The organism is Sphingomonas sp. PP-CC-1A-547 (genome assembly GCF_003610375.1).
Lineage (GTDB): Bacteria > Pseudomonadota > Alphaproteobacteria > Sphingomonadales > Sphingomonadaceae > Sphingomonas.
Genome location: NZ_RAPZ01000011.1, coordinates 1 through 112,569, shown reverse-complemented (window position 1 = coordinate 112,569; position 112,569 = coordinate 1). Strand labels below are relative to the sequence as shown.

Sequence of the window (112,569 nt, the reverse complement as noted above, 5' to 3'; positions counted from 1 at the left end):
ACCATCGCCAGGAATGGGGACCAAAGTCTTGCGCGGTCGAGCGCGGCGTTTATCGCCAGTTCAGGTGAGACTAAAGCCATGCGACATCGCTATAATCCGCTGCCTACGCGTGTCACGATAAAGCAACGAAAACGCTATTGGCCCGTTGTAGCGAACATGACTTACGCATTCCTCACGATCAGGCGCGAAGAGAACGGCCAGCAGGTCGTGCGCCACCCCCGCGCGACGGACGTGATCGGTCACGCGCTGCGTGGCGCGTTCGACGACACGCACTCGGTACCCGACGATATGATGATGATGTTGCGCCGTCTGGACGCCATGCCGCATCGCCTCAACTGAGCGATGCGGCATTCGTCAGTCGAGTTTAGCGACCGCGGCTGAGTTCTTCGACATCGCCCATGATGGAATCAAGTGCGGTTTTGCTCGTATCCGTCTCGTGATCGCGTCGCGATGGTAGCGAACCATCGGTGAGGATCGTTTCGAGCGCAACGCGACCACGCGCAACACGGCTCTTGATCGTGCCCACGGCAACGCTGCAGATCTCTGCCGCCTCTTCATACGCAAAGCCACCCGCACCGACCAGAATCAGCGCTTCACGCTGCGGCTGAGGGAGATGCATCAACGCACGCTGCATATCGCCCAGCTCGACGTGACGATCCTGGCTCGCAGGCGCAGCGAGGATACGGTCTGCGACCAGATCGTCCCACTCGCCCTTGAAGCGCGCACGCCGCATCTGCGACAGATACAGGTTGCGAAGAATGATGAACGTCCACGCCCGCATGTTCGTCCCGGCCTGGAATCGAAGACGCGCGGCCCAGGCCTTGAGCAGCGTTTCCTGCACGAGATCGTCGGCAAGATCGCGGCTGCCCGAAAGTGAGCGCCCGAACGCACGCAAATGCGGGATCACCTGGGCAAGCTGAACCTTGAACTCGGCATCCGACAGGGAAACATGCTCGACCGGCTCGACAACGTTCTCGATTTCGTCATCCACGGGCGAAGCAGGCTGGGTCATGGTAATCCGATCAATCCCGATAAAACACTGCCGTACGCGGACGACAGACATAGGCACAGGCCGCGGGAAATACCAGCGACCCGTTCATAATCCAGCTCAGCGCAGGATTATAAAGCCAAAGATAACAATGACCAAGACGAGGGAGATCGCCAGGATGTACCGGGTCATGTGCGGCGTGGCGCCAGCGCGTGCATCCTCGGTATCGATATGAATTGGTTCGTTCGGATCAGCCATAATCACCAAACTCGCGAAAAACGTTTTGGGTCCGTAACCGTCTTGCGGTCACGAACCCGATACGCGCCGCCGCTTCAGGCGGTTGGGACGGTCGCCTGGTCGAAGAACAGTGCCTGGCTGATCGCGGCCTTCACGGTCGACCGCTGGAACGGCTTGGTGATCAGGAACGTCGGCTCGGGACGCTCGCCGGTCAGCAAGCGCTCGGGGAACGCGGTGATGAAGATCACTGGGACCTCGAATTCGGCCAGGATGTCCTTGACCGCGTCGATGCCCGAGCTGTCGTCGGCGAGCTGGATGTCCGCAAGAACGAGGCCGGGACGCATTTCCATCGCCAAGGCGACGGCTTCGTCCCGCGTGACCGCAACGCCGGTAACGTCGTGACCAAGATCGCGGACGATCGTCTCGATATCCATCGCGATGATCGGCTCGTCCTCGATGATGAGGACCTTGGCGCGGGTCTGGTTTTCGATCTCGGACAGCGCATCCGCGACCAGATCGTCGACTTCGCTGGTATCGACCTCGATCAGATACGCGGCGTCCTCAGGCGTGAACCCTTCCATCGCGGTCAGCAGCAGCGCCTGACGCGACAGCGGAGTCATCCGGGCGAGACGAGCACGAGCAACGGCTTCGTGACCCTCCGCATCGCCGACGCTTTCGTCACCAACCTCGTCGAAGTTCGCCGAATTCCAAATCGCCTGGAACATACGATACAGGCCGAGTCGCGGATCGACGTCGCGCGGAAATTCCTCCGGCGCGGCGACGATCGCTTCGAGCGTGGCGCGCACATACTTGTCGCCGTGCATCTGGCTGCCGGTCAGGGCCCGGCCGTAGCGCCGCAAAAATGGAAGGTGCGGTGCAAGTTGCTGTCCAAGAGACATGGGTAACGAATACTCCCTGATCCTACGCGGCCCCTCATGTGTCGGGTGGCTCGCGTCATTGCAATGGTGTCGGTCGAAAATGCCCCGTGTCCACGCCATCGCCGCCAGGTATCGGCCGCGATCGAGCGGAGATGCGTATTTTTCGCTCGGGTGTGGAACCATCCAGATGCTATTTGGTTTCACGAACATCTTTCGCGAGTATGTAGTCCGGTGCCCATGGGCGCAGTTTTGCTCGTCATCACATATTGGTTTGCGTCGTGCAGGGGGAAGTTTTGAGTTTGGGCCACGACACGGAGAAGACAGTGCCTGCAACGAAGCCCGCCAAGGTCCCTGATAAGGACCAACAAATGGGTTCGGCGCTGCGTTCGGTGTATCAGAAGACCGTGGACGAGACGATCCCGGACGACCTTCTCGAACTCCTCGGCAAGCTGGACTGACGGTGGGCCGCGAGCCCATAGTGACCGCTGTAGATACAATCTCCCCGGAGCCGGCGCCGCGAAATAAACGTAGCCTGCTGTCCGCGATGGGCAGTCTACCCACCGGCGCCAAACTTTTCCTGATCATCAGTGCGGCGCTCTTGCCGCTGGCCTTGATCGCTGTGTTTGCCACGTTGCAGACTACGCGACTGGCAGATGCCGAGGCGCGCGCGCGGTTGCGCGTGACGGCGGATGAAAGCGCACGCGCCATCGCGATCGAACTCGTCGGCGACATGACCGCGCTGCGGGTTGCGGTGAACGCGCTCGGGACGGATCCCGCCGATGCACCGAGTTGCGCGCGCGCTCAGGGCGTGTTCGCGCAGCAATCCTCCGCCGGGACCCGCTTCATCATCACCGACCGCGCCGGCCATGTCCTGTGCGGCGTTCCGCTACCCAACCCGGTGACCGTGCGGCAGGACAACATGCCCGTCGCGGCAGCGATCGTCCCCGACAATGGATTGATCCTCGCGATTTCCGGACCTAGCGGCGACACATCCGCCCGCGCTTTCTTCCCACGCGCCTTCCTGGAGAAGATCGGACGTCCCTCGACGCGCGCGTCCGCATTCAGCAGCGCGATCGTGCTCGACGAGGACGCGCTTCACCTCGAGACGATCGCCGACGAGCGACCGCTCGATCGCATGGAGACGATGCGGACCGAACTCGGCGTCGCCGGGCTTGCGTTGCGGACCAGCATTCGCAGCGCGCCGGTGACGTCGTCGCTGATCGTAGCGATGCTGTTGCCGCTGCTGATGTGGATCGCTGCGGCGAGCATCGCGTGGTTCGTGGTCGACCGGCTCCTGATCCGCCCTCTCCGCCGCCTGCGCGGTGCGGTCGCCGCCTTCACCCCAGGTGAAGAACTCGACTTCGGCACCGTCCACACGTTGCCCGCCCAGGAAATCCGCGAACTGGGGGAAACCTTCCAGTCTATCAGCCGGACGGTAGCATTGCACGAAGCTGGCCTAGCGGAAGGACTAGTCCGCCAGACCAAGCTCACCCGCGAAGTCCATCACCGCGTGAAGAATAATCTTCAGGTCATCTCCAGCCTGATCAACTTTCACGCCCGCAGCGCCCCAAGCCCCGACGCCACCGCTGCCTATTCGTCGATCCAGCGCCGCGTCGATGCGCTGGCGGTGGTTCACCGCAACCACTTTGCCGAGCTCGAGGAAAACCGTGGCCTGAACCTGCGGACGATGATCGGCGAGCTTTCCGCCAATATCCGCGCGACCGCGTCGGATCGCTCGCACGGCCTTGGCATCACGCTCGATATCGATCCGTATCTGGTCAACCAGGACGTCGCGGTCGCGCTGGCGTTCCTGGTGACGGAGACGATCGAACTAGCGATGAGCTGCGATCCTGCGGCGCAAATCAGGATCGTGGTGAAGCCGGCCGACAAGCTTGCCGACAAGCCCGACCGGGCTGTTGTCCGCGTCGTTTCGCGTGCGCTGGTCGAGAGCGATGCGTTCCGAGAGGCCTTGTCGCGCTATGGTCGCGTCATGGAAGGCCTGTCGCGCCAGCTGCGGTCGCCATTGCACCATGATCCACTGGTCGGCGCGTACGAGATTGCCTTCGCTATTACAGGGCGCGACTAAGTCCGCCTCCAAATCGGCTGATCGAAATCAAACGATTCATTTAATTGAATAGATTCGAAGAAAAGCGGGAACCGACCATCGCCGTTACCGTTCTACACTTCGGATAGCGACTTTATGCCCCCCCGCTCTCGCTATCCAGAACACAGGCCCGGTAGCACACCCCCCCCCCCTGGTGATGCTGCCGGGCCTTTATTCCAAAAATAGCCTTTTCCTGCCGTGCGTTGGTTCCAGCGGCGGAACGAATGGCGTCCCCGAACATTCCCCCTCCCGTGGCATTCAAGCCCTTCTTGGAGGAAGTATCATGCGTAAGTTGGTTGGACTGGCGATTGTAGCCAGCGCTTTGATGGTGTCGGCATGCAACACGGTCGAAGGCGCAGGCAAGGACGTGAGCTCGGCGGGCAAGACCGTCGCAAAGACCGCGAACAACGCCAAGTAAGCCTTTGCGCTTATGATAATGAAACGGGGCCCGGTGCACATGCACCGGGCCCCGTTTTCATATCTGCCCTGCTTCTCAAATAGACTCTGCGGCTTGGGTCAGCCCTCGACGATGTCGGTAGAATCGCCCTCGACCGCCTTGGCCTTCGCCCGGCTACGCTCGGTGAACCAGATCCCGATCAGCGCCAGTTCGTACAGGATCACCAGCGGGATCGCGAGCAGCAGCTGCGAGCCGATATCCGGCGGTGTCAGCACGGCCGCAATCGCGAACGCCGCGACGATCGCATAGCGACGCGCGCCGATCAGTTGCTTGCGCGTGACGATCCCTGCCCGTTCCAGCAGCATCAGCAGGACCGGCAGCAGGAAGGAGATGCCGAAGCCGAAAAGGAACTGCATGGTGAACGAGAGGTAGTTGCCGATCGCCGGCAGCGCTTCTCGATGAATGCCACCGACCATGCCGTCGAAACCGAGCAGGAAGTGCAGCGCCATCGGGATCGCAACGTAATAGGCCATTGCGGCCCCCGTCAGGAACAGGACCGGCGTCGCGAGGATGAACGGCAGCAGCGCGCCGCGTTCCTTCTTGTACAGGCCGGGCGCGACGAACTGCCACACCTGGTTCGCGATCACCGGGAATGACAGCATCATCGCGGCGAAGAACGCCACCTTGATCTGGACGAAAAACGCTTCGAAAATCTCGGTATAGATAACCTTGTTCTGACCGGCCGCGAGCAGCGGGTGAACCAGGAAGCCGAAGATGTTCTCGGCAAAATACATCGCCACCGCGAACGTCACGACCAGCGCGGCGATGCAGTAGAGCAGCCGCCGCCGGAGCTCGATCAGATGGTCGAGCAACGGCGCCCGGCTTTCGTCGATCTCGCTCATGTCTGGCTTTCGGCGTTATGATGAGTAGTCTCGACCGCTGCGTTCACGATGACGCCACGTCGGACTTGCCGGTCTTGTCGTCGGGATGGGGAGCGGTCGCAGCCGGCGTATCCAGCGGCCCGTCGAACAGGTCCGGACCGCGATCCGCCAATGGCTTATGCTCCTGCTCGGCCGGTACCGGCGAAGCATGCTCCGAAGCGGCAGCCACCACGGGTTTCTCGACCATCACCGGCTCGTCGGTATGATCGACGGACCGATAATCGCGGCGGTGCTCCTCCGTCTCCGGCGAGTGCACCACCTGCGTGGTATCGGCCGTCGAGTCCGTGCCCGTCTGCGGATGCTCGCGCATGATGCGTTCGTTTTCCGACGCCCAGCGCTTTTCCATTTCTTCGAGTTCGGCCTCGCGGACCATCGAATCGAAGCCCGAGCGGAACTGCCGCGCGACGCCGCGCGCCTTGCCGACCCAATAGCCGACCACGCGCATCGCCTTGGGCAGGTCCTTGGGACCGATCACGACGAGCGCGACGAAGGCCACGAGCAGAAACTCGGAGGGCGCGATATCGAACATTCAGCCGCGCCTATCTAGGGTCGTCAACTCTGCCAGCTTCAGGCAGGACGGTCGTCGCGGACGCGATTGCCGTCGCGATCGAACGCGGGATCGGCAGTCTTCTGCGCTTCGATCCGTGCCGATGGCTTGGCCGGCGTCTCGTCGTCGTTCTCGGACATGCCCTTCTTGAAGTTCTTCACGCCCTTGGCAACGTCGCCCATCAGGTTCGAGAATCGGCCGCCGCCGAGAAGGAGGATCGCGACGACCGCGAGAACGAGCAAGTGAATCGGGCTAAAACCGCCCATGGCAATTCTCCTGGAAACTGAACCCTATCTAAGCCTCATCCTGCCGCTTTGCCAGCCACCTCGCCATCTTCCCGGTCGTCTTCGCCATCTTCGAGGCGATCGAAGGCGAGATCGACCGGATCGAGCAGCCCGGCAGCGCGCAGATCGTCGATTCCGGGCAGGTCGCGGCGGCTCCGGAGGCCGAAATGGATGAGGAATGCAGGCGTGGTCGCGAACATCAGCGGGCGTCCCGGCACTTCGCGCCGCCCGGCCGGCTTCACCCAGCCCGCTTCCATCAAGACGTCGAGCGTCCCTTTCGAAATCTGCACCCCGCGAATCGCCTCGATTTCCGCGCGGGTGACGGGCTCGTGGTAGGCGATGATCGCCAACGTCTCGATCCCGGCGCGGCTGAGCTTGCGCGGTTCCTCGCGGTCGCGGCGGAGCATGTGCGCCATGTCCGGCGCGGTCTGGAACTGCCAGCGCTCGCCGCGTCGGACGATCGCGATGCCGCGGCCGGCATAGTCGGCCGTCAGTTGGTCGAGCGCGGCGCGGACGTCACCGCTGCCGACGTGGGCGCGAATCGCTTCAATCGTCAGCGGTGCCTCGGCTGCGAACAGCACCGCCTCGACGGCGCGGGTGAAATCGTCGGGCGGGGTCACGCGCGGGCTCTCAGATACAGCGGCGCGAAGGGCGACGCCTGGCGCAGTTCGATCTTCCCCTGCCGTGCGAGTTCGAGCGCCGCGACGAAGCTGGACGCGAGCGCCGATCGCCGTAGACGTTCGCCCGCTTCGGGGAGGAAGCTTTCGATCACACTCCAGTCGATCCGCTCGCCGACCAGCATTGACACGCGCTCCAGCGCCGCCTCCAGCGTCATCACTTCGCGGTCGGCGACGACATGCATCACCGGCCGCGTCCGCGCGGAAATACGGCCGTATGCAGCGATCAGGTCGAAGATTTCCGCCTGCCAAGCGGCCTTGCGCACCGTTCGCAGTCCCTCGGGCGCGCCGCGCAGGAACACGTCGCGCCCGGTGCGATCCCGCGCCATCAGCCGCGCACCGGCCTCGCGCATCGCACTCAGCCGTTCGAGCCTCAGTTGGAGCCGCAGCGCGAGTTCCTCCGGGTCGGGCTCGGCGAGTGGGTCGCGGGGCAGGAGCAGCGCCGATTTCAGATACGCCAGCCATGCTGCCATTACGAGATAGTCGGCGGCGAGTTCCAGCTTCAGCGCGCGTGCGGAGTCGACGTACGCCAGATACTGCTCGACCAGCGCGAGGATCGAGATCTTCCGCAGATCGACTTTCTGCCCGCGTGCGAGCGAGAGCAGTAGATCGAGCGGCCCCTCCCATCCGTCGAGATCCAGGGTCAGTTGCGCATCGTCCATTGCCGGACGCTACAGCGCACGCTGCCGGGCATCCACCCTCCACATTTGACGACAGACCATATGAACCGTACACGTTTCATGTGGTCAGAGTGAACGTGAGGCTTGAATGGGTATCGTGAAGATCGACGACGCGCTGCACGAGGATGCGCGGCGCGCGAGCCAGGTGCTGTGCCGGTCGATCAATGCGCAGGCGGAGTTCTGGATGAAGATCGGCATGCTTGCCGAGGCCAACCCGACACTGTCGTTCAACGATATCGTCACCGCGCAACTCGCCGCGGCGTCGGTGCGCGTCACCGACAGAACGGCAGCCTGAGATGGTGAAGACGCCGGCCGAACTGGCGCTGATGCGCGTATCGGGCGCGTTGCTGGCGTCGGTGTTCGAGATGCTCGACGTGCAGGATCTGGCGGGGCTGTCGACGTTGCAGGTCAACGACATGGTCGATCGCTTCATCACCGACGACCTTGCCGCCCGACCCGCGAGCAAGGGGCAATATGGCTTCGAATACGTCCTGAACAGCTCGATCAACCATGTCGTCTGCCACGGCGTGCCGAACCCGCGCGATGTCATCCGCGACGGTGACATCGTCAATCTGGACATCACGCTGGAGAAGAACGGCTTCATCGCCGATTCGAGCAAGACGTATATGGTGGGCACCGTTCCGCCTGCCGCGAAGCGCCTCGTGCGGGTCGCGCAGGAGGCGATGTGGCAGGGCATTCGGCAGGTCCGGGCGGGCGCGCATCTCGGCGATATCGGCTTCGCGATCGAGCGGCACGCGAAGAAGCACGGCTATGCGGTGGTGCGCGACTATTGCGGGCACGGCATCGGTCGCGAGATGCACGAGGAGCCGCAGGTGCTCAATTTCGGGCGCGCGGGGACCGGCATGATGCTGCGCGAGGGAATGGTGTTCACGATCGAGCCGATGATCAACCAGGGGACGCGCAAGGTGTCGACCGAGGATGACGGGTGGACGGTGGTGACCGACGACGGCAAGCTTTCGGCGCAGTTCGAGCATACGGTGGCGGTGACGCGCGGCGGCGTCGAGGTGCTGACGTTGCGCGGGGATGAGCGGGCTTGGGGGTTGGGGTGATCGCGAGGGCGGGGTGGTTAGTTTGACCGCGCCTCACCCTTGATGTCAGGCGCTCCCCCTCAACCGTTCGTGCTGAGTAGCAACTGAGTAGGCTCGTCAGAGCCGTATCGAAGGCGTGTATCGAAGGACAGGTTCCGCGTGCCAACCTGTCCTTCGACACGCCGCTTCGACAAGCTCAGCAGCTACTCAGGACGAACGGGAACGTCTTTCTACCAATACCACCCCGGCGAAGGCCGGGGCCCAATTGAGGAACGGTGGTAACTGAGGATCGCGCCCCGTTACCGCGACCTCTCCAATTGGGCCCCGGCCTTCGCCGGGGAGGTGCGAGAAAAGACGCGCGCTACTCGTATCAAATTAGATCAGGCACGCGCCAACAGCGCATCCCGCGTTGCGATCAGTTCCGCGAAATCACCTTTGGCCGCTCCGACCGACGCCATTGCCCGAACGAGCCTCGCGCGCGACGCTTCCGAAATCTCCCCCAGCCGGCCGGCGATCTCGACCATCTCGTCCATCCGCGCCCAGCAATCGAGCACCAGATCGCACCCGGCGGCAATTGCACCCGCCGCCTTGTCGCCGGCGGTGCCCGACAGCGCCTTCATGTCGATGTCGTCGGTCATCAGCAGGCCGTCGAAGCCGATCCGTCGACGGATGATCTCGTCGATCACTATCGGTGACAGCGTCGCGGGGCGGTCGGCGTCCCAGGCGTCGAAGACGATGTGCGAGGTCATGCCCATCGGCGCCTGGTTAAGCGTGCGGAAGGGTTCGATATCGACCTCGAGGTCGCCGTCGGTCGCGGTGACGGTTGGGAGGTGGTGGTGCGTGTCCACGCGCGCGCGGCCGTGGCCCGGCATGTGCTTGACGACACCGACCACGCCGCCTTCGGCCAGCCCTTCGAGCGTCGCGCGGCCAAGGGCTGCGACGCGCATCGGGTCGGCGCCGAACGTGCGTGAGGCCACGGCTTCGGTGGTGTCCGGCTGCGACACGTCGAGCAGCGGTAGGCAGTCGACGGTGATGCCGACCTCGCTGAGCATGACGCCGAGTGCCTGCGCGTTGGCGCGTGCCGCCTGGATCGCGGTCATTGGCGCGCGTTCGTAGGCTGCATCGAACACCGGACCAGCCGGGAATGCGGGCCATTCGGGCGGTCCCATTCGCGCGACGCGGCCGCCCTCCTGATCGATCAGGATCGCAAGATTTTCGCGTCCGGCGAGCGCGCGGAGCGAGTCCGTCAGCGCACGGACTTGGTGGCGATCGACGATGTTGCGCTTGAACAGGATATAGCCGGCGGGTTCGCACTCGGCGAAGAATGCGCGTTCGGCGGGCGTGAGGACGGGGCCGGACAGGCCGAAGATAACGGGCTTCATGTTTCGTCTTTATCCCAGCACCGCGGAAGGATCATCCTTCAATAATCCTTCGAGACACGGACGTTGGCGCTCTGGCGGCCGAGCGTGGAGATGCTCGACAGCAGCGACAGCCACCGGGTTACCTGGAACTCGACCTGCGTGGCGGAATAGCCCTGACCGTCCGTGACGATCTCCGCATACAGGCGCCGGGTGACGTATTTTCCGGCCGCGATCGAGGTGCCCTGCCCGGTCTGCGGATCGGCGGGGAGGATGCGGAGGCGGTCGAGCCCGGCCGCGCGGCGCACCGCGTTGATCGGGTTGAGGCCGCTGCCCCCGCCCTGCAATGCCGCGACCGCCGCGGCGAGTTGCAATGCCTCGGGCGCGGACAGGTTGGTGATCGAGGTGCCGAACAAAAGCCGCGAGAGCAGTTCGTCTTCGGGTAGCGCTGGCGTGCTGGTGAAGCCGATCTCGGGTTTGAGGGCGTAGCCGGTGACGCGGATCGATGCACTGAGCCCGGTCGAGTCCGCATTCGCCTCAATATCCAAAGCCGGGTTTGCCGGGACCTGCCCGTCGAAGCGTATGATGCCGCGCGCCAACTCGAACTGGCGGCCCGCGAACTCGTAGTCGCCGCGGATCAGCGTGGCGCGGCCGGTGATCGCGGGGTTCTCGGGTTGGCCAGCGATCTGGAGGTTGGCGGACCATTCGCTGGTGAGGCCGAGGCCGCTGACCATCACCTGGTTCGGCGCACGGGCCTTGATCGCCAGCGTCCAGGGCTTGGTCGGGGTCGCGACTTCCTCGCCGCCGTCGGGCAGGTTGATCTCGCGGATGTTGAGCTGCGGCACGGCGCTGGCTGCGGTGGCCTGGCCGAGGCGATAGCGGCTCTTGTCGAGTATGACGTCGCCCGCGATCGTGCCACCCGAACCGGTCGACTTGAACGTCAGCGGGCCGGAGACCGTCGCGGCGATATCGTCGCGGTTGATCATCACCGCCCTGTCAGCTTGCAGAGCGAGGTCGAGGCCGATCCCGGCGGCGGCGGCGAATTCGAACTGGCCGGTGCCGGTGACGCGCCCGCCCTTGCCCGCGTCCGCGCCGAACCGGTCGATCACGAGCCGCGAGCCGCCGAACCGGCCGGTCGCCTGGACGTTCGTGAGGACGGTGCCGGTGGTGGCGCTCTCGATCCGCGCGCCGTTGGCCTGGACGACGCCGCGCAGGGTCGGATTGGCGAGCGTGCCGACGACGTCCGCACCGATCGCAACCGGGCCGGACAGGTCGAACAGCTCGACCCCGGTGAGGCGCCAGAGCGTGTCGGCCGGGCCGCTGTAGCGGAGTTGTCCGAACAGGCGGGCGTTGCTGATTCGGGAGGCCAAGTCCCCCTGCCCCAGCGGCGCGAGTTGGGCCTGGGCGCGGCCGATCGTCTTGCCGGCGGACGCGATCACCGCGCGCAAGCCGAGCTTGTCGGGGGAGAGCACCGCCGCGACGCCGACGTCGATCGGGCGCGACGAGAGGACGAGGCCGGCACGGCTGAGGCCACGGATCGTCACGTTCGCCTTGCCGGTCGGGGCTACACCATTGGCGGTCGCGATCGTGAAGCTTCCCGAGGCGCTGCCGCTGAGACCGAGCCCGGGATAGGCGATGTCGAGGATCGCGAGCGGCATGCGAGTCAGGCTGGCGTCGACCGCGGTGCTGGCGGCAGTGAAGCGACCGCCGACCTGGGCTTCGCCGCCCGAGAAGCTGAGCTTGGTCGGCGCGAGGTGCCAGCCATCGTCTTCCTGGGTCAAAACCGCCGGCGTGAGCAGTTTCAGCGGGCGGCCGTCGAGCGTGCCTTGCGCGGAGATCGCGTAGCTCGTGGCGGTCACCTGCGCGACGCTCTGGATATCGAACGCGCGGCCGCGGGAGCCGGCGATCGATGCCTTGATCGTGCCGACGCCGCCGCGCAGCGACGCGGACCCGTTGAACCGCGCGAGGCTGAACGTGCCGCGACGCAGGCCGAGGCCGGTCGCGGTCGCCTCGATCGAGGTTCCGGCGGGATCGAGCAACGTGACGAAATCGAGCTTGCCCTGGCGCAGCGCGATGCCGTCGAGCGTCGCGGCCTTTGCGGCGAGGTGCCCTTCGATGCGCTGGATCTGACCGACCGGGCGGAACAGGAGTTCGCCCGAGATGCCGCCGCCGGCCACTGTCAGTTGGCCGTTAAAGCCGCCATCGACCACCGCGACATTGCCGCTCGCGCGCGTGCCTGCAACGTTGAGCGCAGCGATCGCGATCGTCGCATCGGCGCCGGGCGGCAACAGGATCGCGCCGTTGGTGGTGAACGGTCCGAGCCGCGATCCGCCCGCCGCGGTAGAGCCAAACCCCTGCGGCGTCGGATCGAGATGCGCGCGGACGTTCGATAGCCCGAGCGTCGCGTTGGGGCTGGCGAAGACGAGGTCTAGCGTCGGCTTGTCGATCTGGCCGTCGAGCACGACCTGAACCGGGCCATATGTCTGCTGGCACCCGCTCCCCTCAAAATGGAAAGTGCCGTCGCGACGACGATAGCCGTTGCTGGTCAGCCGGATCTGCGGCGCGGTCAGCACAAGGTTGGTGAAGTGCAGCACGCCGTCAGTGGTGCGTTGAAGGTTGGTGGTGATCCGCGGCAGACCGCCGGCGAGGCTGCGGAAGAAGGCGTTGTCGAGCCGCACCATCTGCGCGCTGCCCTGCCCGATCACGCGCGTGCCCTTGCGGTTCGGGCCGGGGACGACGCGCAGCGTGGACTTGACGTCGACGATGCCGAGGCCGGGGATCAGATAGCGGCCGAGCCCGCCGTTGATGCCGACCTCGAACTGGCCGTTGCGCAGGTCGACCGCGAGATTGATGCTGCCGGTGAGCTTGTCGGAGCGGAGCTTGAGCGCGTCGCCGGTGAGCAGCGTTGGCGTCACGCGAAGCAGGCCGTCGACCGACAGGTTGCGCAGGATCCCGCCCGCGACGGTGCCGACCCCGGTTACGCGCGCTGCGGTGAAACGGATCGGCACCGTCACCGGCGCAGCGGATAGCCTGCCCTTGCCGGCGGCGTGCGCGTTCTCGAACCCGGTCTGGTCGAATGCGAACCGGCTCGCATCGAGACGATAGTCGAACGCCGCGGTCGCGAACGGGCCGTCGAGGATCGCGCGCAGCTCGACCATGTTGCCGGTCATGTTGTCGAACAACGCGGGCGGCCTCAGCAGCCGCGCCTTGATCCGGACGTCACGATACGCGTTGGCGCCGAGATCGATGATCCCGGTCGTATCGACCGCCAGCGCGGGCGTACGCAGGGAGAGCTGGCCGTCGAGGCGGCGGTTGGCGAACCTGGCGCTGCCGTTGACGAGGATGCGCGGCGCGGTCAGCTTTTGCAGCCGGCCCTTCAGCAGAGACGAAGGCGAAAGCGTGCCCGACAGCGTGTAGCGGCCGGCGACCTGCGCGAGCGCGAGATCGACGACGCGCGTCGTACCGACGATGCCGTTCGCGCGGCCGTTCCACTTCGCCCAGCTGCCGTCGCCGGTGACCGCCAGCGCGACCGGGCCCTTTGCCTTTACCATCCGCGCGAGCACGCCGCCCGCAGCCCCCTTCGCGGCGACGTCGAGGTCGAAGCGGTCGCGCGCGGGCTCGGCGTCGATCCGGAGCTTCAGGTCGTCGCTGCCGGCGACGCGTGCCTTGAGGTCGACGAGTGCGCGGCCGGAGCGGATGTCCGCGCGGCCTTCGAGCGTCCCGATCCTTTGGGTCGCGAGTACGCGCTTCGCCAGTGTGAGGCGACCGACCGAGAGCTTGCCGATGTGGATGTCGAAGTCGGGGAGTATCGGGCCGCGCGTCTTCGAGGGCCGGGTGCGCGGGGTATGAGTCAGGATCGCGCGATCGACGATCAAGCGGCGGATCTCGAGCCGGTTCGAGAACCAGTCGAAAGGCGACCAGTCGAGCGTGACGTTGGGCGCCTGGAAGACGAGACCCTCGAGATCGTACACGCGGAGATCCGTCAGCCGCGTGTCGCCGTATAGCGAGCCGTCGATCCTACCGACCGTGAAACGCAGGCCGTTGGCGGTCTTGATCGCCGCGATCCGGTCCGCGACGAAACGGTGGCCGATGTCGGTGTCGACGATCAGCAACGCGGCGCCGACGATCGCCAGCAGCGCCATGACCGCGCTTGCGATCCATCGCCACCAAGCGATCCGGCGCTTTGGAAGAACGACCTTTTCGGTCAAAATGCCTGCCCCAGCGAGACGTACACAGCGATGCGGCTGTCGCCGGGCTGCGGGTTGATCGGGGTGCCGACGTCGAGGCGGATCGGGCCGAAGTTCGAATAATAGCGCACGCCGACTCCGGTGCCGTATTGCAGCCCGGTGAATTTCGGCAGCGGCGAGGTGTAGATATTGCCCGCGTCGAGGAACGGCACGATCCCGAAGCTGCCTAGGACGCGGACGCGCGCCTCGATCGAGAACTCGGTCAGGCTGCGGCCGCCGATCGGGTCGTTGTTGGGATCGCGCGGGCCGATCGACTGATAACCATAGCCGCGCACCGACGCGCCGCCGCCTGCGTAGAAGCGCCGGGACGGCGCGACCTGATCGCGTGGCGCGCCGACGATGGTGCCGAGCCGGGTGCGGGCGGCGAGTACCACCCGGTCGCCGAACGGTTGGTACACGCTGCCGTCGAACTGGGTGCGCGCATAGCCGAATACCGAGCCCTGCAACGAGACTTCAGGGCTGATCCGGCCGCCGAGGCGGAAGCCCTTGGTCGGGTTGAGCAGATCGTCCGAGCCGTCGTAATTGAGGCTGGTCGGCAGCGCGCCGATGAAGAAGGTGCGGCGCCGCGGATCGCCGGTCGACAGGATCACGTCCTGCTCGTCCGACGCGAGCAATTCGGCGCCGACCGACCAGGTCCAGGTCTTCTGGAAGAAGATGTTGGTCTGGCGCTCCAGCGTGCCGGCGAGCGAATAGGTCTTCGCGTCATACGCGTCGCGATTGGTATGCGCGGCAGACGCCTGGAGCGTTAGCACCCGGTCTCGCGCGTGAAAGTTGTTGCGGCGGAACACGATCGAGCCGAGCTGTTCCTGCGTTCCCAGCACACCGCGCAGCGTCAGCGCACCTTCCGGCGGGAACAGGTTGCGGTGCGTCCAGCTGAGTTCCGCGCGTGCGCCTTCGCCGGTGCCATAGCCGAGTTCGCCGGCAATGGTGTGCGGCGGTGCCCGATCGAGTTTTACCGCTACGTCGACGGTATCAGGCGTCGCGCCCTGCACTGGTTTGAGATCGACCGCGGAGACGAGACTGGTCTGGATCAGCGCGCGTCGAAGGTCGTCGAGCTTGGCCGCGTCGTACGTGTCGCCGGGCGAGAAGCGTGCGATCTCCGCGACATGGTCCGCGCCGAACACGCGATTGCCGGGGAGTGCGATGACCTGGCCGAACTTGCGCGCGCCGCCGGGTTGGACGGACAGGTCGAGCGTCGCGGTGCGGGTGGCATGGTCGACGACGATCGCGGGGTCGCCGACCTTGGCGAACGGGAAGCCTTCGCGGCCGATCTGCGTCGTCAGCTTGGCCTGGCCGGCGACGATCGCGTCGGAATTGACCGGGTCCGCGGGCTTCACGCCGAACGCGGTGGCGAGACCGGGCGCCTTGTCGCCCGCTGCGGCGAGGCCGTCGATCGTGACGCCCTTGAATGTGTAGAGCGTGCCGGGTGTCGCGGAGAGCACGACCATCGGTTTCGCGCCGGGCTCGACGCGCGTGACGACGTTGGCGTCGTAATAGCCTTCCGCGCGGAGCAAGCTGTTGAGCAAATCGGCATCTTCACGCGCACGACGATCGAGTTGCGCGGCGTTAGCGGCTTGGTGATCGTTCGCGTCGAGCGTTGAGAGTTGGGCGAAGCGCTGTTGCAGCAGTGCGTCGTTGATCCCGTCGATGCCGTCGATCCGCCAGACGTAGCGGCTCTCCGCATTGGCATCGACCGCAGCGACCGTGGCGGCCGGGTCCATCGGCGACGTCGCGAGATCGGGCCAGGCGACGCCGATGTCCGGCAACGGAGCAAGCGGCGAATTGGGATCGAGCGACATCGGCGTGTCGGCGGTCGGGCTTGCTTGCGTCTGGGTCGACACGGGCGCGGTTTGTGCGCCTGCGGCACGTATGCCCGCGCAAGGTAGGGCACCCGCTGTCGTCAGAACGAAAAAGGCGGCGGCCGGCCCGGCTCGCCCGACGCGGAACACCATGTCCGGCTCCTAGCCGGGCTTGTCGTTGCGGAACAGTATCTAACGCCGTATTTCCGCCACGTTTCGTCCGGGCAGCGGATCGGATGTGGCGTGTGGCTGGCATCCCATGGCTGCGCGTGGCAGGACATGGCGATGGCCGAACCAACTTCCCGCGACACCCTCCCCCCCCACAAGGACCCGAGCGCTGCGGGCGGGTTCCTCGTTGCGCTCGGCATGCTGGGTGGTGCGGGGGTCGGCTTTGCGATCGGGCAGGCGACGCCGGGGTTTCTGGTTGGGACGGGGATTGGCGTGCTGGCGGCGGTACTGGTTTGGTTGAGGGACCGGCGGTAGAGGGCGAACGCTGACGTATCCAACTCGTCTTCCGTGAGTCCTTCCCCCCGCTCGTCCTGAGTAGTCGCCGAAGGCGGCGTATCGAGACGGCGTATCGAAGGACAGTTGGCGCGCGGAACCCATGCTTCGATACGCGCCCTCGATACGCTCCTTGCGGAGCTGCTCGGTCTCTACTCAGCACGAACGGGATGTGGGGTGGGCTCCCGTACCATGCTGATTTACCCGTACCATGCTGATTTAGCGGCCACCTACCTCGTAGAGATTACCGACTCCCGCGCCAGATCTGAAGCGGTGCGCTCGGGTTCAGTCCGCCCTGATGCACCGGGCAGCGGCGGTAGCGGAAGCGACGGTCCAGGCAGATCCAGACCTCGTCGAGCCAGCCCTGCTTCGTCGCGGTAACCCGCATCATGTCAGCCTTCAGGCCGGGGTTCACGCCCGCCATCGCCGCAGCGAACCGGCCCGCCGTCAGCGGTGCTCGCGACAACGCGTCCATGTCCGGATACCGAAGCTTGCCGTACAGCCCGGCCGACTGGTTGAAATACTTCGCCGGACGATAGCCGGGCATGCAGGTGCCGTGCTTCGCCCATTCATGCTGGAGCAACTGCGCGGACGGCGTCGTGCAGAGATGCGCGCGGATCACCGGCGGCGGCACGAACTCGGCGTCATGACAATATTGCGGCCAGTCCTTGCCGACCCCGTCCGGCCAGAGCCCGTGCAGCGTAAAGCCGAACCGGTTCCCCGCCCCGCACTGGAAGGTCGACCCGGTGCGATCGCCATTCTCACGGCAATATTGCGGCGCCCAGGTGATAGCGAGCGTATAGCTGCCGATCGGGATATCCCGCTTCGGCTGGCTCTCCGACGACAGGTCCGGGCGGACTCGCTCGACCGACGCGGGGGTCGAGCATTGATAGGCCTGCGCCTGCACGACGCTCGGCAACGCGATCGCGACGGCGGCGAGGGTCAGCCTGGAGATCATGCGACGTTCCCTCTGTCGGTATCCGTGTCGAAATCGGCGTCGTCGTCCTGACCGAACCAGGCTTTGCTGCCGGGCCGGAAGAGGTGGACGGCGGCGGCGACGTAGAGTGCTTCTGCGATGAGCGAGAGGATCGATGCGGTGCCGACAATCGCACTTCCGGTCGCGAGCGTCGCAAGCGCCTGGACGGCGGCCCAGGTCGACAAGGCCGCGAGGATCACGACCACCCATTTCGCGACGACGCTCGGCGCGCGCGCGGTGAAGTACCAGAGCAGCACCGTCACCGCGATCCCGATCGCCTGGAACGTCGGCAATATCCACGTCGCCTTGGCGAGTACCGGATAGGCGGTGACGATTGCCTCGCGCTGCGTCCAGGTCATCGCCGCGACGATCGTATCCAGTATGAACGCCGCCCAATAAAAGCGCTCGTAGCGAACGATGGCAACCGGCCTGATCATGGTCCTACTCCCTGACCTGGCCAGCCGAAGGCCCGCGCCGGATCTGGCGGAGCTATTCGACGGTCGCGAAGTCCAGCCCTATATCTGCTGCGGGCGCCGACTGCGTCAAGCGGCCGACCGACACATAGGTCACGCCCGATTCAGCAATCGCGCGGATCGTGTCGAGATTGACACCGCCCGATGCCTCGGTCGGGACGCGACCGGCGATGAGCGCCACCGCTTCGCGCAACATCGCCGGCGGCATGTTGTCGAGCAGCAGGTGCGTCGCGCCAGCTTCCAGCGCCGGCTCGATCTGGTCGATCCGGTCGACCTCGACGATGATCTGCGCGATTCCCGCGGCCTTGGCGCGACGAACCGCCTCGGCGACACCGCCCGCGACCGCGACGTGATTGTCCTTGATCATCGCCGCATCCCAAAGCCCCATGCGGTGGTTCTGTGCACCACCCATCCGGGTCGCGTATTTCTCCAGCACGCGCAGGCCCGGGATCGTCTTGCGCGTGTCGAGCAGGATCGCGCCGGTGCCCTCAATTGCGTCGACATACGCGCGCGTCATCGTGGCGATGCCCGACAGATGCTGGACGGTGTTGAGCGCGGATCGCTCGGCCGTCAGCATCGCGCGCCCTGCCCCCTCTAGCCGCATGAGTTCGGTGCCCGCCGTCACCTGCTGTCCGTCGCGGACGAGGCGTTCGATCCGCACGCCTGGGTCCAGCGCGCGGAAAAAGGCTTCGGCGAGATCGAGGCCAGCGACGACGATCGGATCGCGGCTATCCATGACGCCGGTAAACCGCGCGTTCGCGGGGATCACTGCGGCCGACGTTATGTCGCCGATCGTGCCGAGATCCTCGGCCAGCGTCGCCGCAACGAAGGCGTCGATATCGAACGACTCGGGCAATATTGTCTTCACCTGTCGTCTCCGGATTGTTCGTCGAAAATATGCTCGGCGCGCGGTGCCAAAAAAGAGACGGTCGGAACAGTGACTTCACGGTTCATTCGACTCATCGAATTATTTTTCCGGTATAGGAACCATTCGAGACGTCGAGGGTTTGCCGATCACTACCAAGGATATTCTTATGCCTACCACCACGATGGCCGATACCGCACGCCTGCATGCCCTGCTGGACGAAGCTCTTACGCTGGCCGACACGCTGCAACTGCCGCTGGCTGCCATCCATATCGACCAGGCACTCGCCCAGTTGAGCGATGTTGACGTCCCGGCGCTCTGAGCGCGCCCTGATCTGAACTATTCCTAATGTGACCGCGCCAGGCTGGAGTAATCCAGCCCGAACAGTCGCCAATTGAAACGGGCCGTCACTTCGGCCCGAGATCACCCTTCCCCACGGTATTCGATGCCATCGACAGCATGCGGTCGAGGCTTTTCTTCGCCTGGAGACGGAGCCCCTCCTCGATCTCGATCCGCGGCGACAGATCGCGTAGCGCGACGTACAGCTTTTCGAGCGTGTTGAGCGCCATGTACGGACAGATGTTGCAGTTGCAGTTGCCGTCCGCACCCGGCGCGCCGATGAATCGCTTGTTCGGGAGCGCCTTTTCCATCTGGTGGATGATGTGCGGCTCGGTCGCGACGATCAGCGTGTCGCCGGGCATCGCGAGCGCGTAATCGAGAATGCCGCGCGTCGAGCCGACGTAATCTGCGTGGTCGAGGATGATCGGCGGGCATTCGGGATGCGCCACGACGGGCGCGCCGGGATGCTGCGCCTTAAGCTTCATCAGCTCGGTCTCGCTGAACGCCTCGTGGACGATGCAGACGCCCGGCCAAAGCAGCATGTCGCGGCCGGTCTTACGCGCGAGGTAACCGCCCAGGTTACGGTCGGGGCCGAAGATGATCTTCTGCTCGGGCGGGATCTGCGCGAGGATCGTGTCCGCCGACGAAGACGTGACGATGATGTCGGAGAGCGCTTTCACCTCGGTCGAGCAGTTGATGTAGGTCAGCGCGATGTGATCGGGGTGCTTCGCGCGGAAGGCGGCGAACTGCTCGGGCGGGCAGCTGTCTTCGAGGCTGCACCCGGCATCCATGTCGGGAAGCACGACGATCTTGTCGGGCGACAGGATCTTGGCGGTCTCGGCCATGAACCGTACGCCGCAGAACGCGATCACGTCGGCGTCGGTGGCCGCGGCCTTGCGCGACAGGTCGAGACTGTCGCCGACGAAATCGGCCAGATCCTGAAGCTCCGGCTTCTGATAATAATGCGCGAGGATGACGGCGTTCTTCTCCCTGCGGAGGCGCTCGATCTCGGCGCGTATGTCGATGCCGGCGAGGTTCTGCTTCAATTCCATGGTCGTATCCCGAGTTTAGCGCCCGTCTTCTAGCGACGATTCCCTAGCACGTCCTGCAGCGAGCGCGAGGTGTCCCAGCGCTCGGTATTCGCGGTCGGCTCGTCGGCGAAGCGGACCGCGACGGTCGCGTCGATCCCGGCCGCACGCAGCGGCATCGCGAAACTGCGCTCGACCGCACGACGCGTGGCATCGCGCGCGAGCTTGATCATCGCGGGCTCGCGCGCCTGGCGGATCAGTTCGATCTGGCCCGCGCGACGGTTGGCGGCGTCGAGGCGCTTCTCGGCATCGGTGAACGTGGTCAGCACACCGCCCGAACCATATTCGCGGACCGCGTTGAGATCGACCTGCGGACCATCGGCTTCGACGGCCGGCAAGCGCACGGACAGCGTCTTCGAATTGCCATCCCACGCGACATCCGACTGGGTCAGCTTGGCCATGTCGACTTCGTACCGGACCATGCCGGGCATGATCAGCGTCTTTTCGGTCGTGAAGCCGAGCTGCGACTGTTTCGAAGTGACGACCGCGACGTAGCGCGCGGCGAACGCGGAGAGCCGGTTCTGCTCGCGCAGTCCTTCGAGGCTGGCGCTGGCGATCGTTGTCGGATCGGGCGTGAGCCGGTCGCTGACGTAGCGCTGCACCCCCCAGAGTACGAGCAGCCCCGCGAGGACGAGGATCAAGACGATTCCGACGGCCTTCGCCAGGAACGGGGCCACGCCGCTCTTGCGTACGGGTTCGGTCACGCTGTCGTTCGCCATGTCTCGCCTTCCTCGATAACCAGTCCGCGGGTTTGCAGGTCGTACAGATGCGCCAGCACCGATCGCTCGGCGGCGGGCACGAGTTGCGCACCGAGACCGACATACATCCGCTCGACCATCGCCGGGATCGGCCGCGCGCCCTCGCGGAGCAGGCGGAGGATCTGCCCCTCGCGTTGCTTGCGGTGGCCGAGCATGCCGCGGACGAGCCGCTGCGGCTTGTCGATCGCCTCGCCATGGCCGGGATAATAGATGCGGTCGTCGCGGCCCATCAGCTTTTCCAGGCTCGCCATGTACGCCGTCATATTGCCGTCGGGCGGCGAGACGATCGTCGTCGACCAGCCCATGACGTGATCGCCCGAGAACAGTGCCTTGGTCTCGGGGAGCGCGAAGGCAAGGTGGTTCGAGGTATGGCCGGGCGTCGCGATCGCCTCCAGCGTCCAGCCTTCACCGGTCACGCTATCGCCTTCCGCAAGAACGCGATCAGGGGCGTAGGCGGCGTCGAACGACGCGTCTGCTCGCGCGCCCACGTCGGCAAGGTCGAACGGCGCAGCGCCGACGATCGGGGCGCCGGTGAGCGACTGGAGCGGACGCGTGGCGGGGCTGTGATCGCGGTGATGATGCGTGACGACGATCGCGTTGACAGGGCGGCCGTCCATCGCGCGCAACAGCGCGTCGATGTGCGCGGGATCGTCGGGGCCTGGATCGATCACGGCAAGATCGGTCGTGCCGACGATGTGCGTCTGCGTACCCGTATAGGTGTAGGGGGATGCGTTGGGCGCGAGCACGCGAACGACGAGCGGCTCGAGCTGGATCGGGATACCGGTCGGATGCTCAGCCATGGATGCGAAATGGCGGGTCGACGCGGCGATGGCAAGACCTCGTTGGTCGCGGAGAGCTGTCGGAAACTCTTACAGGCCGTCTTCGGGCCAAACCTGGGTTAACTATCGAACGTCGCCAAAACTGCGAATGGCGGGTTCTGGCACAGGCCATGCAACTGCTGTTCCGTCACCGAACGCGATCGCGTTCACAGGGTGGATCGACTGCTTCCCGTTCCGGTCTCGCGTCGATCCACCCACCCGGTGCCTTGATCAGTTGGCCTTCTGCGTCTCGAACAACTGCGCCAGCTCGCCGCTCTCGTACATCTCCATCATGATGTCCGAGCCGCCGACGAATTCACCATCGACGTAGAGCTGCGGGATGGTCGGCCAGTCGGAATAGCTCTTGATGCCCTGGCGGATGCCCTGGTCCTGCAATACGTCGACGCTCTCGAACTCGACCTCGAGATGGTTGAGGATCGCGATCGCGCGGCTAGAAAAGCCGCACTGCGGGAACAGCGGGCTGCCCTTCATGAACAGGACTACCGGGCTGGCTTTCACCAGGGCGTCGATGCGGGCGTTGGAATCGTCGGTCATGTCTTCGGTCCTCAGGAGATTGCGGTCGTAAGCTGTAGTGCGTGCAGGACGCCGCCCATCCGACCGCCGAGCGCGGCATAGACGGCCTGGTGCTGCTTCACCCGGCTCATCCCGGCAAAGCTGGCGGCAGTGACCTTGGCAGCATAATGATCGCCGTCGCCCGCGAGATCGGTGATCTCGACCTGGGCATCGGGGATCGCGTCCTTGATCATCGTTGCGATATCGTCGGCGGCCATCGGCATATCAATGCGACTCCAGCAATTGGCGACGCGCCTCGATCATCTGCTGTGCGAGCGCGCGACGGACAGTCGCCTCGTCATGGTCGAGCCCCGCGGCGGTCAGGTCGCCGACCAACTTGCGCACGACGTCGTCGTCGCCGCCGCCTTCCATGTCGGCGTGCACGAGCGCGGTCGCATAGGCGTCCGTCTCTTCAGGGGTCAGCTGCATTTCCTGCGCCGCCCATCCCCCGAGCAGGCGATTGCGACGGGCCGTTATCCGGAAGGCCATCTCTTCCTCGCGCGCGTAATTCGCCTCGCTGGCGCGTTCGCGGTCGTCGAAAGTGGTCATTGCGCGGGTCCCCGTTCAGCCTTGTCGTCGGCCCCGAGATAGGTCGCACAACGCCCCCGCGCAACAATCGACGAAAACGTACAAAAACTACTGGAACTATGGTCTGGTTGTAACGATATATAAGTCGATCACGTGACACAGTGCACGGATAGGAGAGTGATATGTCGACGCTATCCCAACTGCCATCCGTTCCCCTGACCAAGACGCGCGCGACGCCGCCGGTCGTACACGGGCTCGCCTATGGCATTTTCGCGTCGATGGCGATGTGGGGCGCGATCGCCGCCGTCGCTTACAAGCTGATTTGACCCCCCTGTAGAGGCGGCTGTACTCAGCCGACCTCTACGACGAGTTTCCCGATAGCACCACGAGCCGCCATCTTCGCGATGGCCTTGCCGCCGTCCTCGAACGCAAATGTTTCGGTTACACGCGGCGCGATTTTTCCGGCTTCCCACAGGTCGAACAGCGTTTCGATATGCGCCTGGTTCGCCTTCGGATCACGCGCCGCGAACGCGCCCCAGAACACGCCGCAGACATCGCAACTTTTCAGCAGCGTCAGGTTGAGCGGCAGTTTCGGGATGCCGGCGGGGAAGCCGACGACGAGATACTTGCCCTCCCACGCGATCGAGCGGAGCGCGGGCTCGGCATAGTCGCCGCCGACCGGATCGTAGATCACGTGCGCGCCATCGCGACCGACTGCGGCCTTGAACTGCTCGGCGAGCGCCTTCGACTGGTCCTTGTCGAACGGGGCGCGGGCGTAGATCAGCGTTTCATCGGCACCGGCGGACTTGGCGGCGGCGGCCTTCTCTTCGGACGAGACCGCGGCGACGACCTTGGCGCCGAACGCCTTGCCGAGTTCGATCGCGGCGAGCCCTACCCCGCCTGCCGCGCCGAGCACGAGCAGCGTCTGTCCCGCCTTGATATGGCCGCGGTCGAGCAGTGCGTGGATCGTCGTGCCGTAGGTGAGGATGAGCGAGGCGCCCTCGGCGAAGCTGCGGCCTTCGGGGAGGCGGTAGAGCTTGGCGGGGTCGGCGATCACCTTTTCGCACAGCCCGCCGTGACCGAGCATAGCGATGACGCGGTCGCCGACTACCCAGCCGGTAACACCCTCGCCGATCGAGTCGATCGTGCCGGCGATTTCGCCACCCGGCGCGAACGGCCGCTGTGGCTTGAACTGGTATTTATCCTCGATGATCAGGACGTCGGGGAAGTTGATCGCGCAGGCCTTGACCGCGACGACGACCTGTCCGGGGCCGGCTACCAGATCGGGCAGCTCGACCATTTCCAGAGTTTCAGGTCCGCCGACTGCCTTCGACACCAATGCTCGCATACCCGCTCTCCACCGTCGTCCAGGGGCGATTCGATGCGACCGCCTCCTCGAATTTCGAAATCTGGGTATCCCTTGCCAGCGTCAGGCCGACTTCGTCCAGCCCTTCCATGAGACACTGGCGGCGGAATGCGTCGAGTTCGAAGGTGAAGCGGTCCTGGAACGGGGTGGTGACGGTCATCGTCTCGAGATCGACGGTGACGGTCTGGTCCTGCGCGACTTCGAGAAGGCGATCGATCGCCTCCTGCGGGAGAACGACGGGGACGATGCCGTTCTTGAACGCGTTGCCCGAGAAGATGTCGGAGAAGCTCGGCGCGATCACCGCGGTGATGCCCATGTCGGCGAGCGCCCAGGCGGCATGCTCGCGGCTGGACCCGCAACCGAAATTATCGCCCGCGATCAGGATCGGCGAGCCGGCATAGCGCGGGTCGTCGAAGATGTTGCCGGGTTGCGCGCGAACCGTCTCGAACGCGCCGCGGCCGAGGCCGGTGCGCGTGATCGTCTTCAGCCAGTGCGCCGGGATAATGACGTCGGTGTCAATGTTCTTCGCGCCCCAAGGATAGGCGCGGCCCGAGACGGTCGTGACGGGGGTCATCGCTGTTCCGTGCGCTCCGGAACCACACGCGCCGATGCGACATAGGCCGCGACGCCGCTGATCATCGCGCCAGCCGCCAGCAGTACGAATACCTTCTTCATGCTCGTTCCCCCATCAACTCTCTGACGTCGCTCAGCTTGCCGGTCACCGCCGCCGCCGCCGCCATCGCGGGTGATACCAGATGCGTGCGCGCTCCGGGACCCTGTCTGCCGACGAAATTACGGTTGGACGTGGAAGCGCAACGCTCCCCCGCAGGGACTTTGTCCGGGTTCATCGCGAGGCACATCGAACAACCCGGTTCGCGCCATTCGAAACCGGCGGCGATGAAGATCCGGTCGAGCCCTTCGGCTTCGGCCTGGCGCTTCACCAAGCCCGAGCCGGGGACGACCAGCGCGCGGACGCCGGTCGCGACATGGCGACCGTCGGCGATCGCCGCGGCGGCGCGCAGGTCCTCGATACGGCTGTTGGTGCAGCTGCCGATGAAGACGTGCTGGATCGTGACGTCGCGCATCGCGGTACCGGCGGTGAGGCCCATATAGTCGAGCGATTTCTGCGCGGCGGCCTGCTTGGCGGGATCGGCGAAGCTCGACGGTTCGGGTACAAATCCGGTGATCGGCACGACGTCCTCGGGACTGGTGCCCCAGGTGAGACCGGGGGCGATGTCGGCGGCGTCGAGCGTGACGGACTTGTCATAGCGCGCCCCGGGATCGGTCGCGAGGCTGCGCCACCATGTCACGGCCTTGTCCCAGTTCTCGCCGGTCGGGGCCATCGGGCGGCCCTTGAGGTACGCGAAGGTCGTGTCGTCTGGCGCGATCAGGCCGGCACGCGCGCCCGCCTCGATCGACATGTTGGCGATCGTCAGGCGACCTTCGATCGACATGTTGCGGATCACGCTGCCGGTGAATTCGATGACGTGGCCGGTGCCGCCCGCCGCGCCGATCTTGCTGATGATCGCGAGGATGACGTCCTTGGGGCTGACGCCGAAGCCAAGTTCACCGTCGACGCGGACTTCCATCGTCTTGGCCTGCGACAACAGCAAGGTCTGCGTGGCGAGGACGTGCTCGACCTCGCTGGTGCCGATCCCGAACGCCAAAGCGCCGAGCGCACCGTGCGCGGAGGTGTGGCTGTCGCCGCAGACGAGCGTGGTGCCGGGGAGCGTGAAGCCCTGCTCCGGGCCGACGACGTGGACGATGCCCTGCTCGGCGGCGGTCGCGTCGATATAGTCGATGCCGAACTCGCTGGTGTTGCGGCGGAGCGCGTCGAGTTGCTGCGCGCTTTCGGGGTCGGCGATCGGCAGGACGTGGCCGGCGGCGTCTTTTCGCGCGGTGGTCGGGAGGTTGTGATCGGGGACGGCAAGCGTCAGGTCGGGACGGCGGACTTTGCGGCCTGCGACGCGCAGGCCTTCAAAGGCCTGCGGGCTGGTGACTTCGTGGACGAGGTGACGGTCGATATAGATCAGGCAGGTGCCATCGTCGCGGCGTTCGACGACGTGCGCCGCCCAGATTTTTTCGTATAGCGTTTGGGGAGTGGCCATGATGGAGCGCGCGTTAACCGAAAAGGGGTGCCGCGCCAAGGTTGTATGTAATTTTCGGTCGTTGCGATGAGCCGGGGTCACGCTCAGAGGAAGTTTGCTCTCCCACGAAGGCGGGAGCCCAGACCGGGTCCCCGCCTTCGCGGGGAAACAAGATGGATTACCGCGCGGGCATCGCCTTGTTCAGGAATGCGACGCTGTCGGCCAGCACCGGGGCCTTGCCGCGGAACGGTTTCGAGAGTGCCATCGCGACGTTCTCGTGGCTCAAACCGGGGTAATCGATGTGCGTCACCGGCGCCCCGAGCGCCTTCAACCGCGCGGTGAGGTTGATCGCGTTGTGCGGCTTGACCTGCGTGTCGTCGCCGGCGGTGATCAGCAGCATCGGCGGGGCGTCCGGCCGCGCGAAGTGGATCGGCTGGGTCATCACCGGGTCGGCGGCGCCCTGCATCGCGTCGATCGCGCGCTGGGCGGTGAAGGGATAGAAATCATACGGGCCGCACAGGCCGACCGCGGCCTTGATGATGTGCGGGTCGACGCCTTCAACCTTCAGCCAGCGCTCGTCGAGCGTCAGCATCGCGACGGTGTAGGCGCCCGCGGAATGGCCGGCGACGGCGATCCGGTTCGGGTCGCCGCCCGCCTCCGCGATATGGTCGCGGGTCCATTCCACCGCTTCGGCGCCGTCCTGGAGGAAGGCGGGGAAGCGGACGTCGGGGACTTTCCGGTAGTCGGGCATGACGACGACGTAGCCTGCCTTCGCATAGGCGCGCGCGGCGAACGCGTAGGCGCCGCGCGTGCCGTGGACCCAGCCGCCGCCGTACCAGAAGATCAGCACTGGCAGGCCGGTCTTGGCACCGCCGGACGGGCGCCAGACGTCGAGCTTCTGGCCGTGCGTGCCGAACGGGACGCCTTCGCGGATGCGCGCTGTGCCGCGACCGCCGCCCATGATGCCGTCGAGGACGCTGAGCGTGCCGGGGCCTGCGGTGAACGCCGTGCCTGCGATCAGGATGACGATCAGCGCTATGACGATCGCGGCGCGGCGCATCAGTGGCGGAAGTCCGCGGTGATCGATCCGCATGTTGCGAGGTCGGCCTCGTGGCTTTCCTCGCGCCATGTCTCGGCGAGCGCGGTCGCTTCCCATTCGCGCATCGCCGGGTGAGCGATGATCCGCTCGACCCAGGCGAGACCTGTCGGGCCGACGTCGATCCCGTAGGTCCGGACGCGGAACGCGACCGGCGCATAGAAGGCATCGACGGCAGTGAACTCAGCGCCGGCGAGCCAGGGGCCGCCGAACCGGTCTAGTCCCTCGGTCCAGAGTTCGGCGATCCGTGCGACGTCGCGGTCGAGTGCGTCGCTGCCGGGGGCGGCATTCACACGGACGCCGACGTTCATCGTGCGCTCGTTGCGGAGCGCGGAGAACCCGCCATGCATTTCGGCGGTCGCGCAGATCGCCCACGCGCGCGCCTCCTCGCCGACCGGCCACACGCCGTCGTGACGCTCGGCGAGGTAGAGGATGATGCCGAGCGAGTCCCACACGGTTCGCGCGCCATCGATCAGCACCGGCACCTGCCCGGTCGGCGAGAAGGCGCGGAACGCCTCGTAATTCACCGGCGCAAGGAACGGCTCGATCCGATCCTCGAACGCAATGCCGAGCGCCTTCATCAAGGCCCAGGGCCGCAGCGACCAGCTCGAATAATTCCGGTTCGCGGTGACGAGCGTGTAACCCATCAGGCGGTGTAGCGCGCAGTGGTCTTCGCGGCGATCTCGTCCGCGGTGACGCCCGGCGCCATCTCAACGAGCTTGAACGGGCTGTCGTGATCGGGGCGCTGGAACACCGCCAGATCGGTGACGATCATGTCGACGACGTTCTTGCCGGTGAGCGGCAGCGTGCACGACGGGATGAACTTGGGGCTTCCGTCCTTGGCGGTGTGATCCATCACGACGATGATCTGCTTGACGCCCGCGACGAGATCCATTGCGCCGCCCATGCCCTTGATCATCTTGCCGGGGATCATCCAGTTGGCGATGTCGCCGCCTTCGCTGACCTCCATCGCGCCCAGCACCGTGAGGTCGATATGCCCGCCGCGGATCATCGCGAAACTGTCCGACGAGCTGAAATACACCGACGAGGGCAGTTCGCTGATCGTCTGCTTGCCCGCGTTGATCAGGTCTGCGTCCTCCTCGCCCGCGTACGGAAACGGGCCGATCCCGAGCATGCCGTTCTCCGACTGGAGCGTGACGGTCATCCCCTCGGGGATGTTGTTCGCGACCAGCGTCGGGATGCCGATGCCGAGATTGACGTAATAGCCGTCCTTCAGTTCCTGCGCCGCACGCGCGGCCATCTGGTTACGGTCCCAGGGCATCAGTGCATTCCTTCCTGGATGGTGGTGATGGTCGTGAATTGTTCGCGGAGCTCGGTGCCGACGCCGTCGACGATCGCCTGCAACGCAGCGTCCTCGTCGAGGCCCCAGGTGCCCGCATAGGCGCGCGCAGCGTGGCGGATCGTGTCGGCGAGGAGGTAGCCGAACACGGTCGGATCCTCGAGGATGCCCGCGTCGATCAGCACGTTGCTGCCGGCGCCGTTGGTGATCCAGATGCGCGCGACCTCGACCGATTCGCTGGTGAGTTGCGCACCCTTGTCGAGCGCGATCGCGTTGGGATGATCGGCCATTAGCGTACGCCTCCAGTCGGGGCCCAGCGGACTGCTGGCGGGAATACCTCGTCGCGATTGCCCTTGAGCGCGGTGCCGTAGACGGGGTTGGGGAGGACGAACCACCCTGCCCCCCATCTGGCCGCGATCGCGGGCGACTGGACTGTTGCGCGACGGGCGGCGGGGGTCTGGCCGGCGTTGAACAGGTCGCTGAAGTCGCCGAGCTGGTCGCCACCCATCGCGACGACGCAGTACCGCGCCGCGATCGTCGCGCGGCGGCCGTCCTTCTTCGAGCCGAGCGCGTCGTCGCCGGCGAGGAACAGCGTCTCGCCGTGGCGGGCGGGGCCAAGGCCGGCGGCTTCGATCGTGGCTTCAGTCTGTGCGGCGTTGGCGGCGGAGCGGTTGGTGTTGAAGATCACCGTGACGCCCATCGCGCGGAGTTGGGCGAGCGCGGCAGGCGCGCCGGGGACGGGGGCGACTTGCTTGACGCCGGTGCGCTCCCAGTCCTGCCAGCGCGGGTCGGACCAGGGTTGGCCAGAGGACGCGTCGTATTCGAAGCCGAGGTTGAGAAGCACGGTTTCGTCGACGTCGAAGACCGCGGCCTTCGGCTTGGTGCCGCAGGTGGTCCAGGTGGGTGCGGCTAGCGAAGCGCCTTGGGCGAGGACAACGGAGGTCGGCGTGCGTTGTGTGCGGACGTAGCCGACGAGCGTGTTCCAGGCCTGGACGCTGACCGCCGCGGCTTCGCCCGAGGCGTAGAGATACTGCATGCCGGCGGGGACGCCATCGACGGTAACGGGTGTGGAGACAGTGGGCGTGGCTGCGATCGAGGTCGGCGCGGACACGCTTACGCATCCCTGCAGCGCGAGTGCCCCTGCGAACGCAGGGGCCCAGGATACCGCCCGCAGCGCTCGTGACCCTGGGCTCCTGCGTTCGCAGGAGAGCGGGGAGCGCTTCCGATCCACCATCAGGCCTCGCTTCACGCGGAAACCCGCTCGCGGACGGTGCGGAACTCGATCTGCTTGTTGTAGGGCGCGCCGACGATCATCCGCTTCACGTAGATGCCCGGCAGGTGGATCGTGTCGGGATCGAGGCTGCCGACGGGGACGATCTCCTCGACCTCGGCGACGCAGATCTTCCCCGCGGTCGCCATCGGCTGGTTGAAGTTGCGCGCGGTCTTGCGGAAGATGAGGTTGCCGCTTTCGTCCGCCTTCCAGCCCTTGATGATCGCCAGATCAGCGCGGATGCCGCGTTCGAGGATGTATTCCTGGCCGTCGAAGACCTTCGTCTCCTTGCCCTCGGCGACCTGCGTGCCGACGCCGGTCTTGGTGTAGAAGCCGGGGATGCCCGCCCCCCCTGCCCGGCAGCGTTCGGCGAGCGTGCCCTGCGGACAGAACTCGACCTCGAGTTCGCCGCTGAGATATTGCCGCTCGAATTCCTTGTTCTCGCCGACATAGGACGAGATCATCTTCTTGACCTGGCGCGAACGGAGCAGCTTGCCGAGGCCCTGCCCGTCGATCCCGGCATTGTTGCTGGCGATCGTCAGGTCCTTCACCCCGGACGCCTCGATCGCGTCGATCAGCCGCTCGGGGATACCGCACAGCCCGAACCCGCCCGCGCAGATCGTCATGCCGTCGAACAGCACGCCTTCGAGTGCCGTTGCCGCATCGGTGTAGCGCTTGTTCGCCATGCATCCTCCTATGGTCTTTCGTCTCGCATAAGGCGACGATGCTCGGTCGGCAACGTACGTCGGGCGACATCTTACGATCCTCCCCCGCCAGGGGGAGGTGGCGCCGAAGGTGACGGAGGGGGAGGATACGGAACAGAGGTTTCGTGTGCCTCCCCCTCCGTCTGGCAAGTGCCAGCCACCTCCCCCTGGCGGGGGAGGATACGGTAGGTTCAATACGCCAGCTTCAACCCGGGCCGCTTCCAGCGCGTCTTCACCAGCCGGCCGCTGCCCGAGCAGGTGATGTACGCGTCCATGCCGTCCGCGCCGCCCCAGCAGATGTTGGTCGTGAACACGTCGTCGGTCGCGACGAACTCGACCGGATCGCCCGCCGGCGAGATCACGCTGATCCCGCATTCGCCGATCGTCGCGACGCAGATATTGCCACACGCCTCGACTCCGAGCGAATCGAAGAACTTGTAGCCGGCGGGGCGGTACAGCGGCGTGCCCGACGCGCTGGCGACCTTGCCGGGGGCGACGATGTCGAACGCCATCAGGCGGCAGGTGAACGTCTCCGCCGCGTAGAGCCGCGTGCCGTCCGGCGAGAGGCCGATGCCGTTGGGGTTTTCACTTGGGAAGATCACTTCTTCCAGATGGCTGCCGTCGGCTTTCGCGTAGAAGATGCCGGTGATGTCGCGTTCTCGGTCGCGCGATTTGCCGTGGTCGGTGAACCAGAAGCCGCCGTGCGAATCGAAGACGATGTCGTTGGGTCCTCGCAGCGAGCAGCCGAAATCGCCGTCCTTGTAGAGGATCTCGACCGCGCCGGTGGCGATGTCGATCCGCTCGATCCGGCCGCCGGAATAGTCGTCCGGCTGACCGTGCGGGGTGAGGAAGCCGTTCGCCTCGCGCCATGCGAAGCCGCCATTGTTGCAGCAATAGAGCTTGCCGTCCGGGCCGATCGCGAGGCCGTTGGGGCCGCCCCCGGGCTTAGCAACCGTCGTTTTCGTACCGTCAGAGGCGATGCGGGTGATGCGGCCTGCCTCGATCTCGACGAGGATGACGCTGCCGTCGGGCATCGCGACGGGACCCTCGGGGAAGCGCAAGCCACTGGCGACGGTGGTGAATTCGTTCATGATCCTCTCCGGGCGAGTCGGGTTGGTCCCGGCTTCGGCGCAAGCGTAACCGTTTCTCGACTTCGGGGGCAACGGAAGGCAGGATGCGCCAATGATTACACCACGCACCGGCGGCCGTATCCTGGTCGACCAACTCGTCGCACAGGGCTGCGACCGGATCTTCACCGTGCCGGGGGAGAGCTTCCTCGCCGTGCTCGACGCGCTGCACGATACGCCGGCGATCGACCTCGTCGTGTGCCGGCAGGAGGGCGGCGTCGGGTTCATGGCATGCGCGGACGGGACGCTGACGCATCGGCCGGGGGTGGCGTTCGTGACTCGCGGGCCGGGCGCGACCAATGCGTCGATCGGCGTGCACGTGGCGATGCAGGATTCGCAGCCGATGATCCTCTTCGTCGGCGATATCGACCGCGGCACGCGCGACCGCGAGGCGTTCCAGGAAATCGATTTCCAGGCGATGTTCGCACCCATCGCCAAGTGGGCGGCGCGGATCGACGATGCGCGGCGGATCCCGGAATATGTTGCGCGGGCCTATGCGACGGCGATGTCGGGGCGGCCTGGGCCGGTCGTATTGGCGTTGCCAGAGGACATGCTGCTCGACGTGGTCGACGCGGTCGATCGGCCGCGGGTCGAGCGGGTGGCGCAAGGCTGTGACGCCGATACGATGGACCTGCTCGCCGATCTGCTGACCACCGCCGAACGGCCGGTGGCGATCGTCGGCGGTGCTGGCTGGGATGTGGCGGCGTCAGGGGCGTTCTCGACTTGGGCGGATCGTAACGGCATTCCCGTGGCGGCGGCATTTCGGCGGCAGGATGCTATTCCGAACGACTGCCCGGTGTGGGCGGGGAACCTGGGGTACGGGCCCAATCCGAAGCTGGTCGAGCGGGTGAAGGCAGCGGATCTGTTGCTTATGGTCGGGCCTCGGCTGGGGGAGGCGACGACCGATGGCTATGCGCTGATCACGCCCGATCATCCGGGGCAGCGGCTGATCCACGTCCACCCCGATCCGGATGAGTTGCACCGGGCGTACCGCGCGGATGTGGCGGTGTGTGCGGGGATGGAGGAGTTTGCCGAAGCGTTGCTGGCGGTTGACCTGCCGCCGCGGACCGCCGGGTCGGAGGCGCATGCGGATTGGCTCGCGTGGTCGACACCCGCGCCTCGCGATCTCGTGATGGACCTGGGACCTTGCGTGGCAGCGATGCGCGAGCGACTGCCGGCAGATGCGATCATCTGCAACGGCGCAGGAAATTACTCGGGGTGGTGGCATCGGTACTGGGCGTACGCCGGACCGGGCACGCAGCTAGCGCCGACGGCTGGAGCAATGGGGTACGGCGTGCCAGCCGCAGTCGCGGCGTCGTTACGTCATCCGGAGCGGACCGTCGTCGCCCTGGCAGGCGACGGCTGCTTCCTGATGAACGGCCAGGAACTGGCAACCGCGGTCGCACACGGCGCGGACATTCTGGTGATCGTCGTGGATAATGGCGGCTACGGCACCATCCGCATGCATCAGGAGCGGGAATATCCGGGGCGGGTGTCTGGGACGACGCTACGCAATCCGGATTTCGCCGCGCTGGGGCGGGCTTATGGGTGCTGGGCGGAAACCGTCGAGCGGACCGAAGATTTCGCAGCGGCGCTCGACCGGGCGATGGCGCGGTCTGGGGTGCGTTTGCTGCATGTTGTGACGGATATCGAGGCGATCACCGCCGGGACGACGCTGGCAAAGGTTCGGGGCTGACCCTGCCCGTCACGGTCGGCGGTGAAGTTTGACGACCAGCCCGCCGTCCCCCTTCATCGTCACCGTCTCGCCGGCCTTCAATCTGACCGCATCGTTCATTTCAACCGTTCGTGTGCTGGCCTGCACCGGACATTGCCCGGTTCCAGGGCGGGTCCAGCGCAACGTGACGGCGACGCCGCTATCCGCTTCGTCGAACCTGGTCGGTCGCAATTGCAGCGAGAAGCCTGTCTGTACGCCGCTGCGATATCCCGCCCGGACGCCGCAATCACTCTCCTCTGCTTCGGTCTGATCGCGGCGGAAGCTTGCTGCCGCATTCGATGCGACCCGGAGCGATCCCGTCCAGACGACCGCACCGTCTGCGCGAACGTCGACATCGACGACGTAGCGTTCCGCCACCATCGCGCCGCCGAATCCGCGCTGCATCATCATCGGCGGTGCAGGCGGCGCAGGTGGTGCCGGAGGCGCCGTGGGGAACATGGCAGACACCGTCTGGATCAGAGTCGTGATGATCATGATACTCTCCTGGAAGGCACCGCCCTACGCACGGACCGTTAGCGCAACGACAGGATTATGCGTTAACGGCCTCGAGCGCGGCGCGAACCGCAGCGACCGCTTCCGCAGCCTTGTCGCCATCGGGACCACCGCCCTGCGCCATGTCGGGACGGCCGCCGCCGCCCTGCCCGCCTAGCGTGGCCACCGCGATCTTGAGCAGGTCGACTGCGTTGTGGCTGGCGACCAGGTCCGCCGTCACGCCGACCGCGACCGAGGCACGGCCGTCGTTGATCGCGACCATCACCGCGATTCCCGACCCGAGCCGCTGCTTCGCTTCGTCGACCGCGCCGCGCAGGCCCTTGGCTTCGAAGTCGTTGAGCACCTGGCCGATGAACGCGACGCCGCCGACCTGTTCGGGGCCAGCCGCTTCGCCCGAGCCACCGCCGCCGAGCGCCAGCGCCTTCTTCGCATCGGCGAGTTCGCGTTCGAGGCGGCGGCGGTCTTCGAGCAGCGATGCGACGCGCGCCGGGACCTCGTCGGGGGTCGACTTCAGCACCGCTGCCGCCTCGCGCAGGCGGTCGTCACGCCCGGTCAGGTATGCGCGCGCCGCTTCGCCGGTCAGCGCTTCGACACGGCGGATGCCGCTGGAGACCGCACCTTCGCCGACAACCTTGAACAGGCCGATGTCGCCGAGCGCGTTGACGTGCGTGCCGCCGCACAGCTCGATCGAATATGTCCCCTCGTTGGTCGATCCCATCGACACGACGCGGACTTCGTCGCCGTATTTCTCACCGAAAAGCGCCATCGCACCCATCGCGATCGCGTCGTCGGGGGTCATCAGCAGCGTCGTCACCGCGCCGTTGCCGCGGACCTGCGCGTTCACGTCGGCCTCGACCCGCGCGATATCGGCGGGGGTCATCGCGACCGGCTGCGAGAAATCGAAGCGCAGCCGATCGGGCGCGACGAGACTCCCCTTCTGCGCGACGTGCGTGCCGAGGCGTTCGCGGAGGGCCTCGTGCAGGAGGTGCGTCGCGGAGTGGTTGGCGCGAATCTGTGCGCGGCGGGCGACGTCGATCTGGAGCTTGACCGGGTCGCCGACCTTGATCTCGCCAGCGTCGACGATCGCGTGATGGACGAACACGCGGCCGAGCTGCTTCGAGGTCTCGGTGACGTTCGCGCGCAGACCGCTGTCGTTCGAGATGTGGCCGGCATCGCCGACCTGTCCGCCGCTCTCGCCATAGAAGGGCGTCTGGTTGACGACGATCGCGACCGTATCGCCGGTGGTCGCGTGGTCGACGCGCGCGCCGTCCTTGACCAGCGCGACGACCTCGCCCTCGCCGGTGTCGGACGCGTAACCGAGGAACTCGGTGCCGCCGGTCTGCTCGACGATGTCGAACCAGATGTCGTCCGAAGCCTTCGCGCCCGAGCCCTTCCAGGCGGCGCGGGCGGCGCGCTTCTGCTCGGCCATCGCGGTGTCGAAGCCTGCGCGGTCGACCGCGATGTTGCGTTCGCGCAGTGCGTCCTCGGTCAGGTCGTACGGGAAGCCGTAGGTGTCGTAGAGCTTGAACGCGACGTCGCCGGCCAGCGTGCCGTCGGTCATGCCCGTGGTTGCCTCGTCGAGCAGCTTCAACCCCTTGTCGAGCGTCTGCCGAAAGCGCGTTTCCTCCTGCTGGAGTGTCGCCTCGATCAGCGGACGGGCGCGCGACAGTTCGGGATAGGCGGCGCCCATCTCGGTGACGAGCGCGGGGACCAGCCGGTGCATCAGCGGCTGCTTCGCGCCGAGGATGTGCGCGTGGCGCATCGCGCGCCGCATGATACGGCGCAGGACGTAGCCGCGGCCTTCGCTGGCGGGAAGCACGCCGTCCGCAATCAGGAAGCCGGCCGTGCGCAGGTGATCGGCGATCACGCGGTGGCTGGCGGTGTTGGCGCCGTCGGTCGCGGTGTGCGTCAGCGCGCCCGAGGCTGCGATCAGCGCCTTGAACGTGTCGGTGTCGTAATTGTCGGTGACGCCCTGCATGACCGCGGCGATGCGCTCGAGCCCCATGCCGGTGTCGATCGAGGGCTTGGGCAGGTTGCCGACGATCTCGGCGTTCTCCTGCTCGTATTGCATGAACACGAGGTTCCAGATCTCGACGAAACGATCGCCATCCTCGTCGGGGCTGCCGGGAGGGCCGCCGAAGATGTGGTCGCCGTGGTCGTAGAAGATTTCGGAGCATGGACCGCACGGCCCGTTGTCGCCCATCGACCAGAAATTATCCTTGGTCGGGATGCGGATGATGCGGTGATCGGGGAGGCCGGCGACCTTCTTCCAGAGATCGAACGCCTCGTCGTCGGTGTGGTAGACGGTGGCGGTCAGTTTGTCCGGCGACAGGCCCCATTCGCGCGTGAGCAACGTCCAGGCGTGGACGATCGCCTGTTCCTTGAAATAATCGCCGAACGAGAAATTGCCGAGCATTTCGAAGAAAGTGTGATGGCGCGCGGTGTAGCCGACATTGTCGAGATCGTTGTGCTTGCCGCCGGCGCGGACGCATTTCTGCGACGAGGTCGCGGTGGTGTAGGGGCGCGATTCGAGGCCGGTGAAGACGTTCTTGAACGGCACCATCCCGGCGTTGACGAACATCAGCGTCGGGTCGTTCTGCGGTACCAGCGGCGCGGAGGGCACGATCTGGTGCCCCTGCGAACCGAAATAGTCGAGGAAGCCGCGGCGGATGTCGTTCGTCGATGTCATGCCGGGGACTTAGGCGAGCGGGGCGGTTCGCTCAAGTCGGGTGTGTGAGGAGGTGCGGACGTATCCGATTGAAACGAAGATAGCATGTTTCCCCGCGAAGGCGGGGACCCAGACTGGGCTCCCGCCTTCGCGGGAGAACAAGGGAGTGCTGCAATTCGGCAAGAGCAACACCACCCCGGCGAAGGCCGGGGCCCAATTGGAGAGGGGGAAATAACCGAAAGCAGCGCTTCGTTATCGCCGCCCCCCAATTGGGCCCCGGCCTTCGCCGGGGTGGTGGTGTTGGTGGAGGGGGTGGCGGTCCTTGGGCGTCCCTTACCCCAACGGCGCGTCGATCGACTTGGGCGGCTCGCTGAACCATTTCGGGCCCGCATCGGTCATGTGGAAGCAATCCTCAATCCGCACCCCGTACCTCCCGGGAATGTAGATGCCCGGCTCGTCCGAGAAGCACATCCCCGCCGCCAGCCTGGTCGTCTCGCCGCGGACGAGGTTGACGGGTTCGTGGCCGTCCATGCCGATGCCGTGGCCGGTGCGATGCGACAGGCCGGGGAGCTTGTACCCCGGCCCGTAGCCGAGCGTCTCGTAATGCCGTCGGACCGCGTCGTCGATGCTTCCGGCGGGTGCGCCGATCCTGGCGGCGGCGAACGCGATCTGTTGCCCACGGGCGACCTGATCCCACGTCTTGCGCTGGTCGGCGGTTGCCGCGCCGTGGACCCAGGTGCGCGAGATGTCGGATTGATAGCCCTGCACGGTGCAGCCGCAGTCCATCAGCACGACCTGGCCGTCGGCGACGCGGTGGATTTCGCGGCTGCCGTGCGGATAGGCGGACGCCTCGCCGATCAGCGCGAGCGCGAACTCGGGCGCGCCGCCGAGCTTCTTCGTCGCGGCGTTCATCAGCGCGCCGATCTCCGGGCCGGTCATACCCCTCTCGACGCGCGGCTTGGTCCAGCGATACGCGGCGAGCGTGACCTCGGTCGCGGCCTGCATCAGCGCGATTTCGGCGGGGGTCTTGATCATCCGGCAGGCGCGAACGACCGGGTCGACGGAGACGATCTTGGCGTCAGGCAGGACCCGCGCGAGCCCGGCATAGGCAAAGTAGCGCACCTCCGCCTCCAGGCCGATCGGCCGCGTGGCGAGATTCCGGTCGCGCAAAAATCCGGCGGCCACGGCGAGCGGGTTCTCGTCCTCCTGCCAGACGCGCACCTCGGCGGGGACGGCGAGCGTCTCGCGCACCGACGGCTCCTCGAAGAACGGCGTGACGATGCACGGTTCGCCTTCGACCGGGAGGATCGCCAGCGTCAGCCGCTCGCTCGTGTGCCAGCGGACGCCGGTGAAGTAGATCATCGACGATCCCGGCTCGATCAGGACCGCGCCGATGCCCGCCGCCTTCATCAGCGACTGCGCGCGGACCAGCCTCGCGGCGCGTTCGGTGGCGTCGATCGGCCTGGTCGCGCCGGTGATGTCGGACAGCGCCGACAGGTCGGGCTCGGCGGCGCGAAGGATCGCGGTGGTCGACAGCAACGGCGCCGCGATGGCGAGGCTCAGCAGGTCGCGGCGCGAGGGGCTGAAGGCGGGCTTGTGGCGTGCGGTCGACATCGTCGGACGATAGGGTCCTTGACCCGGGCGCCGCAATCCCCTTCCCTGTCCGCACTTCTCGGGAGCGACTAATGGCCAAGCGGCTAACCTATTACATCTTGTTCGGCCTCGTCGCGGGTATGGTCGTCGGCTGGATCCTGAACGCGTCGATCGACAACGGCACGGCCGAGTCCGCCGAACGGCTGAAGGACATCGCCGGCTATTTCTCGATCGTGACGACGCTGTTCCTGCGGCTGATCAAGATGATCATCGCCCCTTTGGTGTTCTCGACTCTGGTCGTGGGCATCGCGCATATGGGTGACACCGGTGCGCTTGGCCGCGTGGGTTTAAGGAGCCTTGGCTGGTTCATCTGCGCGAGCCTGTTGTCGCTCACCCTGGGCCTGATCCTGGTCAACGTGTTGCAGCCGGGCGTCGGCTTGGCACTCGCGATCCCGCCGGCCACCGCGTCGAGCGGCGTCGACCGCGCGGCGTTCGATCTCGCCAAGTTCATCACGCATATCGTCCCCGATTCGATGATCGCGGCGATGGCGGGCAACGAGATTTTGCAGATCGTCGTGTTCTCGGTGTTCGTCGGCGTCGCGATCACCGCGGTCGGCGAGAAGGCCGCGCCGCTCGTGAAGGCGATCGAGGCGCTGGTCGCCGTGATGCTCCAGATCACCAACTACGTGATGCGGTTCGCGCCGTTCGCGGTGTTCGCGGCGGTGACCGCGACGCTCGCCGAGCGGGGCCCGGCCATCCTCGGCCAGCTCGGCTATTTCATGCTGACCTTCTATATCGGCCTCGCGCTGCTGTGGGCGATGCTGATCGGGATCGCGTTCCTGCTGATCGGGCCGCGGACGCGGTTGCTGGTGCGGTATATTCGCGATCCGCTGATCCTCGCCTTCTCGGCGGCGTCGTCCGAGGCGGCGTATCCTCGGACGCTGGAGGCGCTCGACCGGTTCGGCGTGCCGCCGCGGATCGCGAGCTTCGTGCTGCCGCTGGGCTATTCGTTCAACCTCGACGGGTCGATGATGTACATGACGTTCGCGTCGCTGTTCATCGCGCAGGCCTACGGCATCCACATGCCGATCGGACAGCAGATCGCGATGCTGCTGGTGTTGATGGTGACGTCGAAGGGGATTGCGGGGGTGCCTCGCGCATCGCTGGTGGTGATCGCGGGAACGCTGTCGATGTTCAAGATCCCGGAGGCGGGGATTTTGCTGATCCTGGCGGTGGATCATTTCCTCGATATGGGGCGCTCGGCGACGAACGTGATCGGAAATGCGGTGGCGGCGACTGTGGTTGCGAAGTGGGAGGGCGGGCTTGATGAGCGTGAGCCGGCCGATCGGGATTTCCCGCATGCGCCTACCGGGCATGGTCCGAAGGTGGATGTGGACAGCTATGAGAAGATCGGGCCGGGGCAGGTTTGAGGTTTGAGGTTTGAGGTTTGAGGTTTGAGGTTTGAGGTTTGAGGGCAATGTTGAACCGGTAATTGCTCGAGGATACCCTTTTACGTTGGCGGAGCGCTAAAGAAGCACCTCCCCGGCGGAGGCCGGGGTCCAATTGGGAAACTTGGCTGGCGAACGGTGCGCTTCGTTACTCCGACCTCTCCAATTGGGCCCCGGCCTTCGCCGGGGAGGTGTCTTAAAGACGGTGGAGTAATCTACCCTGGTCGGAGGCTCCCCATCGAGCGCCTCAGGCGTAGGCGTACGGACCGCCTTTTTTGAGCCCTGCTTGATACGCGGGCCGTGCGTGGACCTTTGCCAGCCATGCAATCGTCGCGGGGCGGGACTCGTTGAGGCCGCCGCGATTGCGCGCAGCTTCCAAGGGGAAGCTCATCATGATGTCGGCCGCGGTCATCTCGGCGCCGGCGAACCAGGGGCGCTTCGACAGTTCGGATTCGACATAGTCGAGATGGACGTCGATCATCGGCTGGATCTTCTTGGTCGCCGCCTTGCCGAGGATCGGGATGCGCGCGAGGACGAGCTTCAGCAGCAGCGGCGGCATCATCGAGCCTTCCGCATAGTGGAGCCAGAAACGGTAGCGCAGCGCGTCGGCGCGGTTGGCGGGGGCGCCCAGCTTGCCGTCCGCCTTGTCGACGAGATATTCGACGATCGCGCCGGTCTCGGCCACCACCTGGCCGTCATCCTCGATCACCGGCGACTTGCCGAGCGGGTAGACCTGCTTGAGTTCGGGCGGCGCGAGCATCGTTGCCTTGTTCCGCTCGTAGCGCTTGATCTCGTAGGGGAGGCCGAGTTCCTCGAGCATCCACAGGATCCGCTGCGATCGCGAGTTTTCGAGGTGGTGGACGATGATCATGCTGAACCCCCTGTTTTTATTAGGACGATTTGCGCGCGGTCCAGATCCAAGCGGCGGCGGGGAATTCCACCGTGTCGCCGCTTCGGTACCGGTCGCAGACCTGGGTGAGACGCGCGATGTGGCGCTCGCGTTCCTCGGGGGCAGCGTCTCGGATGGCGGATGCTGCCGGGCCAATGCGGCTGAAATAGTCGACGGCGTCGGCTACGGGATCGGCGCCCTCCCCTACTCGGTAGGCGAATTCGACACGCTCGGGTGACGCGACATGCCAGCCGGATTTCTCGAGGATGCTCGCGACGTAAGTCGGGTCGGCGAAGGCGAAGGGGCCGGGTGCGGTGCTTGCCGGAGCGTCTGCATTGCCGCCGGTCGCGGTGATGATTTCGGTGGCCCAGCGGTTGGCGGCGCGGTCGGCGAAACATGTGAAGACGAGCGTCGCGTCGGGGGCGGCGGCTTCGGCTAATGTCGTGAAGGCGGCGACGGGGTCAGCGAAGAACATGACGCCGTGGCGCGAGACGTAGAGGTCGATGGGAGCGTGGTTCGGGGCGGCGGCGGTGATGTCCGCGCACTCGAAGCTGGCGTTGGATGAGGTTTTGGCGCGGTGTTTGGCGATCTCGATCAGGGTGGGTGAGAGATCTATGCCGGTTATCTGCGCGGTCGGGATCGCTTGGGCCGTGGCTAGAGAGGTTGCTCCAGCGCCGCAGCCTATGTCGATGATCTTGCGGGTTTGGGGGATGGCGACGGACAGGATCGCTGCGTTCAGGTACGGTGTCAGGTTGGTGAAGCTTCGGTCGGTTCGACGCCATTCCTCCGCCCAGACGTCGCCTATTCTGCCGGTCCAGTCATAGGCGGTGGTCATTCGGTGATCCGTTTCATGCTCGGGCGGGGGGACAATTGGACGGTCTATAGGGTCTCACATAATCGGTACATTGGGTCCGAAGTGCACAAAGTGCAGACGCTGGCGTGGTATTTGTGAAGCGGTGTTTTGCGGTCCGATGTAGGCGAGCATGCTGACATCAGCAGCTTTGTTTTCCCATGAATGCGGGAATCCAGGCTGGAGTCCGGCCTTCGCGGGAGAACAAGGCATGGACTCGTTTAAGAATGCGGGGCCATGCCGCTAAAGAGCTTGGCTTAGCGCGGGATTTTATTTGCGGGGTCATGCCAACTGGGCCCCGGCCTTCGCCGGGGTGGTGCTGAGAGTGAGTGGACGCGGCGTCAGTTCACCATGTGTCTAAACCATAGGCCGAGCGTACCCTCGACCACCATGAGCCATGAGCCATGAGCCATGAGCCATGCAGCGTGCCCTCACCCTCCCATTGCGAAGGCAATGGGTCCCTCCCTCTCCCCTGAGGGAGAGGGAAAGTAGGGTTAGGCGTCGTCGCCTTCTTCGGGGCCGGCCATCATTTCTTCGGCGACCTTGTCGGTGCGTGCGCGGATCTGCTTTTCGAGGCGGTCGGCGGTTTCGGGGTTGTCCTTGAGGAACGTCTTCGAGTTCTCGCGGCCCTGGCCAAGGCGCACGCTGTCATAGCTGAACCACGCGCCGGACTTTTCGACCAGGCCCGCCTTCACGCCGAGATCTAGGATCTCGCCGAGCTTGGAGACGCCCTGCCCGTACATGATGTCGAACTCGACCTGCTTGAACGGCGGGGCGACCTTGTTCTTGACGACCTTCACGCGGGTCTGGTTGCCCGTGACCTCTTCACCGGCCTTGATCGCACCGATGCGGCGGATGTCGAGCCGGACCGAGGCGTAGAACTTCAGCGCGTTGCCGCCGGTCGTCGTCTCGGGGTTGCCGTACATGACGCCGATCTTCATGCGGAGCTGGTTGATGAAGATCACCATGCAGCGCGAGCGGCTGATCGAGCCGGTCAGTTTCCGCAGCGACTGCGACATCAGGCGGGCCTGGAGACCGACATGGCTGTCGCCCATCTCGCCTTCGATTTCGGCACGCGGCACGAGTGCTGCGACCGAGTCGACCACCAGCACGTCGATCGCGTTCGAGCGGACCAGCGTGTCGACGATCTCGAGCGCCTGCTCGCCGGTGTCGGGCTGCGACACGATCAGTTCGTCGATGTTGACGCCGAGCTTCTTGGCGTAGACCGGGTCGAGCGCGTGCTCGGCATCGACGAACGCGGCGGTGCCGCCGCCCTTCTGCGCTTCGGCGATCACGTGGAGCGCGAGCGTGGTCTTGCCTGACGACTCCGGACCGTAGATCTCGATCACGCGGCCGCGCGGCAGGCCGCCGACGCCAAGCGCGATGTCGAGCCCGAGCGAGCCGGTCGAGATGACCTCGACCTGCATGGTTTCCTTGGAGCCCAGGCGCATTGCCGAGCCCTTGCCGAAGGCGCGGTCGATCTGCGCGAGCGCGGCGTCGAGCGCCTTCTGCCGGTCGTTGGTTGCGGTTGCCATGCCGGTGTCGATCACTTTCAGATTAGCGGCCATCGAATATGCTCCCATCGCTAAAGCAAGCGCGCGTGCCATTCAACGCGTCAAACACCATGTATTCTCTTTGTTCTTTTGGAACAAGTGGGGAACGATGGGTTTTTCGGAAAAGGTGGACATTTGGTAACGGCCGTGGGTGGTTGCCAATCCTCGTCATGCGGGGCTTGGTTCAGCATCCACCGGTCCGCGCTTGTCGACCTTTGAGTATGCGGAGCGCTGGCCCCAGAACGCGCCGGCTGCTGTCCTTTCTCGCAAATAAGATATGTCTCCCCGCGAAGGCGGGGATCCAGACTGGGCTCCCGCCTTCGCGGGAGAACAAGGGAAGGGCGTGGTGCCGTATGACTGCAGACTCACACATGTTCCAAGGGGATAAGTGCCGAACATGTCTGGATGACGAGATGGGCCGGGCAGAGTTTGGTCGAGAACGGTTCCGGTTGTTCGAGCGCGGGTTTGGCGGCGATCAACTCATCGATGGTGTCGGCAACTGGTTGTGACGGGCGGTTTCGTTTGCCGCTCTGGATCCTGACTTTCGTCAGGATGACGGGCGGTTGCGGCAACGCGGCGACCAGTCTCAAAGGTGCCGCCGCCTATCTATCGATCAGGCGAGCTTTGTTGCGAGCGTCCACCAGCCTTTGGCTTGGGCGGCGGTGGCGGCGGTGTTTCTGGCTTCGGGGGTTTCGAACAGGGCGAAGCAGGTGGCGCCGGAGCCAGACATTCTGGACAGGAGGACGCCTTGCGCTGCGTCGAGGAGCGTGCGGACTTCGGCGATTACGGGGGCGAGGGCCAGCGCGGGGGGTTCTAGGTCGTTGCGGCCGGCTTTTGCACGGTCGAGGAGATTGCCTTCGGGGATCGGGCCTCGGTCGTGGCCGTCCCAGGTCTTGAAGACGGCGGCGGTGGAGACCGCGACGCCTGGGTTCACGAGCAGGAGGGGGGTGCCGGACAGGCCTTCGAGGGTGGTGAGGGTGTCGCCTTTGCCGGTGCCTAGCGTGGTGCGGTTGGCGAGGCATGCGGGGACGTCTGCGCCGAGCTTTGCGGCGATGTCGTGGAGGCGGGGGTCGGTTGGGGCTATGCCGTGAAGGCGGGCCAGCGCGCGGAGCGTGGCGGCGGCGTCGGCTGAGCCTCCGCCTATGCCTGAGGCGATGGGGAGGTGCTTTTCCAGGGTTATGGCGTGGTAAGCCTCGGGGGCGAACGCGGTGGTGAAGGCGTCTGCTGCGGCGGTTACGAGGTTGCCATGCCAAGAGGCGGCGCTGAACGAGCGCGGTGCTTCGTCATTTGCCGTCCCCAATTGGGCCCCGGCCTTCGCCGGGGTGGTGTTGGGGGTCGGGGCGATGCTCTCGACGGGCAGCAGTGCTGCGGCGAAGGGGCCGGTTATGGTGAAGCTGTTGGTTTGGGCGGGTTCTACCGTGACCACGTCGCCTTCGGTGGCGAAGGCGAAGAGCGTTTCGAGATCGTGGTAGCCGTCGGGGCGGCGGCGGCGGACGTGGAGCGCCAGGTTGATCTTGGCGGGGGCGGGTTCGGTGATGGCGGGCATTGGAAGTCTCGGAATTTGGCGGCGAAGGGTTCCAGCGCAGCTTAGCGTAATACGCGTGATGTCTGCGGGTTTAAGCGCGTCATCCTGACGAAAGTCAGGATCCACGGTAACGATTGGCCGTCCTTGGCTCTGGATCCTGACTTTCGTCAGGATGACGGGAGGGGGATGCCGCATACCTCGCGAGTTGCTGACGCGGTCGATCACTTCCGCGGATGCTCGGAATTAGTGTTAATGCCGCGAAACGGCCTCTTCAGCGTAAACTCGCTTTGCCCTCACCCTTTCTACGCCTGCGAGGCCCTTCCCTCTCCCAGCGGGAGAGGGGTTCTAGCGGCGGGCTTTCGGGGGGAGGCCGTTGGCGATCTTGGCGGTTATGCGCGCCGTGTCTGCGGGTTCGGCGGTCAGCAGGGCGGCGCGCCAGGCGTAGCGCGCTTCGTAGTTTCGGCCGATGCTCCAATAGGCGTCGCCGAGGTGGTCGGCGATTTCGGCGTTGGTGGGTTCGGCCTGCGCCGCGGTTTCGAGCAGGGGGAGCGCTCGGGCGGTGTTGCCGGAGAGGTGGTAGGCCCAGCCCAGCGAGTCGGTGATCGACGCGTTGGTCGGGTCGATCCGGCTGGCGCGTTCGAGCAACTTGATCGAGGCGGGAATGTCGTCGCCGTGTTCTACCTGCGCAAAGCCTAGATAGTTGAGTGCGAGCGGTTGCGCGGGGCCGCGGGCGACGGCCTTTTCCAAAGCGTCACGCGCTTCGGGCCAGCGGCCGGCCTGGTCGAGCGCGCCGCCATATTGCAGCCAGTTGCCCCAGCTGCCGCCCTTCTCGCCGTCGGCGGTGATGATGCGCTGGTACCAGGTCGCGGCTTCGGCGGGGTTGCCGGTGGTCAGGAGCAGGTCGGCGTAGCGTTGCCAGTCGGCGGGCACCGAACCCTTCTGGTCGACGCGGTTCTTGGCGGCGGCGAGCGCTTCGCCATTGCGGTCGGCGGTGGCGAGGATGTCGATGCGCTCGGCGGCGGCGGCCGGGGCGGAGGGGCTTTTCGCGTCGATGCCGTCGAGCACCACGAGCGCGCGGTCGACCAGCTTGTTGCGGGCGAGCGCGTCGGCGAGGAGCACGCGCGCTGCGTCGTAGCTGGGGTCGGCGCGCAGGGCTGCCTGAGAGAGCGCGATCGAGAGCGGCGAGGGTTCGCCTGCGCTGAGGTCGCTGGCGAGACGCACGAGCAGGCGCGAGACGCCGATCGACAGCGGTTGCCTGCGCGGTGCCGCGGCGATCAGTGTGCGTGTCTCGGTGGCGAAGCGGTTGGCGACGGGGTCCTTCGCAGCGGTGGCGAGCGAGGGTTCGGGATCGCGACCTTCCGCATGCGCTACCCAGGCGTAGAGCGAGGGTGCGAGGACCACGAGGGGGCCGCTCGACAACGTGGCGATCGCAGCACTGGCGGCCTTCGCGTCGCCCCGTCGTGCGGCATCGGCGAGCGGGATCAGCGCGGCGTCGGCGGGGGCTACGCCGGCCTTGTTCAGCACCGCGACGGCGCGGGTGGCGAGCGGCACGTCGCCGGCCTCCAGCGCCTCGCGATAGGCGCGGATCGCGACGACGGGATCGTCGGGCGATGCCGCTAGCACCTTCGAATAGCTGGCGGCGGCCAGGCCTGTCTCGCCGGCAGCGTCGGCCGCGCGGGCCTTCAGATAGGCGGAAAGGTCAGCCGGGGCCGCCGTGGCGGGTGCAGCCACGGCGAGACCGAGTGCGAGAAACAGACGCTTACATGTTGGGATAATTGGGGCCTCCGCCGCCCTCGGGTACGACCCAGTTGATGTTCTGGGTGGGGTCCTTGATGTCGCAGGTCTTGCAGTGGACGCAGTTCTGCGCGTTAATGACGAACTTCGGATCGGCGGTGTCCTCGCCGACGACTTCGTAAACGCCGGCCGGGCAATAGCGTTGCGCAGGCTCGTCGTACATCGGCAGGTTGTATGCGATCGGCACGCTCGCGTCCTTGAGCGTCAGGTGGACCGGCTGGTCCTCCTCGTGGTTGGTGTTCGAGACGAACACAGACGAGAGGCGATCGAACGTCAGGACACCGTCGGGCTTCGGATAGACGATCGGCTTGACGAGGTCCTTGCGCCACAGGCTCTCATTGTCGGGATGGTGTTGCATCGTGAAGGGCATTTTGATCCCCAGATGCTCCGCCCACATCGTGATGCCGGCGAGACCCGAACCGACGAGGTCGCCGAACTTCTTGACCAGCGGCACGACGTTGCGGACGACCGACAACTCCTTCTTGACCCACGACTTCTCGAACGCCTCCGGATAGGCCGCGAGCTCGTCATGGCCGCGCTGCGAGACGATCGCCTCGACCGCGGCTTCGGCGGCCATCATGCCGGACTTCATCGCGGTATGCGTGCCCTTGATCCGCGGCACGTTGAGGAAGCCGGCGCTGTCGCCGATGAGCGCGGCGCCGGGCATGACGAGCTTGGGGATCGACTGGAGCCCGCCGTCGCTGATCGCGCGCGCGCCGTAGCTGACGCGCTTGGCGCCCTTCAGCAGCGCGGCGATCTCGGGATGCGTCTTCCAGCGCTGCATCTCGCTGAACGGCGAGAGATACGGGTTGGTGTAGTTCAGCCACGTCACGAAGCCGATCGAAACCTGGCCGTTCGCCTGGTGATAGATCCAGCCGCCGCCGTTCGAGCCGTCGGTCTCGGACAGCGGCCAGCCCTGTGTGTGGATGACGCGGCCGGGGACGTGGAGTTCGGGATCGATGTCCCAGAGTTCCTTGATGCCGAGGCCGTAGACCTGCGGATCGCTGTCCTTGTCGAGCGCGAAATTGCGGATCAGCTCCTTGGTGAGGTGACCGCGGCACCCTTCGGAGAAGAAGGTGTATTTGGCGTGGAGTTCGAGGCCGGGCGTGTAGTCGCCCTTGTGCGTGCCATCGCGCGCGACGCCCATGTCGCCGGTCGCGACGCCCTTGACCGAACCGTCGTCGTTGAACAAGATTTCTGCCGCGGCGAAGCCTGGGAAGATCTCGACGCCGAGTTCCTCCGCCTTGCCCGCGAGCCAACGGCAGAGGTTGCCGAGCGAGCCGGTGTACGTGCCCTTGTTGTGCATGAACGAGGGCGTGACGAAGTGCGGCATCTCGCTCTTCTTCGTCTTGGTCAGGATCCAGTGATGGTTCTCGGTCACCGGCACTTCGGCGAGCGGGCAGCCGTCCTCGCGCCAGGTCGGCAGCAGCTCGTCGAGCGACTTGGGATCGATGACCGCGCCGGACAGGATGTGCGCGCCGACCTCCGAGCCCTTTTCGAGCACGCAGACGCTGATCTCGGCGTCCTTCTCCGCGGCCAGCTGTTTCAAGCGGATCGCTGCCGAGAGACCGGCCGGGCCAGCGCCGACGATCACCACGTCGTACGGCATCGATTCACGTGTCGTCATCATCGTCTCCCGGGGGATGTCCCCTCTTGCCTCAGCTTCATGCCCCCACCCCTCGTTCGGGCTCGGGCGGGCACCGTCTTGTCCAATATGGCGATTGCGCGAGTTGACCGCCACGTCAACCGTGCAGCATAGGTTACTCTGTGGGGGCGGACCAAACCATCGACTGGCGAAATACAGCGGCGAGCGCGCTCGACTGGTGGCACGAGGCTGGCGTCGACACGCTGGTCGACGACGTTCCACGCGACTGGTTCGCGGCGCCTGAACCGCTTGTCGTGCCCGCCGCAGTGCCTGTTGCGCCAGTCTTGGCACCGTCCGCGATGCCGCTTCTTCTGGCCGATTTCCTGGCCTGGCGGAGCAGCGCGGAGGTTCCCGAGGCGGACTGGAGCGGGGTTTCGCTGGCCGCGGTCGGCCCGGCTGACGCTACGGTCATGGTGCTTGTCGATTGTCCCGACCGCGACGACGGCGATGCAGGGGCTTTGCTGAGCGGCGCATCGGGACGATTGCTCGACAAGATGCTAGGTGCGATCGGTCTGACGCGCGACGAGGTGCATCTCGCGGCGGTCTGCGCGAAGCGGCCGACGGCGGGGCGTATCCAGAGCGAGGTCGAGGCTCGGCTGTCGGAAATCGCCAAGCATCACATCGGGTTGGTTGCGCCCAAGCGGTTGTTGTTGCTGGGCAATGCGGCGAGCCGTGCGATCCTCGGGACGGAATTACAGGCGGCGCGCGGGCGTTTACACGGATTTAACCATAAGACCGGAGAAACGGGGTCCGGTTCGGCGTCTGGCGAAGCTTCCGACGAAACCGGCGTGGTCGCGAGCTTTCATCCGCGATTTCTGATCGAGAAGCCCGCGGCCAAGGCCGAGGCCTGGAAGGATTTGCAGATGCTGATGCGCGGACTGACGTCGCAAGAGGGTGTGAGATGATTCGGACTCTAGCTATCGTTCTGGGGCTCAGCGCCCTCCCCTTTCCAGCACTCGCCGCGACCGTCGCCGGTGAGCCCGCGGGCGATGTGCGGCTCGGCACGACGCAGTTGATCGGCGCACCGACGATCGAGCAGATCCCCGACCAGCTCGATGCTAGCCAGCGCGAGGCGTACAAGACGGTCTTCGCGGCAATCCGCGACGGCAAGTGGACCGACGCGCAGATCGGGCTCGACACGATGAAGCCCGGCCCGCTGCATGCGATCGCGCGCGCCGAGATGTATACGGCGAAGGGTTCGCCGCGCGTCGAGATGGAGCCGCTGGTCGCGCTACTCAACGAAGCGCCCGAACTGCCCGAAGCCGCGCAGATCTCGCGCCTCGCGACGACCCGCGGCGCGGTCGACCTGCCCCCCCTCCCCACGGCACAGCGGCTGATCTGGCAGGACGGCGCGCCGCGTCGCGTCCGCGCCAAGAGCCTGCAGGGCGACATGATCGCCGCCGATCTCGCGCTGAAGATGCAGCCTTACGTGAAGGCGGACATGGGCCGCGAAGCGCAGTCGCTGCTGGAAAGCACGCCCGGCCTCACCCCCGAGGCGCTGACCGAGTGGCAGCAGAAGATCGCGTGGATCTATTTCCTCGAAGGCGACGATGTGAACGCGCGCGTGATGGCGGCGAAGGCACAGGACGGCGTCGGCGACTGGGCCGTCCAGGGCCGCTGGGTCGGCGCGCTGTCGGCATGGCGGCAGAATGACTGCGCGAATGCCGAGACCGGGTTCGAGGGTGTTGCAGCACGCGCCGGCGACGTCGATCTTCGGGCGGCGGCTTTGTACTGGGCGTCGCGTGCGGACATGGTGTGCTCGCGCCCCGACAAGATCGAGGGTCGGCTGAAGGCTGCGGCACAGTTCGGCGAGAGCTTCTATGGCCAGCTCGCGCGCCAGCAACTCGCGATGAAGGACAAGGGCACGTCGGTCGGCGGGCTTGTCGCCAGCGACTGGAAGGTCGTGGGCAAGCGTCCGAACGTCCGGGTCGCCGCGGCACTGGTCGAGGTCGGCGAGACCGACCTGGCCGATACCGTCATCCGTCAGCAAGCCAAGATCGGCGATCCGCGCGAGTTCGCCAACCTGGTCCGCGTGGCGGAAGCGCTGAGCCTGCCCGCGACGACTGTCTGGCTCGCGCACAACTGCCCGCAGGGGGTCACGTCGACCGCCGAGGCGCGGTATCCGACGCCGAACTGGACGCCCGACAGCGGCTGGCACATCGACAAGGCGCTGGTCTACGCGCACACGCTCGAGGAATCGCGGTTCCGTAACACCGTGAAGAGCCCGGCCGGCGCGTATGGTCTCATGCAGATCATGCCCGCCGCCGCGACCGATTTCGCGCGCGAGCGTGGCACCTCGATCGACGTGAAAGCGCTGACCAAGCCGAGCACTAACATGGATGTCGGCCAGCGCCATCTCGAGCGGCTGCGCGACATGGCAGGCGTCACCGGCGGGCTGCTGCCCAAGGTAATCGCGGCGTATAATGCAGGTCCGCGCCCCGTTGGCGACTGGAACGCGATCGTCCACGATAACGGCGATCCGCTGATGTATATCGAGAGCATTCCGTACTGGGAGACGCGTGGCTACGTCACCACAGTGCTGCGTAACTACTGGATGTACGAGGCGCAGGGCGGCAAGAAGGCATCGACCAGCCGCAACGCGCTCGCGCAGGGCATGTGGCCGCGCTTTCCCGGCCTGCCGGGTGCGACCGCAGTGCGGATGGCGGCCAAGCCCTACACGCAATATCGCGCCAGCACGGCGCCCTTGAATGCTACCGTCGCCGTCAATGCCAGCGTCGGGCCGCAATCCACCACCGTCACGCGCGCGGACTGAGTTTCATGCCCATCGATGAGAGCCGGATTTTCCTCCCGGTCCGGATTGCCGTGCTGACCGTGTCGGACACGCGTGGCCTTGCCGAGGATCGCTCGGGTGATACGCTGGTCGCGCGGCTGACCGAGGCGGGTCACGTTCTCGCCGACCGCCGGATCGAGAAGGACGACGTCGAGACGATCGTCTCGCGCCTGCACGCCTGGATCGGCGATCCCGAAATCGACTGCATCATCACCACCGGCGGCACCGGCGTCACCGGGCGCGACGTGACGCCGGAAGCGGTCGAGCAGGTTGCCGAGAAGATGATACCCGGCTTCGGCGAGCTCTTCCGCATGCTCAGCTACCAGACGATCGGCACCTCGACGGTCCAGTCGCGCGCGTGCGCCTGCGTATCGCACGGCACCTATATCTTCGCGCTGCCCGGCTCGACCGGCGCGGTGAAGGACGGCTGGGACGGCATCCTTCGCGACCAGCTCGATAGCCGCCATCGCCCCTGCAACTTCGTCGAGCTGATGCCGCGCTTGCTGGAGCGCTGAACCTTTTGTTTGAGGGGTGCTGGTAACTCCCCTGCCTTCCCGTCCCCGACTAGCTGCTGCGGCCCCTGCCTGCCGTGCGAAAGAGCGAGGGGTACGAGAAGATCGCCCCTCCCAATTTGCTGCAATTTTTGCCAAGTTGTGGCGCATCCCACCAGTCAGAACTGACCGGGGCTGCGTCATGAGCTGGCGAAATATCTCGCTAATTGAACACTTTCACTGCTGTGTGCTGCTGTATTACATAACTGGCACGGTCGATGCAAAGGTTTGGATACCGCCCAACCGGGCGCGTCTCAACCATCGAAGGACGCCACCATGACCTCGACCATCCTGAAGAGCCTAGCCCTTGCGACCGTGCTCGTCGCCAGCGCGCCAGCCTTCGCAGCACCGTCGGATCCACAACAGAAGACCGTTCTCAAATACGAGGCGAAAACCGGTCAATATTGCCTGACCGAACCCGCCATGACCGGAACACGGATCGATCGGAAAACCTGCCGGACTTCCGCACACTGGTCTGAAGCCGGACTGAACATGCCCAAGGCGACCGAGCTCGCACAGAAGTGACCGGCGTTGCGCGGTCCGCCAGGGTGGCGGGCCGCGTCGCGGCGTATCACGCGATCGGACGTTCAGCCCTTGGCAGCGTGGATCAGGTCGACGAGCTGTTTGTTGATTGAAGCCCCGTGCAGATGGAGATGCACCGCGTCATACCCCTCGCGCCGCAGTCGTTGGCGCAAGTCGTTGACCGAGTTGCACGCACCCGATCTTGCTAACTCGAAGGCGCGCTCCACCGTTGTGATCTGTTCCGTCATCTCTCTGCCCTAGGCGCTCTGCCGCACCTCTGCGAGCGATCATTCGCACCGGGGCAAACAGATCGAAAACGAATGTTTCACCACCGAATTAACCGTCTGGAAGGCACGTCGAATCCATGAACCCGGCGTGGGATCGGCCAGGGGGCCTGTCCAAAGGGGACATCGTCGAATGTACAAGTTCATGCTTATCGCGGCACTCGCCGCAACGCCGGTGGCGCCTGCGTTCGCACAGTCCGACACCGGGCAGGATTTCGGCCGCGATGCCGGACCGGGCTACGGCGCAACCGACGGCGTCAGCGGCTTCCGTGCCGAGCCGCGCATCGGGTACGACCGCGTGATCACCGAATTGAACGTCGAGACTGCGGACGATTCCGCGAGCGTGCGCGAGGGCAAGAGCGGCGTCACCTATGGTGGCGAACTCGGCTACGACATGGTCGTGAACACCGACATGATGCTGGGCGTCTATGGCGGCATCGAGGGATCGAGCGTTGAGCAGTGCTTCCCCGGCAACGGGACGGAAACGTGCCTTACCCCCGGCCGCAACCTGACGGCAGGCGTACGCGGCGGCTTCCTGCTGAACCCCAACACGGTGTTGTACATCAAGGGCGGCTATTCCAACGGCCAGATCCGCATCGGCTATTCGGACCGTGACTTTCCCCAGGACAATTTCCGCGTGTCGGACAATCTGAGCGGTTTCCATGCCGGCGCAGGCGTGCAGACCGCGTTCGGACGCAATTTCTACGGCAAGCTCGAATATGTCTACACCGACTATAACGGCTACGAGATCACCGACGGCACCGACAAGGCGAGCCTAGATTTCAGCCGGCATCAGGTAGTTGCAGGGCTCGGCGTTCGCTTCTGATTTCGTTCTTGCTATGTTCCCGGGCGGCGTTTAGTTTCGTTGCATGAAACAGGCCCGTCCGGATCGTGGTGCGACGCTAAATAGCGAGAGCCGGCGGTTCAACCTGCCGCGGACCGAGGCTGACGGCGACTGGCTCGACATGCGCGAGGGGATCGACGGGATCGCGCCCAAACTGCGCACGACGGTGACGGTCGAGACGCCGCGGACGATCATCAGCCGCAATGCCTCGCCGGACGTACCGTTCGACCGTTCGATCAATCCTTACCGCGGGTGCGAGCACGGCTGCATTTATTGCTTCGCGCGGCCGAGCCATGCGTTTCACGACCTGTCGCCGGGACTGGATTTCGAGAGCAAGCTGTTCGCCAAGCCGTCCGCGGCAGCGCTGTTGCGGGTCGAGCTCGGCAAGCCCGGCTATCTTTGTGCGCCGATGGCGTTGGGGACGAACACCGATCCGTACCAGCCGATCGAGAGCGACTGGCGGATCACGCGCGGCATCATCGAGGTGCTGGCTGAGACCGATCATCCGCTGACGATCACCACCAAGTCCGACCGCGTGGTGCGCGATATCGACCTGCTGGCACCGATGGCGGCGAAAGGCCTCGCGGCGGTGGCAATGTCGATCACGTCACTCGATTCGAAGGTGGCGTCGACGATCGAGCCGCGCGCGCCGCATCCCGAGCGACGACTGGCGGCGGTGCGCAAGCTCGCGGCCGCGGGCGTGCCGGTCTACGTTTCGATCGCGCCGGTCATCCCGGCAATTACGGATCACGAGATCGAGCATCTGATCGCGCGCGCGGCCGACGCTGGGGCAACGCGGGCGTTCTTCATCCCGGTGCGATTGCCGCATGAGGTGGCCCCGCTGTTCCGGGCTTGGCTCGACGAGCATTTCCCGGATCGCGCTGGGAAGGTAATGGCGACGATTGCGTCGCTGCGCGGGGGAAAGGATAACGATCCGAACTTCTTCACGCGGATGCAGGGGCAAGGGCCTTGGGCGGACCTGCTGGGAACGCGGTTCCGGATTGCGTGCGCTAAGCACGGGTTGAACCGGGAGCGGGTGGCTTTGCGGAGCGATCTGTTCCGGGCGCCGCGAGGGCCGCAGGGAGAGTTGTTTTGAGCGGAGGCTTGGCGGGTGGCGCGGTGGATGGCTCAGCGGGCGATCCCCGCGCTATCCCCCACGCGGGTCAGACCTGCCGTTCTGCCCCCCTCCCTGGAAGGGAGGGGTTGGGGGTGGGTCAGCTTCCGTGCGTCCGAACCGTCATGGCTCAATTGGGCCAACCCACCCCCCGGCCCCTCCCTTTCAGGGAGAGGGGAAGTCTTGGCGCTCGCCCGGTCGAGTTCTGGTACGCCACGAACCCGGCAGCTCGTCAGACCAACTTAACGCTTATCGTCCTCATGCAGCACCCTCGGGTTGCCAGAGTTCGATCGGGTTGCCTTCCGGATCGTGGATGCGGGCGAAACGGCCGAAGCCCGGCATGTCCCACTCGGGATTGGTGATCACCGCAATCCCGGCCGCGCGGAGCGTCGCGATCAGGCCGTCGAGGTCGTCGACGCGCAGATTGAGCATCCAGGGCCGATCCGCGGGGAAATAATCGGCGTCGACCGCGAACGGCGCGAAGACGCTGGGTCCGGCCTGCGTCTCCCACGATCCATAGGGCACTGAGCCGACACCGAGATGCTCGACATACCATGCGCGTATCGTCTCCGGGTCCTTTGCCCGGAAGAAGAAGCCGCCGATCCCGGTCACGCCCATAGCCGCCCCCTAATATCGCCCCGCCAAAGCCACGGGGATGATAGCAGACGGAGCATGGCGACACAGCCTACAGACCGGTCCGTTTCGGTTGCTCTAGGGCATCGGGTATCCAGGCTACTCCCGGCACAGCGCCGGTAAGCAGCCTTGGACGTGACGCCGGTCCCAGCTTGTCAGGGCCTAGTAGGCGCGGCCGATCAGGATGCGTTCCACCGCGGGTTCGCCCGTGAAGATGCAGGCGCCGTCGTCACATCCGGTCTGCCCCATCGGTGCGTTGCGGATCGTGAGCTTGAGCGCCTTCAACCGCTCGACGACCTTGTCGAGCGCCGCGCCGGTCGGCTTGGACCAGCGGACGTCGACCCAGCCGGGGTTCTTCACGCCGTCCGCGAAATGCGCTTCCACCGCCGCGAAGTCGTTGGCGGGGACGATGTTGCCCTTCACGCGGTTCATCGATTCGACGTGAAGCGTCGCCTGCACTTCGGCCAGCATCCCCGAGACATCTGCGACGAACGCGTCGCGCGGCGTGGCGACGCTGTCGAGCTTGCCGTCCTCGCGGTACAGGCGGTCGCGGCGGATCACGGTGACGTTGCCGCCGGCCATGTCGCGGCCGCCGACCTCGATCACGATCGGCGCGCCCTTCTTGACCCAGCCCCAGCGCTTGGTCGCGGCCTTGGCGGGCTTGAGGTCGAGCAGCGCGCGGACCGGTTCGCCGAGCGCGGACTGCTTGGCGAGCTCGGCCTGAAGCGACTTGCAGTATTCGACGATCGCGGCGTCCTCGGGAACGTCCCGCAGCATCGGCACGATCACGACCTGCCACGGCGCGATCATCGGCGGCACGCGCAGGCCGTCGTCGTCGCCGTGGACCATGATGACCGCGCCGATCATCCGCGTCGACACGCCCCAGCTGGTGGTGTTGCACAGCTCGAACTCGCCGCCCGCATTCTGGAAGCGGATGTTCTGCGCCGACGCGAAGTTGGTGCCGAGGAAGTGCGAGGTGCCGGCTTGCAGCGCCTTGCCATCCTGCATCATCGCCTCGATCGAATAGGTCGCGACGGCACCCGGGAAGCGCTCGTTCTCGGGCTTTTCGCCGGCAATCACGTGGACGCCGAGGCACTCCTCCGCGAAGTCGCGATAGACTTCGAGCATTTTCAGCGTCTCGTCGCGTGCCTCGTCGGCGGTGGCGTGCGCGGTGTGACCTTCCTGCCAGAGGAACTCGCTGGTGCGCAGGAACATGCGGGTACGCATTTCCCAGCGGACGACGTTGGCCCATTGGTTGATCAGCACGGGCAGGTCGCGCCACGACTGGACCCAGCGTGCGAAGGCGGCGCCGATGACCATTTCGGAGGTCGGGCGGACGACCAGCGGCTCCTCGAGCTTGGCGTCGGGATCTGGGATCAGCCGGCCATAGCCGTCGGCCTTGAGGCGGTGGTGCGTGACGACGGCCATTTCCTTGGCGAACCCGTCGACGTGCTCGGCCTCCTTCTCGAAATACGAGAGCGGGATGAAGAGCGGGAAATAGCAGTTCTCGTGACCGGTCGCCTTGATCCGGTCGTCGAGCAGGCGCTGGATACGCTCCCAGATGCCATAGCCCCAGGGACGGATGACCATGCAGCCGCGGACGCCGGATTCCTCGGCGAGATCGGCCTCGGAGATGACGGCCTGGTACCAGGCGGAGAAATCCGCCTCGCGGGTGACGGGGAGTGCGCGCTTTATCATGGGGTGCGGATAGCGGGTGCGCGGGGGTTCGTCACGTGTGAGTTGCGGGGTGGCGACGCGGCGGTGGTTTGCGTAGGGGTCGCGCATGCCCACCGACCGCATCCTTCCCGCTATCGGCATGCGGTTGCTGTCGGTCGTGATCTTCGCGCTGATGAATACCGCGATCAAGTTGGCCGAGCGGCACGGCGCGAGCGTGTCGGAGATCCTGTTCTTCCGCCAGTTCGGCGCATGCTTGCTGGTGTCGGCGGTGATCGTCGCGGGGCCGGGTCTGCCTTCGATCGCTACCAAGCGGTTGCCGGCGCACATCGTCCGCGCGATCGTCGGGCTGTCGGCGATGGCGTTCACGTTCAACGGGATCGTTGCGTTGCCGCTCGCGGAGGCGACGACGATCGGGTTCACGGTGCCGGTGTTCGCGACGATCCTGGGGGCGCTGGTGTTGCGCGAGCCGACCGGGTGGCATCGCTGGGCGGCAGTGGCCACCGGCTTTGCGGGCGTGTTGATCGTCGCACAGCCCGGAAGCGGCGATCACTTTCCGTTATGGGGTGCGGGGTGTGCGCTGGCGGGGGCGTTCGGGACGGCGAGCGTGTCGATCCTGTTGCGGCAGATCGGCAAGACCGAAAGTGCGCTGACGACGGTGTTCTGGTTCTCGGCGCTGTCGTTGATCCCGTTGTCGGTGTTCTATGCGCAGGCGGCGCAATCGCATGACCTCGTTGCCTGGGTGTGCCTGGCAAGCGTCGGGATCTTCGGCGGGCTGGCGCAGATCGCCATGACGACGTCGTTGCGGCTCGGGCCGGTGTCGGTGGTGGTGCCGATGGATTATTCGAGTCTGTTGTGGGCGACGCTGCTGGGGTGGCTGGTGTTCGACACGCTGCCGGCGGAGGCGACCTGGGTCGGGGCGCCGGTCATCGTGGCGAGCGGGTTGTATATCGTGTGGCGGGAGCATGTGCGGCGGCGGGAAGAGACTGAGCAGGCGATTGCTTGATGGCGAACCCCTCGATCCTCCCCCGCCAGGGGGAGGTGGCGCCGACGGCGTCGGAGGGGGAGGACACGCAACAAAGGTTGCCCTTTCCTCCCCCTCCGTCTGGCAAAGGGCCAGCCACCTCCCCCTTGCGGGGGAGGATCGTACGGTAGCGGCGGGTTAGCGAACCCGTGCGGTTTCGAGCATCCGCTTGGCGCGGAGGTACATTTCGATCCGTTGGGTGGTGAACAGGCCTAGCGCGAGCGCGACCAGCATGTCGGTGATGGCGAAGGCGTCGAGGTGGAGGGCGTGGCCGTCGCCGATCACGGCGCGCGCACCGGTGCGGACTGCGACGATCGCTACGATTAACAGGACCGCTGCCGGGGACGATGTTGTGTTGAGCGCGTGACTGTCGGGGTCGATCGTGATCCGCATGAGCTTGCCGCGTTGCCAGCCGAGCGCTGCGCCCATGACCAGGGCCAGCGCGCAGAACAGCCACGCAAGGCCGTGCGGCGGGTACATCGTGAACATGTAGAGCGTGACGGCGGCGTAGATCGCGGGGAAGATCCAGAGGCGTTCGAGCTTGAGCGGTTTCACCACGCTCATGCGGCGCCAGCGGACCGCAAAGACTATGCCGATGACGACCGCGGTGATCGCGTAGCTGATCCAGCCCTGTGCTTCGTGCGCCTGCATTGCGTCCCCCACGCGATCACCTTCAATTGGTGTAGCATGGCAGCAATACAGCCGAGGTAAAAGAGGCGGCGACACATTAGAACTGTCACCCCGGCGGAGGCCGGGGCCCAATTGGAGAGGTGGCAATAACGATACGCCGCCATCCCTCAGCAGCGTCGCCCAATCGGACCCCGGCCTTCGCCGGGGTGGTATTGTTCCTCGGGTGGAAGCGTCACACCCCGAAGATCACCTGCTTCCCTTACTCCGCCGCCTGCGCCAGCGGGGCCGGGTCCTTCCAGACCAATACTGGTTTCCGTGCCGCGAGCGTCTCGTCGAGGCGGGCGCGGGGGGCGAAATGCGGCGCGGTCTTGAGGCTCGGATCGCCGGCCTTGGCGCGTTCGGCGACCGAGCGGAGCGCGGCGATGAACTGGTCTAGCGCCGCCTTCGATTCGGTCTCGGTCGGCTCGACCAGCATCGCGCCGTGGACGACGAGCGGGAAATACATCGTCATCGGGTGGAAGCCCTCGTCGATCAGGCCCTTCGCGATGTCGATCGTCGAGAAGCCGGCGGCGAGGCCCGAGTCCGAGAATAGCGCCTCGTGCATGCACGGACCCGACGGGCCGAACGGCGCGTCGAGCGTGTCGTCGAGGCTGCGCAGGATGTAGTTCGCATTGAGCACCGCATCCTCCGACACTTGGCGCAGGCCGTCAGCGCCGTGGCTGAGGATGTAGGTCAGCGCGCGCGTGAACATGCCCATCTGGCCGTGGAACGCGACCATTCGGCCGAAGCTGCCGGCGTGATGTTCGCCTGCGGTTTCTTCCTCGACGAGGACGAACTGGCCGTCCTGGTTCTCGACGAAGGGGAGCGGTGCGTAGGGGGTCAAAGCTTCCGAGAACACCACCGGGCCTGAACCTGGACCGCCACCGCCATGGGGCGTCGAGAAGGTCTTGTGCAGGTTGATGTGCATCGCATCGATGCCGAGATCGCCCGGGCGCACGCGACCGACGATCGCGTTGAAGTTCGCGCCGTCGCAATAGACGAAGCCGCCCGCCGCGTGCACAGCATCGGAGATCTCGCGCATGTCGCGCTCGAACAGGCCGCACGTGTTGGGGTTGGTGATCATCACGCCGGCGACGTCGGGGCCGAGCCGGGCCTTCAGCGCGGCGGTGTCGACGCGACCTTCGGCGGTGGCGGGGATGTCCTCGACGCTATAGCCGGCGAACGCTGCGGTGGCGGGGTTGGTGCCGTGTGCGCTCTCAGGGACGAGAATGATTTTCCGCGCGCCTTCGCCCTTGGCTTCGAGTGCGGCGCGGATCGCCAGGATGCCACAGAGTTCGCCATGTGCGCCGGCCTTGGGGCTCATTGCGACCGAAGTCATGCCGGTGAGCGTGACGAGCCAGTGCGCGAGCTGGTGGATGACTTCCAATGCGCCCTGCACCGTGTCGACCGGTTGGAGCGGGTGGACGTCGGAAAACCCGGGGAGCCGCGCCATCTTCTCGTTGAGGCGCGGGTTGTGCTTCATGGTGCAACTGCCGAGCGGGAAGAAGCCGAGGTCGATGCCGTAGTTCTGGCGCGACAGGCGGGTGTAGTGGCGGACGGTTTCCGGTTCGGAGAGGCCGGGGAGGCCGATGGGTGCGGTGCGGAGCAACCCGCCCAGCTTGTTTTCCTGCGAACGCAGGAATCCAGGGCCATGATCGGAGTCCTTGGTACCCTGGGCTCCTGCGTTCGCAGGAGAACCGAAGGTGTCGAAATCTACGCCTGTCGTCTCGCCGTCGCCGATCTCGAAGATCAGTGCTTCTTCCAGCATCAGCGCCTTGTTGCCGGTTATCGATGCGGGGACGTTGCCCGTGTTCGCCTCGGGCGAGGTCGGGCGCCAGCCGCTCTGGTTGATGCTCATGCCAGTATCTCCTGGAGTGCGGACGCAAGCGTTTCGACGTCCTCCGCGGTGGTCGTTTCCGTCACGGCGACGACGAGGCCGTTCGCGAGGGCGTTCTGGCCGGGGTAAAGACGCCCGAGCGACACGCCGGCGAGGATACCGCGATCCGCGAGCGTGCGGACGACGGGGCGGGCTTCGACGGGCAACTTCAGCGTGAACTCGTTGAAGAAGCTGTCGTTGACGAGTTCGACGCCGGGGATCTGCGACAAGCGCTCGGCGGCGGACACCGCGCCTGCGTGGTTCACTTCGGCCAACTGGCGCAGACCGGCTTCGCCGAGCAGCGTCATGTGGATCGAGAAGGCCAGCGCGCAGAGCCCTGAGTTGGTGCAGATGTTCGACGTCGCCTTTTCGCGGCGGATATGCTGCTCGCGGGTCGACAGCGTGAGGACGAACCCGCGGCGGCCGTCCGCGTCGACGGTCTCTCCGCAGAGGCGACCGGGCATCTGGCGGACGTATTTGTCCTTGCAGCCGAACAGGCCGACATACGGCCCGCCGAACTGGAGGCCGACGCCGAGCGACTGGCCTTCGCCGACGACGATGTCCGCGTCCATCTCGCCGGGCGAGGTGATCGCGCCGAGCGCGACCGGCTCGGTGACGACCGCGATCAGCAGCGCCTTCTTCGCGTGGCACGCATCCGCGAGCGGGCGCAGGTCGGCGATGCGGCCGAGTATGTCGGGGTACTGGACGACGACGCACGACGTGTCGTCGTCGATCTTCGCGATCAGCTGGTCGATATCCATGTCGGCGACCAGTTCGGGCGCGGTCGTGTCGAGCACGTCGCCGGTGAACTTCGCCATCGTGTTGGCGACCGAGACGTAATGCGGGTGGAGACCCGACGACAGGATCGCACGCCCACGCTTGGTGATGCGACGCGCCATCACGATCGCTTCCCAGCATGCGGTCGAGCCGTCGTACATCGAGGCGTTGGCGACGTCGGTGCCGAGCAGCCGTGCGACCTGCGTCTGGAACTCGAACAGCATCTGCAGCGTGCCCTGCGCGATTTCGGGCTGGTACGGCGTGTAGGCGGTGAGGAACTCGCCGCGCTGGATCAGGTGATCGACCGACGCGGGGACGTGATGCTTGTACGCGCCGCAGCCGAGGAAGAACGGTGCTTCGCCGGCGGTGAGGTTCTTCTTGGCGAGCGCCGACATGTGGCGTTCGACCGCCATTTCGGAGGCGTGCATCGGCAGGTCGCGGACCGGGCCGTCAAGGCGGGCGGCTTCGGGCACGTCGACGAACAGGTCGTCGATGGTCGCGGCGCCGATGACGGCGAGCATTTCCGCACGGTCGGGCTGGGTCAGGGGAAGGTAGCGCATTCTAGTCTCCTCCCCTCCCGTTCACGGGAGGGGTCGGGGGAGGGAATGAGACGGGGAACGACTGTATCAGCCCCTCCCCCGACCCCTCCCGCAAGCGGGAGGGGAGCAGTTAGATCAGAGCCCTTCGACGAAGGCTGCGTAGGCGGCTTCGTCCATCAGGCTGTCGAGTTCGCTCGGGTCGCTGAGCGTCAGCTTGAAGAACCAGCCGGCCGCTTCGGCGTCCGAGTTCACCAGGCTGGAGTCATCGGTCAAAGCCGCGTTGCCCTCGGTCACGGTGCCCGAGACCGGAGAATAGACGTCCGACGCGGCCTTGACCGACTCGACGACCGCGGCTTCGTCGCCCTTCGACAAGGTCTTGCCGGCTTCGGGGACGTCGACGAACACGACGTCGCCGAGCTGGCTCTGCGCGTATTCGGAGATGCCGACGGTGCCGATGTCACCATCGACGTCGACCCATTCATGATCCTGCGTGAAGTAACGGCTCATATCACTTGGCTCCTGCGCGGACGTAGCGGTGGGGAATGAAGGGCATCGCGGTGACGGTGGCGGTGTGGACCTTGCCGCGTTGCGCGATCTCGATGCGGGTGCCTGGCGTCGACAGCGCGAGCGGCACATAGGCCATCGCGATCGGCTTCCCGAGGGTGGGTGCGAAACCACCGCTGGTGAGGCGGCCGATCGTCGCGCCGGTGTCGTCGATCACTTCGGCGCCTTCGCGCGCGGGCTGGCGCCCCTCGACGATCAGGCCGACGCGCTTGGTGGCGGGGCCGTGCTCGCGCTGGGTGAGGATACGCTCGGCACCGGGGAAGTCGGCGGCTTCGCGGCGGCGCTTCGACAGCGCGAAACCGAGGTCGGCCATGACCGGCGTGATCTCGGGATCGAGGTCGTGACCGTAGAGCGGCAAACCGGCTTCGAGTCGCAGCGAGTCGCGTGCGCCGAGGCCGATAGGCTTGATCTCCGGAAGCGCGAGCAGCGCGTCGGCGAACGCGACGGCGTGTTCGGCGGGGAGCGAAATCTCGACGCCGTCCTCGCCGGTGTAGCCCGAGCGGCTGACCCAGAGCGGGACGTCGTTCCAGTGGAACGCACCGGCGGTCATGAACACGAGGCCGTCGACTTCGGGGACGATCCGCGCGACCGCCTCGACCGCCTTGGGGCCCTGCACTGCAAGCAATGCCTGGTCTTCGAGGATGTTGATCGTGACGTCGTCGGGCAGATGCTCGATCAGGTAGCTGATGTCGTCGTACTTGGTCGCACCGTTGACGACGACGTAGAAGCTGCCGCTGGCGGTCGGCGACGGGTGGAGCGGGTCGTATGCCTCGGGCTCGACGTCCTGCGCGGCGAAAGGCGAAGGCTGATCGTCGGGAAGGCGCGTGGCCATCAGGTCGTCGAGGATGCCGCCGTCCTGCGCGAGCAGCAGCGAATAGCGCATCTTGCCCTCGGCGAGACCAGCGATATCGCCCGGCAGGACGGTTTCGAGCGCGTGCGCCACGCCTTCGCCGGAAAAGACGAGCTGGCCCATGTGGCTGACGTCGAACAGGCCGGCCGAGTCGCGCGTCCAGGCGTGTTCGGCCATGATGCCCTCATACTGGATCGGCATCTCGTAGCCGGCGAACTCGACCATCCGCGCGCCCTGTGCGCGGTGCCACGCGTCGAGCGGCAAGGGCAGGATCTCGGGCTCGACGTAATCGTCCGCCTGGTCGATGATGCTGGCGTAATCGCGCAGTTCTGGGTCGCTCATGGTCGTCTCCGTCGAAGGGGCGCGCGGCACCAATGGGTGCAACGATCCGAACCCCCTCTGTCACGGGACCTGAGAGCTTTCGCGCCGGACTTGTCCAGCGCTTACCCCTTCGGTGGCCCTCGACTCGCGTCAGGACGCTTTCCAGAGTGTCGATCAGCCCCGCGCGGTCTCTGGTGCCTGAGAGATTCCGGGGTGGTTGCTCCTTCGGCGGTTCCATCAGCCCTGAAAGGACCGGAAACGCTCTCCCGCGCGGTGCCATGCCGGTTGCCCGACATCGACGCCGCGAGTTGTGACGCGGCGCACAATCTTAGTCAATCGAGGGTTGTGTGCGGCGGAAAGAAATCGGCGTTCGCCGCCTACCATACGCACCACCCCGGCGAAGGCCGGGGCCCAATTGGAAAGGTCGCCGTAACGGAGGAGCGCGCCTCAGTTACCTCCGTCCCCCAATTGGGCCCCGGCCTTCGCCGGGGTGGTATATTGGTGTTGGGTTTGCTCTTCGAATGCGAAGCCGATTACTCGACCGTCACGCTCTTCGCCAGATTCCGCGGCTGGTCGACGTCCGTGCCCTTCAGCACCGCAACGTGATACGCGAGCAACTGGACCGGTACCGCGTACACCAAAGGCGCGATCAGCGGGTGAACCTTGGGCATGGTGATCGTCGCCATGCATCCTTCGCCGGCGGCCTGGATCCCGTCGTAATCCGAGATCAGCACGACCTTGCCGCCGCGCGCCATGACTTCCTGCATGTTGCTGACGGTCTTGTCGAACAGCGGCCCCGACGGCGCGATGACGATGACTGGGACATGCTCGTCGATCAATGCGATCGGACCGTGCTTCATCTCGCCCGCGGCATAGCCCTCGGCATGGATGTAGCTGATTTCCTTCAGCTTCAGCGCGCCCTCGAGCGCCAGCGGGTAATCGGTGCCGCGGCCGAGATACAGCACGTCGCGCGCGCCGGCGATGTTGTGCGCCATCGCCTCGATCGCCTCGTCATACGCCAGCGCACCATTGAGCGCGGCGGGCGCCTCAGCGAGGTGGCGGACAATCTCGCGCTCCTGGTCCCTCGTCAGCAAGCCCTTCGCGCGCGCTAGGTTGGCAGCAAGTGCGGCAAGCACAGCGAGCTGGCAGGTAAACGCCTTGGTCGAAGCCACACCAATTTCCGGCCCCGCGTGCGTCGGCAGCAGCAGATCGGCCTCGCGCGCCATCGTGCTGGTCGGCACGTTGACGACGACCGCGATCTTCTGGCCCTCGGCCTTGGCGTGGCGCAGCGCCGCGAGCGTGTCCGCGGTCTCGCCCGACTGCGAGATGAAGAGAGCGAGGCCGCCCTCCTCCATCACCGGCTCGCGGTAGCGGAACTCGGATGCGACATCGAGGTCGACGGGGACGCGCGCGAACTGTTCGAACCAGTATTTGGCGACCATGCCCGCGTAGAAGCTCGTCCCGCACGCTACGATGGTGACGCGCTTAATCGTCGACAGGTCGAACTCGGGGATCGGCAGCGTGATCTCGCCTTCCATCCGCTTCAGATACGAGCGCAGCGTCTGAGCGACGACGATCGGTTGCTCGTAGATTTCCTTGAGCATGTAATGCTTGTGGTTGCCCTTCGAGATCACGTCGCCGGTGATCCCAGAAATCGTGATAGCGCGCTCCACGGGTGCGTTGTCGCGGTCGTAGACCTGCGCGCCGTCGCGGGTCAGAACGACCCAGTCGCCCTCGTCGAGATACGCGATCCGCTGCGTCAGCGGCGCGAGCGCGAGTGCGTCGGAGCCGAGATACATCTCGCCCTCGCCGTGGCCGACAACCAAAGGCGAACCGAGCCGCGCGCCGATCAGGAGATCGGGATGCTGGCGGAACAGGATGGCGAGCGCGAACGCACCGTGAAGGCGCGGCAGGATCTCGCGGACCGCCGACACGGGGTCCATCCCCGCCTCGACTTTTTCACTCACCAGATGCGCGACGACCTCGGTGTCGGTCTCGCTGGTGAACATCCGGCCGCGCGCGATCAGTTCGTCGCGCAGCGGCTTGAAGTTCTCGATGATGCCGTTGTGGACCACCGCGACTTCGCCGGTGGCGTGCGGATGCGCGTTGTTGGTGGTCGGGCCGCCATGTGTCGCCCAGCGAGTGTGCGCGATACCGGTCTTGCCGGGCAGCGGATGCGCGGCGAGTTCGTTCGCCAGATTGACCAGCTTGCCCGACGCGCGCCGGCGCTCGATCGCGCCGTCATTGTCGGTCGCGATGCCGGCCGAGTCATAGCCGCGATATTCGAGCCGCTTCAGGCCGTCGAGCAGCCGGCCCGCGACGTCTTCGCCGCTAAGAATTCCAACGATGCCACACATTCGATTTACTCCAGAAACGCATTATCGAGCAGCCTTGCGGGCTATCATTTTCTCACGGAACCGCCCCGCCCAACCAGGTTTGGCGATCTGCGCCGGGCGTACCAGCGCAAGTGCGTCTGCGTCGACATCGGCGGTCACGACCGAGCCTGCCGCGACGATCGCGCCGGCGCCGATATTCACGGGCGCGACCAAGGCCGAGTTCGAGCCGATGAACGCCCCCTCGCCGACGACCGTGCGGTATTTGAAATAACCGTCGTAATTGCAGGTGATCGTGCCCGCGCCGATGTTCGCGCCCGCGCCGATGTCCGCGTCGCCGATATAGCTAAGGTGGCTGACCTTCGCGCCTTCGCCAATGATCGCCTTCTTGATCTCGACGAAATTGCCGACCTTGGCGTCCGCGTGCAGATCCGCGCCGGGGCGGAGGCGGGCGAACGGACCGACGTTGGCGCCCTTGCCGACGATCGCGCCCTCGACATGGCTGAAAGCATGGATCGTCGCGCCGTCAGCGATGCGCGCGCCGGGGCCGAAGACGACGTTGGGTTCGATCACGACGTCGCGACCGAGTTGCGTGTCGTGCGAGAACCAGACGGTTTCCGGGGCGATCAACGTCGCGCCGTCGACCATCGCCTGCACGCGACGCGCGGCCTGCCATGAGGCCTCGACACCAGCGAGTTCGCCGCGGCTGTTGACGCCGGCGACCTCGTCCGCGCCAGTTTCGATGACCGCGGACGATCGGCCGGCGGTTGCGGCAAGCTCGACGATATCGGTAAGGTAATATTCGCCCGCCGCATTGTCGTTGCCGAGCCGGTCGAGCAACAAGAACAGGTCGGTCGAGCGCACCGCCATAAGCCCGGAGTTGCACAGCGTCACCGCGCGTTCCGCCTCGGATGCGTCCTTATACTCGACGATCCGGTCCATCCGGCCCGCAGCGTCGGCGATCACGCGACCATAGGCGCCGGGATTTTCGGGGCGAAAGCCGAGCACGACGACGGCGGGCGTGTCGTCGGCGTGCAACCGGTCGATCATCCGCTGCATCGTCGTGGCGGTGACCAAAGGCACATCGCCGTACAGGATCAGCACGTCGCCCTCGAACCCGTCCAGCGCCGCGCGCGCCTGCGCGACCGCATGGCCGGTGCCGAGTTGCTCCGCCTGGAGCGCGGTGGCGATGCCGAGCGGTGCGACCGCCGCCTCGACCTGTTCACGCCCTGCCCCCGTCACGACGACGGTCTTCGCCGGCTGCAACGCCGCCGCGCTTGCGACGAGATGCAGCAGCATCGGCCGCCCGGCGATCGGGTGAAGCACCTTGTGAAGATCGGATTTCATCCGCGTCCCCTTGCCGGCGGCGAGGATCACGACTGCGATGGGGTGGGCCGGAATCGGTTGGTCGATGGAATGCGTCGTCATGGAAGGATCGCTGCCACGAAAGCCTTGCCAATTCCATAGTCTCGCTGGCAGGCCCGCACCCAATGACGCATTTTTTATTCGATATCGTCGGGTTCGACCTCGACGGCACGTTGCTCGACACGAGCGGCGACCTAGCCGCCGCGGTCAACCACGCGCTCGCTACGGTCGGTCGCCCGCCCCTTACCGTCGAGCAGGTCAAGCCGATGATCGGCGGCGGCGCGCGGCACATGCTAAAGCAGGGCCTGACCGCGACCGGCGGCTATGACGAGCCGATGCTCGACACGCTGCATGCCGATCTGCTCGCTTATTACGAGGCGAATATCTGTGTGCTGACAAAGCCTTACCCAGGTGTGATCGACGCGCTGGACGCTTTGGCTGTGAAGGGCGTGACGCTGGGGATCGTCACCAACAAGATCGAACGGTTCGCGCGGACCGTGCTGAGCGAACTCGGACTGACCGATCGATTTGCCTGCATCCTGGGCGGCGATACGATGGCGGAGTCGAAGCCGTCGCCAATGCCGATCCACGAGATGGTGAAGCTGTGTCGTGAAAGCGGGGGCGGCGGAGACCGCGCGGCGTTCGTCGGCGATTCGATCTTCGACATCCAGGCGGGGCAAGCAGCAGGCCTGCCGACGATCGCGTGCAGCTTCGGTTTTCTGATGCAGCCCGTAGCAGAGCTTGGCGCCGACGCGGTGATCGACGGTTTCGACGAACTCGTCCCGACGCTCGAAAGGCTCGGCGCATGAACCGGACGACGCTCACGCGCGTTGCGCTGGTCGTGGCGATCGTGTTCGCGGTGACGATGGCGCTGCTGCCGAAGCCGCCGCACATGCCGATCGACCAGTTCGGCGACAAGTTCGGCCATATGCTCGCGTTTGCGACGATGGCGCTGCTGGCGGCGCTGTCGTTTCCGACCGCGCGGCTGTTCCGGATCGGCGAGAGGCTGTCGTTCCTCGGCGCGATGATCGAGGTCCTGCAGGCCATCCCATCGCTGCACCGCGATTGCGACATCTACGACTGGATCGCCGATACGCTGGCGATCACGGTCGTGTTGCTGATCGTCTGGGCCGTCCGACGCAGGCGTGGCGCACGTCTTAATTAAGCCTTGCGCCACTTCGTCCACAAATGGCGCGCGAGCATCGCTAGCGGCATACGCAGCCAGTGCGAGCGGACGTAGAAGGCCAGCCGGGTGATCGGTCGGGTCGGCCTGCCCCAGCCGTCGCGTGCGGTGATGCGCCGTATGTAGAGGCGATCGGCCCCGCGCGCGGTTCCTTCGGCGAAAAGCGCATCGACGAGGCGCAAGGACCGGGCCACTTCGCGGGATAGGCCGTGACGTTCTGCCTCCTCGTCGAGGCCGTCGGTGCCGAACTCCTCGATCAGACAGCGGATGTCCCACAGGTTGCGGAGCCCGCCGGCGAGGTCTCCATCGGCGAACAGATGCGCCGCCGCGTGTATAAGCATTCCGTTGGGGGAGAGTATCCGCAGGCCGTTTTCCAGTGTGAAACTCCCGGCGATTAGCGCCGCCGCATCAGGCGTGATCCGCGCGGTCAGTGGCAGGATGGTATGGTGGACGTCGATCATCCGGTCGCGCTCACGGTGGATCAGCGGCGGGAGTTCGTGCATCCAGCGGCGATAATAGACATCGTCATACGGGTCGGGCTTCACCCATTCCCAGCCAGCCGCGAGCAGCGCCGTCTCGACCGCGTCGATCGATGCGCGGGGCACAAGGATGTCGAGGTCGCCGATCGACCGCCCTTGCCCTGCCGACAAACCCGCCGCGACGAACGCGGTGCCCTTCAGCAGGATGACCGGGCAGTCGACCGCGGACAGCGCACGCCGGGCCATCTCGGCCTCCCAGAGCGCGGCGCGGCGGCCGTGTTCGGCAGCGGCGCTTGCGTCGGCGAGGATAACCTTCACGCCTTCCGGCATCGGCAGGCCGTCGAGACGCATTGCCAGCGTACCGATCAACTGCTCCGCTCGCGCCATCGTCAGCAGTGCGGTCCAGCCGTCCGCATCGAGCCCGACGATGCTGGCCGGATCGGCGAGCGCGCAGGCGAGGATGCGAGCGTCGCTCACAGCGCGGACCATAGCGCCTCGACCTGCTCGATCGCGCTTGCCCCGTCCGGATAATCGATCGCGACCGAAGGGACGTCGGCGATCAGGCCCGTCAAAGCGCGAAAGCCGGCCTCGCCCAGCGCGACGTAATTCGTCGAGGCCTGCGTCATGCGAACGAACGCCTCGGCCGGTGGCACCGGTCGCGTCTCCGCCTCGAAACCATAGCGCGGAAACACCAGCAGCGCGGGCGTTGCGGGCACATCCATCGCCGCGATCGCACGTGCATCAGGGACCATGTGGCGGATGTCGCCTTTCGGCGTCGCTGGCATCAGCGGCCCCATCCGCGCATCAGGCCACGCTGTCTCGGCCGTAGCGATCGCTTCGTTCTTGAGACTGATCTGTCGCGGGAACGCGTGGATCAGCCCGGTCGCGGGATCGAGCAACGCGAACTCGTCCCCCATGAACCGCCAGCCCTTTGCGGCCAACAGCGTCGCGAGCGTCGATTTCCCTGCGCCCGAGATGCCGGTCATCAACAGGGCACGACCATCGCGCTCGACTGCGGACGCGTGAAGCAACAAATAGCGGCGGGCGCCCAGCGCCATCTGCAGGTTCATCGCCATCTCGGCTGCGAGCAATCCCTGACGGAGCGGCAGCGGTGCGGCTTCGGGAAGCATGTAGTCGCCACCGATCTCGACGGACGGGCGGATGATCCGTCGCCATGGACGCCGCGCAAACAGGCGCACGGTGAAATCGGGGATGCCGTCGTGCGGCTTCGGGTAATCGCGGTACAGGCTTTGGAGTTCGGCGATCGGCGCGCGCCAGTCGGAGCCGATGCGAAAGCCGACCGGGCCGATCCGAACGGAGAATGCGTGTCTCATGCCCGCTCGATCAGTCCGGCTTCGACGAGTTCTTCTAGCCGTGCCGCCAAAGCCTCACGCGTACCGTCATCGAGATCATAGTCCCGTCCAAGCCGCTCCAGGAGGACGTCCAGCGACGATGCTCCCTCGCCTAACACCGCCAGAATCTGCGGCGCGGGTTCGGTCAGTAAGTGCGTGATCCCCGACGCGCGATGATAGACCGCGGTGAATTCATCGAGCGGCGCGATCAGCAGGCCCCCGTCGGGCGGGCCCCGAAAGATCGTTTCCGACACGGCTTCAGCCGCGCGGCATCTGCAACGATGCGAAGCAGGTGAAGCCGCCCTGGCCGCGCTGCAACCGGCGGATATATTTGACGTACGCGCGGCTGCGGTCCGAATCGGTGCCGGGCAGCGTGCTGCCGCTCGCCATCGCGCGCTTGACCTCTTCGCCCTTGAACGCGCGCGTCGAGGGTGGGAATGCGCCCTTGGTACGCGCCGGTACGACGCCGCCGTTCGCATCAATATAGCTGCCGGCGCGGCCCGGATCGGGCACCGGAATCTCGCAGTTCAACACCGAACCCGCGGTCTGCGCGAGCGCCGGGCGAATTGACACTACCATGCCTGCGGTCACCGCTCCGAGCGCCAGCACGCGGCGACGCGATGGAACGCCGGCGTCGGTCTCCGCGGTTGCGACCGGGTCTTGGTTGAATTCGATGTCGTCCATGATGCCCCTGCTAGACCACAGCCCTTTCATAATCCTGAAGCGCTGACAACATCGCTGTACCGATGGGCGCGGGAGCGTGCCGGAGTAGGACGACTTCACACGCCGTTCGTTTCCGCGGTCGGCAAGTCGACGGCGCCAACAGACGATACCGGTTTGCATCGTGCCGCTGTATGGCGCTGCGCATGGACGTCGATTCCGTCCCAGGAGACCGCAATGCTTTCCGGATTTGGCCTGCGTACGTTTTGGGCGATCGTCGTGGTCGTCATCGCTGCCGTGGCGGTGTTCGCGCTCACGCATGACGTGCAGGGCGCGATCGTGGCTCTGGTCGGCGGGATCGCCGCCGCGCTGGTCGCTGCCGGCACCGGGGACGAGGCGCCTGCCCTGGACGACGCGACGAGCGTGTCGCCGTCCGTGCTCGACGACGTTCTCGATGCGATCGTCGCGCCGGTGATGCTCGTGGAGGACGGCCGCGTGGTGGTCGCCAATCGTGCCGCGCGGACGTTGCTCGGCGCGCATATCCTTGGCGAGGACGCGCGCGTTGCGATCCGCCACCCCGCCGCCGCCGAGCGCCTCGGGACGCCGGGGCCGATCGACGGCGAGCGGCCTATCGAGCTGGTCGGGCTTGGCACGCGTGATCAGCGCTGGGAAATGCTGCTCAGCGAGACGTCGGAGGGCCAGCGCATCGTCCACCTCGTCGACCAGACCGGCAACTACGCGGCCGAGCGGATGCGGATCGATTTCGTTGCCAATGCCAGCCACGAACTGCGCACGCCGCTGGCTTCGATCCTAGGGTTTATCGAGACGTTGCGCGACGAGGCGGGCGAGGATGCCGAGGTTCGTGCACGATTCTTGAAGGTGATGGACGACGAGGCGCGGCGGATGCAGCGGCTGGTCGAGGATCTGATCTCGCTGTCGCGCATCGAGGCGGAGAAGTTTCGCCTGCCCGACCAGGCGGTCGATTTCGCCCAGCTTGTCGAGGACACGCGCGAGGAACTCGCCGATGCGGCGGGCGATCGGGGACATGATCTGGTCGCGACGATCGATCCGAACCTTTCCTCGGTGTCGGGGGATCGGGTGCAGCTGTCGCAGATGCTCCACAACCTCATAGGCAACGCGATGAAATATGGGCGCGCAGGGACCCCAGTGACGATCGAACTGAAGCGCGACGATGCCGGAATGATCCGCCTGTCGATCCGCGACGAGGGCGACGGGATCGCGGCGGTGCACATCCCGCGGCTGACCGAGCGCTTCTATCGCGCGGATGCGGGACGCAGCCGGTCGCTAGGCGGGACGGGTCTCGGGCTGGCGATCGTCAAGCATATCGTCGAGCGGCACCGCGGTCGGCTCGATATCGCGAGTCAGGTCGGCGTCGGGACGGTGGTTTCCGTCATCCTGCCCCCGAGCGGTGGCGCGACCAAAGGCGCTGTCATAAAAGGGTAACCCAACTGTCACACAGGATCGTCTTAAGTACCGCTAAGGCCGGTGCATGACGGGAATTCTGGTGCAGCGGTTCGTTCTTCTAGGGGTGGTTGGGGCTCTGGCCGCGTGCGTCGATCAGGCGAACGGCGGCGGTGCGGGCTCGCGTGACCAGATCACCGCGGTCGGGTCGTCGACGGTCTATCCGTTCACGACGATGATCGCCGAGCAGCTCGTGGCCAACGATCCCGATGCGAAGGCGCCGGTGATCGAATCGACCGGGACCGGGGCGGGGATGAAGCTGTTCTGTGCGGGGGTCGGCGCGGCGCATCCCGATATCGAGGACGCGTCGCGGCGGATGAAGGCGAGCGAATACGCGACGTGCGCCAAGAATGGCGTGCGCGACGTGATCGAGATCCAGGTCGGGATCGACGGGATCGCCTTTGCCGAGGCGAAGAACGGCCCGAAGATGCAGCTGACGCCGACCGATCTCTACAAGGCGCTGGCCGCCAATCCGGGGGGCAAGGTGAACACGGCTCGGGTCTGGCGCGACGTGAACCCGGCGCTGCCGGCTGTGCCGATCCAGGTTTATGGGCCACCGGCGACGAGTGGCACGCGCGATGCGCTGGCCGAGCTGATCCTGACCAAGGGGTGCGAAGCGAGCGATCCTTCGGCCAAGGCGCTCGCGAAGTCGGATGCCGAGGCGCACAAGGCGCTGTGCACGCGGGTGCGCGAAGACGGCGTGTATGTCGATGCCGGCGAGAACGACAATCTGATCGTCCAGAAATTGCAGTCGAACCCGAATGCGATCGGCGTGTTCGGGTACAGCTATCTCGAAGAGAACAAGGACGACGTGAACGGGGTATCGATCTCGGGCGTCGCGCCGACCTATGCGACGATCGCGGACAATGCGTATCCGGGGTCTCGGCCGCTCTATATCTATGTGAAGAAGGCGCACCTGACCGCGATCCCGGGGTTGCGGAATTTGTTGAAGCTGTATGCGGCGAACTGGGGGGCTACGGGGCCGTTGGTGAAGCGGGGGCTGATTGCGTCGCCGGCGGCGGTTCAGGCGCGATCGGCGGCGATTATCGCGAATGAGACGGTGCTGGATCCGGCGGTGTTGTCGTGATGGGTGTTTCGTCCAACCGCACTCCCGTCCTAGTTCCCCCGCGGACGCGGGGGCCCAGGGGCCAAGCGCGCTATCCTGGCTTAGCTGGGCCCCCGCGTCCGCGGGGGAACGAGAGTCTTGCGATGCAGGCTGATCGTTTCACGACCGCCCCGGCTTCCGCCGGGGTGGTTGCTATAGGAGGACACGCCTGATGTCCCCCATCGCCCTCCTGTTCCTCGTCCTCGGCCTGGGCCTGATCGGCTGGCTCACCGCACGAGTCCGCGCCACGCGGTTCCGCGCCGGCAGCACCGTGCGGTTCAGCTCGCTGCCGTCGCATCACGGCTGGTACGTCGCGCTGTGGACCACGATCCCGCCGCTCGTCTTCCTTGTGATCTGGTCGATGACCGCGCCGGCGCTCGTCACCGATGCCGTGCTTGCCACGCCGGCCGCGATCCAGCTCCCGCCCCCCGGCTTCGACCGCGCCTCGATCCTGTCCGAAGCGCGCAGCCTCGCGGAAGGTCGCAGCTTCGGCGCGTTCCACGGGCTCGCCCGCACGCTCGCCCCGTCCTACGCGGCGGCACAATCGCGCTACGACTGGATCGCCACCGCCGCCGCGCTGCTGCTCGCCTTTGCCGGCGGCGCGTTCGCCTTCACCCGCGTCAAACCCGGGTTCGGTGCACGGACTCAGGTCGAGCGGGTCGTGATGCTGATGCTGCTCGGCGCATCGCTGATCGCGATCCTGACCACGGTCGGTATCGTCGCGTCGCTGCTGTACGAATCCGCGCGGTTCTTCTCGGTCGTGCCGATCACCGACTTCCTGTTCGGCACGCACTGGAGCCCGCAGGTGATTGATGGCCGCGATCCGGGTGCGTCGCTCGGCGCGGTGCCGTTGTTCTGGGGGACGTTCTTCATCGGCGCGGTGATCGCGATGATCGTCGCGATCCCGTTCGGGCTGATGAGCGCGATCTACCTCACGCAATATGCCGCGCCGAACACGCGCAAATGGATGAAGCCGATCCTCGAGGTGCTCGCGGGCGTGCCGACCGTCGTCTACGGCTATTTCGCCGCGCTGACCGTCGCGCCCGCGGTGCGTGACCTCGCCGTGTCGGTCGGGATCAGCTGGGCATCGTCGGAAAGCGCTCTCGCCGCCGGTCTCGTGATGGGCATCATGATCATCCCGTTCGTGTCGTCAATGGCGGATGACTCGATCGCCGCGGTCCCGTCGTCGATGCGCGATGGCAGCCTCGCGATGGGCGCGACCTCGTCGGAGACGATCCGCCGCGTGCTGCTCCCGGCCGCGCTGCCCGGTGTCGTCGGCGGCGTGCTGCTGGCGGTGTCGCGCGCGATCGGCGAGACGATGATCGTCGTAATGGCCGCGTCCGGCGTCGCCACACTGACGCTCAACCCGTTCGCCAGCACCACCACGGTCACCAAGCAGATCGTCGACCTGCTGACCGGCGAGGCCGAGTTCGACAGCCCCAAGACGCTCGCCGCGTTCGCGCTGGGTCTGACGCTGTTCGTGGTCACGCTACTCCTCAACATCGTCGCGCTGCGCGTCGTCAAACGGTACCGCGAAGCCTATGAGTGACACGCTCGTGCCCCAACTGCCCGTAAGTGCCGCGGAACCGGTGCGTCGCGTCCCGACCGACTGGACGACGCAGGCGATGCAATCGCGCATCCGCCGTCGCTATGCATCCGAGCGCCGCTTCCGCTTCGCCGGGCTAGCCGCGGTGTGGCTGTCCGCCGCCTTCCTCGCCTATCTGCTGATCACGATGGTGATGCAGGGCGCAAGCGGGTTCGTCGAAACGCGCGTGTCGCTTCCGATCGATCTCGCCGCCGCCAAGCTGCCGATCGAGCCCGCCCGCCTCGTCGGTCGCGGCGCCGATCTCGCGCTTGCCGGTGCAGGTCTCGAAGGCACCGTCGACCTCGCCGCGACCAAGGCGTTCGGCAAGGACGGCGCCGACCTGCTTTCCGACGGCGCCTGGGCGGTGGTCCGCGATGCGATCAAGGCCGACCCGTCGCTGCTCCAGCGCAAGACCGTGTTCGAGGTCCCCGTCTCCAGCCCGATCGACGTCGCCGCCAAGGGCAATGGCACGCGCGGCGCCGAAGCGATCGTCGCGCGACTGAAGGCGAGCGGCGCGCTGACCCGCGGGTTCAACGCGAGCTTCCTCACCTCGGCGGACTCGACCGATGCGACCCGAGTCGGGATTTGGGGGGCGTTCAAGGGGTCGCTGTTGACGATGATCGTCACGTTGCTGCTGGCGTTCCCGATCGGCGTGCTGTCGGCGCTGTACCTCGAGGAATATGCGCCGAAGAACCGCTGGACCGACTTGATCGAGGTGTCGATCAACAACCTCGCCGCAGTGCCGTCGATCATCTTCGGCCTGCTAGGACTGGCCGTGTTCCTAGGCACGTTTGGGATGCCGCGCTCGGCACCTATTGTGGGCGGCCTGACGCTCGCGCTGATGACGATGCCCGTCATCGTCATCGCCGGGCGCAACGCGATCAAGGCGGTGCCGCCGTCGATCCGCGACGCCGCGCTCGGGATCGGTGCATCACCGGTGCAGGTCGTGTTCCACCACGTCCTGCCGCTCGCGCTGCCCGGTATCCTCACCGGCACGATCATCGGCATGGCGCGCGCGCTCGGCGAAACCGCGCCCCTGCTGATGATCGGCATGCGCGCGTTCATTGCAGCCCCGCCATCCGGGCTAAGCGATCCCGCGACCGTGCTGCCCGTCCAGATCTTTCTCTGGTCCGATCAGGTCAGCCGCGGCTTCGTCGAGAAGACCTCCGCCGCGATCATCGTCCTGCTCGTGTTCCTGCTCGCGATGAACGGCGTCGCGATCTACCTCCGCAACCGATTCGAGACCCGCTGGTGATGCCAAAACCTTTCAAGCCTCCCGTCCTCAAGATGACGGCGCGCAACGTCTCTGTCGCCTATGGCAGCAAGATCGCGATCAACGACGTCTCGATCGACGTCGATCAGGACGAGGTGGTCGCATTCATCGGCCCGTCGGGCTGCGGCAAGTCGACCTTCCTGCGCACGCTCAACCGCATGAACGACACCGTCGCCAGCGCGCGCGTCACCGGCGAGATCAAGCTCGACGGCCAGGACATCTATTCGCCCGACATGGACGTGGTGCAGCTCCGCGCCCGCGTCGGCATGGTGTTCCAGAAGCCCAACCCGTTCCCGAAATCGATCTACGAGAACGTCGCCTACGGACCGCGCATCCACGGGTTGGCGGGTGCGAAAGCGGATCTCGACCGGATCGTCGAGAAGTCGCTGCGCCGCGCCGGCCTGTGGGACGAGGTCAAGGATCGCCTCTCCGACAGCGGCACGGCGCTGTCGGGCGGCCAGCAGCAACGGCTCTGCATCGCGCGCGCGATCGCCGTCGATCCAGAGGTCATCCTGATGGACGAGCCGTGTTCGGCACTCGATCCGATCGCGACCGCCAAGATCGAGGAGCTGATCCACGAACTGCGCGGCCGCTATGCCATGGTGATCGTCACGCACAACATGCAGCAGGCCGCGCGCGTCAGCCAGAAGACCGCGTTCTTCCACCTCGGCACGCTGGTCGAATACGGCAACACCTCGGACATCTTCACCAATCCCCGCGAAGAGCGGACCAAGGATTACATCACCGGCCGTTACGGCTGAGTCGGGAAACGACCATGAACACGCATACGGTCAAGGCCTTCGACAACGACATCGGCGAGCTCCGCGGGTTGATCTCGCAGATGGGTGGGCTCGCCGAGGACGCGATCGACAAGGCGATGCAGGCGCTGCAACGCAACGACCTCGCGCTCGCGGAGCAGGTGCGAGTCGCCGACAAGCAGATCGACGTCATCGAGGCGGAGGTCGAGCGGCTCGCGGTGCGGATCATCGCGTTGCGCGCGCCGATGGCGGTCGATCTCCGTGAGGTCGTCGCCGCGCTTAAGATCGCCGGCGTCGTCGAACGGATCGGCGATTATGCCAAGAACATCGCCAAGCGCGTGCCGATGATCGAGAGCGAGCACCGGATCGAGCCGATCTCGATCCTGCCCGCGATGGGCCGGATGGCGAGCGAGATGGTCCACGACGTGCTCGACGCGTTTGCCGCGCGCGATCCCGAGGAAGCCGTCCGCGTCGTCGAATGCGACAATGCGCTCGACGATTTCTACGACAGCATATTCCGCACGCTCGTCACCTACATGGTCGAGAATCCGCGGACGATCGGTCAGGTCGCGCATCTGCTGTTCGTCGCCAAGAACCTCGAGCGGATCGGCGATCACGCCACCAACGTCGCCGAGATGGTCTATTTCGCCGCGACCGGCACGCAGATGGTCGATCGCGAACGCGGCATAAAGAAGGAGCAGGCATAATGGCACGCGCGAAAATGCTGTTGGTCGAGGACGATGCTGCGCTGGCCGAATTGCTGGTCTGGCATTTCAAGCGTGAGGATTTCGAGATCGCGCATACCCCCGATGGCGAGGAAGCCCTGCTGCTCGCCAAGGAGAAGGTGCCCGACATCGTCCTGCTCGACTGGATGGTCGAGGGGCTGTCGGGGATCGAGGTGTGTCGTCGCCTGCGCCGCGCGCCCGAGACGCAGAACGTGCCGATCATCATGCTCACCGCGCGTGGTGAGGAGGAGGATCGCGTGCGCGGTCTCGAAACCGGTGCCGACGATTACGTAACGAAGCCGTTTTCGCCGCGCGAACTCGTCGCGCGCGTCGGGGCGGTGTTGCGCCGCGTCCGCCCTGCCCTTGCCGGCGAAGCGCTCAGCTATGCCGACATCGAGATGGATACCGTCGGGCACAAAGTGCGTCGCTCGGGCGAGGTAGTGTCGCTCGGACCGACCGAGTTCCGGCTGCTGAAGCATTTCCTCGAGCATCCGGGCTGGGTGTTCTCGCGCGAACGGCTGCTCGATGCAGTCTGGGGCCATGACTCGGATATCGAGAGCCGGACGGTCGACGTGCACATCCGGCGACTCCGGAAAGCGATCAACGTCGGCGAGCGTCCGGATATCATCCGCACCGTTCGTTCGGCGGGCTATTCGCTCGATACGGGCGGATAACGAGACTGTCCCGCGGTGGGGCGAATGGAATCGGATGCGAAACGAAGGACCCAAGCACGACTTAGTGCGTTCAGACGTCGCGCTACCAAAATGGTGCACCCATTTAGGAGATTCGTATGAAGTCCATTCTCTTCGCCGCCGCCGCTCTTCTCGCGTCGCCCGTGATCGCCCAGACGACGCCGCCGGCAGACCCCGCCGCGCAGACCGCGCCCGCGGACCAGGCGGCACCGGCCGATCCCGCAGCGCCTGCCGATCCTGCGATGGCCGCTCCTGCCGATCCGGCAGCAGCACCCGCCGCACCGATGGCACCGCCAGCACCTGCCGGTGGCGTGACGTTCGGCCAGCCGACCGTCACCCCGCCGACGCCGGCACCCGCCGAGTATCCGGTATGCTCGAAGACGGTCAAGGACGGCTGCCGCAACCGCGGCGGCAAGTAAGTCCGGCGGCAAGCGGCGGGTGATCCTGCCGCTTGCCTAGCTGGCTTTACGTTCTAGGAAAGGCGCTCCAACTATAAGAGAGGGGCGCCTTTTCCATGTCTGAGAACTTTGGGTCTATCAGCTTTGAAGGCCGCGTTGCGATCGTCACCGGCGCAGGCGGTGGCCTGGGTCGCGAATACGCGCTCGAACTCGCCCGTCGTGGCGCGAAGGTCGTGGTCAACGATCTGGGTGCGTCGCGCGACGGCACCGGCCATTCCGACGCTGCGCTGAAGGTCGTCGAGGAAATCGAAGCGGCCGGCGGCGAGGCGATGGCGAACGGCGGCAGCGTCACCGAGTACGACCAGATGGTCGAGATGGTCGCCCGCGCCTCCGAGAAATGGGTCGGCGTCCACATCCTTATCAACAACGCCGGCGTGCTGCGCGACAAGAGCTTCGCCAAGATGGAGCCTGCCGACTTCAAGTTCGTCGTGGACGTCCACCTCAACGGCTCCGCCAACGCGACCAAGGCGGTGTGGGACACGATGCGCGGCCAGAACTACGGCCGCATCCTGATGACCGCGTCGTCGACCGGTCTTTACGGCAATTTCGGGCAGGCGAACTACGGCGCCGCCAAGCTCGGCCTTGCGGGGTTGACCAAGACGCTCGCGATCGAGGGTGCGAAGAACAACATCAAGGTCAACACGATCGCGCCGACCGCGGGCACGCGGATGACGCAGGACATCTTCCCCGAGGAGGCGTTCAAGGCGTTCTCCCCAGACAAGGTCGCGCCTGCCGCGGTGTTCCTCGTGTCGGAGGACGCCCCCACCAACATGATCGTCGGCGCCGGCGCCGGTGTGTTCCAGGCGGCGTATGTGACGCTGACGCAGGGCAAGTTGCTGACCGGCGACGATCTATCGGTGGAGGGTGTCGCGGCGCACTGGGACTCGATCATCGACCGGACTGGTGAGATCGTCCCGCAGTCAGGCTCGGAACAGTCGATGACCATCCTGAGCAAGTTGCAGGGGCGCTGACGGTCGCACTTAGTCGAGGTCGCAGAACGCCATCGTAAACGATCCTCCCCCGCCAGGGGGAGGTGGCAGGCGTCAGCCTGACGGAGGGGGCGGCATGAGATACGGTCCGTGCCGTGCCCTCCCCCTCCGTCACCTTCGGTGCCACCTCCCCCTAGCGGGGGAGGATCAGAGCATCGACCGTCACCCTTATCGCGGCTCTCGCATCTGCCAGACTACTCGACCGACGACCACGATAGCTCCGTCGGGCACCGGCCCTGCATCAGGATTGTCGCTGGTCGCCACCAACGCCCCCCGTACCAAGGCCACGCGCTTCACCATCACCGCGTCGTCGATCCGGATGACGTACACCCCGCCCTTCGCGCGCGGCGTACGGTCGGCGGTGTCGACCACGATGTGATCGCCGTCGAACAGGCCCGGCTCCATCGAATTGCCGCGCACGCGGATGATCGCCGCCTGCCCGTCCCTTAGCCCTAGTTTCCGCGCGAGGCCGGGGTCCAGCGTGTCGGTGCCGAGCACGATCTCGCCATCGACCAGCGCGCCCGGCCCCGCCGACGCCGCGACGTCGAGCTTGCGGATGCGGAACCCTGCCGGCCGGTCGGCGGGTGCGCCCAGCGTTGTCTCGCTCACCCCCAGATATTCCGACAGCAATCGACGGTCGCGTTCGCCGAGCACCCGCGGCGATCCACGCCGGACATATTGCTGAAGGTACGCCGCGTTGCGCCCCAGCATCGCCGACAACGCCGCCAGACTGTCGCCACGCGCCGCGGCCAGCGTTGCCAGCGCGGTTCTTGGATCGGGATCGGACACGGTTCTAGCCACGCCCGAACCGTAGCGTAGGAATTTTCCTAGACAAGTAGGATTTACCGGAACAGATCAAGAACACAGGCAGAGACTCGGGCGGGGTCTTGGGCTAGGAACAGGAAGGAGCGACCATGTCCGTTCTCATCAAGATCGACCGATATCTGCGGCAGACCGGCATGCCGACGTCGAAATTCGGCCGGCTGGCGGTCGGCGATCCGCGGCTGGTCCACGATCTCCGACTCGGTCGCCAGCCGCGCGCGCCGATGGTGGCGCGGATCGAGACGTTCATAGAACGGCACGGATCGTGAGGATGGACGCGATCCGCGGCCCCGATGCGGGCACGCTGCTTATACGCGCACTCCGCGGCCATGCGGGGGCGGCAGGCCTGACGATGCACGTCGAGTCGATCGCGTGCACGCCCTGGGCGAGCGCTACGTTCGTCGGCACGCTGCACCGGCTGACGATCGCGGCGATGCCCGTACCCGGTCTTCGAGACTGGATCGACGCGTTGCCCGAAGCGGAGTTCGCGATGCGCGGGCATATCGTTGCCGATCTGGTGGTCGACCGCATCGAGTCGATCGGCGACCGCGAGCACGTGACGATCGCGGTGCTGACGCTGATCGACGCGTAAACGTCTCGTCAGGGGTGGACTTTCACTGACCGAACCACGAAGTCGGCGGTCAACGAAGGAGATTCATATGGCCGAGATGGGCAAGTTCGACTGGGCGGATCCGTTCCTGCTCGACGATCAGTTGAGCGAGGACGAGCGTATGATCCGCGACAGCGCAAAGGCCTATGCCGACGACAAGCTCGCGCCCCGGATCATCGGCGCATTCCAGCACGAGCATACCGATCCCGCGATTTTCCGCGAGATGGGCGCACTCGGCTTGCTCGGACCGACGATCCCCGAGGAATATGGCGGCGTCGGTGCGTCCTATGTCGCCTACGGGCTGGTCGCGCGCGAGGTCGAGCGGATCGACTCCGGCTATCGCTCGATGATGTCGGTGCAGTCGAGCCTGGTTATGTACCCGATCAACGCGTTCGGGTCCGAGGAACAGAAGCGCAAATACCTGCCCAAGCTCGCGACCGGCGAGTGGATCGGCTGCTTCGGGCTGACCGAGCCGGATGCGGGGTCGGATCCCGGCGGGATGACGACGCGCGCGAAGAAGACGGCCAACGGCTATGTGATCTCGGGCGCGAAGACGTGGATTTCGAACTCGCCGATCGCCGACGTGTTCGTGATCTGGGCAAAGTCCGACGAGCACGGCGGCGGCATTCGCGGCTTTATCCTCGAGCGCGGGATGAAGGGGCTGGAGACGCCGAAGATCGAGGGCAAGCTGTCGTTGCGCGCGTCGATCACCGGCATGGTGATGATGGACGAGGTCGAGGTCGGCGACGACGCGCTGCTGCCCGACGTGCAGGGGTTGAAGGGGCCGTTCGGCTGCCTCAACCGTGCTCGCTACGGGATTTCGTGGGGGGCACTCGGCGCGGCGGAGTTCTGTTTTCATGCGGCGCGGCAGTACGGGCTCGACCGCAACCAGTTCGGCACGCCTTTGGCGGGGCGGCAGCTTTTCCAGAAGAAGCTGGCGGACATGGAGACCGAGATCGCGCTCGGATTGCAGGCGTCGTTGCGCGTCGGGCGGTTGATGGACGAGGGCCGGTTCGCGCCGGAGATGGTCTCGATCGTCAAGCGCAACAACGTCGGCAAGGCGCTCGATATCGCGCGGATGAGCCGGGACATGCACGGCGGCAACGGGATTTCGGGTGAGTATCAGGTGATGCGCCACCTGATGAACCTGGAGACGGTCAACACGTATGAGGGGGCGCATGATGTGCACGCGCTGATCCTCGGGCGCGCGATCACGGGTATCGCTGCGTTTTGATCGAATTAGGCAGTTTGTTTCCCCGCGAAGGCGGGGACCCAGTCTGGGCTCCCGCCTTCGCGGGAGAACACAGGTGAAGGATACGCCCCTCGCCGGCTTGAAGGTGGTCGAACTCGCGCGGATCCTTGCGGGGCCTTGGGCGGGGCAAGTCCTTGGCGATCTCGGTGCCGACGTCGTCAAGATCGAGAGCCCAGCCGGTGACGACACGCGAACCTGGGGGCCGCCGTTTATCGACAACCCCGACGGCACGCGCGACGCCGCCTATTTCCATGCCGCCAACCGCGGGAAGCGATCGGTCGTGGCCGACTTTACGACCCCTCACGGCCAAGCGATCGTCCGCGATCTGATCGCCGACGCGGACGTCGTGATCGAGAACTTCAAGGTCGATGGGCTCGCGAAATACGGGCTCGACTACGCCACGCTCGCCGCGATCAACCCGCGGTTGGTGTATTGCTCGATCACCGGGTTCGGGCAGGACGGGCCCTATGCGCCTCGCGCGGGCTACGACTTCATCGTCCAGGGCATGAGCGGGATCATGGACCTGACCGGCGAGCCTGATGGCGCGCCGCAGAAGATCGGTGTCGCGTTCGCCGACATCATGACCGGGCTCTACGCGGTGATCGCGATCCAGGCGGCGTTGGCGATGCGCGAGCGGACCGGCAAGGGGCAGCAGATCGACATGGCGCTGCTCGATACGATGACGGGGGTGCTGGCGAACCAGGCGATGAACTGGTTCGCCAGCGGCGTGTCGCCGACGCGGGTTGGGAATGCGCATATGAACGTGTGTCCGTATGCGGTGTTTCCGTGCGCCGATGGGTGGTTCATTCTGGCTGTCGGGAATGACGGGCAGTTCCGGCGGTTCTGTGACGCGATGGGCTTGCCCGAGATGCGCGACGATCCGCGGTTCGCGACCAATGCCGGGCGGCTGGCGTTCAAGGACATCTTGTTCGGGGGGATCGAGGCGGCGACGTCTCTGGTGCCTAAGCTCGAGTTGCTGGCGCGGTTGGAGGCGGTCGGGGTGCCGGCCGGGCCGATTAATACGGTGGCGCAGGCGTTCGATGATCCGCAGGTTGTCGCGCGGGGGATGGCGATCGAAGTCGCGCGGCCGGATGGGTCTCTGGTCCCGGGGCTGCGTACGCCGATCCGGTTTTCGGATGCCGATCTCGCGACCGGGCGGGCCGCGCCGATGCTTGGATCGTCGCAGTAGTTTGTTTCCCCGCGAAGGCGGGGACCCAGTCTGGGCCCCCGCCTTCACGGGGGAACACGCTCAGTAGGCCGCTTCGACCACCGGTTTCCGGGCATACAACCCGTATGCCAGGATCAGCGCGTAGCAGATCGCGGGGAGCAGCAGCGCGAAGTGCAGGCTGCCCGACTTGTCCGCCAGCATCCCCGTCAGATACGGGACGATCGCGCCGCCGACGATCGCGGTAGCGATCACGCCCGAGCCTTCCGCCGCACGCTTGCCGAGACCCTCCGACGCCAGCGAGAAGATCGTCGGGAACATCACCGCGTTCATCAGGCCGATCGCGAGCAACGCCCAGCCCGACAAAGCGCCCTCGGTGTTCGCCGAGATCAGGATCAGCGCCAGCGTGCCGGTAGCGACGCCGGCGAGCACCTTGCCCGGCGACACCTTGTTCAGCACGTAGGCGCCGATGAACCGGCCGACCAGCGCGCCGCCCCAGTAGAACGGCACGTGCTTGCCCGCGGCGACGTCGCTCAGGTCCATCACGCTCGGCTGCATCAGATAGTTGACGATCAGCGAGCCGACCGCGACTTCGGCACCGACGTACAGGAAGATGCACGCCGTCCCCATCGCGAACCGCGGGCGCTTCAGCAGCGTGAACGCGTGGAAGATGCTGCCGGTCTGGTCCTGCTCCTCGTTGAGCCGGTTGCGACGGGTCCACACGACCGCGGCGACGATCAGCAGCGCGATCGCGAGGCCGATATAGGTGTGCACGACGGTCCGCGACGATTCCGTCCGGTACGCGTCGAGCGCGGCGCCGGTGAGCTTCGAAGAGTCGACCGTCGCCAGCCCGCCGAGGATCAGCGCGGAGCCGACATACGGGAAGATGGTGGTGCCGAGCGAGTTGAACGCCTGCGCGAACGTCAGGCGGCTCGACGCCGACTTGGGATGGCCGAGCGCCGAGATCAGCGGATTGGCGACGACCTGCACCACGGTGATGCCTGCGCCGAGCACGAACAGCGCGAACAGGAACATGCCGAAGCTCGCCTGTCCTGCAGCGGGGATGAACAACAGGCAGCCTGCGGTCATGGTCACGAGGCCGATCGACGCGGTCCGCATGTAGCCGGCCTTGCGCACGATCGCGGCGGCGGGGATCGAGAACAGCGCATAGGCCAGAAAGAACGCCGACTGGACCAGCATCGCGGTCGCGTGGTCCAGCGTGAAGAGCTCTTTCATCTTCGGGATGATAATGTCGTTCAGCGAGGTGATGCCGCCGAAGATGAAGAACAGCGCGAACACGAACACGCGCAGGTCGGGCGCGTCGTAGCCGTGGCTGGCATCGCCTCCGGCCGCTGGTGTGGATTTGGTATCGACGTGCATCGTGGTGCGCCCCCTCGCGGTATTTCCGCGCGACATAAGCCGGGGCGACGGCGCGTGGCAATGCCGCGTGGTGCGATCCGTCCCGGCGAGCTAGGACGGCGGGCATGAGCCGCTTCACCGTCAACAACGAACCGATCGAATACAAGCTCGACAACGAGACGCCGCTGCTGTGGGCGTTGCGCGATGCGTCGAACCTGACGGGGACGAAATATGGCTGCGGCACGGGGCAGTGCGGCGCGTGCACAGTCGATATCGATGGGCGCGCGGTGCGGAGTTGCCGGGTGCCGATCGGTTCGATCGAAGGCGCCTACGTCACGACGATCGAGGGCCTGTCGCGCGAACGCAATCATCCGGTGCAGCTGGCGTTTATCACGGAGTCGGTGTCGCAGTGCGGGTTCTGCATCCCGGGGATGATCATGGCCGCCGCAGCCTTGCTGAAGCGCAATGCGGATCCGAGCGAAGCGCTGATCCGCGAGCAAATCACGAACCTGTGCCGATGCGGGGTGTATCCGCGCGTGGTCGAGGCGGTGCAGCGTGCCGGAAGGGCGATGCGGGGGGAAGAGGTTATTGCTGCGGGACCAAGGCCGGGGATCGACCCGGCGGACTCCGCGCGGCTGGTGCCGGCGCTGGTGCCGCCGCCGGCGCGATAGGCGATCCACACAGTTAGCCAAGGCTTGTTCTCCCGCGAAGGCGGGAGTCCAGTCTGGGCTCCCGCCTTCGCGGGAGAACAAGGTGGGGAAACAAAACGTAGCCTAACGCCCCGTCAGGCTAGGAAAAACCGGCGCGCCCCTTCTTCGCCTCCCCGGCGGAGGCCGGGGCCCAGTTGGAACGTCCAGAGTAATGTATCGCCGCACTCTGTCACCCACCATCCCCAACTGGGCCCCGGCCTCCGCCGGGGCGGTGGCTGTTTGGAAGATAAGTTTCATGCGTCCGCTACGAAGACTAGCCGACATGAACTATCGCCCACTCTGCACCTAAACCTGTCTAATCGCTGACGAACCCATTCAGCCTCTTCACACCCCGCAACGTCTAGACCCGACACATCATAGGAGCCGGCTCGTGCGCCGGCAGTCGAGGACGACGGCAATGACGGGCAAGTTTCTCAAACTCTTGATGGCAGCATCCGCCTTGGTGCCGGCGACCACCATGGCGACTAACGCGACCGCGCAACAGGTCGATCAGGACCGCGGTGACCGAGGCCAGCGCCCTGACCGCGCCCAGCGTCAGGATCGTGGCGATCGGGGCCCACGTCCGGACGGACAACCCTTCCAGCAGCGCCCCGACCGCCCTGCCGCGCCGGACCAAGGCCAGCGCCCGCAGCGCGCCGATCTCGGCACGCAGCCGCAAGTCCGCGGAGACCGCCCAGATGGTCAAGGCCGTGCCGATTGGAACGGGCAGCGCGGCGGGCAGCGTGGCGACCAACAGGCTTGGAACGGTCAGCGCGGCAAGGGTCAGGGCTGGAACGGCCAGACCCGTTCCGACCCGCAAGCCGGCCAGAACCGCCCCGACTGGAACCGCGACCAGGGACGCCCCGGTTTCGATCGCGGCAACCAGCAGGCGGATCGCGGCCAGTTCGACCGCAACGGTGGACGCGGCGATTGGCGCAACGACGGGCGCAATGACAACCGGAGCGACTGGCGCAACGGCGGTCGCGACGGTTACCAGAACCGCCAGCCCAACCGCGCCTACGGCAACGTCCAGGGCTATGGTCGCGGCGGCTACAACCAGGGCCATTACAACCAAGGCGGCGCATGGAACCGTGGCTGGCGCAACGACAACCGCTATGCCTGGAGCAATTACCGCGCATCCAACCGCGGCGCGTACCGCCTGCCACGCTACTACGCGCCGAGCGGTTGGGGGTCGGGCTATCGTCGCTTCGGCGTCGGCTTTTCGCTGAACAGCATCCTCTACAACCAGAATTACTGGATCCAGGACCCGTACACCTACCGCCTGCCCGAGGCGTACGGCCCATATCGCTGGGTGCGCTATTACAACGACGCGTTGCTGGTCGATCTCGACAGCGGCCGCGTGGTCGACACGGTGTACGACATCTTCTGGTAGGCCCTTTCTGAGAATTGCGGCTTACCGGCATTAAGGTAACAGGGGGAGCCCCGCGGTGGTGAAGATCATCGCGGGGCTCTTGCGTTTTGAAGGCGTTTCGCCAAATCCTGCGGCGTGGGTATCTTTTCAAAAGCCAAGAAGGTCGATCCGGCCGCGGCAGTCCGCCAGGCCTTCGGATCGCAGGTCGCCGCGTGCCTCGACGCCAATCCGGCGGTGCAGCGCATCGCGATGGACACGGTGCAGTTCTATTATCAGGACAAGTTCCTCGATCCCGCGACGTGCAAGCGGCTGATCGCCGTGATCGATTCCAAGCGGCGGCCGTCGACCCTGCTGTCCGATCGCCCGAACAGCAACTTCCGGACCAGCGAGAGCTGCGACATGGATCGCTGGTCGCCAGAGGTGCAGCCGACCGACGAGGCGATCGCGACCTTGCTCGGGATAGACCTGCTCCACGGCGAGACGATGCAGGGCCAGCGCTACGCCCCCGGCCAGCAATTCCGCGCGCACCACGACTATTTCCACGAGTCCGAGAGCTATTGGGCGAAGATGCAGGAGCAGGGCGGTCAGCGCACCTGGACCGCGATGGTGTTCCTCAACGACGTCCCCGAAGGCGGCGCGACATGGTTCCCGCAGGCCGGCGTCAAGATCGCGCCGAAACGCGGCATGCTGCTCGCGTGGAACAACATGAACCCGGATGGGACGCCGAACGGGCTGACGCTGCACGAGGGCATGCCGGTGGTTGAGGGCGTCAAGTATATCGTGACGAAGTGGTTTCGCGAGCGACCGTGGATGAAGTGAGGGTTGCGTAGACCGACTCCAACATCGCTCGCCCCTCCCCTGTTGCGGATCCGCCCGGCGCGGATTCCTTACCTCGCCCCCTCCCCGTTCGTCCTGAGTAGCCGTCGAGTAGCCGCCGCAGGCGGCGTATCGAGACGGCGTCTCGAAGCACAGGTTGGCGCGCGGAACCCTGCTTCGATACGCGCCCTCGATACGCTTCTACGAAGCTACTCGGTCGCTACTCAGCACGAACGGGGGGTGTCGGGGACTTCGCCCTCGCTGAACCTCCGCCTTACCAGCGACACACCCGCCCCCCTCACGTCATCCTGACGAAAGTCACGGATCCAGAGCCATGAGCGCTTGCCGCCGTAATACTGGATCCTGACTTTCGTCAGGATGACGGTACGAGCAACCGCCCTGCCCCCTCCCCGCTCGACAATCCCCCCACAGCCACTACGTCCGAAACATGACAGTTCTCGGCGTAACCTCTTCCATCCTCGGCCAGCCCTGGCGTTGGCGAGCCCTAGCGGCTGACGGCCGAGACGGCTTTACCGGCGACGACCTCGTCACTCAACTCCTCCTCGCCCGAGGCTGCCCCCGCGATGCGCTCGACGCGCACCGCACGCCGTCGATCCGCGCGTTCATGCCCGACCCGTCGATCTTTCGCGACATGGACCGCGCCGCCGAACGCCTCGCCGACGCCGTCCAGACGCACGAACAGGTCGCGATCTTCGGCGATTACGACGTTGACGGTGCCACCTCCGCCGCGCTGATGGTGCTCGTCTTGCGCGATCTCGGCATCGAAGCCCGCCCCTACATCCCCGACCGCTTGCTCGAAGGCTACGGCCCGTCGGGCGAAGCGCTCGTCCGCCTCGCCGGCGAAGGCGCCACGCTGATCGTCACGGTCGATTGCGGCGCGCAGGCGTTCGACGCGCTCGACGCCGCCCGCGACGCGGCAGTCGACGTGATCGTCATCGACCACCACAAATGCTCGACCGCGCTCCCGCACGCGCTCGCGCTGGTTAACCCCAACCGCCTCGACGAGACCGAAGGCGCCGCGCACGGCCATCTCGCCGCGGTCGGCATGTGCTTCCTCGCCGCCGCCGCACTCGTCCGCACACTCCGCGCCCGCGGTTTCTTCAAGGATCGCGCCGAGCCCAAGCTGATCGACCTGCTCGACATCGTCGCGCTCGGAACGGTCGCCGACGTCGCACAACTCCGCGGCCTCAACCGCGCGTTCGTGTCGCAAGGGTTGAAGGTCATGGGCGCGCGCAAGAACATCGGCGTCGCCGCGCTGATCGAGGCCTCGCGCCTGACCCGCAACCCGACCTGCACCGACCTCGGCTTCGCGCTGGGCCCGCGCATTAACGCCGGCGGCCGCGTCGGTCGCGCAGACCTCGGCGTGCGCCTGCTGACCACCCAGGACCCAGACGAAGCGCGCGCGATCGCCACCGAACTCGACCGCCTCAACGAAGAACGCCGCGCGATCGAAACCGCGGTGCAGGAAGCCGCAGACCTCCTCTCCAGCCGAGATCGCGCGGTCGCCGTCGTCGCCGGCCACGGCTGGCACCCCGGCGTGATCGGCATCGTCGCCGGCCGCCTCAAGGAGAAGCTAGGCCGCCCCGCGATCGTCATCGCGATCGACGAGAACGGCATCGGCAAGGGCTCCGGCCGCTCGATCCCGGGCGTCGACCTCGGCGCCGCTGTGATGGCTGCGCGCGAACACGGACTGCTCGTGGCGGGCGGGGGCCATGCGATGGCCGCCGGCCTGACGATCAGCGAGGCCGCGATCCCCGCCTTTACCGACTTCCTAGAGGAGCGGCTCGCCGCCGCAATCGAACGCTCGAACGGCGACCGCGCCCTTCTGCTCGACGCGGTGCTGGCAGCTGGCGGCGTAAACCCCGGCCTCGTCGAATCAATGGAAGCCGGCGGCCCCTACGGCATGGGCTGGCCAGCCCCCCGCGTCGCGATGGGCCCAGTTCGCGTCATCAAGGCGGACATCGTCGGCAACGGCCACGTCCGCACGATCGTCGCGGGCGACGACGGCCGCAGCGTCAAGGCGATGGCGTTCCGCGCGGCCGAGAGCGCGCTGGGCCAAGCGCTTCTGGGCGCCGCCCCTCACCGCAAGCTCTGGCTCGCCGGCCGCGCGAAGATCGACGACTGGTCCTCGCGGCCGTCGGCCGAACTTCATATCGAGGACGCGGCGTGGGCGGACTAAATTCTTGTATCGAAACGCTTGACGCCCCGCCCCCTTCCCCTTAGTCGGCCTCCACCACGCAGGCCCCTTCGTCTAGCGGTTAGGACGCGGCCCTTTCACGGCTGAAGCACGGGTTCGATTCCCGTAGGGGTCACCAACCACCACTTTGTGGTGGAAACGTGGTTAAGCCATTATTGGAACATACGTGTTGCGGCCATAAAATTTGGCGCAAATAGTCAGTCTTGAGACGAACTTTAAGTTTTCTTTTCCGATGACCCTGAAATGGGAATGGAAAATTCTACTATATAACGCTCGGAGTAAGGCTATTCTTACCCGGCGGGTACGGAAGTGTGGCGCCAAGCCCCAATAGCGGACATCCAAGCGTGGTTTTCAATTTCCAACGCAGTGTTCCAGCGCCAACACCGAATGCTCCGGCGCAGCCCGAAGCCATGACGCGGTGCAGGTTCATGGCATCCGCGATGCGCTACGACGAAGAAAGAACACCGATCGCGAGCAGCACTGTAGAGCCCTCCCCATTGTCTGATATCGGTCGAACTCGCCGCAGTTACTTGTAACTACCCATGATCACCTTGAGAATGACCGGCGTGGTGAGGTTGATCCCGTAGTCGGTCTGGTCGCCGTTCCACACGCGGCTCATCACCCATCGTCCGTCGACCACGCGACCTTCTTCGACGCGGAATACCGAGGCGTTCTTCGGGCCATCCTTCGCCGTCCCGAAGTTCAGGCGGACGTGATCGCCGACCACGAGAAATTCGTTCGGCGACAGATGTGCGACGGCAACGCCGCCCACAGGCTGCTTCGCCCAGACGGGGGGCTCGGACTTGATCCAGGTCCAGTCCTTCTGACCGAACTGCCATTCGCCGTAGCTGGTGGCGATCGTCCAGTTCCCCATGGTGGTAGACTGAGGGGCGGTCGGCCCCGTGCTCTCGTCGGGCTTGGCCGCACCCCAGGTCGGATGCTCGTACGCGATCTTGGCCCAGTCGCGCGCCATCGTCGAGAGAGCTGCGTATTTCAGCCCGATCGCGTCGACCGTGTCGTCGTCGAGCACCTTCGCCCCGAGTGGGTAGTTGAAATATCCGGTGTCATCCATGCCGAACGGCGCGTAGCCGATCGCACCGCGCCCGAGCGCCGCATAGAAGAACCGCGCAAACTCCTTCGCATTGCCGATCTCGGGTACCATCAGCGCGTTGTCGGGCCGCGCATACGCGTCGAGGTACAGCGCAACATGGCCCGCATCACGGTCGTAGATATCGGGTGCCTGGAAGTCGATCGCAGGCGCTGCCGCCTTCCAGATATCCAGCACGTCCTGCTGCGGTCCGCCGCTCGCGACGCCGGTCGGATCGGGCACGTTCGAGGGCCCTGCAAGCGACGCGTTGACGTACATCGGCAACGGCTTGATCGCCTTGCCCGCCGCGGCGATCTCGTCGACGAAGCGCGCCGTGTGCCACGTGTTGAACGCGCGGTCGGCCTGCGCGCCGAACATCTGCGTCCAGCTGCCACCCGGTTTCTTCAGCGCCTTGGCCAGCGCGGCGGGCACGGGCTTTGCAAACACCGCATTCGCCTGCGCACCGTAGTCGCGCGGCGAGCGATAGCTGCCGACTTCGTTCTCGGGCTGCACCATGATCACCGTGTTCTGAGGATCATGCGCCTTCAGATATTTCATCACCTCGACGAACGCGCGCTTGTCCGCCTCCAGCGTCGCGCGAAACATCGGCGAATGGACATAATGGTCGGTGCCGTCCTTCATCTTCATCCGCGGAAAACGGCGATTGTCGGCCTTGAACCAATCCGGCGTGTAGCCGGGCGAGGTGTTCTTCCACGTCCCGAACCAGAGCAGTACGACGCGCTTGTCATGCGTCCGCGCCTGATCGAGCAGCGTCTGGAGAAAGCTCAGGTCGAACCTTCCTTCGACCGGCTCGACCTGCTGCCACGCGATCGGGATCTCGACAGTGTTCGCATGGATCCGGTCGAGCATTGGCCACACCTGCGGCAGCGCGGACGCATAGTTGCTGCTGTTGTTGACCTGCGCGCCCAGCATCAGGAACGGCGCACCGTCGACGATCAGCGCATGCCGACCCGCCTTGCTGACGATCCGCGGAACCTCGGTCATGGTTTGTGCCGACGCGGTACCGCCGCTCAACGACACGGAAAGGGCCACGCCCGCGATTAGCTTATTCATACGAACCAAGACTGCATCCTTCTCCGTGAGCGCAAAGCGAACGGGTTACGCCCGGATTTTTAGTCCCGGGGTGCGACGATCAACGGAAATACAGTTGATCCATCTCCCGTATCTGCAATTATACGACAAAATCGCCGTTCCGGCCATGATCGCGTTACCGTAAGGGCATAAGCCCGTGGAGAGGATTTTAATGCATATTGCCCCAGCCCGTGTCGTCACGCAGCCGTCCGATCAGTCCGGCAAGACGTCGCGACTAGACCGCTCGTCGCGGGGCTGGTCGTCGCGCCTGGTCGCACGGTTGGCTATTGGTGTCGCGCTCGCGACGCTCGGCACCACCGCCTTTGCCGCACCGATCGCGACGGTCGACCGCAACGGGAGCCTGGTTTCGGTCGAGGCCTATGCCCCGAACATCGTCCGCGTGACGATCGCGACCGACCGTGGCCAGGTCGACGCGCCCCCCGGCGATGGTCCCAACGCAAAGCCCGATGCCGCCGGCTGGACGCATCGTAGCGATGCAGGCGCCGACGTCTTCACCTCGTCCGCGCTGTCGCTGTCGGTCGACGCCAAGCCCTGGCCCAAGGCGCCGTCGCAGATGGAGCGATATTTCGCGCCGTCGCTGCCGCCCGTGTCGGTGACGATCCGCAAGCCCGACGGCTCGATGCTGACGCAGATGACCGGCTGGGAAATGGCCCCGCACACCGTCAACGGCGAGAAGACGTTCCGCGTCGGCGCCAGCTTCGCCTCGCCCGCGGACGAGCATTATTACGGCCTGGGCCAGAACCAGGAAGGCAAGCTGGACCTGCGCGGCCGCACGATCGACTGCCGCCACAATTACGATGCGCCCGCGGGCGAGACGGTCTGCGTCCCGTTCATGGTCACGAACAAGGGTTACGGCATCGTCTGGGACAACCCGTCCTCGACAATCGTCTCGCCCGGCCTGCACAGCGCGACGCACTGGCAGTCGGAAGTCGGCGAGCGCGTCTCGTTCTTCGTCATCACCGGCGCCACCACCGACGAAATCTATGCCGGCTACGCCACGCTGACCGGCACCACGCCGCTGCCGCCAAAGGCCGCGTTCGGCCTCATCCAGAGCAAGGCGCGCTACGAGACCGAGAAGGAGTTGCTCGATGTCGCCAACGGGTATCGCAGCCGCGGCCTGCCGCTCGACATCATGGTTCTCGACTGGTTCTATTGGTCGCGCATGGGTCAGCTCGATATCGACCGGAATTACTTCCCCGATCCCAAGGGCATGAACGACAAGCTGAAGTCGATGGGGATGCATTCGATCATCAGCGTCTGGCCGCGGTTCGAAAAGGAATCGCGCTACTTCGACCTGCTGTCGACCAAGGGCTGGTTGCTGAAGGACAAGGACGGCAACGTCGTCGACGGCCTGCCGATCCGCTCCGACCGCGCGGGCGCGTTGCTCGACAGCACCAACCCCGATGCGCGACACTGGTTCTGGGACCGGATCCGCGACAACATCGCCAGCCAGGGCTTCGACTGGTTCTGGCTCGACGAGACCGAGCCCGATCTGGTGCCCGATGGCAGCTTCTATTCGATCGGCTCGGGCGATCGTTATCACAACGTCTTCCCGCTGCTCCACACGATGAGCGTGGCGGACGGGTCGGCGAAGGATCGCCCGACGATGCGCAACCTGATCCTGTCGCGCGCGGCCTATCTCGGCGCACAGCGCAACGGCGGGCTGTTCTGGTCGTCGGACATCAAGTCGACCTGGGAGGCGCTGCACCGCCAAGTCCCTGCCGGGCTCGGCTTCACCGCCAGCGGCATGGCCTATTGGGGCAGCGACATCGGCGGGTGGCAATGGCCGAATGGGCCCAAGGCGACCCGCCCCGTGCTGCTCGATCCCGGCGGCGCGACCGCGATGGCGCCCGACTACGCGGATTATCCCGAGTTGTTCACGCGCTGGTTCGGCTACAGCGTCTTCACGCCGACGTTGCGGATTCACGGCCAGCGGCCGGCCACCGCGATCTGGCAGTACGGCACCGCGGCCGAGCCGGTCCTCGCGAACTTCCTGAAGCTGCGCTATTCGCTGATGCCGTATATTTATTCGCTCGGGCGCCATACGTACGAGAGCAATGCGCCGATGATGCGCGCGCTGTTCATGGACTTCCCGAACGATCCCAACGTCGCCGACATGGGCGACGAATATATGTTCGGCCCCGCCTTCCTGGTCGCGCCCGTCACCGAACAGGGCAAGACCAGCCGCCAGGTCTATCTGCCGGCGGGTGCCGAATGGTATGACTACTGGACCAACCAGCGGTTCACGGGCGGCCAGACCGTCACCGCGAATGCGCCGATCGACAAGATCCCGCTGTTCGTACGCGCCGGGTCGATCATCCCGATGGGCGTCCAGGTGCCGAGCACCGCGACGGCGCAGGCGCTCGAGAGCATCCGCGTCTATCCCGGTGCAGATGCGAGCTTCGCGCTGTACGACGATGACGGCGTGACCAACGACTATCGCACCAAGGGCGGGCGCAAGGCAGTGCTGCGCTGGGACGACAAGACCCGGAGGCTCACCGCATCGGGCAAGCTGCCGACCGGGCAGGACGCCGCGTCGCTGGTCCAGATCGTCTCGGCTAAGTGATGCGCGGGATCGCTCTTGCGGCGTTGGCGCTGGTCTCGTTGCCGGCGGCCGCGCAGACCAATGTCCCGGGCGATCCCTATGCCGGTGATCCGGTCGGGATCGTCGCGGCCCCCTGCCCCGCGCATCCGTCGCCAACCGATGGCGCCGGATGGGAGGCGTGGAAGCTGCACATGCTCACACGCGACTTCGGCCAGCTCTGCCGGTACCGCGCGCAGAACGAACAGTTGAAGTCATCGAGCACGCCGGTGCGCATCGTCTTCATGGGCGATTCGATCACCGACAACTGGATCGGTGCGGACTCAGCGTTGTTCACCGGCGGCCTGGTCGATCGCGGCATCGGCGGGCAGACCACGCCGCAGATGCTGGTGCGCTTCCGCGAGGACGTGATCGCGCTCAAGCCGCGCGCGGTCCACATCATGGCGGGCACCAACGACATCGCCGGCAACACCGGCGCCTCGACGATGGAGATCGTGCAGGGCAACATCGCCAGCATGGCCGACCTAGCGCGTGCGAACGGCATCAAGGTCATCATCGCGTCGACCCCGCCCGCCGCCGCCTTTCCGTGGAGCAAGGACAAGCAGCCGGTGCCGCAGATCCGCGCGCTCAATAGCTGGTTGAAGGCCTATGCTGCGAAGAACGGCTTCACCTATGTCGATTACTACACCGCGCTTGCCACGCCCGAGGGCGCGATGAAGCCGGGGCTGGCGAGCGACGGCGTCCACCCGACCCCCGCCGGCTATGCGGTGATGCGCCCGCTGGCGCTCGCCGCGATCCGCCGGACCGTCGCAGCCAAGTGAGTATCGATCTCAGCCGCCGTTCAGTTCTCGCCGGGATCGCCGCACTTGGTCCCGCAACACATGCGCTAGCGCAGAGCCCGATGGGGCTGGCGCGGGGCCCGGTGCAACCGACCTGGCAATCGCTGGTCGATCACTATCGCTACCCCGAGTGGTTCCGTGACGCGAAGCTCGGCCTGTGGTCGCATTGGGGGCCGCAATCGGTGCCCGAGCAGGGCGACTGGTACGGCAGATTCATGTATATGCAGGGCCACCCCGCCTACGAACATCACCTCAAGACCTATGGTCATCCGACCAAGTCGGGGATGATGGAGGTGATGAACCGCTGGACCGCGGAGCGTTGGAATCCCGACGCGCTGATCGCCCGCTATGCCAAGGCGGGGGCGAAATACTTCGTCTCGCTCGCCAATCATCACGACAATCTCGACTGCTACGACAGCCGCTATCACGCCTGGAATTCGCTCCGCGTCGGGCCGAAGCGCGATGTCGTCGGCACCTGGGAAAAGGCGGCGCGGAAAGCCGGGCTCAAGTTCGGCGTCTCGAACCACGCTGCGCATAGCTGGCACTGGTATCAGACCGCCTATGGCTATGATCCGACCGGTCCGCTGAAGGGCCAGCGCTATGATGCGTTCACACTGCGCACTGCCGATGGCCGCGGCACATGGTGGGACGGGCTCGACCCGCAACAGCTCTACACCGGCGCGCATGCGGTCCTGCCCAATGGCATCGACACGATCGCGGCGATGAACGCGTGGCACGACGCGAACGACGGCCAGTGGATCGAGACACCGCCGCCGAACGATCCGGGCTATGCCGCGAAATGGCTGCTGCGCCAGACCGACCTGATCGACAAGTACAAGCCCGACTTCTGCTATTTCGACGATTACGAGTTGCCGTTCGGCCCGATCGGGCTTCAGGCAGCGGCGGATTACTATAACCGCTCGATCGCGTGGCACGGCGAGATCGACGTGGTCCTGACCGCCAAGCAGTTGAAGCCCTATGCGCGGTTCGGGCTGGTGCAGGACGTCGAGCGCGGCTTCACCGATCATCTGTGGGACGAGCCGTGGCAGACCGATACATGCATCGGTGACTGGTTCTACAACGTCGCGCGGCTCACCGACAAAAGCTACAAGACCGCGGAACAGGTGATCCAGCGGCTTGCCGATGTCGTGTCGAAGAACGGCAACCTGCTGCTCTCGATTCCGCAGCCAGGCGACGGCTCGATCGACGGCGAGGAGGAGAAGATCCTCGACGGCATGAGCCGCTGGATCGCGGTCAACGACGAGGCGATCTTCGGCTCGCGGCCATGGCGCATCTACGGCGAGGGCCCGACCAAGCTGCAGGCCGGCATGCAGAACGAACAGTCTTCGGGCGTGTTCACGTCGCGCGACGTGCGCTTCACCACCAACAAGGGGGCGCTCTACGCGCTGTTCCTGGGCTGGCCGCAGGGCGACGTGACGATCGAGGCACTGGGACGCAACCGCTTCGCCGACGGCGTGGTCGAGCGCGTGACTTTACTCGGCGGCAACCGCGTGGCGCACCGCCGCGATGCACGCGGGCTGCACCTGACGATGCCTGCAAACCCCGGCGAGGGTTTCGTCCCCGTCCTGAAGCTGGAAGGCCGCGGCCTGGTCTAGCTTTCGACGATCCGCTCGTTCGAGCCGACCCTAGCGACGCATGCCAAGCGTTCGTGAGCGCCGGATTATCGCGCCGCGATCGGATCGCCGTAGAACAGGCCACGGCCGTCCGTGCCGATATAGACCCGCCCCTCGCGCCTGGGATCGCCGGAGATGACGCGGTAGCGGCCGCCCCAGCGATGCGCGTCATCGTCGATCCGCGCCCAGGACCGTCCTTGATCCACCGAGCGCCAGCCCCCCCGGACACCGGCGAGCGTGCCTATCGCGAACACACCGTTCCGGCCGAGACCGAAGAGTTCGACCCGCAGCTCACCATGCGCGGGCGCGAAGTTCGCACCGCCGTCGATGCTCCGGAACAGCCGTTCGCCCGCCAGCAGCCACAATGTTCCCGTGCGGTCGGGGTCGGCCACAAGGCCGCTTTGCGCTTCGCGACCTTGCCTGCCGACCGGCTTGAGATCGGCCGGCAGCCCTCGTGCCGCGACGACGGAGAAACTGGCTGCAGCATCGCGCGACACCAGCACCCGCCCATGCAGGACGTCGACCGCGTAGAAAATCCTTGGGTCGCGTTTGTCGGCAACCGCACGGATCTTGCCCGGCAGCCCGGCGACGATCGACCAATGGCGCCCAGCGTCGCGCGACACCTGCGGGACCGGGGTCGCTACGACCATCGTCGTGCCGTCAGCCGATACGGTGATCGGCCAATCGCCATTCAGGTCCTCGCGCCGCGGTGGGTTGCCCATCGGCGGCACGGTGATCTCGGTCCAGGTGCGGCCGCCGTCCTCCGACCGCCCCATCGACGCGTCCCGCGGCCTGTCAAGGTACAGACTGCCGCTTCGAACGACGACGTTCGGCGCCATCCCGGCGTAGTCGATGGTGTTGGTGTTCGACATGTACGGATCGACGAACGTCGGCCGCGGCGAGCGGTCGAGATCGTCGTGTACGAAACCGGCGAGATCACCGAACCCCGAGATCAACGGCGCGCCCCCGGTCGGCGACGCGAGCGTGATGATCGCCGTCTGTTCGATCCCGCGGGTCCAGGGCATCCAGTCAACCGCGCCCGACCGCCTGAGCGCGCGGGTCGCGTAGACCGTCGCGCCGGTCGTGTAGGCGACATGACCAGGATCGAACGGATCGATCGCAAGGCCGGAGATCCAGTGGCCGAAATCGGCACCCTTCCCCTCGTGCAACAGGAACGGCGTCGCCGACACGTCGCGCCGGCTGCGCGGCCCGACATCGTCCCAGCTTCGGCCGTCGTCGCGGCTGATCCAGAGCGAATCCCGGTGTTTGTAGCGGTCGACGGTGCTGACCGCGGTGGTTCCCGGCGACATCGCGGACACCGCGACGCCGAGGAATGCGCCCTCTGCCCCGGTATCGCGCCACGCGGCGGGGGTCACGTCGCGGCCGGTGCCGTCGCGATCGTAACGCCACACCGCGCCGGTCGCGATGCCGCTCGGCCCCAGCCCGCTCGCATAGCCGACCCACAGCACGCCCCGCGGATCGACGACGCCCTTGGCCGCGAGCAGCGCCGGCCCCGTCACCGCGACCCACGTCTCGCCGGCGTCGTCCGAACGATACAGATGCGTGGCGCCCGGATCGGCAACTCCGGCCCACACGCGCCGGGACGGTCGGCCTGCCCCGCCGCTGGTAGGATCGACCGCGACGAAGGCGACCCCGCCATGCGTCCGGCGAAAACCGGGGCGTCCCAGCCCCGCGACTGGAAAGCGCGCGACCTTTGCCCAGGTCGCGCCGGCATCGTCGCTGCGCCACAAGCCGTCGTGCCGCGAGCCGAAGAACAGCCGCCTCGTCGCATTGGGATCGATCGCGAGCCGCTCGCCGAGCCCGCGACCATCCTCGTTGCCGCCCATCGCGAACGGGACGGGCGTAATCTGCCAGGATCGTCCCCGGTCGGCGGATCGCAGGATTGCCGCGGGCTGGCTGGCACCCACCCCTGCCGCCATGTAGACGACATCGGGATCGCGGGGATCGGGCGCGATGCTTTCGATACCCATGTAGCTTGGCACCGCGTTACCGTCCTGCAGCGGCACCCAGCGCGCGATCTTTTGGTCCCAGCGATACGCGCCACCCATGTCGGTCCGGAGATAGGCGAGCCCCCGCTCCACCGCGCTGAAGACGATGTTGGGCGCATACCCGCCCGCGCCGACCGTCACGTTGGTCCAGCGATACGCCACCGCGTCAGGCGCGCGGGCGGACCCTGGCGTTGCGAGGGACGCCAGCAGCGACGCCGTCGTCGCGACGATGCGCAGCCGCTTTGTCGAAGCCAGCCGTCCGCCTGTGCGCCGCAACGGGATCATGCCGCCCGGTGCGTTCGTGCAGCGCAGTTTTGGGCGATGAACGCCTCGTGCGTCGGCATCGCCGCAGCTGTCTTGTCGATCACGTCCCGAACATGCGCCAGGAACCGCGCGGACTCGTCGGCCGGCAGCGCGCTGGCCAGGGGGTCGAACGACGCCGGCCGGATGCCTTGGCCAAGCAGCACCGCGATCCAGCCATCTGGGGTGAACAATTCCCCCTGTTCGCGAAACACCCGCGCCTTCCCCGACCAGAGCGCCAGCTTGGCCGACAGCGACGCCGGGATCGCCATCGTCCGGCACTGGTCCCAGAACGGCGAGTCCGATCGCTCGGTCGCGTGATAATGCAGGATGATGAAATCGCGGACCTGTTCGTATTCGCGCAGCATCACGCGGTTATACTCGTCGATCTCGGTCACGCCGAACCCCAGGTCGGGAAACAGGCTCATCAGTCGCGTAATGCCCGACTGGATCAAATGAATGCTGGTGGACTCGAGCGGCTCGAGAAAGCCGCCGGAGAGCCCGATCGCAACGCAGTTCCGCTCCCATAGCCGGTCCCGTCGACCTGCCTCGAAGCGCAACTGGCGTGGTTCGCCCAACGCCTCCCCTTCCAACCCCGCCAAAAGCGCGCGCCTTGCATCGTCGTCGTCGATGTGTGCGCTGGAATAGACGTACCCGTTGCCGACCCGGTGCTGAAGCGGGATGCGCCAGCGCCATCCGGCGGTATCGGCGGTCGCGCGCGTATACGGGGTCAGACCTCCCTGTCGCTGGCTCGGCACCGCCCAGGCCCGGTCGCATGGCAGCCAATGCTTCCAGCTCGTGAACGGAACGTCCAGCGCGTCGCCCAGCAGCAACGATCGGAAACCGCTGCAGTCGATGAACAATTCACCGTCGATGCGGTGATCGCCTTCGAGCCGCACCGCCTCGATGAATCCCGTCCCCGCGTCCCTCTCGACCGCGACCACGCGACCCTCGACGCGGACCACGCCGTCCTGCTCCGCCATGTCGCGCAGGAACTTCGCGTACAAGGCGGCATCGAAGTGGAACGCGTAGAACAAGGTCGACAGGACCGACTCGGGATTGGCGCTCGGCCGGGTGAACCGCCCGCGACGCGCTGCGACTGCCGACAGGCAATAGTCGCCGATCGGTCCCGGATCGGGGTTGCCCAACGCGGCCTGACGGAGCCAGAGCTGATGGAACGGCACCCCGCCGATATCACGGCCATGCGTACCGAACGGATGCAGATATGCGTCGCCGAGCCGAGCCCAGTCGCGAAACTCGATCCCCAGCTTGAACGTCGCGCCGGTCGCGCGGACGAACGCGTCTTCGTCGATCCCCAGCATGCGGTTGAAGTCGAGCAGCGGCGGGATCGTCGCCTCGCCGACACCGACTGTGCCGATCTCCTCGGATTCGACGAGCGTGACCGATACGCCGCTTGGCACCAGCCGCGACAGCGCAGCGGCGGTCATCCAGCCTGCGGTGCCGCCGCCGACGATGACGACCTTGGTGACCCTGCCCGCCCCGTTCCCCGCCGTCGCGTTGCCCGTCACGCTGCTGCTCGAGTGCCGAAGTTGCGGGTTTGAGCATAGCTGACGAGGTCGCGGTTCGACGGGAGATTCGCGATCGCGTAGCGCGCCTGACGCTGTACCTCGGCGAACGCACGCCGCGCATCCTCGTGATAGCGCAGGGCACCGGCTTTCGCGCTTAGGTCCGTCTTCCACCCCATGCCGTACAGCACATACTGCCAGCTCGCGTCGGTGAAGATGTCGACCTGTCCGTCGATGTCGAGCTCGTTGGGCGGCCGGAAGCGCCACCGGTCGAGCAGTTCCAGCAGGCTGTCGGGCACCGACGCGTCGGCCACGTTGTCGCGCCAGAACGCCGTGTCGCGCCGTTCCGAGATGCAATAATGGAGCTTGATGAAATCGAGCGCTCGCTCGTAGCGGCGGAGCATGTTCGCGTTGAACTGACGCGCGGACGTCTCGTAATCGCCGCCCCACGGGAACAGGTTGGCGATCATTCCCGCCGACACCTCTGCAAACGCGATGCCGGTCGCTTCGAGAGGCTCGAAGAAACCACTCGACAGCCCGACCGCGACGCAGTTCTTGTACCAGTTGACCTCGCGGTAGCCCGCATCGAACTTGAAATGGCGCACATCGGCCTTTTCACCCGCCGCGCCGAGATAGCCCCGCAGGACGCGCTCCGCCGTCTCGTCGTCGCCATGATCGGACGAGTAGACATGGCCGATGCCCCGCCGGCGATCGAGCCCGATATCCCAGATCCATCCGTTCTTCTGCGCGGTCGATATCGTGTAGGAGGCGATCGGATCGTCGGGCCGCGCATAGGGTAGCTGCGCCGCGATCGCGCGATCGCAGAACAGGACGTCCCGGCACGAGCGATACGGAACCTTCATCGCCTTGCCGATCAGTTCGGCGCGAAAGCCGGTGCAGTCGATATAAAGATCCGCGTCCAGAACGCCGTTCCGCTCGGTGCGCACGCCGCCGATCGCACCCTCGGCATCGAGCAGCACCTCGCTCACGGTGTCGGTCAGGTGCCGGACGCCGTTCTTCACCCCCTGCTCGCGCAACAGACCGGCCAGCGCGATGGCGTCGAAGTGGAACGCGTAGTTGAGCGGCCCGACATAATCGGGATTGGTCGGCAATTTGGGTGCGCGATGCCGGTCGGAGGCTTTTTTCTGCGGATTGGAGACCTCGTCCCAATTCTCCGGACCGCCATGCCCCAGCAGCCAATACGGCAGCAGGTCGAGGCCATCGCTTGAATCCGCGACCTGGAAGGGATGCGAGTAATGATCGGTTGCCCCCTGCCCCGGCGCGTGGCGCCAATGCACGAACTTCGCACCCTGCTTGAACGTCGCACCGCAGCGACGGATCAGGTCCGCCTCGTCGATCCCGATCGTCGCCAGCGTTCGCCGGATCGTCGGGAACGTCCCCTCACCGACGCCAAGGATCCCAATGTCTTGCGACTCGACAAGCGTGATCGCGACACCGCCCGGCAGGTCCGCGCCGAGCCGCTTGGCGAGATAGCCCGCGGTCAGCCACCCGGCGGTGCCACCGCCCACGATCAGGATCCGCTTGGTCATTACAGCCTCGCTTTGCTGCTCGCCGACACGGTGTCGGCGAGCAGCGTATCATCGTTAGAAGGCGAGGTTGATACCAGTGCTGATCCGACGATCAGCCTGGAACCAGCTACGCCCGACCAGCTTGCCGCCAGGGTAACCACCCATCAGCGTGCGCTGCGTCGACGCGGTCAGGTTGGTACCCTGCACGCCGAACGACAGATAGTCGGTCACCTTGAAGCGGACGCCGGCATCGATCGACCCGTAGTTGCCGCCATAGATCGGCAGCGCGATCTGGGTGGTGGGATCGAGGCCGCCATCCTGATTGCTGACGACGCCCGGCGCGCTGTAATAGGTATACGTACCGTTCGTGCCGTTGCTGTTCGTGGACAGCAGATATTGCGAGCGCCACGAGTACGCGATCCGCAACGAGATCGGATTGCGCTCATAAAGCAAAGTCGCGTTAAGGTTGTGCTTCGACAGACCCACCAGCGGCGCATCGTTCCTGCTGGCACCGGTGATATCGCGGTAGGCATCGCCCGGATTGCTGCTCTTGATGAACGTGTAGTTGCCCTCGAACCCGATACCGGCAAGCGCGCCCGGCAGCATGTCGAAGAAGAAGCGTCCCCCGACTTCGACGCCCTTTACCGTCGCCGCCTTGGTAGCGTTGCTATAGTCGGTCGCAGACGCCGAGACGTTCTCCGTCGTCCCGTCGGTGAACTGGACGGTGACCTGCCGGGTCGTCAGCGCATAGATTGGGAGGTTGGTCAGCCGCTTGTAGAACGGTGCGATGTGGAACGATGTGCCTGCACGCCCGTAATATTCGAGCGAGACGTCGAAGTTGTTCGACAGCGTCGGCTTCAGCAACGGATTGCCGGTGTCCGCGGTGAAGTTGTTGAACGTCCCGATACCGCCCGGAGTCTGGCTGGGCGTCGTCGCCACGCCGATCGACCCCGAGGCGCGCAGCGCGTTGAAGGTCGGCAGATCCATCGTGATGTTGTACCCGCCGCGCACCTTGATCCGGTCGGTCGGCGCATATTCGATATTGACCGACGGCAGAACGCGCGTGAAGTCCGCCTTGCCGCCGCGCGCGAGGAAGGTGTTCGCGAGCGAAACCTGAGCGCCATTGCGGATAAAGACAGTGCCGCCATTCTGCTGGATGAACCCGCTGCCCTCGTTCTCGATGTGCACGACCCGCACACCTACGTTACCGGAGATGCCACGAGCATCCCCCTGGGGCCCGAACCGCACCAGCGCATAGCCCGCGATGTTCTTGGTACGATTTTGCACCTCGTCGCCTGGGAGGACGAAGCCCGGTGCTCGGATCCCAGAAAGGCCGCCATAGCCAGTGGCCGGCAATGGGCCCTTGGACGAGCAATCGTTCCAGAGAGGATTGGAGACGTTCGGCGTAGCCGGGTTGTTGTCATCGTCGATAGTCGGGGGACCACAGAAGTTCGTCGGCGGCGACTGTACCAACCCGGTGCGATTGACGTTGAACCGGTCCGCCAGACTTTCCGACGCGAACATCAGGTTGCCCGGCAGGGTCGTGTCGCCGCGGAAGAAGTCCTTGAACGCGTGGCTGGCGACGTCGCCCGGTGCCGCGTTGGCATAGGTCAGCTGCGGATCGCCATTCCACCCGCGGCCGAGCGCCGCCCAGTTATAGCCGTTCGCAAGGTCGCGCTCAGTCCGCTTTGCATAGCGGCCGCCGACCTTGACCGACCGGAAGAAGCTGTCGTCGAACTTGTATTCGGCATCGAGCTGCCCGGCGTCCAGCCGACCCTTGTTGCGTTCGTTGTGCGGCATCGATGCCGTCCAGAAATAATTCGCTGGATTGGCGAAAGACGCCTGCGCCGCCGGACCGACGGTGATCTGCGGCAGGTCGCCAGTCAGGTCCATCCCGAAACTCTGGCCGAACCCGATGTCGCGGAAGATGTCGACGCGGTCGTAGATCTGGCGTGAATCGACACGCTGCAGCGATCCCTTTAGCGACAAATGACTGTCATCCGGCGCCCACGCGAACGACAGCGAGTAATCGCGTGTCCGCGTATTGCTCTCCACGAAACCCTTGTTGCCGCTGCTGTTGACCGAGCCGCCGGTAGGCAGGAACGTCCCCGTATCGCGATTGAACAGTGCGTTCGTCTTGGTTAGCAGGCCGTTGCTGTCGAACGTGCTGCTCGCCGGATCGACCGCCAGCGTCTGCGAATCGAGCTGCGTACCGTAGTCGCTCGACTGGCTCTTGTAGCGCGACTGGAAGAAGCTGCCGGTGAAGGTCAGCGAGTCGACCGGCTGCCACTGCGCCGCACCGTAGATGCCATAGCGCTTGTACTGGAACGCCTCGTCGCCATACGCGAAGCCGCTGGGGACGTACCGCTCGCTGCCATCGCCGAGCTTCGTCTTGAAATAGGGGCTGACGCGGATGAACTGCGACAGCGAGCTGAACTGGCTGAACGCGACGTCGCCGAGCAGGCCGATCCGGCCGATCGGCGTATCGAACGAGTCGGTGACCAGCACGGAGCCCGAAGGATCGGCCTTGTTCGCCATGTCGCCGAGCGCGAGCTCCCCGGTGCCCGCGATGTGGAACTTGCCGTTGAAGTCGAACGGCAGCTTGGTACGCAGATCGATCTGACCGCCGGTGCCGCCCTCGATCAGGTCCGCCGTCGATGCCTTGTAGACGTCGACCGCCGACATCAGCTCGGGTGTCACGTCGCTCCACAGGATCGCGCGGCCGTTGTTCGCGCTGAAGATCTCACGGCCGTTGAGACGCGATGCCACGCCGGTCAGGCCGCGGACCTGCACGCCCGAACCCTGGACGGAATAGTGATCGGGATCGCCGAGTGCTGCAAAGCGCACGATCGACACGCCCGAGACACGCTGAAGAACCTCGGTGATCGAGTTGTCGGGAAGCTTGCCGGCATCGTCGGCCACGATCGAGTCGACGATCGTCTCGCTGCGACGCTTGCGCTCATCCGCCGCCTCCAGTGCGGCGCGACGGCCGGTGACGACGATGTCACCATCGCCCTGGTCAGCGGCCGGATCGCCGGGACCCTGTCCCGGTGCTGCTGCCTGCGTCGTGTTCGGCGATATGGCCTGCGTCTCGGCCTGTGCCCAGGCATTGCCGCTAACGCCGGCAGCGAGCAGCGCTGCCAAGGACACACTAGCGCGCATTGCGGCTGCGGCATGCCAACGTCGACCGGAATCGGTAGTGAAAACGCTCATAAATCCCCCCCCATTATGCGACACCCTTTGGGACGCCACATCCTCTAGCTGCATCTTCTCGTCACGATGCTTCTACGCCGGCGTTAGCCCTAACACTATTATAGGACAATTGAATAATACGTCATCTTTTATGCAGCCTGCTCCGCCGCCGTGATGAGATCCCTTGGACAGCCGCAAGAGCGCGGCTTCGTCGCAATTACCCCTCATCTCGCTGCCATCGCTCCAAATTTCGCCTGTCGAGCCACGAGCCGTGGCCTGGATATTACCGGGCCTGCTTCGCCGCCCCGGCATTCCCCCGGAAACGGCAGGCTCTTGTTCCGGCACCGACCTCGGCATTATGTGGTTCGAACCAGGCGAACCGCATGGAATTGCCTTGATAAGGCTATCATCGTACGTCGACCGCTTCAGCGGGGTAGCACAGAATGCATTTTCGGTACGCAGCACGGGCATCCGCATTGGCAACCGGGATCGTTCTGGGCGTCTCAGTTCCCAGTGACGCGAGCGCGCAAAAGACTGCACCCCACGTCATTGCGGTCAACGTTCAGGGTAAAACCCAACCGCGAAATCGAATGGCGGAAATGTCCATCGGCGCGGATTATCCGGGCACGCTCATCCGTCATGATAGTCTGGAGCAACTGCGAACGGTGCAGAAGGAACTTCGCTTCCGACATATTCGCTTCCACAACATCTTTGCCGATCAACTGCATGTGTATCGGGAAGTTGCCGGCAAGCCCGTCTATGACTGGCGTCGTATTGATTATCTGTATGATAATTTGTTGAAGATGGACTTGAAGCCGTTTGTGGAACTCGGTTTCACGCCCGACGGCATGAAACAATCCGACCAAACGCTCTTTTACTGGAAGGGGAATACCTCCCACCCAGAGCCCGCAAAATGGACGACTTTGGTCGATGCATTCGTTCGCCATGCGGTGTCACGCTATGGGGCGAAGGAAGTGCGCAGTTGGTATTTCGAATTCTGGAACGAGCCGAACCTCGACGGTTTCTGGGAGAAAGCGGACCAGCAGGCGTATTTCGATTATTATGGCCGGACTGCGCGCACGATTAAGGCGATCGACCCACAGTTGCGCATCGGTGGACCGTCGACCGCGGGCGCGGCATGGATCCCCGAATTTCTCGCATACGCCAAGACGAACAGCGTTCCGGTCGACTTCATCACGACGCACACCTACGGCGTCGAAGGCGGTTTTCTGGACGAAAAGGGTGAGGGCGACAACAAACTCTCGCGTAATCCGGATGCTATTGTTCAGGATGTGCGTAAGGTTCGCAAGGAAATGGAAGCAGCCGGGCGATCCAGCCTTCCGCTCTTTTTCACCGAATGGAGTACCAGCTACAATCCGCGCGATCCCATTCACGATGATTATCTGAGCGCTGCGTACATCTTGTCGAAGCTCCATCGGACCGAGGGACTGGCGCAGGGCATGAGTTACTGGACTTACAGCGACTTGTTCGAAGAGCCGGGCCCACAAACCCGACCGTTCGAGGGCGGCTTCGGATTGATGACGCCGCAAGGCGTGCGCAAGGCATCGTGGTTCGCGTACAAGTATCTGGCGGATCTCGGCGACCGTGAATTTCCCACCGGCGATGATCAGACCATCGCCGCACTGAAGGATGGAACATTGCAGGTACTGGCCTGGCGAGCGGTGTTGCCAAATCAGCCCGTCAGCAATCGCCCGTTCTTTACCAAGCTGCGCAAGCCTGCACTGACCACGCCGCTCACGCTCGACCTGACAGGATTGAAGCCGGGATTATACCAGCTACGGACGCGGCGCACCGGCTTCCAGCAAAACGACGCGTATTCGACCTACCTAGAAATGGGCCGCCCTGCCAAGCTGACTGATGCGCAACTGCAAAAACTGCAAAGCGTTACGACCGACGCCCCGCTTATCAGCACTATTCATGTCCGCGCGGGAAAGCCTTATCGACTGACGCTACAAATGCGCGAACAAGACGTCGCGATGGTGGAACTGCGCCATAATTAACCACAATCGAGGACGCCTAAATTTATAGGGAATTCAACTCCCTTAAATCGTCGAAACTCGATAGTTTCGCCGACTCTACGGCACAGGAAACTGGCCACGAACCGGAGGTAGCAACCGTAACTCGGCAAGGATCGGGTCGATACTTGTCCTGAACAAGTCGCGTTGGCGATGCGCGAACAGCGCCGCACAGGCGCTGGCACGGGAAATTATCCTGGTCCGCATGGAAGGGGATGGCAGTAGAGGGCCGGCGCAACTGGTCAGGAAAGCCTGTGACTGGTTGATCAACGTCGATCCCGACCCGGCGGGGCACGTCATCGTAGCCCTTACCGATAGTGACGGCGAACCGTGACAATGCAGCGTTTCGATGCAAACGGTCAGCCGGGGACGACGACCTTTTATCCGATTTGCCCGAAGACAATCGTTTTTTGCAGGAGACCTCATCGCACGATGCGGGTCCAACGAACGACGAACGGTTGAACCCAAGCGCGCATGAGGTGACCATCAGCCCGCCCGGCCACCGGTTTCAGGAACGTGCCGTTGTCAGCAAGGCGGAGCGGCTGGGTAGCGCCTGTGCTTACGATGCCGCCAGCACCGTTCCCGGCGTTTTAACCGCATTAAAGACGCTCGAGTCCAGGATCAGCCGGTGCGAGACGATCTCGCTTTTTAACCAGGTATACTGTTTTATCGCCGCCACGGCCCATGTGAGTGTGCGCGTAATTCCAGACTGGCTCCTCCTCGTTTTTGACCGAGGATCAGCGTTCGCCCTCGCCTTCCCCAGCTTCGTTCTCGCCACCTTCATATTCGCCTTCGCCGCGCTGGCCCGCATGCTGTTGCGCGGCACGCGCGCGACGGGGATTGCGGACGACGTGGCGCGACTTGGTCGAGCGCACGACGTGGCGCCCCTCACCTTCGCCCTCACCCTCGCCGCGCTCGTTCTCGCCGCCTTCGCCGACCTGGTCGATGGACGGCGCCAGAGGTTTGGCTGCCGCTTCGGTCAGGATCCCCTGGCCGGACTGCGCGACGACGAAGGCGCCAACGCCCATCCACAATTTCGTACGCATACTAATTCCTTATTCGCCAATGCGTTGGCCACATGGCCTTGGACTGATAGGGACCCGTCCCGACGTCACGCCGACGCGACGAGAAACTTGATGTTGATCATGATTGCCAACGTTCTGGACGCCAACAATCTCCAGTCGTTGCGAGATAATCTCGGCAAGACGCGTTATGTCGATGGGCGCCGGACCGCTGGTCGCGAAGCCCGCCCGGTCAAGCGCAACGAGCAGGTCGACCGCGCCGACCCGCTGTTGGCCGTCATGCAGGACTTGGTGGTCGACCGGTTGCTCGCGAACCCGGTGTTCCGGATGGCCACACGGCCGCACGTGGTTCGCCCGCCGCTGTTCAGCCGCTACGAACCTGGCATGGCCTATGGCAGCCATGTCGACGACGCGATCATGGGCGGCATGCGCACCGACGTGTCCGTTACGATATTCCTGTCAGAGCCCGACACGTACGAAGGCGGTGAGCTGGTGATCGAGTCCGCGGCGGGCGAACAGGACGTGAAACTCGCGGCAGGCGATGCAGTGGTCTATCCGACGACGGCGCTGCACCGCGTCGCGCCGGTCGTATCCGGCGAGCGCCTCGCCGCCGTAACCTGGGTACGCAGCTTGATCCGCGATGCCGATGCCCGCGAACTCCTGTTCGATCTGGAAACGGCACGGCACGCCCTGTTCGACCGCCTTGGCAAGACGCCCGAACTGGACTTGCTGGCAAAGACACAGTCCAACCTGCTCAGGCGCTGGGCCGAAGATTAAGACTAACCTTTGGACCACTAGGTAACGCTAGACCCACATCCGGCCACTGAGAGTCTCTCGTTCATAGCCCAGACGCGGACGCCCGTTCATGTGCATTCACGGTCGGAACGGACTACGAGGCACTGAGGAATAGGGCTGTAACCCCAACACGGCTACCCGGATGTCGCGAACGGAGCGCAATGGGCCGGCAGAGGTCACTCCAGCCAGGCCAACGCAGCGTAGCGGAAACGGATGCCGGGAGCGAACTCGCTTGTTAGCGGCTCGCTCGCTTCGTCGCGCCAATCAGGCAGGCCGCTAGAGTGAGAGAGCAGGTAGCGAGGCGTGATCGACCGCGTCACGCCGTCGTCGATGAACGCGACATGCTCGGCCACTGGTCGATCCAGATCGATCAGGCCTTCCCGCACTATGTCATGAACCGCGACCGCCAGAACCACCTTGGACAGAGATGCTGCTTCGAACAGAGTTTCGGGTGTCGCGAGCACCGTATCAGCCTTTGCATAGCCGACCACATCGGACGAGATTGCTCCGGAGCCTTCCAGCACTGCCCAGCTCGCACCCCGTACGGACGCCAGGCCATTCAGGCCGGCAAGTTGGCAAGGGTGCTGGGCGTCGTCGCGGCTGATGCACCTGCCGCCACGGTTATAGCGAGCGCTCCGATGCACGGGGCAACGAGCATAACCCGCCTAGACACCAAATCCATTATCAACGCCCGTCAGCGACCTGCTTGCGACATAAAGGTTCTACGCGACTAGACTAGCCGAGCCCCCCGCCGCCGCCGACCGATCCGCGTCAGCGACGCCCCACAACTAGAAGCTCACGCCACTTCCCTCGCTTCCCAACTTCGGAAGCTGGTTCAACTTTGCGAATAACCGATTTTCAAGCCCGGCTATCCGCTCGCGAATGTTCTGATGGGAGGTTAGCGGAACGGCGGCTTTCTAGCGTTGACCCGACGATCAAGCCATTCCTACACCAGTCGCGCAACCCCGGCCTGACGCCTTGCGCTTCCGGTCAAGCACCGTAAGGCGCCCGTCCGGACGCAAGTGCCTGCAACGCGGCGACATGGCCCTTGAAAGCCTTTCGCCCCGCCGCGGTGGCGACGATCCAGGTTCGTTGCCGGGTGTTCACCGTCGCCTTTCGCAACTCGATGTACCCGGCATCGCCGAGTTGGGCGAGGTGCTTGGACAGCACCGAGTCGCTGACACCAAGGACGTCGCGGGCAATTCCGAACTCCATCTCGGTCACATCGGCCAACAGCGCCATGAGTTGCAGCCGCGCCGGGGGGTGGATCAGCGGATCAAGCAGCTCAACGCCCATGCAGCGCTCCATCCAGCTCCTGCCGGTACACCCGCTCCCACACGATGCTAATGATTGTAGCGAATACCACTATGCCGCTCCCGATCGCGACCGGCGCCCAGGTTAGGCCATAGCGTTTCTTCAGGACGATTGCGCCCACCAGCGCAGCCATCCCGACCAGCAGCATCGCAAACGTCACCCACCGCGTGCGCCCGGACCGATACCCGCTGACGAAGAATCCGTCCCGCCGCCGATCGCGAGCGACGACCATCGTGGTGGCTGCCATGCAAGCGGCCGCCACGATCACCGGCCATGGACCGGGCAGTGCATAGCCGGCAATCAGCCCGCCCAGCAGCAGCCCGACTGCGGCGTGGCGGGCGAAGGACCATTTCGCCCGCTCGGCCAACGCCCCGCGCGCCGTCCGCATCATCTCCAGCGACCGCGCCGCCTCCACTTGGTCCATGTACCATTCTCCCGCGAGCAGTCCGGTCGTTTTCTTCATCAGCAACTTACGGTTTGACAATCTGGAAAGCAACAGTCACTTTCCAATACGGAAACTGACATGACAGGAACGAACATGGTGCTTACATCGGCTTGGATCGCGGTCACGCTCGTCGGGGGGACGTGGTGGGTGCGGCGCGATATTACCGCGTACGCACGGTTCCAGACGCAATCCGACACGATGGCGCGACAGAGTCTCTATCGCCGATGGCTGATCGAGAGCTTCGTGGTTCTCGTTGGTGCAAGCTTAGTCAGCCTTTGGCTGGCGCACGCGCTCTGGCCCTTTGACGGATTCCCCTCGGCGTTCGCACCGGCGAGCCGGTTGCTAGCTTCCGGTAAGAAGATCTCCAGCGATAAATGGCTGTCGATCGCGATCGGCCTTTTCTTCGGTATCGTCCTATCGGTCGCCATCCAGTGGCGGCGGCTTAAGAGAAGCCTTTCGCCGCAAGCGAGCCCGGACCAGGCGCTCATTCCCCGCAACCGTCGCGAAGCCATGCTAGCGCTGTTGCTCAGCCTCAATGCCGGTTTCAGCGAGGAGCTGTTCTTCCGGCTGGCGCTTCCGCTGCTGCTCTTTCAAGTCACGGGCTCGCTCGCTGTCTCGTTTGCATTCTCGGTTTTGGCCTTCGGTCTGGCGCATGCGCATTATGGCTGGAAGGGAATGCTCGCCACCACGGCCGGCGGCGCACTGTTGACGGTTTACTACCTCCATCACGGATCGCTGCTGCGGGTCATGATCGCGCACGCGGTTATCGATATAGTTGCCTTCTTCATTCGCCCTGCGATCGCGGACTGGTTTATCTCGCGTAAAGCGCCGCGTTGGGCCGTCGCAGATTCGTGAGAAGATCGGCGTCTCCTTAACCGTGCAAGCAGGGCGAATTGTGCCTCCCTCTCCTAAGGTCAGGCTGCCTGAGCGAATGACAGGTTTTGGGCTTTACCCGCGCGCGTTTGAACGTCCGAAAGTGGGCGATCATCGCTAGAACGCCCTCTGCGGGCAGGACCCATAAGATGGTGTATCGCGGCGGCTGCATTTCGACAGCAGATGAGATTTGCAGCCCTTCACGTACGATGCCTGGATCGGGGTCGACCTGACCTCGTGCATCGAGGGAAGGAGTGAGAGCGATGACGCATTTCGTGGGTCTGGACGTCT

At 65.5% G+C, this 112,569-nt stretch carries 109 protein-coding genes, 1 tRNA gene and 1 riboswitch (1 of these 111 only partly in view); of the genes, 44 read left to right on the top strand and 66 right to left on the bottom strand.

Going from position 1 to position 112,569, the window contains the following annotated elements:
- Positions 1-80: the 5' portion of a bifunctional [glutamine synthetase] adenylyltransferase/[glutamine synthetase]-adenylyl-L-tyrosine phosphorylase gene (locus C8J39_RS06765; protein ID WP_243649759.1), read on the bottom strand. The gene continues 2,596 nt to the left of window position 1, outside the view; 80 of the gene's 2,676 nt are visible here — the first part of the coding sequence; the start codon lies at positions 78-80; its stop codon lies off the left edge, out of view.
- 76 nt (positions 81-156) lie between these two features.
- On the opposite strand from C8J39_RS06765, the gene C8J39_RS06760 reads away from it, so the two are divergent.
- Positions 157-339 carry a hypothetical protein gene (locus tag C8J39_RS06760; RefSeq protein WP_120299843.1) on the top strand — a complete coding sequence of 61 codons (183 nt, stop codon included), beginning with the start codon at positions 157-159 and terminating at the stop codon, positions 337-339.
- A 25-nt stretch (positions 340-364) separates the two neighbouring features.
- On the opposite strand, the gene C8J39_RS06755 is transcribed toward C8J39_RS06760, so the two are convergent.
- From C8J39_RS06755 to C8J39_RS06750, 3 genes are all read right to left on the bottom strand, one after another.
- Positions 365-1,012: a sigma-70 family RNA polymerase sigma factor gene (locus tag C8J39_RS06755; RefSeq protein ID WP_056489136.1), complete on the bottom strand. Its 648-nt coding sequence runs from the start codon at positions 1,010-1,012 to the stop codon at positions 365-367.
- A gap of 96 nt (positions 1,013-1,108) precedes the next feature.
- Positions 1,109-1,246 carry a hypothetical protein gene (locus C8J39_RS18700; RefSeq protein ID WP_162236661.1) on the bottom strand — a complete coding sequence of 46 codons (138 nt, stop codon included), beginning with the start codon at positions 1,244-1,246 and terminating at the stop codon, positions 1,109-1,111.
- A 74-nt stretch (positions 1,247-1,320) separates the two neighbouring features.
- Complete coding sequence (locus tag C8J39_RS06750) at positions 1,321-2,124, bottom strand: response regulator (RefSeq protein ID WP_120299842.1); 804 nt, start codon at positions 2,122-2,124, stop codon at positions 1,321-1,323.
- 347 nt (positions 2,125-2,471) lie between these two features.
- Here C8J39_RS06750 and C8J39_RS18695 point away from each other — a divergent pair, with 347 nt between their 5' ends.
- From C8J39_RS18695 to C8J39_RS06735, 3 genes are all read left to right on the top strand, one after another.
- Positions 2,472-2,561, top strand: coding sequence for a NepR family anti-sigma factor (locus tag C8J39_RS18695; RefSeq protein WP_162236688.1), 90 nt, complete (start codon positions 2,472-2,474; stop codon positions 2,559-2,561).
- 86 nt (positions 2,562-2,647) lie between these two features.
- On the top strand, positions 2,648-4,189 hold the full coding sequence (locus C8J39_RS06740) for a sensor histidine kinase (protein WP_107953733.1): 1,542 nt from the start codon (positions 2,648-2,650) through the stop codon (positions 4,187-4,189).
- Between the two features lie 301 nt (positions 4,190-4,490).
- On the top strand, positions 4,491-4,625 hold the full coding sequence (locus C8J39_RS06735) for an entericidin A/B family lipoprotein (protein WP_056057480.1): 135 nt from the start codon (positions 4,491-4,493) through the stop codon (positions 4,623-4,625).
- A 98-nt stretch (positions 4,626-4,723) separates the two neighbouring features.
- Here the strand turns inward: C8J39_RS06735 and tatC are convergent, their stop codons facing one another.
- From tatC to C8J39_RS06710, 5 genes are read right to left on the bottom strand one after another with little or no spacing between them, the layout of a single operon-like run.
- On the bottom strand, positions 4,724-5,506 hold the full coding sequence (gene tatC / locus C8J39_RS06730; RefSeq protein WP_120299841.1) for a twin-arginine translocase subunit TatC: 783 nt from the start codon (positions 5,504-5,506) through the stop codon (positions 4,724-4,726).
- A 43-nt stretch (positions 5,507-5,549) separates the two neighbouring features.
- Positions 5,550-6,074 carry a Sec-independent protein translocase protein TatB gene (tatB, locus tag C8J39_RS06725; RefSeq protein WP_107953729.1) on the bottom strand — a complete coding sequence of 175 codons (525 nt, stop codon included), beginning with the start codon at positions 6,072-6,074 and terminating at the stop codon, positions 5,550-5,552.
- Positions 6,075-6,112: 38 nt separating this feature from the next.
- On the bottom strand, positions 6,113-6,358 hold the full coding sequence (locus tag C8J39_RS06720; protein WP_056055794.1) for a Sec-independent protein translocase subunit TatA: 246 nt from the start codon (positions 6,356-6,358) through the stop codon (positions 6,113-6,115).
- A gap of 35 nt (positions 6,359-6,393) precedes the next feature.
- The gene (scpB, locus tag C8J39_RS06715; protein WP_120299840.1) at positions 6,394-6,996 is read right to left on the bottom strand and encodes an SMC-Scp complex subunit ScpB; all 603 of its coding nucleotides are present in this window, start codon (positions 6,994-6,996) and stop codon (positions 6,394-6,396) included.
- Positions 6,993-7,715 (bottom strand): ScpA family protein, encoded by a 723-nt coding sequence (locus C8J39_RS06710; protein ID WP_056055791.1) that lies wholly within the window; start codon positions 7,713-7,715, stop codon positions 6,993-6,995. The genes scpB and C8J39_RS06710 overlap by 4 nt, the downstream gene beginning before the upstream one ends.
- A gap of 106 nt (positions 7,716-7,821) precedes the next feature.
- Between C8J39_RS06710 and C8J39_RS06705 the strand changes: the two genes are divergently transcribed.
- On the top strand, positions 7,822-8,028 hold the full coding sequence (locus C8J39_RS06705; protein WP_120299839.1) for a ParD-like family protein: 207 nt from the start codon (positions 7,822-7,824) through the stop codon (positions 8,026-8,028).
- 1 nt (position 8,029) lies between these two features.
- Positions 8,030-8,803 (top strand): type I methionyl aminopeptidase, encoded by a 774-nt coding sequence (map, locus tag C8J39_RS06700; RefSeq protein WP_120299838.1) that lies wholly within the window; start codon positions 8,030-8,032, stop codon positions 8,801-8,803.
- Between the two features lie 359 nt (positions 8,804-9,162).
- Here the strand turns inward: map and C8J39_RS06695 are convergent, their stop codons facing one another.
- The 3 genes from C8J39_RS06695 to C8J39_RS06685 form a co-directional block, all read right to left on the bottom strand.
- Positions 9,163-10,164 carry a glycoside hydrolase family 3 N-terminal domain-containing protein gene (locus C8J39_RS06695; protein ID WP_120299837.1) on the bottom strand — a complete coding sequence of 334 codons (1,002 nt, stop codon included), beginning with the start codon at positions 10,162-10,164 and terminating at the stop codon, positions 9,163-9,165.
- Between the two features lie 38 nt (positions 10,165-10,202).
- Complete coding sequence (locus tag C8J39_RS06690) at positions 10,203-14,282, bottom strand: translocation/assembly module TamB domain-containing protein (protein WP_120300441.1); 4,080 nt, start codon at positions 14,280-14,282, stop codon at positions 10,203-10,205.
- Between the two features lie 62 nt (positions 14,283-14,344).
- Positions 14,345-16,339 (bottom strand): autotransporter assembly complex family protein, encoded by a 1,995-nt coding sequence (locus C8J39_RS06685; protein WP_120299836.1) that lies wholly within the window; start codon positions 16,337-16,339, stop codon positions 14,345-14,347.
- Between the two features lie 90 nt (positions 16,340-16,429).
- Between C8J39_RS06685 and C8J39_RS06680 the strand changes: the two genes are divergently transcribed.
- Positions 16,430-16,669: a hypothetical protein gene (locus C8J39_RS06680; RefSeq protein ID WP_183037984.1), complete on the top strand. Its 240-nt coding sequence runs from the start codon at positions 16,430-16,432 to the stop codon at positions 16,667-16,669.
- A gap of 262 nt (positions 16,670-16,931) precedes the next feature.
- Here C8J39_RS06680 and C8J39_RS06675 read toward each other — a convergent pair whose 3' ends face one another.
- The 3 genes from C8J39_RS06675 to nadC are packed head-to-tail and all read right to left on the bottom strand — an operon-like array spanning position 16,932 to position 19,004.
- Positions 16,932-17,645, bottom strand: coding sequence for a ribonuclease T2 family protein (locus C8J39_RS06675; RefSeq protein ID WP_120299835.1), 714 nt, complete (start codon positions 17,643-17,645; stop codon positions 16,932-16,934).
- On the bottom strand, positions 17,642-18,100 hold the full coding sequence (locus tag C8J39_RS06670) for a hypothetical protein (protein ID WP_120299834.1): 459 nt from the start codon (positions 18,098-18,100) through the stop codon (positions 17,642-17,644). Before C8J39_RS06670 ends, C8J39_RS06675 begins: the two co-directional genes overlap by 4 nt.
- Positions 18,101-18,152: 52 nt before the next feature.
- Positions 18,153-19,004 carry a carboxylating nicotinate-nucleotide diphosphorylase gene (gene nadC, locus C8J39_RS06665; protein WP_120299833.1) on the bottom strand — a complete coding sequence of 284 codons (852 nt, stop codon included), beginning with the start codon at positions 19,002-19,004 and terminating at the stop codon, positions 18,153-18,155.
- 166 nt (positions 19,005-19,170) lie between these two features.
- Between nadC and C8J39_RS18690 the strand changes: the two genes are divergently transcribed.
- Positions 19,171-19,323 carry a hypothetical protein gene (locus C8J39_RS18690; protein WP_156348710.1) on the top strand — a complete coding sequence of 51 codons (153 nt, stop codon included), beginning with the start codon at positions 19,171-19,173 and terminating at the stop codon, positions 19,321-19,323.
- An 85-nt stretch (positions 19,324-19,408) separates the two neighbouring features.
- On the opposite strand, the gene nadA is transcribed toward C8J39_RS18690, so the two are convergent.
- From nadA to C8J39_RS06635, 6 genes are all read right to left on the bottom strand, one after another.
- A complete protein-coding gene (nadA, locus tag C8J39_RS06660) occupies positions 19,409-20,392 on the bottom strand; it encodes a quinolinate synthase NadA (protein ID WP_120299832.1) in 984 nt (327 codons plus the stop codon).
- Positions 20,393-20,421: 29 nt separating this feature from the next.
- Entirely contained in the window at positions 20,422-21,147 is a 726-nt protein-coding gene (locus C8J39_RS06655) for a DUF4230 domain-containing protein (RefSeq protein ID WP_120299831.1), read from the bottom strand.
- The gene (locus tag C8J39_RS06650; RefSeq protein WP_120299830.1) at positions 21,129-21,986 is read right to left on the bottom strand and encodes an MBL fold metallo-hydrolase; all 858 of its coding nucleotides are present in this window, start codon (positions 21,984-21,986) and stop codon (positions 21,129-21,131) included. The genes C8J39_RS06655 and C8J39_RS06650 overlap by 19 nt, the downstream gene beginning before the upstream one ends.
- 249 nt (positions 21,987-22,235) lie before the next feature.
- A complete protein-coding gene (gene grxD, locus C8J39_RS06645) occupies positions 22,236-22,559 on the bottom strand; it encodes a Grx4 family monothiol glutaredoxin (protein ID WP_056057434.1) in 324 nt (107 codons plus the stop codon).
- 11 nt (positions 22,560-22,570) lie between these two features.
- Positions 22,571-22,801 carry a BolA/IbaG family iron-sulfur metabolism protein gene (locus tag C8J39_RS06640; RefSeq protein WP_056057430.1) on the bottom strand — a complete coding sequence of 77 codons (231 nt, stop codon included), beginning with the start codon at positions 22,799-22,801 and terminating at the stop codon, positions 22,571-22,573.
- Position 22,802: 1 nt separating this feature from the next.
- Positions 22,803-23,126 carry a DUF1476 domain-containing protein gene (locus C8J39_RS06635; RefSeq protein ID WP_120299829.1) on the bottom strand — a complete coding sequence of 108 codons (324 nt, stop codon included), beginning with the start codon at positions 23,124-23,126 and terminating at the stop codon, positions 22,803-22,805.
- Between the two features lie 161 nt (positions 23,127-23,287).
- On the opposite strand from C8J39_RS06635, the gene C8J39_RS18685 reads away from it, so the two are divergent.
- Positions 23,288-23,431 (top strand): hypothetical protein, encoded by a 144-nt coding sequence (locus C8J39_RS18685; RefSeq protein ID WP_165895154.1) that lies wholly within the window; start codon positions 23,288-23,290, stop codon positions 23,429-23,431.
- A 23-nt stretch (positions 23,432-23,454) separates the two neighbouring features.
- On the opposite strand, the gene C8J39_RS06630 is transcribed toward C8J39_RS18685, so the two are convergent.
- From C8J39_RS06630 to C8J39_RS06585, 10 genes are all read right to left on the bottom strand, one after another.
- Positions 23,455-24,453, bottom strand: a complete 999-nt coding sequence (locus C8J39_RS06630) for an NADPH:quinone oxidoreductase family protein (RefSeq protein WP_183037948.1) — start codon at positions 24,451-24,453, stop codon at positions 23,455-23,457.
- Entirely contained in the window at positions 24,416-25,045 is a 630-nt protein-coding gene (gene leuD / locus C8J39_RS06625; protein ID WP_120299827.1) for a 3-isopropylmalate dehydratase small subunit, read from the bottom strand. The genes C8J39_RS06630 and leuD overlap by 38 nt, the downstream gene beginning before the upstream one ends.
- A 97-nt stretch (positions 25,046-25,142) precedes the next feature.
- Positions 25,143-26,579 (bottom strand): 3-isopropylmalate dehydratase large subunit, encoded by a 1,437-nt coding sequence (leuC, locus tag C8J39_RS06620; protein ID WP_404969319.1) that lies wholly within the window; start codon positions 26,577-26,579, stop codon positions 25,143-25,145.
- A gap of 157 nt (positions 26,580-26,736) precedes the next feature.
- Positions 26,737-27,651 carry an alpha/beta hydrolase gene (locus C8J39_RS06615; protein ID WP_243649758.1) on the bottom strand — a complete coding sequence of 305 codons (915 nt, stop codon included), beginning with the start codon at positions 27,649-27,651 and terminating at the stop codon, positions 26,737-26,739.
- On the bottom strand, positions 27,618-28,301 hold the full coding sequence (locus tag C8J39_RS06610; protein WP_120299825.1) for a glutathione S-transferase family protein: 684 nt from the start codon (positions 28,299-28,301) through the stop codon (positions 27,618-27,620). Before C8J39_RS06610 ends, C8J39_RS06615 begins: the two co-directional genes overlap by 34 nt.
- Positions 28,301-28,936: a 3-oxoacid CoA-transferase subunit B gene (locus tag C8J39_RS06605; RefSeq protein ID WP_120299824.1), complete on the bottom strand. Its 636-nt coding sequence runs from the start codon at positions 28,934-28,936 to the stop codon at positions 28,301-28,303. The genes C8J39_RS06610 and C8J39_RS06605 overlap by 1 nt, the downstream gene beginning before the upstream one ends.
- On the bottom strand, positions 28,936-29,244 hold the full coding sequence (locus C8J39_RS06600; RefSeq protein WP_056047204.1) for a DUF5076 domain-containing protein: 309 nt from the start codon (positions 29,242-29,244) through the stop codon (positions 28,936-28,938). Before C8J39_RS06600 ends, C8J39_RS06605 begins: the two co-directional genes overlap by 1 nt.
- A complete protein-coding gene (locus C8J39_RS06595) occupies positions 29,244-30,065 on the bottom strand; it encodes an HAD family acid phosphatase (RefSeq protein ID WP_404969318.1) in 822 nt (273 codons plus the stop codon). The genes C8J39_RS06600 and C8J39_RS06595 overlap by 1 nt, the downstream gene beginning before the upstream one ends.
- Positions 30,066-30,199: 134 nt before the next feature.
- Positions 30,200-30,910, bottom strand: coding sequence for a CoA transferase subunit A (locus C8J39_RS06590; protein WP_120299822.1), 711 nt, complete (start codon positions 30,908-30,910; stop codon positions 30,200-30,202).
- Between the two features lie 209 nt (positions 30,911-31,119).
- Complete coding sequence (locus C8J39_RS06585; RefSeq protein WP_120299821.1) at positions 31,120-32,019, bottom strand: SMP-30/gluconolactonase/LRE family protein; 900 nt, start codon at positions 32,017-32,019, stop codon at positions 31,120-31,122.
- A 91-nt stretch (positions 32,020-32,110) separates the two neighbouring features.
- Between C8J39_RS06585 and C8J39_RS06580 the strand changes: the two genes are divergently transcribed.
- Entirely contained in the window at positions 32,111-33,751 is a 1,641-nt protein-coding gene (locus C8J39_RS06580) for a thiamine pyrophosphate-binding protein (RefSeq protein WP_120299820.1), read from the top strand.
- A 9-nt stretch (positions 33,752-33,760) separates the two neighbouring features.
- On the opposite strand, the gene C8J39_RS06575 is transcribed toward C8J39_RS06580, so the two are convergent.
- From C8J39_RS06575 to C8J39_RS06565, 3 genes are all read right to left on the bottom strand, one after another.
- Positions 33,761-34,264 carry a hypothetical protein gene (locus C8J39_RS06575; protein WP_120299819.1) on the bottom strand — a complete coding sequence of 168 codons (504 nt, stop codon included), beginning with the start codon at positions 34,262-34,264 and terminating at the stop codon, positions 33,761-33,763.
- A 55-nt stretch (positions 34,265-34,319) separates the two neighbouring features.
- On the bottom strand, positions 34,320-36,971 hold the full coding sequence (gene alaS / locus C8J39_RS06570) for an alanine--tRNA ligase (RefSeq protein WP_120299818.1): 2,652 nt from the start codon (positions 36,969-36,971) through the stop codon (positions 34,320-34,322).
- Between the two features lie 312 nt (positions 36,972-37,283).
- Positions 37,284-38,564, bottom strand: coding sequence for a Xaa-Pro peptidase family protein (locus C8J39_RS06565; protein ID WP_120299817.1), 1,281 nt, complete (start codon positions 38,562-38,564; stop codon positions 37,284-37,286).
- Positions 38,565-38,635: 71 nt separating this feature from the next.
- Between C8J39_RS06565 and C8J39_RS06560 the strand changes: the two genes are divergently transcribed.
- Positions 38,636-39,973: a dicarboxylate/amino acid:cation symporter gene (locus C8J39_RS06560; RefSeq protein WP_120299816.1), complete on the top strand. Its 1,338-nt coding sequence runs from the start codon at positions 38,636-38,638 to the stop codon at positions 39,971-39,973.
- 265 nt (positions 39,974-40,238) lie between these two features.
- On the opposite strand, the gene C8J39_RS06555 is transcribed toward C8J39_RS06560, so the two are convergent.
- The 7 genes from C8J39_RS06555 to C8J39_RS06530 all read right to left on the bottom strand — a co-directional run bounded on the left by C8J39_RS06555 (position 40,239) and on the right by C8J39_RS06530 (position 48,229).
- Positions 40,239-40,862, bottom strand: a complete 624-nt coding sequence (locus tag C8J39_RS06555) for a glutathione S-transferase family protein (RefSeq protein ID WP_120299815.1) — start codon at positions 40,860-40,862, stop codon at positions 40,239-40,241.
- Between the two features lie 19 nt (positions 40,863-40,881).
- Positions 40,882-41,715 (bottom strand): trans-aconitate 2-methyltransferase, encoded by an 834-nt coding sequence (locus C8J39_RS06550; RefSeq protein WP_120299814.1) that lies wholly within the window; start codon positions 41,713-41,715, stop codon positions 40,882-40,884.
- Between the two features lie 509 nt (positions 41,716-42,224).
- Complete coding sequence (gene recA, locus C8J39_RS06545) at positions 42,225-43,298, bottom strand: recombinase RecA (RefSeq protein WP_056047175.1); 1,074 nt, start codon at positions 43,296-43,298, stop codon at positions 42,225-42,227.
- A 350-nt stretch (positions 43,299-43,648) separates the two neighbouring features.
- Positions 43,649-43,873: a hypothetical protein gene (locus C8J39_RS18480; protein WP_132833388.1), complete on the bottom strand. Its 225-nt coding sequence runs from the start codon at positions 43,871-43,873 to the stop codon at positions 43,649-43,651.
- Between the two features lie 23 nt (positions 43,874-43,896).
- A complete protein-coding gene (locus C8J39_RS06540) occupies positions 43,897-44,829 on the bottom strand; it encodes a 4-(cytidine 5'-diphospho)-2-C-methyl-D-erythritol kinase (RefSeq protein ID WP_120299813.1) in 933 nt (310 codons plus the stop codon).
- A gap of 324 nt (positions 44,830-45,153) precedes the next feature.
- Positions 45,154-46,539, bottom strand: coding sequence for a tetratricopeptide repeat protein (locus C8J39_RS06535; RefSeq protein ID WP_120299812.1), 1,386 nt, complete (start codon positions 46,537-46,539; stop codon positions 45,154-45,156).
- Between the two features lie 28 nt (positions 46,540-46,567).
- A complete protein-coding gene (locus tag C8J39_RS06530) occupies positions 46,568-48,229 on the bottom strand; it encodes an electron transfer flavoprotein-ubiquinone oxidoreductase (RefSeq protein WP_120300437.1) in 1,662 nt (553 codons plus the stop codon).
- A gap of 140 nt (positions 48,230-48,369) precedes the next feature.
- On the opposite strand from C8J39_RS06530, the gene C8J39_RS06525 reads away from it, so the two are divergent.
- The 4 genes from C8J39_RS06525 (at position 48,370) to C8J39_RS06510 (ending at position 52,114) form a co-directional block, all read left to right on the top strand.
- Positions 48,370-49,152, top strand: coding sequence for a uracil-DNA glycosylase (locus C8J39_RS06525; protein WP_120299811.1), 783 nt, complete (start codon positions 48,370-48,372; stop codon positions 49,150-49,152).
- Entirely contained in the window at positions 49,149-51,020 is a 1,872-nt protein-coding gene (locus C8J39_RS06520; RefSeq protein WP_120299810.1) for a lytic transglycosylase domain-containing protein, read from the top strand. The genes C8J39_RS06525 and C8J39_RS06520 overlap by 4 nt, the downstream gene beginning before the upstream one ends.
- Before the next feature lie 5 nt (positions 51,021-51,025).
- Positions 51,026-51,553, top strand: coding sequence for a molybdenum cofactor biosynthesis protein B (gene moaB, locus C8J39_RS06515; protein ID WP_120299809.1), 528 nt, complete (start codon positions 51,026-51,028; stop codon positions 51,551-51,553).
- A gap of 312 nt (positions 51,554-51,865) precedes the next feature.
- Positions 51,866-52,114: a hypothetical protein gene (locus C8J39_RS06510; protein WP_120299808.1), complete on the top strand. Its 249-nt coding sequence runs from the start codon at positions 51,866-51,868 to the stop codon at positions 52,112-52,114.
- 62 nt (positions 52,115-52,176) lie between these two features.
- Here the strand turns inward: C8J39_RS06510 and C8J39_RS06505 are convergent, their stop codons facing one another.
- Positions 52,177-52,359: a hypothetical protein gene (locus C8J39_RS06505; protein ID WP_056057360.1), complete on the bottom strand. Its 183-nt coding sequence runs from the start codon at positions 52,357-52,359 to the stop codon at positions 52,177-52,179.
- A 169-nt stretch (positions 52,360-52,528) separates the two neighbouring features.
- Between C8J39_RS06505 and C8J39_RS06500 the strand changes: the two genes are divergently transcribed.
- Complete coding sequence (locus C8J39_RS06500; RefSeq protein WP_120299807.1) at positions 52,529-53,221, top strand: outer membrane protein; 693 nt, start codon at positions 52,529-52,531, stop codon at positions 53,219-53,221.
- 43 nt (positions 53,222-53,264) lie between these two features.
- Positions 53,265-54,335, top strand: a complete 1,071-nt coding sequence (locus tag C8J39_RS06495) for a PA0069 family radical SAM protein (protein ID WP_120299806.1) — start codon at positions 53,265-53,267, stop codon at positions 54,333-54,335.
- Positions 54,336-54,611: 276 nt separating this feature from the next.
- Here the strand turns inward: C8J39_RS06495 and C8J39_RS06490 are convergent, their stop codons facing one another.
- Together C8J39_RS06490 and C8J39_RS06485 are read right to left on the bottom strand one after the other, a co-directional pair.
- On the bottom strand, positions 54,612-54,971 hold the full coding sequence (locus tag C8J39_RS06490) for a VOC family protein (RefSeq protein ID WP_120299805.1): 360 nt from the start codon (positions 54,969-54,971) through the stop codon (positions 54,612-54,614).
- Between the two features lie 177 nt (positions 54,972-55,148).
- Positions 55,149-56,684, bottom strand: a complete 1,536-nt coding sequence (locus C8J39_RS06485; protein WP_120300436.1) for an aminoacyl--tRNA ligase-related protein — start codon at positions 56,682-56,684, stop codon at positions 55,149-55,151.
- A gap of 85 nt (positions 56,685-56,769) precedes the next feature.
- Between C8J39_RS06485 and C8J39_RS06480 the strand changes: the two genes are divergently transcribed.
- Positions 56,770-57,666 carry a DMT family transporter gene (locus C8J39_RS06480; RefSeq protein WP_120299804.1) on the top strand — a complete coding sequence of 299 codons (897 nt, stop codon included), beginning with the start codon at positions 56,770-56,772 and terminating at the stop codon, positions 57,664-57,666.
- A gap of 156 nt (positions 57,667-57,822) precedes the next feature.
- Here the strand turns inward: C8J39_RS06480 and C8J39_RS06475 are convergent, their stop codons facing one another.
- The 7 genes from C8J39_RS06475 to glmU form a co-directional block, all read right to left on the bottom strand.
- Entirely contained in the window at positions 57,823-58,347 is a 525-nt protein-coding gene (locus C8J39_RS06475; protein ID WP_243649757.1) for a CcdC protein domain-containing protein, read from the bottom strand.
- 226 nt (positions 58,348-58,573) lie between these two features.
- Positions 58,574-60,211, bottom strand: a complete 1,638-nt coding sequence (gcvPB, locus tag C8J39_RS06470; RefSeq protein ID WP_120299802.1) for an aminomethyl-transferring glycine dehydrogenase subunit GcvPB — start codon at positions 60,209-60,211, stop codon at positions 58,574-58,576.
- Complete coding sequence (gcvPA, locus tag C8J39_RS06465) at positions 60,208-61,566, bottom strand: aminomethyl-transferring glycine dehydrogenase subunit GcvPA (protein WP_120299801.1); 1,359 nt, start codon at positions 61,564-61,566, stop codon at positions 60,208-60,210. Before gcvPA ends, gcvPB begins: the two co-directional genes overlap by 4 nt.
- A gap of 114 nt (positions 61,567-61,680) precedes the next feature.
- Positions 61,681-62,052, bottom strand: a complete 372-nt coding sequence (gene gcvH / locus C8J39_RS06460; RefSeq protein ID WP_060526638.1) for a glycine cleavage system protein GcvH — start codon at positions 62,050-62,052, stop codon at positions 61,681-61,683.
- Position 62,053: 1 nt separating this feature from the next.
- The gene (gene gcvT, locus C8J39_RS06455) at positions 62,054-63,301 is read right to left on the bottom strand and encodes a glycine cleavage system aminomethyltransferase GcvT (RefSeq protein ID WP_120299800.1); all 1,248 of its coding nucleotides are present in this window, start codon (positions 63,299-63,301) and stop codon (positions 62,054-62,056) included.
- A 154-nt stretch (positions 63,302-63,455) separates the two neighbouring features.
- Positions 63,456-63,559, bottom strand: a riboswitch (glycine riboswitch).
- 254 nt (positions 63,560-63,813) lie between these two features.
- The gene (glmS, locus tag C8J39_RS06450) at positions 63,814-65,637 is read right to left on the bottom strand and encodes a glutamine--fructose-6-phosphate transaminase (isomerizing) (RefSeq protein WP_120299799.1); all 1,824 of its coding nucleotides are present in this window, start codon (positions 65,635-65,637) and stop codon (positions 63,814-63,816) included.
- A 21-nt stretch (positions 65,638-65,658) separates the two neighbouring features.
- Complete coding sequence (gene glmU, locus C8J39_RS06445; RefSeq protein ID WP_120299798.1) at positions 65,659-67,041, bottom strand: bifunctional UDP-N-acetylglucosamine diphosphorylase/glucosamine-1-phosphate N-acetyltransferase GlmU; 1,383 nt, start codon at positions 67,039-67,041, stop codon at positions 65,659-65,661.
- 62 nt (positions 67,042-67,103) lie between these two features.
- Here glmU and C8J39_RS06440 point away from each other — a divergent pair, with 62 nt between their 5' ends.
- Both C8J39_RS06440 and C8J39_RS06435 read left to right on the top strand, forming a co-directional pair.
- On the top strand, positions 67,104-67,787 hold the full coding sequence (locus tag C8J39_RS06440) for an HAD family hydrolase (protein WP_120299797.1): 684 nt from the start codon (positions 67,104-67,106) through the stop codon (positions 67,785-67,787).
- Complete coding sequence (locus tag C8J39_RS06435; RefSeq protein WP_120299796.1) at positions 67,784-68,143, top strand: hypothetical protein; 360 nt, start codon at positions 67,784-67,786, stop codon at positions 68,141-68,143. The genes C8J39_RS06440 and C8J39_RS06435 overlap by 4 nt, the downstream gene beginning before the upstream one ends.
- Here C8J39_RS06435 and C8J39_RS06430 read toward each other — a convergent pair.
- The 4 genes from C8J39_RS06430 to C8J39_RS06415 are packed head-to-tail and all read right to left on the bottom strand — an operon-like array spanning position 68,140 to position 70,676.
- Positions 68,140-69,129, bottom strand: coding sequence for a nucleotidyltransferase family protein (locus tag C8J39_RS06430; RefSeq protein ID WP_120299795.1), 990 nt, complete (start codon positions 69,127-69,129; stop codon positions 68,140-68,142). The genes C8J39_RS06435 and C8J39_RS06430 overlap by 4 nt on opposite strands.
- The gene (locus C8J39_RS06425) at positions 69,114-69,974 is read right to left on the bottom strand and encodes an HprK-related kinase A (RefSeq protein ID WP_120299794.1); all 861 of its coding nucleotides are present in this window, start codon (positions 69,972-69,974) and stop codon (positions 69,114-69,116) included. Before C8J39_RS06425 ends, C8J39_RS06430 begins: the two co-directional genes overlap by 16 nt.
- Positions 69,971-70,246: an HPr-rel-A system PqqD family peptide chaperone gene (locus C8J39_RS06420; RefSeq protein WP_243649756.1), complete on the bottom strand. Its 276-nt coding sequence runs from the start codon at positions 70,244-70,246 to the stop codon at positions 69,971-69,973. The genes C8J39_RS06425 and C8J39_RS06420 overlap by 4 nt, the downstream gene beginning before the upstream one ends.
- 4 nt (positions 70,247-70,250) lie before the next feature.
- Positions 70,251-70,676: a hypothetical protein gene (locus C8J39_RS06415; RefSeq protein WP_120299793.1), complete on the bottom strand. Its 426-nt coding sequence runs from the start codon at positions 70,674-70,676 to the stop codon at positions 70,251-70,253.
- Between the two features lie 213 nt (positions 70,677-70,889).
- Here C8J39_RS06415 and C8J39_RS06410 point away from each other — a divergent pair, with 213 nt between their 5' ends.
- The 9 genes from C8J39_RS06410 to C8J39_RS06370 all read left to right on the top strand — a co-directional run bounded on the left by C8J39_RS06410 (position 70,890) and on the right by C8J39_RS06370 (position 79,701).
- A complete protein-coding gene (locus C8J39_RS06410) occupies positions 70,890-72,116 on the top strand; it encodes an ATP-binding protein (protein ID WP_120299792.1) in 1,227 nt (408 codons plus the stop codon).
- A gap of 46 nt (positions 72,117-72,162) precedes the next feature.
- Positions 72,163-73,221: a substrate-binding domain-containing protein gene (locus tag C8J39_RS06405; protein WP_120299791.1), complete on the top strand. Its 1,059-nt coding sequence runs from the start codon at positions 72,163-72,165 to the stop codon at positions 73,219-73,221.
- Between the two features lie 190 nt (positions 73,222-73,411).
- On the top strand, positions 73,412-74,788 hold the full coding sequence (pstC, locus tag C8J39_RS06400; protein WP_120299790.1) for a phosphate ABC transporter permease subunit PstC: 1,377 nt from the start codon (positions 73,412-73,414) through the stop codon (positions 74,786-74,788).
- Complete coding sequence (gene pstA / locus C8J39_RS06395; protein WP_120299789.1) at positions 74,781-76,079, top strand: phosphate ABC transporter permease PstA; 1,299 nt, start codon at positions 74,781-74,783, stop codon at positions 76,077-76,079. Before pstC ends, pstA begins: the two co-directional genes overlap by 8 nt.
- Entirely contained in the window at positions 76,079-76,858 is a 780-nt protein-coding gene (pstB, locus tag C8J39_RS06390; RefSeq protein ID WP_056051462.1) for a phosphate ABC transporter ATP-binding protein PstB, read from the top strand. Before pstA ends, pstB begins: the two co-directional genes overlap by 1 nt.
- Positions 76,859-76,872: 14 nt before the next feature.
- Positions 76,873-77,562, top strand: coding sequence for a phosphate signaling complex protein PhoU (gene phoU, locus C8J39_RS06385; RefSeq protein ID WP_056057297.1), 690 nt, complete (start codon positions 76,873-76,875; stop codon positions 77,560-77,562).
- Positions 77,562-78,254 (top strand): phosphate regulon transcriptional regulator PhoB, encoded by a 693-nt coding sequence (phoB, locus tag C8J39_RS06380; protein WP_055873047.1) that lies wholly within the window; start codon positions 77,562-77,564, stop codon positions 78,252-78,254. The genes phoU and phoB overlap by 1 nt, the downstream gene beginning before the upstream one ends.
- A gap of 116 nt (positions 78,255-78,370) precedes the next feature.
- Positions 78,371-78,691 (top strand): hypothetical protein, encoded by a 321-nt coding sequence (locus tag C8J39_RS06375; RefSeq protein WP_056057295.1) that lies wholly within the window; start codon positions 78,371-78,373, stop codon positions 78,689-78,691.
- 95 nt (positions 78,692-78,786) lie between these two features.
- Positions 78,787-79,701, top strand: a complete 915-nt coding sequence (locus C8J39_RS06370; RefSeq protein ID WP_120299788.1) for an SDR family NAD(P)-dependent oxidoreductase — start codon at positions 78,787-78,789, stop codon at positions 79,699-79,701.
- Positions 79,702-79,887: 186 nt separating this feature from the next.
- Here C8J39_RS06370 and C8J39_RS06365 read toward each other — a convergent pair whose 3' ends face one another.
- Positions 79,888-80,520, bottom strand: a complete 633-nt coding sequence (locus tag C8J39_RS06365) for a S24 family peptidase (protein ID WP_243649755.1) — start codon at positions 80,518-80,520, stop codon at positions 79,888-79,890.
- A gap of 113 nt (positions 80,521-80,633) precedes the next feature.
- On the opposite strand from C8J39_RS06365, the gene C8J39_RS18680 reads away from it, so the two are divergent.
- From C8J39_RS18680 to C8J39_RS06350, 4 genes are all read left to right on the top strand, one after another.
- Complete coding sequence (locus tag C8J39_RS18680; protein ID WP_165895153.1) at positions 80,634-80,810, top strand: hypothetical protein; 177 nt, start codon at positions 80,634-80,636, stop codon at positions 80,808-80,810.
- Between the two features lie 2 nt (positions 80,811-80,812).
- Entirely contained in the window at positions 80,813-81,133 is a 321-nt protein-coding gene (locus tag C8J39_RS06360; protein ID WP_107962674.1) for a hypothetical protein, read from the top strand.
- 67 nt (positions 81,134-81,200) lie between these two features.
- Positions 81,201-82,385, top strand: coding sequence for an acyl-CoA dehydrogenase (locus tag C8J39_RS06355; RefSeq protein WP_120299786.1), 1,185 nt, complete (start codon positions 81,201-81,203; stop codon positions 82,383-82,385).
- Between the two features lie 73 nt (positions 82,386-82,458).
- Positions 82,459-83,592: a CaiB/BaiF CoA-transferase family protein gene (locus tag C8J39_RS06350; protein ID WP_120299785.1), complete on the top strand. Its 1,134-nt coding sequence runs from the start codon at positions 82,459-82,461 to the stop codon at positions 83,590-83,592.
- Between the two features lie 60 nt (positions 83,593-83,652).
- Here C8J39_RS06350 and C8J39_RS06345 read toward each other — a convergent pair whose 3' ends face one another.
- The gene (locus C8J39_RS06345; protein ID WP_120300435.1) at positions 83,653-84,948 is read right to left on the bottom strand and encodes a sugar MFS transporter; all 1,296 of its coding nucleotides are present in this window, start codon (positions 84,946-84,948) and stop codon (positions 83,653-83,655) included.
- A gap of 104 nt (positions 84,949-85,052) precedes the next feature.
- Here C8J39_RS06345 and C8J39_RS06340 point away from each other — a divergent pair, with 104 nt between their 5' ends.
- From C8J39_RS06340 to C8J39_RS06320, 5 genes are all read left to right on the top strand, one after another.
- The gene (locus tag C8J39_RS06340; RefSeq protein WP_120299784.1) at positions 85,053-85,598 is read left to right on the top strand and encodes a (2Fe-2S)-binding protein; all 546 of its coding nucleotides are present in this window, start codon (positions 85,053-85,055) and stop codon (positions 85,596-85,598) included.
- Positions 85,599-86,034: 436 nt separating this feature from the next.
- A complete protein-coding gene (locus C8J39_RS06335) occupies positions 86,035-87,009 on the top strand; it encodes an RcnB family protein (RefSeq protein ID WP_120299783.1) in 975 nt (324 codons plus the stop codon).
- A gap of 114 nt (positions 87,010-87,123) precedes the next feature.
- The gene (locus C8J39_RS06330; protein ID WP_120299782.1) at positions 87,124-87,807 is read left to right on the top strand and encodes a 2OG-Fe(II) oxygenase; all 684 of its coding nucleotides are present in this window, start codon (positions 87,124-87,126) and stop codon (positions 87,805-87,807) included.
- Between the two features lie 445 nt (positions 87,808-88,252).
- The gene (recJ, locus tag C8J39_RS06325; protein WP_120299781.1) at positions 88,253-90,004 is read left to right on the top strand and encodes a single-stranded-DNA-specific exonuclease RecJ; all 1,752 of its coding nucleotides are present in this window, start codon (positions 88,253-88,255) and stop codon (positions 90,002-90,004) included.
- 61 nt (positions 90,005-90,065) lie between these two features.
- Positions 90,066-90,140: transfer RNA gene (locus C8J39_RS06320), tRNA-Glu, on the top strand.
- Positions 90,141-90,548: 408 nt separating this feature from the next.
- Here the strand turns inward: C8J39_RS06320 and C8J39_RS06310 are convergent.
- Positions 90,549-92,183, bottom strand: a complete 1,635-nt coding sequence (locus C8J39_RS06310) for a DUF5597 domain-containing protein (protein WP_120299780.1) — start codon at positions 92,181-92,183, stop codon at positions 90,549-90,551.
- 190 nt (positions 92,184-92,373) lie between these two features.
- Between C8J39_RS06310 and C8J39_RS06305 the strand changes: the two genes are divergently transcribed.
- Genes C8J39_RS06305 through C8J39_RS06295 form a run of 3 tightly spaced genes read left to right on the top strand, consistent with a single transcriptional unit; the run spans position 92,374 to position 97,219 of the window.
- Positions 92,374-94,788 (top strand): glycoside hydrolase family 31 protein, encoded by a 2,415-nt coding sequence (locus C8J39_RS06305; RefSeq protein WP_120299779.1) that lies wholly within the window; start codon positions 92,374-92,376, stop codon positions 94,786-94,788.
- A complete protein-coding gene (locus C8J39_RS06300) occupies positions 94,788-95,585 on the top strand; it encodes an SGNH/GDSL hydrolase family protein (protein WP_183037947.1) in 798 nt (265 codons plus the stop codon). Before C8J39_RS06305 ends, C8J39_RS06300 begins: the two co-directional genes overlap by 1 nt.
- Positions 95,586-95,587: 2 nt before the next feature.
- A complete protein-coding gene (locus C8J39_RS06295; protein WP_243649922.1) occupies positions 95,588-97,219 on the top strand; it encodes an alpha-L-fucosidase in 1,632 nt (543 codons plus the stop codon).
- 65 nt (positions 97,220-97,284) lie between these two features.
- Here the strand turns inward: C8J39_RS06295 and C8J39_RS06290 are convergent, their stop codons facing one another.
- The 4 genes from C8J39_RS06290 to C8J39_RS06275 are packed head-to-tail and all read right to left on the bottom strand — an operon-like array spanning position 97,285 to position 105,814.
- Positions 97,285-99,531: a hypothetical protein gene (locus tag C8J39_RS06290; protein ID WP_243649754.1), complete on the bottom strand. Its 2,247-nt coding sequence runs from the start codon at positions 99,529-99,531 to the stop codon at positions 97,285-97,287.
- Positions 99,528-101,075 (bottom strand): tryptophan halogenase family protein, encoded by a 1,548-nt coding sequence (locus C8J39_RS06285; RefSeq protein ID WP_259457510.1) that lies wholly within the window; start codon positions 101,073-101,075, stop codon positions 99,528-99,530. Before C8J39_RS06285 ends, C8J39_RS06290 begins: the two co-directional genes overlap by 4 nt.
- Entirely contained in the window at positions 101,072-102,622 is a 1,551-nt protein-coding gene (locus C8J39_RS06280; RefSeq protein WP_120299776.1) for a tryptophan halogenase family protein, read from the bottom strand. The genes C8J39_RS06285 and C8J39_RS06280 overlap by 4 nt, the downstream gene beginning before the upstream one ends.
- A gap of 54 nt (positions 102,623-102,676) precedes the next feature.
- Positions 102,677-105,814, bottom strand: coding sequence for a TonB-dependent receptor (locus tag C8J39_RS06275; protein ID WP_183037946.1), 3,138 nt, complete (start codon positions 105,812-105,814; stop codon positions 102,677-102,679).
- Between the two features lie 455 nt (positions 105,815-106,269).
- Here C8J39_RS06275 and C8J39_RS06270 point away from each other — a divergent pair, with 455 nt between their 5' ends.
- Positions 106,270-107,814, top strand: coding sequence for a GH39 family glycosyl hydrolase (locus C8J39_RS06270; protein ID WP_243649752.1), 1,545 nt, complete (start codon positions 106,270-106,272; stop codon positions 107,812-107,814).
- A gap of 752 nt (positions 107,815-108,566) precedes the next feature.
- On the opposite strand, the gene C8J39_RS18675 is transcribed toward C8J39_RS06270, so the two are convergent.
- Positions 108,567-108,875 (bottom strand): hypothetical protein, encoded by a 309-nt coding sequence (locus C8J39_RS18675; RefSeq protein WP_132833385.1) that lies wholly within the window; start codon positions 108,873-108,875, stop codon positions 108,567-108,569.
- 90 nt (positions 108,876-108,965) lie between these two features.
- Between C8J39_RS18675 and C8J39_RS06260 the strand changes: the two genes are divergently transcribed.
- Positions 108,966-109,628, top strand: coding sequence for a Fe2+-dependent dioxygenase (locus tag C8J39_RS06260; RefSeq protein WP_120299772.1), 663 nt, complete (start codon positions 108,966-108,968; stop codon positions 109,626-109,628).
- 194 nt (positions 109,629-109,822) lie between these two features.
- Here the strand turns inward: C8J39_RS06260 and C8J39_RS06255 are convergent, their stop codons facing one another.
- From C8J39_RS06255 to C8J39_RS06245, 3 genes are all read right to left on the bottom strand, one after another.
- Positions 109,823-110,200 (bottom strand): serine hydrolase domain-containing protein, encoded by a 378-nt coding sequence (locus tag C8J39_RS06255; RefSeq protein WP_259457534.1) that lies wholly within the window; start codon positions 110,198-110,200, stop codon positions 109,823-109,825.
- A gap of 436 nt (positions 110,201-110,636) precedes the next feature.
- Complete coding sequence (locus C8J39_RS06250; protein WP_120300431.1) at positions 110,637-110,942, bottom strand: transcriptional regulator; 306 nt, start codon at positions 110,940-110,942, stop codon at positions 110,637-110,639.
- A complete protein-coding gene (locus C8J39_RS06245) occupies positions 110,932-111,423 on the bottom strand; it encodes a hypothetical protein (protein WP_120299771.1) in 492 nt (163 codons plus the stop codon). The genes C8J39_RS06250 and C8J39_RS06245 overlap by 11 nt, the downstream gene beginning before the upstream one ends.
- 75 nt (positions 111,424-111,498) lie before the next feature.
- On the opposite strand from C8J39_RS06245, the gene C8J39_RS18920 reads away from it, so the two are divergent.
- Entirely contained in the window at positions 111,499-112,260 is a 762-nt protein-coding gene (locus C8J39_RS18920; RefSeq protein WP_207896942.1) for a CPBP family intramembrane glutamic endopeptidase, read from the top strand.
- Positions 112,261-112,569: the final 309 nt, after the last annotated feature.

Coding starts and splice junctions, on each gene's coding strand:
- C8J39_RS06760 (WP_120299843.1), top strand. CDS start 157: ATGACTTACGCATTCCTCACGATCAGGCGCGAAGAGAACGGCCAGCAG.
- C8J39_RS06755 (WP_056489136.1), bottom strand. CDS start 1,012: ATGACCCAGCCTGCTTCGCCCGTGGATGACGAAATCGAGAACGTTGTC.
- C8J39_RS18700 (WP_162236661.1), bottom strand. CDS start 1,246: ATGGCTGATCCGAACGAACCAATTCATATCGATACCGAGGATGCACGC.
- C8J39_RS06750 (WP_120299842.1), bottom strand. CDS start 2,124: ATGTCTCTTGGACAGCAACTTGCACCGCACCTTCCATTTTTGCGGCGC.
- C8J39_RS18695 (WP_162236688.1), top strand. CDS start 2,472: ATGGGTTCGGCGCTGCGTTCGGTGTATCAGAAGACCGTGGACGAGACG.
- C8J39_RS06740 (WP_107953733.1), top strand. CDS start 2,648: ATGGGCAGTCTACCCACCGGCGCCAAACTTTTCCTGATCATCAGTGCG.
- C8J39_RS06735 (WP_056057480.1), top strand. CDS start 4,491: ATGCGTAAGTTGGTTGGACTGGCGATTGTAGCCAGCGCTTTGATGGTG.
- tatC (WP_120299841.1), bottom strand. CDS start 5,506: ATGAGCGAGATCGACGAAAGCCGGGCGCCGTTGCTCGACCATCTGATC.
- tatB (WP_107953729.1), bottom strand. CDS start 6,074: ATGTTCGATATCGCGCCCTCCGAGTTTCTGCTCGTGGCCTTCGTCGCG.
- C8J39_RS06720 (WP_056055794.1), bottom strand. CDS start 6,358: ATGGGCGGTTTTAGCCCGATTCACTTGCTCGTTCTCGCGGTCGTCGCG.
- C8J39_RS06710 (WP_056055791.1), bottom strand. CDS start 7,715: ATGGACGATGCGCAACTGACCCTGGATCTCGACGGATGGGAGGGGCCG.
- C8J39_RS06705 (WP_120299839.1), top strand. CDS start 7,822: ATGGGTATCGTGAAGATCGACGACGCGCTGCACGAGGATGCGCGGCGC.
- map (WP_120299838.1), top strand. CDS start 8,030: ATGGTGAAGACGCCGGCCGAACTGGCGCTGATGCGCGTATCGGGCGCG.
- C8J39_RS06695 (WP_120299837.1), bottom strand. CDS start 10,164: ATGAAGCCCGTTATCTTCGGCCTGTCCGGCCCCGTCCTCACGCCCGCC.
- C8J39_RS06690 (WP_120300441.1), bottom strand. CDS start 14,282: ATGGCGCTGCTGGCGATCGTCGGCGCCGCGTTGCTGATCGTCGACACC.
- C8J39_RS06685 (WP_120299836.1), bottom strand. CDS start 16,339: ATGGTGTTCCGCGTCGGGCGAGCCGGGCCGGCCGCCGCCTTTTTCGTT.
- C8J39_RS06675 (WP_120299835.1), bottom strand. CDS start 17,645: ATGATCTCCAGGCTGACCCTCGCCGCCGTCGCGATCGCGTTGCCGAGC.
- C8J39_RS06670 (WP_120299834.1), bottom strand. CDS start 18,100: ATGATCAGGCCGGTTGCCATCGTTCGCTACGAGCGCTTTTATTGGGCG.
- C8J39_RS18690 (WP_156348710.1), top strand. CDS start 19,171: ATGCCTACCACCACGATGGCCGATACCGCACGCCTGCATGCCCTGCTG.
- nadA (WP_120299832.1), bottom strand. CDS start 20,392: ATGGAATTGAAGCAGAACCTCGCCGGCATCGACATACGCGCCGAGATC.
- C8J39_RS06655 (WP_120299831.1), bottom strand. CDS start 21,147: ATGGCGAACGACAGCGTGACCGAACCCGTACGCAAGAGCGGCGTGGCC.
- C8J39_RS06650 (WP_120299830.1), bottom strand. CDS start 21,986: ATGGCTGAGCATCCGACCGGTATCCCGATCCAGCTCGAGCCGCTCGTC.
- grxD (WP_056057434.1), bottom strand. CDS start 22,559: ATGACCGACGATTCCAACGCCCGCATCGACGCCCTGGTGAAAGCCAGC.
- C8J39_RS06640 (WP_056057430.1), bottom strand. CDS start 22,801: ATGCCGATGGCCGCCGACGATATCGCAACGATGATCAAGGACGCGATC.
- C8J39_RS06635 (WP_120299829.1), bottom strand. CDS start 23,126: ATGACCACTTTCGACGACCGCGAACGCGCCAGCGAGGCGAATTACGCG.
- C8J39_RS18685 (WP_165895154.1), top strand. CDS start 23,288: ATGTCGACGCTATCCCAACTGCCATCCGTTCCCCTGACCAAGACGCGC.
- C8J39_RS06630 (WP_183037948.1), bottom strand. CDS start 24,453: ATGCGAGCATTGGTGTCGAAGGCAGTCGGCGGACCTGAAACTCTGGAA.
- leuD (WP_120299827.1), bottom strand. CDS start 25,045: ATGACCCCCGTCACGACCGTCTCGGGCCGCGCCTATCCTTGGGGCGCG.
- leuC (WP_404969319.1), bottom strand. CDS start 26,579: ATGGCCACTCCCCAAACGCTATACGAAAAAATCTGGGCGGCGCACGTC.
- C8J39_RS06615 (WP_243649758.1), bottom strand. CDS start 27,651: ATGCGGATCGATCACCGCGGACTTCCGCCACTGATGCGCCGCGCCGCG.
- C8J39_RS06610 (WP_120299825.1), bottom strand. CDS start 28,301: ATGGGTTACACGCTCGTCACCGCGAACCGGAATTATTCGAGCTGGTCG.
- C8J39_RS06605 (WP_120299824.1), bottom strand. CDS start 28,936: ATGCCCTGGGACCGTAACCAGATGGCCGCGCGTGCGGCGCAGGAACTG.
- C8J39_RS06600 (WP_056047204.1), bottom strand. CDS start 29,244: ATGGCCGATCATCCCAACGCGATCGCGCTCGACAAGGGTGCGCAACTC.
- C8J39_RS06590 (WP_120299822.1), bottom strand. CDS start 30,910: ATGGCGAACAAGCGCTACACCGATGCGGCAACGGCACTCGAAGGCGTG.
- C8J39_RS06585 (WP_120299821.1), bottom strand. CDS start 32,019: ATGAACGAATTCACCACCGTCGCCAGTGGCTTGCGCTTCCCCGAGGGT.
- C8J39_RS06580 (WP_120299820.1), top strand. CDS start 32,111: ATGATTACACCACGCACCGGCGGCCGTATCCTGGTCGACCAACTCGTC.
- C8J39_RS06575 (WP_120299819.1), bottom strand. CDS start 34,264: ATGATCATCACGACTCTGATCCAGACGGTGTCTGCCATGTTCCCCACG.
- alaS (WP_120299818.1), bottom strand. CDS start 36,971: ATGACATCGACGAACGACATCCGCCGCGGCTTCCTCGACTATTTCGGT.
- C8J39_RS06565 (WP_120299817.1), bottom strand. CDS start 38,564: ATGTCGACCGCACGCCACAAGCCCGCCTTCAGCCCCTCGCGCCGCGAC.
- C8J39_RS06560 (WP_120299816.1), top strand. CDS start 38,636: ATGGCCAAGCGGCTAACCTATTACATCTTGTTCGGCCTCGTCGCGGGT.
- C8J39_RS06555 (WP_120299815.1), bottom strand. CDS start 40,862: ATGATCATCGTCCACCACCTCGAAAACTCGCGATCGCAGCGGATCCTG.
- C8J39_RS06550 (WP_120299814.1), bottom strand. CDS start 41,715: ATGACCACCGCCTATGACTGGACCGGCAGAATAGGCGACGTCTGGGCG.
- recA (WP_056047175.1), bottom strand. CDS start 43,298: ATGGCCGCTAATCTGAAAGTGATCGACACCGGCATGGCAACCGCAACC.
- C8J39_RS06540 (WP_120299813.1), bottom strand. CDS start 44,829: ATGCCCGCCATCACCGAACCCGCCCCCGCCAAGATCAACCTGGCGCTC.
- C8J39_RS06530 (WP_120300437.1), bottom strand. CDS start 48,229: ATGACGACACGTGAATCGATGCCGTACGACGTGGTGATCGTCGGCGCT.
- C8J39_RS06520 (WP_120299810.1), top strand. CDS start 49,149: ATGATTCGGACTCTAGCTATCGTTCTGGGGCTCAGCGCCCTCCCCTTT.
- moaB (WP_120299809.1), top strand. CDS start 51,026: ATGCCCATCGATGAGAGCCGGATTTTCCTCCCGGTCCGGATTGCCGTG.
- C8J39_RS06510 (WP_120299808.1), top strand. CDS start 51,866: ATGACCTCGACCATCCTGAAGAGCCTAGCCCTTGCGACCGTGCTCGTC.
- C8J39_RS06505 (WP_056057360.1), bottom strand. CDS start 52,359: ATGACGGAACAGATCACAACGGTGGAGCGCGCCTTCGAGTTAGCAAGA.
- C8J39_RS06500 (WP_120299807.1), top strand. CDS start 52,529: ATGTACAAGTTCATGCTTATCGCGGCACTCGCCGCAACGCCGGTGGCG.
- C8J39_RS06495 (WP_120299806.1), top strand. CDS start 53,265: ATGAAACAGGCCCGTCCGGATCGTGGTGCGACGCTAAATAGCGAGAGC.
- C8J39_RS06490 (WP_120299805.1), bottom strand. CDS start 54,971: ATGGGCGTGACCGGGATCGGCGGCTTCTTCTTCCGGGCAAAGGACCCG.
- C8J39_RS06485 (WP_120300436.1), bottom strand. CDS start 56,684: ATGATAAAGCGCGCACTCCCCGTCACCCGCGAGGCGGATTTCTCCGCC.
- C8J39_RS06480 (WP_120299804.1), top strand. CDS start 56,770: ATGCCCACCGACCGCATCCTTCCCGCTATCGGCATGCGGTTGCTGTCG.
- gcvPB (WP_120299802.1), bottom strand. CDS start 60,211: ATGAGCATCAACCAGAGCGGCTGGCGCCCGACCTCGCCCGAGGCGAAC.
- gcvPA (WP_120299801.1), bottom strand. CDS start 61,566: ATGCGCTACCTTCCCCTGACCCAGCCCGACCGTGCGGAAATGCTCGCC.
- gcvH (WP_060526638.1), bottom strand. CDS start 62,052: ATGAGCCGTTACTTCACGCAGGATCATGAATGGGTCGACGTCGATGGT.
- gcvT (WP_120299800.1), bottom strand. CDS start 63,301: ATGAGCGACCCAGAACTGCGCGATTACGCCAGCATCATCGACCAGGCG.
- glmS (WP_120299799.1), bottom strand. CDS start 65,637: ATGTGTGGCATCGTTGGAATTCTTAGCGGCGAAGACGTCGCGGGCCGG.
- glmU (WP_120299798.1), bottom strand. CDS start 67,041: ATGACGACGCATTCCATCGACCAACCGATTCCGGCCCACCCCATCGCA.
- C8J39_RS06440 (WP_120299797.1), top strand. CDS start 67,104: ATGACGCATTTTTTATTCGATATCGTCGGGTTCGACCTCGACGGCACG.
- C8J39_RS06435 (WP_120299796.1), top strand. CDS start 67,784: ATGAACCGGACGACGCTCACGCGCGTTGCGCTGGTCGTGGCGATCGTG.
- C8J39_RS06430 (WP_120299795.1), bottom strand. CDS start 69,129: ATGGTCCGCGCTGTGAGCGACGCTCGCATCCTCGCCTGCGCGCTCGCC.
- C8J39_RS06425 (WP_120299794.1), bottom strand. CDS start 69,974: ATGAGACACGCATTCTCCGTTCGGATCGGCCCGGTCGGCTTTCGCATC.
- C8J39_RS06415 (WP_120299793.1), bottom strand. CDS start 70,676: ATGGACGACATCGAATTCAACCAAGACCCGGTCGCAACCGCGGAGACC.
- C8J39_RS06410 (WP_120299792.1), top strand. CDS start 70,890: ATGCTTTCCGGATTTGGCCTGCGTACGTTTTGGGCGATCGTCGTGGTC.
- C8J39_RS06405 (WP_120299791.1), top strand. CDS start 72,163: ATGACGGGAATTCTGGTGCAGCGGTTCGTTCTTCTAGGGGTGGTTGGG.
- pstC (WP_120299790.1), top strand. CDS start 73,412: ATGTCCCCCATCGCCCTCCTGTTCCTCGTCCTCGGCCTGGGCCTGATC.
- pstA (WP_120299789.1), top strand. CDS start 74,781: ATGAGTGACACGCTCGTGCCCCAACTGCCCGTAAGTGCCGCGGAACCG.
- pstB (WP_056051462.1), top strand. CDS start 76,079: ATGCCAAAACCTTTCAAGCCTCCCGTCCTCAAGATGACGGCGCGCAAC.
- phoU (WP_056057297.1), top strand. CDS start 76,873: ATGAACACGCATACGGTCAAGGCCTTCGACAACGACATCGGCGAGCTC.
- phoB (WP_055873047.1), top strand. CDS start 77,562: ATGGCACGCGCGAAAATGCTGTTGGTCGAGGACGATGCTGCGCTGGCC.
- C8J39_RS06375 (WP_056057295.1), top strand. CDS start 78,371: ATGAAGTCCATTCTCTTCGCCGCCGCCGCTCTTCTCGCGTCGCCCGTG.
- C8J39_RS06370 (WP_120299788.1), top strand. CDS start 78,787: ATGTCTGAGAACTTTGGGTCTATCAGCTTTGAAGGCCGCGTTGCGATC.
- C8J39_RS18680 (WP_165895153.1), top strand. CDS start 80,634: ATGTCCGTTCTCATCAAGATCGACCGATATCTGCGGCAGACCGGCATG.
- C8J39_RS06360 (WP_107962674.1), top strand. CDS start 80,813: ATGGACGCGATCCGCGGCCCCGATGCGGGCACGCTGCTTATACGCGCA.
- C8J39_RS06355 (WP_120299786.1), top strand. CDS start 81,201: ATGGCCGAGATGGGCAAGTTCGACTGGGCGGATCCGTTCCTGCTCGAC.
- C8J39_RS06345 (WP_120300435.1), bottom strand. CDS start 84,948: ATGCACGTCGATACCAAATCCACACCAGCGGCCGGAGGCGATGCCAGC.
- C8J39_RS06340 (WP_120299784.1), top strand. CDS start 85,053: ATGAGCCGCTTCACCGTCAACAACGAACCGATCGAATACAAGCTCGAC.
- C8J39_RS06335 (WP_120299783.1), top strand. CDS start 86,035: ATGACGGGCAAGTTTCTCAAACTCTTGATGGCAGCATCCGCCTTGGTG.
- recJ (WP_120299781.1), top strand. CDS start 88,253: ATGACAGTTCTCGGCGTAACCTCTTCCATCCTCGGCCAGCCCTGGCGT.
- C8J39_RS06310 (WP_120299780.1), bottom strand. CDS start 92,183: ATGAATAAGCTAATCGCGGGCGTGGCCCTTTCCGTGTCGTTGAGCGGC.
- C8J39_RS06305 (WP_120299779.1), top strand. CDS start 92,374: ATGCATATTGCCCCAGCCCGTGTCGTCACGCAGCCGTCCGATCAGTCC.
- C8J39_RS06300 (WP_183037947.1), top strand. CDS start 94,788: ATGCGCGGGATCGCTCTTGCGGCGTTGGCGCTGGTCTCGTTGCCGGCG.
- C8J39_RS06290 (WP_243649754.1), bottom strand. CDS start 99,531: ATGATCCCGTTGCGGCGCACAGGCGGACGGCTGGCTTCGACAAAGCGG.
- C8J39_RS06280 (WP_120299776.1), bottom strand. CDS start 102,622: ATGACCAAGCGGATCCTGATCGTGGGCGGTGGCACCGCCGGGTGGCTG.
- C8J39_RS06275 (WP_183037946.1), bottom strand. CDS start 105,814: ATGAGCGTTTTCACTACCGATTCCGGTCGACGTTGGCATGCCGCAGCC.
- C8J39_RS18675 (WP_132833385.1), bottom strand. CDS start 108,875: ATGCGTACGAAATTGTGGATGGGCGTTGGCGCCTTCGTCGTCGCGCAG.
- C8J39_RS06260 (WP_120299772.1), top strand. CDS start 108,966: ATGTTGATCATGATTGCCAACGTTCTGGACGCCAACAATCTCCAGTCG.
- C8J39_RS06250 (WP_120300431.1), bottom strand. CDS start 110,942: ATGGGCGTTGAGCTGCTTGATCCGCTGATCCACCCCCCGGCGCGGCTG.
- C8J39_RS06245 (WP_120299771.1), bottom strand. CDS start 111,423: ATGAAGAAAACGACCGGACTGCTCGCGGGAGAATGGTACATGGACCAA.
- C8J39_RS18920 (WP_207896942.1), top strand. CDS start 111,499: ATGGTGCTTACATCGGCTTGGATCGCGGTCACGCTCGTCGGGGGGACG.